This window comes from Peptoniphilus hominis (ex Hitch et al. 2025) (assembly GCF_040096015.1).
GTDB classification, from domain to species: domain Bacteria; phylum Bacillota; class Clostridia; order Tissierellales; family Peptoniphilaceae; genus Peptoniphilus_A; species Peptoniphilus_A hominis.
Map to the genome: position 1 here is coordinate 1 of NZ_JBBMFO010000003.1, position 96,145 is coordinate 96,145.

General features: G+C 35.0%; 85 protein-coding genes. 14 read left to right on the forward strand and 71 right to left on the reverse strand.

The annotated features are described in order from the left end of the window. Both rlmD and WMO19_RS02065 read right to left on the reverse strand, forming a co-directional pair. The coding region (rlmD, locus tag WMO19_RS02060; protein WP_349170004.1) for a 23S rRNA (uracil(1939)-C(5))-methyltransferase RlmD at window positions 1–1,457 on the reverse strand (1,457 nt) is incomplete at its 3' end. Window positions 1,458–1,547: 90 nt separating this feature from the next. Then, window positions 1,548–2,210 (reverse strand): S-layer homology domain-containing protein, encoded by a 663-nt coding sequence (locus tag WMO19_RS02065; RefSeq protein ID WP_019125176.1) that lies wholly within the window; start codon window positions 2,208–2,210, stop codon window positions 1,548–1,550. A 580-nt stretch (window positions 2,211–2,790) separates the two neighbouring features. On the opposite strand from WMO19_RS02065, the gene WMO19_RS02070 reads away from it, so the two are divergent. Further along, window positions 2,791–3,309, forward strand: coding sequence for a nitroreductase family protein (locus tag WMO19_RS02070; protein WP_349170005.1), 519 nt, complete (start codon window positions 2,791–2,793; stop codon window positions 3,307–3,309). Window positions 3,310–3,580: 271 nt separating this feature from the next. Here WMO19_RS02070 and WMO19_RS02075 read toward each other — a convergent pair whose 3' ends face one another. The 8 genes from WMO19_RS02075 to WMO19_RS02110 all read right to left on the reverse strand — a co-directional run bounded on the left by WMO19_RS02075 (window position 3,581) and on the right by WMO19_RS02110 (window position 12,723). Next, window positions 3,581–4,444 (reverse strand): DUF1002 domain-containing protein, encoded by an 864-nt coding sequence (locus tag WMO19_RS02075; protein WP_349170006.1) that lies wholly within the window; start codon window positions 4,442–4,444, stop codon window positions 3,581–3,583. Between the two features lie 122 nt (window positions 4,445–4,566). After that, window positions 4,567–5,166, reverse strand: coding sequence for a ribosome biogenesis GTP-binding protein YihA/YsxC (gene yihA, locus WMO19_RS02080; protein WP_349170007.1), 600 nt, complete (start codon window positions 5,164–5,166; stop codon window positions 4,567–4,569). Next, a complete protein-coding gene (lon, locus tag WMO19_RS02085) occupies window positions 5,153–7,486 on the reverse strand; it encodes an endopeptidase La (RefSeq protein WP_349170008.1) in 2,334 nt (777 codons plus the stop codon). The genes yihA and lon overlap by 14 nt, the downstream gene beginning before the upstream one ends. A 46-nt stretch (window positions 7,487–7,532) precedes the next feature. After that, window positions 7,533–8,750 (reverse strand): ATP-dependent Clp protease ATP-binding subunit ClpX, encoded by a 1,218-nt coding sequence (gene clpX, locus WMO19_RS02090; RefSeq protein ID WP_288166460.1) that lies wholly within the window; start codon window positions 8,748–8,750, stop codon window positions 7,533–7,535. Between the two features lie 8 nt (window positions 8,751–8,758). Further along, the gene (gene clpP, locus WMO19_RS02095) at window positions 8,759–9,343 is read right to left on the reverse strand and encodes an ATP-dependent Clp endopeptidase proteolytic subunit ClpP (protein WP_288166459.1); all 585 of its coding nucleotides are present in this window, start codon (window positions 9,341–9,343) and stop codon (window positions 8,759–8,761) included. A 17-nt stretch (window positions 9,344–9,360) separates the two neighbouring features. Further along, complete coding sequence (gene tig, locus WMO19_RS02100) at window positions 9,361–10,725, reverse strand: trigger factor (protein ID WP_349170009.1); 1,365 nt, start codon at window positions 10,723–10,725, stop codon at window positions 9,361–9,363. 71 nt (window positions 10,726–10,796) lie between these two features. Continuing rightward, the gene (locus WMO19_RS02105; protein WP_019108034.1) at window positions 10,797–11,018 is read right to left on the reverse strand and encodes a YdbC family protein; all 222 of its coding nucleotides are present in this window, start codon (window positions 11,016–11,018) and stop codon (window positions 10,797–10,799) included. 1 nt (window position 11,019) lies between these two features. Further along, window positions 11,020–12,723 (reverse strand): proline--tRNA ligase, encoded by a 1,704-nt coding sequence (locus WMO19_RS02110; protein ID WP_349170010.1) that lies wholly within the window; start codon window positions 12,721–12,723, stop codon window positions 11,020–11,022. A gap of 239 nt (window positions 12,724–12,962) precedes the next feature. Here WMO19_RS02110 and WMO19_RS02115 point away from each other — a divergent pair, with 239 nt between their 5' ends. Continuing rightward, the gene (locus WMO19_RS02115) at window positions 12,963–13,952 is read left to right on the forward strand and encodes a YeiH family protein (RefSeq protein WP_349170011.1); all 990 of its coding nucleotides are present in this window, start codon (window positions 12,963–12,965) and stop codon (window positions 13,950–13,952) included. Window positions 13,953–14,085: 133 nt separating this feature from the next. Here WMO19_RS02115 and WMO19_RS02120 read toward each other — a convergent pair whose 3' ends face one another. Continuing rightward, window positions 14,086–15,438, reverse strand: a complete 1,353-nt coding sequence (locus WMO19_RS02120) for a hemolysin family protein (RefSeq protein ID WP_349170069.1) — start codon at window positions 15,436–15,438, stop codon at window positions 14,086–14,088. A 130-nt stretch (window positions 15,439–15,568) separates the two neighbouring features. Here WMO19_RS02120 and WMO19_RS02125 point away from each other — a divergent pair, with 130 nt between their 5' ends. Further along, a complete protein-coding gene (locus tag WMO19_RS02125; protein WP_349170012.1) occupies window positions 15,569–16,177 on the forward strand; it encodes a DUF4230 domain-containing protein in 609 nt (202 codons plus the stop codon). Between the two features lie 275 nt (window positions 16,178–16,452). Here WMO19_RS02125 and hydF read toward each other — a convergent pair whose 3' ends face one another. The 8 genes from hydF to WMO19_RS02165 form a co-directional block, all read right to left on the reverse strand. Next, complete coding sequence (gene hydF / locus WMO19_RS02130) at window positions 16,453–17,628, reverse strand: [FeFe] hydrogenase H-cluster maturation GTPase HydF (protein WP_349170013.1); 1,176 nt, start codon at window positions 17,626–17,628, stop codon at window positions 16,453–16,455. Beyond that, window positions 17,628–19,049, reverse strand: a complete 1,422-nt coding sequence (hydG, locus tag WMO19_RS02135; RefSeq protein ID WP_349170070.1) for a [FeFe] hydrogenase H-cluster radical SAM maturase HydG — start codon at window positions 19,047–19,049, stop codon at window positions 17,628–17,630. Before hydG ends, hydF begins: the two co-directional genes overlap by 1 nt. Before the next feature lie 22 nt (window positions 19,050–19,071). After that, a complete protein-coding gene (gene hydE, locus WMO19_RS02140) occupies window positions 19,072–20,109 on the reverse strand; it encodes a [FeFe] hydrogenase H-cluster radical SAM maturase HydE (RefSeq protein WP_349170014.1) in 1,038 nt (345 codons plus the stop codon). A gap of 258 nt (window positions 20,110–20,367) precedes the next feature. Further along, the gene (locus WMO19_RS02145) at window positions 20,368–21,912 is read right to left on the reverse strand and encodes an S-layer homology domain-containing protein (RefSeq protein ID WP_349170015.1); all 1,545 of its coding nucleotides are present in this window, start codon (window positions 21,910–21,912) and stop codon (window positions 20,368–20,370) included. 349 nt (window positions 21,913–22,261) lie between these two features. Next, window positions 22,262–23,314, reverse strand: a complete 1,053-nt coding sequence (locus WMO19_RS02150; protein WP_349170016.1) for an enoyl-CoA hydratase/isomerase family protein — start codon at window positions 23,312–23,314, stop codon at window positions 22,262–22,264. A 97-nt stretch (window positions 23,315–23,411) separates the two neighbouring features. Further along, the gene (locus tag WMO19_RS02155) at window positions 23,412–24,401 is read right to left on the reverse strand and encodes a helix-turn-helix domain-containing protein (RefSeq protein ID WP_349170017.1); all 990 of its coding nucleotides are present in this window, start codon (window positions 24,399–24,401) and stop codon (window positions 23,412–23,414) included. 228 nt (window positions 24,402–24,629) lie between these two features. Then, window positions 24,630–25,256 carry an AAA family ATPase gene (locus WMO19_RS02160; RefSeq protein ID WP_297392715.1) on the reverse strand — a complete coding sequence of 209 codons (627 nt, stop codon included), beginning with the start codon at window positions 25,254–25,256 and terminating at the stop codon, window positions 24,630–24,632. A gap of 75 nt (window positions 25,257–25,331) precedes the next feature. Continuing rightward, window positions 25,332–26,237 carry a DMT family transporter gene (locus tag WMO19_RS02165; RefSeq protein ID WP_349170018.1) on the reverse strand — a complete coding sequence of 302 codons (906 nt, stop codon included), beginning with the start codon at window positions 26,235–26,237 and terminating at the stop codon, window positions 25,332–25,334. Between the two features lie 188 nt (window positions 26,238–26,425). Here WMO19_RS02165 and WMO19_RS02170 point away from each other — a divergent pair, with 188 nt between their 5' ends. Continuing rightward, window positions 26,426–27,853: a leucyl aminopeptidase gene (locus tag WMO19_RS02170; protein ID WP_349170019.1), complete on the forward strand. Its 1,428-nt coding sequence runs from the start codon at window positions 26,426–26,428 to the stop codon at window positions 27,851–27,853. 145 nt (window positions 27,854–27,998) lie between these two features. On the opposite strand, the gene WMO19_RS02175 is transcribed toward WMO19_RS02170, so the two are convergent. The 3 genes from WMO19_RS02175 to WMO19_RS02185 form a co-directional block, all read right to left on the reverse strand. Then, the gene (locus WMO19_RS02175) at window positions 27,999–30,002 is read right to left on the reverse strand and encodes a sodium-translocating pyrophosphatase (RefSeq protein WP_349170020.1); all 2,004 of its coding nucleotides are present in this window, start codon (window positions 30,000–30,002) and stop codon (window positions 27,999–28,001) included. A 124-nt stretch (window positions 30,003–30,126) separates the two neighbouring features. Further along, window positions 30,127–30,351: a preprotein translocase subunit SecG gene (locus WMO19_RS02180; RefSeq protein ID WP_070611808.1), complete on the reverse strand. Its 225-nt coding sequence runs from the start codon at window positions 30,349–30,351 to the stop codon at window positions 30,127–30,129. A 100-nt stretch (window positions 30,352–30,451) separates the two neighbouring features. Further along, complete coding sequence (locus tag WMO19_RS02185) at window positions 30,452–31,042, reverse strand: HD domain-containing protein (protein WP_349170021.1); 591 nt, start codon at window positions 31,040–31,042, stop codon at window positions 30,452–30,454. A 105-nt stretch (window positions 31,043–31,147) separates the two neighbouring features. Between WMO19_RS02185 and gap the strand changes: the two genes are divergently transcribed. Further along, window positions 31,148–32,167: a type I glyceraldehyde-3-phosphate dehydrogenase gene (gene gap / locus WMO19_RS02190; RefSeq protein ID WP_349170022.1), complete on the forward strand. Its 1,020-nt coding sequence runs from the start codon at window positions 31,148–31,150 to the stop codon at window positions 32,165–32,167. A 74-nt stretch (window positions 32,168–32,241) separates the two neighbouring features. On the opposite strand, the gene WMO19_RS02195 is transcribed toward gap, so the two are convergent. The 6 genes from WMO19_RS02195 to WMO19_RS02220 all read right to left on the reverse strand — a co-directional run bounded on the left by WMO19_RS02195 (window position 32,242) and on the right by WMO19_RS02220 (window position 39,769). After that, window positions 32,242–34,038 carry a homoserine O-acetyltransferase/O-succinyltransferase family protein gene (locus WMO19_RS02195; protein WP_349170023.1) on the reverse strand — a complete coding sequence of 599 codons (1,797 nt, stop codon included), beginning with the start codon at window positions 34,036–34,038 and terminating at the stop codon, window positions 32,242–32,244. Window positions 34,039–34,553: 515 nt separating this feature from the next. Beyond that, window positions 34,554–36,101: a citrate lyase subunit alpha gene (citF, locus tag WMO19_RS02200; protein ID WP_349170024.1), complete on the reverse strand. Its 1,548-nt coding sequence runs from the start codon at window positions 36,099–36,101 to the stop codon at window positions 34,554–34,556. Continuing rightward, entirely contained in the window at window positions 36,091–36,990 is a 900-nt protein-coding gene (gene citE, locus WMO19_RS02205) for a citrate (pro-3S)-lyase subunit beta (RefSeq protein ID WP_277218272.1), read from the reverse strand. Before citE ends, citF begins: the two co-directional genes overlap by 11 nt. A 4-nt stretch (window positions 36,991–36,994) precedes the next feature. Then, window positions 36,995–37,276, reverse strand: a complete 282-nt coding sequence (citD, locus tag WMO19_RS02210; protein WP_316719598.1) for a citrate lyase acyl carrier protein — start codon at window positions 37,274–37,276, stop codon at window positions 36,995–36,997. A gap of 14 nt (window positions 37,277–37,290) precedes the next feature. Further along, window positions 37,291–38,580, reverse strand: a complete 1,290-nt coding sequence (locus WMO19_RS02215) for a 2-hydroxycarboxylate transporter family protein (RefSeq protein WP_349170025.1) — start codon at window positions 38,578–38,580, stop codon at window positions 37,291–37,293. Window positions 38,581–38,851: 271 nt separating this feature from the next. Then, window positions 38,852–39,769, reverse strand: a complete 918-nt coding sequence (locus WMO19_RS02220) for a LysR family transcriptional regulator (RefSeq protein WP_349170026.1) — start codon at window positions 39,767–39,769, stop codon at window positions 38,852–38,854. A gap of 127 nt (window positions 39,770–39,896) precedes the next feature. Here WMO19_RS02220 and WMO19_RS02225 point away from each other — a divergent pair, with 127 nt between their 5' ends. Further along, window positions 39,897–41,195 carry a CitMHS family transporter gene (locus WMO19_RS02225; protein WP_349170027.1) on the forward strand — a complete coding sequence of 433 codons (1,299 nt, stop codon included), beginning with the start codon at window positions 39,897–39,899 and terminating at the stop codon, window positions 41,193–41,195. Window positions 41,196–41,440: 245 nt separating this feature from the next. Here the strand turns inward: WMO19_RS02225 and WMO19_RS02230 are convergent, their stop codons facing one another. Next, on the reverse strand, window positions 41,441–42,628 hold the full coding sequence (locus WMO19_RS02230) for an NADP-dependent isocitrate dehydrogenase (RefSeq protein ID WP_349170028.1): 1,188 nt from the start codon (window positions 42,626–42,628) through the stop codon (window positions 41,441–41,443). A 336-nt stretch (window positions 42,629–42,964) separates the two neighbouring features. Here WMO19_RS02230 and WMO19_RS02235 point away from each other — a divergent pair, with 336 nt between their 5' ends. Continuing rightward, window positions 42,965–44,347, forward strand: a complete 1,383-nt coding sequence (locus tag WMO19_RS02235) for an S-layer homology domain-containing protein (protein WP_349170029.1) — start codon at window positions 42,965–42,967, stop codon at window positions 44,345–44,347. A gap of 53 nt (window positions 44,348–44,400) precedes the next feature. On the opposite strand, the gene citX is transcribed toward WMO19_RS02235, so the two are convergent. The 27 genes from citX to WMO19_RS02370 form a co-directional block, all read right to left on the reverse strand. Then, complete coding sequence (citX, locus tag WMO19_RS02240; RefSeq protein WP_349170030.1) at window positions 44,401–44,916, reverse strand: citrate lyase holo-[acyl-carrier protein] synthase; 516 nt, start codon at window positions 44,914–44,916, stop codon at window positions 44,401–44,403. Further along, on the reverse strand, window positions 44,903–45,895 hold the full coding sequence (gene citC / locus WMO19_RS02245) for a [citrate (pro-3S)-lyase] ligase (protein WP_349170031.1): 993 nt from the start codon (window positions 45,893–45,895) through the stop codon (window positions 44,903–44,905). The genes citX and citC overlap by 14 nt, the downstream gene beginning before the upstream one ends. Beyond that, window positions 45,888–46,712, reverse strand: a complete 825-nt coding sequence (locus WMO19_RS02250) for a triphosphoribosyl-dephospho-CoA synthase (protein WP_349170032.1) — start codon at window positions 46,710–46,712, stop codon at window positions 45,888–45,890. Before WMO19_RS02250 ends, citC begins: the two co-directional genes overlap by 8 nt. Window positions 46,713–46,942: 230 nt before the next feature. After that, window positions 46,943–47,386 carry an Hsp20 family protein gene (locus tag WMO19_RS02255; protein ID WP_349170033.1) on the reverse strand — a complete coding sequence of 148 codons (444 nt, stop codon included), beginning with the start codon at window positions 47,384–47,386 and terminating at the stop codon, window positions 46,943–46,945. Window positions 47,387–47,578: 192 nt separating this feature from the next. After that, complete coding sequence (ilvA, locus tag WMO19_RS02260) at window positions 47,579–48,787, reverse strand: threonine ammonia-lyase (RefSeq protein ID WP_349170034.1); 1,209 nt, start codon at window positions 48,785–48,787, stop codon at window positions 47,579–47,581. Between the two features lies 1 nt (window position 48,788). Next, a complete protein-coding gene (locus tag WMO19_RS02265; protein WP_019125222.1) occupies window positions 48,789–49,013 on the reverse strand; it encodes a DUF951 domain-containing protein in 225 nt (74 codons plus the stop codon). Continuing rightward, complete coding sequence (locus tag WMO19_RS02270; protein ID WP_349170035.1) at window positions 49,000–49,878, reverse strand: mechanosensitive ion channel family protein; 879 nt, start codon at window positions 49,876–49,878, stop codon at window positions 49,000–49,002. Before WMO19_RS02270 ends, WMO19_RS02265 begins: the two co-directional genes overlap by 14 nt. Window position 49,879: 1 nt before the next feature. Continuing rightward, window positions 49,880–50,959: a hypothetical protein gene (locus WMO19_RS02275; protein WP_316719591.1), complete on the reverse strand. Its 1,080-nt coding sequence runs from the start codon at window positions 50,957–50,959 to the stop codon at window positions 49,880–49,882. Between the two features lie 91 nt (window positions 50,960–51,050). Next, window positions 51,051–51,950, reverse strand: coding sequence for a DMT family transporter (locus WMO19_RS02280; protein WP_349170036.1), 900 nt, complete (start codon window positions 51,948–51,950; stop codon window positions 51,051–51,053). A 60-nt stretch (window positions 51,951–52,010) separates the two neighbouring features. Then, window positions 52,011–53,960: a transketolase gene (gene tkt / locus WMO19_RS02285; protein WP_349170037.1), complete on the reverse strand. Its 1,950-nt coding sequence runs from the start codon at window positions 53,958–53,960 to the stop codon at window positions 52,011–52,013. 11 nt (window positions 53,961–53,971) lie between these two features. Continuing rightward, complete coding sequence (locus WMO19_RS02290; RefSeq protein ID WP_349170038.1) at window positions 53,972–54,724, reverse strand: WecB/TagA/CpsF family glycosyltransferase; 753 nt, start codon at window positions 54,722–54,724, stop codon at window positions 53,972–53,974. Between the two features lie 280 nt (window positions 54,725–55,004). After that, the gene (locus WMO19_RS02295; RefSeq protein WP_349170039.1) at window positions 55,005–56,171 is read right to left on the reverse strand and encodes an amidohydrolase; all 1,167 of its coding nucleotides are present in this window, start codon (window positions 56,169–56,171) and stop codon (window positions 55,005–55,007) included. A 12-nt stretch (window positions 56,172–56,183) separates the two neighbouring features. After that, window positions 56,184–57,572 (reverse strand): YfcC family protein, encoded by a 1,389-nt coding sequence (locus WMO19_RS02300; protein WP_349170040.1) that lies wholly within the window; start codon window positions 57,570–57,572, stop codon window positions 56,184–56,186. A 164-nt stretch (window positions 57,573–57,736) separates the two neighbouring features. Further along, complete coding sequence (ftcD, locus tag WMO19_RS02305; protein ID WP_349170041.1) at window positions 57,737–58,615, reverse strand: glutamate formimidoyltransferase; 879 nt, start codon at window positions 58,613–58,615, stop codon at window positions 57,737–57,739. A gap of 10 nt (window positions 58,616–58,625) precedes the next feature. Further along, a complete protein-coding gene (gene hutH / locus WMO19_RS02310) occupies window positions 58,626–60,161 on the reverse strand; it encodes a histidine ammonia-lyase (protein ID WP_349170071.1) in 1,536 nt (511 codons plus the stop codon). 5 nt (window positions 60,162–60,166) lie between these two features. After that, window positions 60,167–61,504, reverse strand: a complete 1,338-nt coding sequence (locus WMO19_RS02315) for an aminotransferase class III-fold pyridoxal phosphate-dependent enzyme (protein ID WP_349170042.1) — start codon at window positions 61,502–61,504, stop codon at window positions 60,167–60,169. Between the two features lie 10 nt (window positions 61,505–61,514). Then, entirely contained in the window at window positions 61,515–62,072 is a 558-nt protein-coding gene (locus WMO19_RS02320; protein WP_349170043.1) for a cyclodeaminase/cyclohydrolase family protein, read from the reverse strand. Between the two features lie 11 nt (window positions 62,073–62,083). Continuing rightward, window positions 62,084–63,298, reverse strand: coding sequence for an imidazolonepropionase (hutI, locus tag WMO19_RS02325; protein ID WP_349170044.1), 1,215 nt, complete (start codon window positions 63,296–63,298; stop codon window positions 62,084–62,086). Window positions 63,299–63,307: 9 nt separating this feature from the next. Beyond that, on the reverse strand, window positions 63,308–64,609 hold the full coding sequence (locus WMO19_RS02330) for a Na+/H+ antiporter family protein (RefSeq protein ID WP_349170045.1): 1,302 nt from the start codon (window positions 64,607–64,609) through the stop codon (window positions 63,308–63,310). Window positions 64,610–64,880: 271 nt separating this feature from the next. Further along, the gene (locus WMO19_RS02335; protein WP_349170046.1) at window positions 64,881–66,635 is read right to left on the reverse strand and encodes a urocanate hydratase; all 1,755 of its coding nucleotides are present in this window, start codon (window positions 66,633–66,635) and stop codon (window positions 64,881–64,883) included. Between the two features lie 152 nt (window positions 66,636–66,787). After that, window positions 66,788–68,161, reverse strand: a complete 1,374-nt coding sequence (glmL, locus tag WMO19_RS02340; protein ID WP_349170047.1) for a methylaspartate mutase accessory protein GlmL — start codon at window positions 68,159–68,161, stop codon at window positions 66,788–66,790. A gap of 1 nt (window position 68,162) precedes the next feature. Then, window positions 68,163–71,216, reverse strand: coding sequence for an AAA family ATPase (locus WMO19_RS02345; RefSeq protein WP_297393299.1), 3,054 nt, complete (start codon window positions 71,214–71,216; stop codon window positions 68,163–68,165). A 9-nt stretch (window positions 71,217–71,225) separates the two neighbouring features. Next, entirely contained in the window at window positions 71,226–72,194 is a 969-nt protein-coding gene (locus WMO19_RS02350) for a hypothetical protein (RefSeq protein ID WP_349170048.1), read from the reverse strand. Between the two features lie 233 nt (window positions 72,195–72,427). After that, window positions 72,428–72,775, reverse strand: coding sequence for a type II toxin-antitoxin system PemK/MazF family toxin (locus WMO19_RS02355; protein ID WP_019125228.1), 348 nt, complete (start codon window positions 72,773–72,775; stop codon window positions 72,428–72,430). 134 nt (window positions 72,776–72,909) lie between these two features. Then, a complete protein-coding gene (locus WMO19_RS02360; protein WP_349170049.1) occupies window positions 72,910–73,182 on the reverse strand; it encodes a hypothetical protein in 273 nt (90 codons plus the stop codon). Window positions 73,183–73,227: 45 nt separating this feature from the next. Further along, window positions 73,228–73,485: a hypothetical protein gene (locus tag WMO19_RS02365; RefSeq protein WP_349170050.1), complete on the reverse strand. Its 258-nt coding sequence runs from the start codon at window positions 73,483–73,485 to the stop codon at window positions 73,228–73,230. Window positions 73,486–73,622: 137 nt separating this feature from the next. Further along, window positions 73,623–74,813 (reverse strand): NAD(P)H-hydrate dehydratase, encoded by a 1,191-nt coding sequence (locus WMO19_RS02370; protein ID WP_349170051.1) that lies wholly within the window; start codon window positions 74,811–74,813, stop codon window positions 73,623–73,625. A gap of 203 nt (window positions 74,814–75,016) precedes the next feature. Between WMO19_RS02370 and tyrS the strand changes: the two genes are divergently transcribed. Both tyrS and pepD read left to right on the forward strand, forming a co-directional pair. Continuing rightward, window positions 75,017–76,243: a tyrosine--tRNA ligase gene (gene tyrS / locus WMO19_RS02375; RefSeq protein ID WP_288166591.1), complete on the forward strand. Its 1,227-nt coding sequence runs from the start codon at window positions 75,017–75,019 to the stop codon at window positions 76,241–76,243. 7 nt (window positions 76,244–76,250) lie between these two features. Next, window positions 76,251–77,642: a beta-Ala-His dipeptidase gene (gene pepD / locus WMO19_RS02380; protein WP_349170052.1), complete on the forward strand. Its 1,392-nt coding sequence runs from the start codon at window positions 76,251–76,253 to the stop codon at window positions 77,640–77,642. An 89-nt stretch (window positions 77,643–77,731) separates the two neighbouring features. Here pepD and WMO19_RS02385 read toward each other — a convergent pair whose 3' ends face one another. After that, window positions 77,732–78,124 carry an ATP-binding protein gene (locus WMO19_RS02385; protein ID WP_349170053.1) on the reverse strand — a complete coding sequence of 131 codons (393 nt, stop codon included), beginning with the start codon at window positions 78,122–78,124 and terminating at the stop codon, window positions 77,732–77,734. Window positions 78,125–78,290: 166 nt separating this feature from the next. Between WMO19_RS02385 and rd the strand changes: the two genes are divergently transcribed. Beyond that, complete coding sequence (gene rd / locus WMO19_RS02390; protein ID WP_019125235.1) at window positions 78,291–78,452, forward strand: rubredoxin; 162 nt, start codon at window positions 78,291–78,293, stop codon at window positions 78,450–78,452. A 113-nt stretch (window positions 78,453–78,565) separates the two neighbouring features. Here the strand turns inward: rd and WMO19_RS02395 are convergent, their stop codons facing one another. Together WMO19_RS02395 and WMO19_RS02400 are read right to left on the reverse strand one after the other, a co-directional pair. Beyond that, a complete protein-coding gene (locus WMO19_RS02395) occupies window positions 78,566–79,426 on the reverse strand; it encodes a polyphosphate kinase 2 family protein (protein ID WP_349170054.1) in 861 nt (286 codons plus the stop codon). Further along, a complete protein-coding gene (locus WMO19_RS02400) occupies window positions 79,426–80,184 on the reverse strand; it encodes an alpha/beta fold hydrolase (protein WP_349170055.1) in 759 nt (252 codons plus the stop codon). Before WMO19_RS02400 ends, WMO19_RS02395 begins: the two co-directional genes overlap by 1 nt. Before the next feature lie 119 nt (window positions 80,185–80,303). On the opposite strand from WMO19_RS02400, the gene mnmH reads away from it, so the two are divergent. Beyond that, entirely contained in the window at window positions 80,304–81,329 is a 1,026-nt protein-coding gene (gene mnmH / locus WMO19_RS02405) for a tRNA 2-selenouridine(34) synthase MnmH (RefSeq protein WP_349170056.1), read from the forward strand. On the opposite strand, the gene WMO19_RS02410 is transcribed toward mnmH, so the two are convergent. The 7 genes from WMO19_RS02410 to proC all read right to left on the reverse strand — a co-directional run bounded on the left by WMO19_RS02410 (window position 81,322) and on the right by proC (window position 88,941). After that, window positions 81,322–81,993: a uracil-DNA glycosylase gene (locus WMO19_RS02410; RefSeq protein WP_349170057.1), complete on the reverse strand. Its 672-nt coding sequence runs from the start codon at window positions 81,991–81,993 to the stop codon at window positions 81,322–81,324. The two genes, mnmH and WMO19_RS02410, sit on opposite strands and share 8 nt — an antisense overlap. 4 nt (window positions 81,994–81,997) lie before the next feature. Next, the gene (locus tag WMO19_RS02415; protein ID WP_349170058.1) at window positions 81,998–83,365 is read right to left on the reverse strand and encodes an NAD-binding protein; all 1,368 of its coding nucleotides are present in this window, start codon (window positions 83,363–83,365) and stop codon (window positions 81,998–82,000) included. Then, entirely contained in the window at window positions 83,365–84,819 is a 1,455-nt protein-coding gene (locus tag WMO19_RS02420; protein WP_349170059.1) for a TrkH family potassium uptake protein, read from the reverse strand. The genes WMO19_RS02415 and WMO19_RS02420 overlap by 1 nt, the downstream gene beginning before the upstream one ends. Beyond that, complete coding sequence (gene trkA, locus WMO19_RS02425) at window positions 84,809–86,209, reverse strand: Trk system potassium transporter TrkA (RefSeq protein ID WP_349170060.1); 1,401 nt, start codon at window positions 86,207–86,209, stop codon at window positions 84,809–84,811. Before trkA ends, WMO19_RS02420 begins: the two co-directional genes overlap by 11 nt. An 8-nt stretch (window positions 86,210–86,217) precedes the next feature. Continuing rightward, window positions 86,218–87,366 (reverse strand): cation diffusion facilitator family transporter, encoded by a 1,149-nt coding sequence (locus WMO19_RS02430; protein ID WP_349170061.1) that lies wholly within the window; start codon window positions 87,364–87,366, stop codon window positions 86,218–86,220. A 234-nt stretch (window positions 87,367–87,600) separates the two neighbouring features. Next, window positions 87,601–88,167: a DJ-1 family glyoxalase III gene (locus tag WMO19_RS02435; protein ID WP_288166570.1), complete on the reverse strand. Its 567-nt coding sequence runs from the start codon at window positions 88,165–88,167 to the stop codon at window positions 87,601–87,603. Window positions 88,168–88,176: 9 nt separating this feature from the next. After that, window positions 88,177–88,941 carry a pyrroline-5-carboxylate reductase gene (gene proC / locus WMO19_RS02440; protein WP_349170062.1) on the reverse strand — a complete coding sequence of 255 codons (765 nt, stop codon included), beginning with the start codon at window positions 88,939–88,941 and terminating at the stop codon, window positions 88,177–88,179. A gap of 78 nt (window positions 88,942–89,019) precedes the next feature. Here proC and WMO19_RS02445 point away from each other — a divergent pair, with 78 nt between their 5' ends. Continuing rightward, on the forward strand, window positions 89,020–89,580 hold the full coding sequence (locus tag WMO19_RS02445; protein WP_070611734.1) for a chromate transporter: 561 nt from the start codon (window positions 89,020–89,022) through the stop codon (window positions 89,578–89,580). Further along, window positions 89,573–90,130, forward strand: a complete 558-nt coding sequence (locus WMO19_RS02450; protein WP_349170063.1) for a chromate transporter — start codon at window positions 89,573–89,575, stop codon at window positions 90,128–90,130. The genes WMO19_RS02445 and WMO19_RS02450 overlap by 8 nt, the downstream gene beginning before the upstream one ends. A 34-nt stretch (window positions 90,131–90,164) precedes the next feature. Here the strand turns inward: WMO19_RS02450 and WMO19_RS02455 are convergent, their stop codons facing one another. The 5 genes from WMO19_RS02455 to WMO19_RS02475 all read right to left on the reverse strand — a co-directional run bounded on the left by WMO19_RS02455 (window position 90,165) and on the right by WMO19_RS02475 (window position 95,519). Then, window positions 90,165–90,947, reverse strand: a complete 783-nt coding sequence (locus tag WMO19_RS02455) for an ADP-ribosylglycohydrolase family protein (RefSeq protein ID WP_349170064.1) — start codon at window positions 90,945–90,947, stop codon at window positions 90,165–90,167. Between the two features lie 155 nt (window positions 90,948–91,102). Next, window positions 91,103–92,368: an erythromycin esterase family protein gene (locus WMO19_RS02460; protein ID WP_349170065.1), complete on the reverse strand. Its 1,266-nt coding sequence runs from the start codon at window positions 92,366–92,368 to the stop codon at window positions 91,103–91,105. An 85-nt stretch (window positions 92,369–92,453) separates the two neighbouring features. Further along, window positions 92,454–93,425, reverse strand: coding sequence for a phosphate acetyltransferase (gene pta, locus WMO19_RS02465; RefSeq protein WP_349170066.1), 972 nt, complete (start codon window positions 93,423–93,425; stop codon window positions 92,454–92,456). Window positions 93,426–93,477: 52 nt separating this feature from the next. After that, entirely contained in the window at window positions 93,478–94,452 is a 975-nt protein-coding gene (gene folP / locus WMO19_RS02470) for a dihydropteroate synthase (RefSeq protein ID WP_349170067.1), read from the reverse strand. A 71-nt stretch (window positions 94,453–94,523) separates the two neighbouring features. After that, on the reverse strand, window positions 94,524–95,519 hold the full coding sequence (locus tag WMO19_RS02475; RefSeq protein ID WP_349170068.1) for an MBL fold metallo-hydrolase: 996 nt from the start codon (window positions 95,517–95,519) through the stop codon (window positions 94,524–94,526). Window positions 95,520–95,566: 47 nt separating this feature from the next. On the opposite strand from WMO19_RS02475, the gene WMO19_RS02480 reads away from it, so the two are divergent. Further along, window positions 95,567–95,983 carry a hypothetical protein gene (locus WMO19_RS02480; RefSeq protein WP_311566066.1) on the forward strand — a complete coding sequence of 139 codons (417 nt, stop codon included), beginning with the start codon at window positions 95,567–95,569 and terminating at the stop codon, window positions 95,981–95,983. Window positions 95,984–96,145: the final 162 nt, after the last annotated feature.

Consider the following 96,145-nt stretch of genomic DNA (forward strand, 5'->3'; position numbering starts at 1 on the left):
AATGTTGAAACTTTTAATTGAAATTTATTCCAAACATATTCTTTGATTTGAGCATATGTTGCTTTGCTCTCCGCACTGGTCAAATCAAGCTCATCCAGCTCAATTTCAACGTCTATATGCTTATCGACATCGAGTTTGGACAAAAGTGCTACCGTCTCCACATGAGAAGTCCTTGGGAATTGGTCGACTATTTCTATTTCTTCTATGTTATAGCCTCTATCACCAAAGACGCCAAGATCACGGACTAGGGTTACGGGGTTGCAGGATATATAGAGAAATTTTTCTGGATCGAAGTCTATTATTTTTTCGATTGCCTTTGGATTTATTCCCTCTCTCGGTGGGTCAAGGACTATTAGGTCTGGGTTCTTGTCAAGGTCATCTAATACTTTTAAGACATCTGATGCTATGAACTCAACATTGTCGATCCCGTTAAGCTTAGCATTTTCTCTCGCAGCCTCCACTGCTTCTTCCACTATTTCCACTCCAATGACCTTCTTGGCTGATGCTGCCAAAACCTGTGTTATGGTTCCCGTTCCTGAATAGAGGTCGAAGACAAGTTTATCTCTTGCGTCAATTTTTTCTCTCGCCATTTTGTAGAGGACTTCAGCTGATTTTGTGTTGGTTTGAAAAAATGAGAAGGGACTTATTCTAAATTTTAGCCCAAGGATTTCCTCTTCTATGTGGTTCTTGCCGTAAATTAAATCTATTTCTTCTGGAACAATTGCATCAGATAGGGCGTCGTTTTTTACGTGGAAAATGCTGACGATTTCGCCTTCAAGGTCTAAGTCCAAAAGAAATTTTACAAAGGCATCTCTATCAAGCTCACTTTGACTTGATGTGGCAAGTAAAATCATTATCTCAGAAGTTCTCGTCGCCTTTCTTATTAAGAGATGGCGCAAAAATCCCTCGTGTCTCATTCTGTTGTAGTGGGCTTCTCCCAGACTTTCGAAATAGTTTCGCACCTGGCTTCTTATTTTATTGAAGTCACCATCTACAATATTGCAATCAGTGGTGTTTACTATCTCGTGGAATCTGTTTTTTACATGAAGTCCAAGGGCAAGGGGTCCATCCTTATACTCGTCGCCAAAAGTGTACTCCATTTTATTTCTGTAAAACTTGTGGACTGGCGAAGCTATTATTTCAAGCTCTCTCTCTATGCCATGCTCTTTAAATAATTTTTCGATTAAGTCTTTTTTATACTTAAGTTCATCTTCATAGCTTAGGGTTTGGTAGCTACAGCCGCCACATTTTTCAAAGTGAGGGCAAGGAGACCCTTTTTCAAGACCTGATCTTTCGATTACATTTAATAGTTTTGCCTTTTTAGACCTTCTACCTCTAGCTTTTATCTCCACAGTCTGACCAATGATGCCGCCCTTAAATTCATATTTTTTACCTTCGAAGCTTCCCCTTCCTAGGTTGGGAAATCTTGCTTCATCTATTTTAACAATTATGCTCATTTCTTCACTCCTTAAAAAAATTATATCAAATTGTCACAATTTAATAAATTAAGAAAATTTTTAGCAAAAAAAATAAGACAGTCACCTGTCTTATTCGTAGAGATTTCTGCTTCCAAATTTAATTTTACTATTATTTAGAGCCTTTTTTTGTGGATAGTTGTAATTAGAAATCATCGACCTGAAAAGCGTAGCAGCTTCTGATCTCCTAATTGATCTTGTTGGATAGAAGTTTCCATCAGAGTATCCTCGTAGTATTCCTGCATCGACTAGGGCGCCTACATAACCCCTTGCCGATTCACTAATCTTATTCTTGTCGCCAAATTCATTAGTTGCACTTGCCTTAGTAGGTAATGAATAAACATAACCAAGGATTTCTGCAACCTCTTCCCTTGTAATATCTCTCTCTGGATTTAACTTTCCCGTAGTTGGTGTGATGTATCCTGCCTTTATGCCCTTAGCTACATCGCTATAATACCAGTCAGAAGTGTTTACATCAGAAAAAGTGACAGTGTAAGTTTTGTCGAAGCCAATTAAACTATTTACTGTGGCATAAAACTCAACTCTCGTCATGTTTTCGTTGGGTTTAAATGTGTTGTCATCATAGCCAGACATTATTCCCTTGTCTGTAATAAAGTCAATAGATGATTCTGCCCAGTGCCCTCTTGTGTCTCTAAAGGATTTTGCAAATACAGTGCTTGTTAAAATCAATGCTGTGGAGATAATGATCAATGAAGTCTTTTTCAAAATCTTCATTTTTATCACCTTCATTATTATTATAACTTAATAATTATCTTTTGAAACAATTTCTATTTTAAGTTTGTGTTACAAAGAGCCTATCTTGTAACATTAATGAAACATATACGGTTTTTATACTTTATCTAGTGTCTTTATAAAGATTTAGAAATTTTGTCCCTGTAATAAAAGTGAAATCTTTTGAAATAATTTTAAAAAACTTGTGGGTATTAGAAAAATTTAATTGGCAAAAATTTGTGTGAATTGCAAAATGTTTTATTCGTAAAAATTTCCGGAGATTTCAAAAAATATTATGCGAAAAAAAATAGGCAAAATAAAAGAGAACAGATTATGTAAAAAGATAACTGTTCTCTAAGGGAAGAAAAAAGATGATGAAGTTTTCACTTCTCCTATATTGTACTGTAGTAAAATATTTTTGTCAAGCCTTTATGAAAATATTTTCAAAGAAATTTTGTCCCCTGAAAATCGCTCTTATCCCTTTAAATTACATGGATTCCTATAAAATTTAAAAATATTATGAATATATTTGCACAGCTTACTTTAATTAGAATATGTGGTAGAATGTAGGTGAGGTGATATTTTGTTAAAAGAAATAATTTTAAAAAGAAGAACAGTTAGAAAATATAAAGATAAAGAAGTTGACAGAGAAAAATTGGAAGAACTTTTGATGTACGCATCAATGGGACCATCAAATGGCAACTCTCACCCCGTTGAATTTATAATAGTAGACGACAAAGAAAAAATCGAAGAACTATCCAATATGGACTCCTTTGCAACCCTCTACCTAAAGGACGCACCAGTGATTGTAATAGTAATTGCAAACACAGACATCTGCAAGACTTGGGTGGAAGAAGCATCACTTACAGCAGCCTACCTACAACTTCTCCTTGAAGAAGAAGGACTTTCATCTTCATGGATCAATGTCAAAGAAGGAAAGACTGCAGGAAAAATCTCCTACGAAGAATACTTCCAAGAAAACTTTGGCGTGAAAAAACCTTATAGAGCACAATGTTTGATTCCAATTGGCTACAAAAAATCAGGCACAAAGGACCACGAAGAATTTGACATCTCATCAAAGGTCCACAACAATAAGTTCTAAAAATTTTATTTGAAGATAAAATTTTATTAGCAGGCAAAATTTTATTAGCAAATAAAAATATTGTTAGCAAACAAAAAAAATTAATAGCAGGCAAATTTTTATTAACAAATAAAAATATTGTTAGCATGAAAAATGATTAAATCCGGTTCGCCGGATTTTTTTATTGGTGATTTTATTTTCTTTTTAAGTGAATTTTTACACAAAAATTTTCCTTGCAAAAAAAAAGATTCACCTTAATATCATCCTGATGAATCTTTTTTTCTCTCTTAATTTATTTAAAAAGTGAAACTATAAAGTCGATAAGTTTTTCTAAAATGTTCTTTGTATTTTTTACTGCCTTTTCCCCTTCAGGTGAGTTTAAAAATTTTGATGCCTGGTCCTTATATTTTACTGCTGTGTCTGCCACCCTATTCCAATCTACATCGGCATCTTTCATGTTGTTAAAGAGGCTCACAAGCTTGTCTTCTTGGCTTTCTGTTAAATTTATATTGTAATTATTTGTCACAGTATTTATTATAAATCTAACTTCCTCTTCATCCTTTGGCATATTCTTTGCCATGGCATCTTTGATTTCGTAAATTATGTCGTTAGTCTTTTCATCGCCAAGTTCTTCAGAAAGTTTTGTTTGCACAACTAATTCTTGGTTGGCAACTTTTTTCAAATTTTCTGGAAGCTTTTTGCCAGTGTTTTCTTCATAAGTTTTTAAAATTCCTGTTAGGGCAGCTGTGCCGCTTACCTTTCCTGGTGCTGTTACATAAATGTCTGCATCTTCAATCCCCACAGTGTTAAGGGCATTTAAAAAGGCATCTTCACTTACAACTCTGATGTTGTCTGAAAGCTCAATATTTATTCCGCTGCCTGCCTTTTTGTATCTAACTATGGCAGAAGATATTGCCTTGTTTCCAATTTCCTTTGAGGAAAGGACATCGCCTAAGTACTTGTACTCTTCCTTGTTAGTGACTTCAATGATCTTTGCCTTGTCATCAGCATTCATCTCGCGAAGCATTTCACTTTTTTGCTCTTCACTTAAGTCTGCTCCAAGTGTTACTATTTCATCTCCTGCACTAGCAAAAACTGCACTTGGAAGTAACAAGAGTGAAAGCGCCGCAGTCATAATTTTATTTTTTATCTTCATAATCTCCTCCATTTTTCTATATCTTAACATAAGTTTATGTTTAATTTTTTAAAACTGTGTGAAATTTCCTTTTCACATAGTCATGCCACAATAAAAAAGAACCTTGAAGGTCCTTCTTTACTTTATTTTTCCTTGTGAAATCTCAATATGTCTTCAAAGATAAACCACATATCTTTTACTTCATTTTTTTCTGATGAAGAGAAGGGAATTATATTTTCTCTGTGTTCAACGCCAAGCTTTTTTGCTATGACAGAAATGTGTTTATCTACTTGAGATTTTTTTATCTTGTCCTTTTTTGTGGCAATGACTATGCCAGAAAAACCTGAGTGAAGGATGTAGTCATACATCTGCTTGTCTAAATCTGTTGGCTCGTGCCTAATGTCCACCAAGAGAATTGTCTCCAAAATATTTTCTCTATTTTCAAGATACCTATTGATTATGCCTGCCCACTTTTCTTTTTCTTTTTTGGCAACTTTTGCGTAGCCGTAGCCAGGTAGATCCACTAGGCGAAGGTCGTCATTTACCTTGTAAAAATTTATGGTCCTAGTCTTTCCTGGCGTTGATGAAGTCCTCGCTAGATTTTTTCTATTAAGCATGGCATTAATAAAGGATGACTTGCCCACATTAGACCTGCCTGCAAAAGCAAACTCAGGAAGATTTGCCTGTGGATATTGCTTTTCCAAAACTGCAACTTTTTCCAGTTCTGCCTTATTTATCTTCACTAAAATCACCTATCGCAATCTCTGCAACTTCTTTGAAGTTTGAAACAGTTTTTATCTCCAACTTTTCAACAGCCGCTTCTTCGATTTCCCTTAAGTCTCTCTTGTTCTCTTCAGGAATTATTACAGTCTTAACTCCATATCTTTCTGCAGCCAAAAGTTTTTCCTTAAGACCACCTATTGGAAGGACTTTGCCGCGAAGGGTAATTTCTCCAGTCATGGCAACATCACTTCGTACTGGTTTTTTTGTAAGGGCTGATAAAACTGATGTGGCAATTGTAATTCCTGCTGAAGGCCCATCCTTTGGCACTGCACCTTCTGGCACGTGAATGTGAATGTCCTTATCACTTCTAAAGTTTGGGTCAATTTTAAAGTCTTCTGCATTAGATGCAATGTGGGAAATGGCAGCTATGGCTGATTCCTTCATTACATCTCCAAGAGAACCTGTAAGAGTTAGTTTTCCCTTGCCAGGCATGACAGTTGTCTCAATGACAAGTGTAGTGCCGCCAACTTCTGTCCAGGCAAGTCCATTAACTGAGCCCACTTCAGAATTTTTTTCTCTTTCATTTATTAAATAAATTTTTTCGCCAAGGAAGTCTGAAATATTTCTCGTGGATACAGAAACTTTTTCTAAATCTTCTTCCACAATTTTTAGGGCAGCCTTCCTCACAATTTTTGAAATTTGTTTTTCTAAACCTCTAACGCCAGATTCGCGAGTGTAGTAATCTATTATGTCCCTTAGGGCCTTTTCAGAAATATTTATATTTTCCTTCTTCAAACCATTTTCAGAAATTTGTTTTGCAACTAAATATTTTTTTGCAATATTTAATTTTTCATTAGGCGTGTAGCCACCAATTTCTATTACTTCCATTCTGTCAAGAAGGGGTCTCGGTATAGTCTGCCTTGTGTTTGCTGTCGCTATAAAGAATACATTGGATAAGTCAAAGGGAAGCTCCATATACCTGTCCGTAAAGGAATTGTTTTGCTCTGGGTCAAGGACTTCTAAGAGTGCAGATGCCGGGTCGCCCTTAAAGTCATTTCCAATTTTATCTATCTCGTCAAATAAAAATACTGGATCATTTTTGCCAGCTTTTTTCATGAGAGAAATAATTCTGCCAGGAAGGGCGCCGATGTAAGTCCTTCTGTGTCCTCTTATTTCTGCTTCGTCAGTTACACCGCCAAGGCTCATGCGGACAAATTCCTTGTTTAGAGAATTGGCAATAGACTTGGCAATGGAAGTTTTGCCCACTCCTGGAGGTCCCACAAGGCAAAGTATAGGACCCTTATTTTTGTCGCCAGACAAAATTCTTACGGCTATAAATTCCAAAATCCTTTCTTTCACATTTTTTAGTCCGTAATGTTCTTCATTTAAAACTTTTCTAGCATCGCTTAATTTTACTTTTTCCTCTCCAGCATCAAGCCAAGGAAGGTCAATTATCCAGTCCAAATAATTTATGAGCATGGAATAATCTGGTGACTGTGAATTTAAGTTTCTAAGTTTTTTTATTTCACTTAGGGCTTTTTCCCTCACTTCATCAGGAAGGTTTTTTTCTTCAATTTTTTTCTTGTAGACTTCTGTGACTTCGCCCTCATCTTCCTCATCGCCAAGTTCCTTGTGGATGACGCGAAGCTGTTCCTTTAAATAGTACTCCCTTTGGATGTCGTCCATTTTCTTTTTAACTTGGTCGTTGATATTTTTTTCTATGGAAAGAATTTCTATTTCCTTTTTCATTATCTCGTGAAAGGCAACAAGTCTTTCGTAAATATCAGTTGTCTCAAGTAGTTTTTGGTACTCTTCAAGTTTAAAGTCAAGATAGCCAACAACAGTGTCAATAAATCTTGATGGGTCGTCTGTGTCTGCAATGTTAGATAAAAGTCCTGGGAAGAATTTTTCATCAAGAGAGGCGTAGGATTCCAAGTCATTTAAGGCAAGGCGAAGGGCTGCCTCAATTTGGTCGTCTTCTCTGTAGTCAACTTCCTCTTCTTCTAGGATTTCTATATACGCTTCAATTATCTCGTCACTAATATCAAGGCTTGAGATTCTTGCCCTCTCTCCACCTTCAACTAGGACCCTGACAACTCCACCTGGGAGCTTTAAAATTTGTTTTATAGTTGCCACAGTCCCAACATCAAAGAGGTCTTCTCTCTTTGGGTCTTCAACTTCTAAGTCTCTTTGCGCCACCAAAAATATTTTTGAGTCCTGCATTTCCGACCTTTCAATTGCGTTTACAGAAATTTTTCTGCCGCAATCAAAGTGCATGACCATGTGGGGAAAGATTACTAAGTCGCGAAGAGGGATTAGTGGTAATTTTACTTTTTCCATTTTTCACCTTCTAAAAAAGCCGTGGCAACCACGGCTAAATTTATTTTTATTTTTTTATTAATTCAGCAGATGCTGTGCCTTCTACTGATTCCTTAGTTATTTTTACTGCCTTGATGTCATCTCTTGAAGGAATTTCGTACATGACATTCATAATTGTGTTTTCGATAACTCCTCTTAAGCCTCTAGCTCCTGCCTTCTTTTCTATTGCCTTCTTTGCAATATAATTTAGGGCTTGGTCGTCAAAAATTAATTCAACATCGTCAAACTTTAATAGCTCCTTGTATTGCTTTACAAGGGCATTCTTTGGCTTAGTCAAAATTTCTACTAGAGCATCTTCGTCTAATTCTTCAAGAGTTATAGTTACAGGAAGCCTGCCTATGAGTTCTGGTATAAGTCCAAACTTTAACAAGTCTTCAGTTTCAACTTTTTTAAGAATATTTTCTCTATTGGCCTTCTTGTCAATAATTTCAGACCCAAAGCCCATAGAGGACTTGGCAGTTCTATTTTCAATAATTTTGTCAATTCCGTCAAAGGCACCACCAACAATGAATAAAATATTTGTGGTGTCAACTTGAATAAATTCTTGAGAAGGATGCTTTCTGCCACCTTGTGGCGGAACATTTGCAACAGTGCCTTCAATTATTTTTAACAGTGCTTGTTGCACACCTTCTCCACTTACATCTCTTGTGATAGATACATTTTCAGATTTTCTGGCAATTTTATCTATCTCGTCAATGTAAATTATTCCCTTTTCTGCCCTTTCAATATCGTAGTCAGCATTTTGAATTAGTTTCAAAATAATATTTTCAACATCTTCTCCAACATAGCCAGCCTCAGTTAAAGTTGTGGCATCGGCAATGGCAAAGGGAACATTTAAAAGTCTGGCAAGAGTTTGTGCAAGTAAAGTTTTGCCTGAACCTGTAGGTCCAATCATTAAGATGTTGGACTTTTGAAGTTCAATATCTGGGTCCAGTTTTTTGGAAGATGAAATCCTCTTGTAGTGGTTATATACGGCAACGGCAAGGGCACGCTTGGCATCCTCTTGCTTCACCACATATTGGTCCAAAATCTCTTTGATTTCAGCTGGTTTTTTTAGGTCAAAATCCTTATTTATCTCATGGGGAATTTCTTCTTCTAAAATTGCGTGGCACCTCTCGATGCACTCGTCACAAATATTTACATTAGGTCCGGCGATTAATCTATTCACTTGGTTTTGCGTTTTGCCACAGAATGAACATCTCAAAATTTCATCTGTATTTGACATATCTCACCTCAAACCCTTTTTTCTATAACTTTATCTATTAAACCATATTTTTTTGCTTCTTCAGAAGTTAGCCAATAATCTCTATCTGTATCTCTTTCGATTTTTTCAAGATCTTGACCAGTTCTTTCAGCCAAAATTTCATTTAATTTTTGTCTAATTTTTAAAATCTTTTCTGCATTGATTTGAATGTCACTGGCTTGACCTTGTGCACCACCAGAAGGTTGGTGAATCATAATGTCAGAATTTGGAAGGGCAAATCTCTTTCCCTTAGCTCCAGAGGCAAGCAAAAATGCTCCCATAGATGCAGCCATTCCAATGCAAATTGTAGAAACATCTGGCTTAATATAATTCATAGTGTCGTAAATGGCAAAGCCTGCAGATACAGAACCACCAGGGGAATTTATATAAAGTTGGATGTCCTTATTTGGGTCTTCAGATTCTAAAAATAAAAGTTGGGCAACGATTAAGTCTGCCATGACATCATTTACTTCGCCACTTGCGAAAATAATTCTATCCTTTAAAAGTCTTGAATAAATGTCATAGGACCTTTCACCCCTATTAGTTTGTTCTACTACCATTGGCACTAATGCCATGTAATCACATCCTCTGATTATTTATCTTCTTCTTTATCTTTTTTTACTTCTTCTTTAATTTCTTCTTCAGTAGTTTCCTTTGGCTCAACAAATTTTGCCTTTTCAACAAGAGTGTCAATTGCCTTTCTCTTTTCAAGGTCGTCTCTTACAACATCCTTGTTTTGATTTAGCATGTAATCTCTCATTTTTTCCATGTGTTCTTTGTCGTCCTTGAAGTATTCTTCAACTACCCTATTTACCTCTTCTTCGATTTCTTCGTCAGTGATTTCAATTGCTAAATCTTTTACAAGAGCTTCTAGGGCAAGATCATTTTTAACAGTTCTTTCTGCTTCAGGTCTCATAGTTTTTTTGAAATCATCAAGACTTTGACCAATCATCTTGATGTAATCTTCAAAGCTAATTCCTTGAGCTCTAAGACTTTGGTCGTAATTTCTAATCATGTCGTCGATTTGAGCGTTGATCATTGCTTCAGGAATTTCTACATCTACCATTTCACCGATTTTGTCAATGGCTCTTCTTTGTTTTTCCATTTCAGAAGTTGTCTTAAATTCTTCTTCCTTCTTCTTTCTGATGTCAGCCTTAAATTCATCAAGAGTGTCAAATTCAGAAATATCTTTTACAAATTCGTCGTCAAGTTCTGGAAGTTCTTCATAAGAAATGCTATTTAATTTAATTTCAAATTTTGCATCTTTTCCAGCTAAATCTTTTTGGTGGTAATCTTCTGGGAATTTAACAGTGATGTCAAATTCTTCATCAATATTGTGACCAATTAGTTGTTCTTCAAAGCCTGGGATAAATGTGTTGGAACCAATTTTAAGGTCTTGGCTTTCAGCTTCTCCACCTTCGAAATATTCTCCATCAACAGAACCCTTGAAGTCGATGTTTACAGTGTCGCCATCTTCTACAGCCCTGTCGTCAACATTTATAATTCTTGCATTCATGGCTCTTTCATTTTCAACTTCAGAGTCAATAAGTTCGTCTGTTACTTCAAGAGTTGGATCTTCAATTTCAATTCCTTCGTAGTCCTTAAGTTCAACTTCAGGTTTAACATCAACAGATACCTTAACAACAACATCTTTGTCATCTTTTATGCTTTCTTCATCAATGTCAATATTAGGTTGGTCAACTACCTTTAAATCTAATTCCTTAATAGCTTTTTCATATTCAGCTGGAAGAAGTTCGTTAATAGCATCTTCAAAGAATACATCTTTGCCATACATATTTTCGATCATCTTTCTAGGAACATGACCCTTTCTAAATCCAGGTAATTGGAAGTGCTTTTTGTTTTTCTTGTACACTTCTGTTTCAGCATTATTTATATCTTCTCTTTTTAAAACAAGGTCAAAAAAGACAGTGTTTTTTTCTTTCTTTTTAATTTCCATATTAATAGCCTCCTCGCTCTATGGCGTTTTTTACATCTCTACATTATAACATAAGTTATTTTAAAAATATATTAAATCCCTCTGTCCTTTAGGATTTTAGAGAGAATTTCCATCTCTTCGTCATTAAGTGTGACACCCTTTGACATTTTTTCATGGTTGGGGTCCCACTCTCTCAAGTCGTACTTAGCTGGTCTGTCGTTAAAAGAAACCTTGTTAAGCTCCTTAGTCCAGCCCTTGGCACTTTCAGATAAAACTCCCAAGTGCTCTGTAATTTCAAATTTAAAGTCGCTCATACTATCTAACCTTTTCTACTTCCTTTAAAACATTTTTTACTGCATCTTCAGAAGAAATTTCAGAATTTTCCATTTCTCTTCTTGTTGAATACTCAACTAAGCCTTCAGAAGACTTCTTGCCGCAAGTTATTCTTAGTGGAATACCAATTAAGTCTCTATCCTTAAACTTAACTCCAGCTCTTTCCTTTCTGTCATCAAGAAGAACTTCGATACCCTTAGCCTTTAAGTCTTCGTAAATCTTTTCTCCAAGCTTAACTTGGTCTTCATCCTTGACATTTACTATTGTGACAATTGCTTCATATGGTGCCACAGCCATTGGCCAGATGATTCCATTATCATCATGATTTTGTTCTATTATAGCTGTTACAGATCTTGTTACACCAACTCCGTAAGAGCCCATGTAAAAATAGTTTGCCTTGCCATTTTCATCAAGATAAGTTGCATTTAAAGCTTCTGAATATTTTGTACCCAATTTGAAAATATTTCCCACTTCAATGCCTCTGGCGAATTTATATTCTTCGTCAGTTCCAGGAACCTTGTCCCCTTCAGCAACAAGAAGTAGGTCATCTACAACTTCGCCCTCAAAGTCTCTGCCATAATTTGCATTGATGTAGTGGTACTCATCAAGGTTTGCTCCAACAACTAGGTTATCCATTTCTGTAAGTCTCTTGTCGAAGATCATTCTAACATCAAGTCCAATAGGTCCTGTGTAGCCTTTTTTAGTTTTAATAGCCTCAATGTCAGCTTCTTCCATCATTCTTATGTCGTGTTCAGCAACTCCAGTATAGGCTACAAGCTTTGCCATATTTAATTCTCTGTCGCCAGGAATAAAGACTAAAACTGGTTCATCGCCAAGCATTAAGTCAATTGCCTTGGCACACTTCTTTGGGTCAACTTTTAAAAAGTTAGAAACTTCTTCGATAGTGCTTGCATTAGGTGTGTGGACTTTTTCTAAGTCTTTTTTGTCTTCAGCTTGAGGAAGTATATATTCAACAGGAGCCTTTTCTTCAGTTGCTCCAAATTTTCCAGACTCAGCATAAACAATTACACCTTCGCCAGTTTCAGATAGGGCAATAAATTCGTGAGAGCCAGTGCCGCCCATGGCGCCATTGTCACCTTCAACGATTTTATAATCAAGCTCTAATCTGTCAAAAATTCTTTCATAAGCCTCATACATATTCATGTAAGCCTCGTGAAGTGTTTCTGGTGAAGTGTCAAAGGTATAGGCATCCTTCATAGAAAATTCTCTTGCCCTATTTATTCCAAATCTCGGTCTCTTTTCGTCTCTGTACTTAGTTTGAATTTGGTATAAATTTAGGGGAAGGTCCTTGTAAGACTTAACTTCATCTCTAATAAGAGTGGTAAAATATTCTTCCGCAGTTGGTCCAAGGCAGAACTCTCTGTCATTTCTGTCCTTTAACTTAAACATTTCGGGACCAAACTTTTCCCATCTACCAGACTCTTTCCAGATTTCAGCAGGTTGAATAGCTGACATCAAAATTTCCATTGAGCCAGCTCTGTCCATCTCTTCACGAACTATATTTTCAATTTTTCGAATGGATCTATAGCCAAGTGGCAAGTATGTATAGATACCACTAGCAGATTTTCTAATCATACCAGCCCTTAGTAGAAACTTGTGTGATGCAATCTCTGCATCTTGTGGATCCTCCCTAAGAGTAGGCATATAAAGTTTTGATAATCTCATATTACCTCCATAATAAAAGTATTATAATAAATAAAATAAATTTCCACAAGTTTTATGAAAAAATCTCGTGGCACGCTATTTTTATTATACTATAAAGCTTGTAATACTTCACATTTTTGTGGAAAATTTTTAGATTTTTAAGATTTAAATAAATTCTTTTGCAAAAGTCACAAAAATTTTTCCAATTTTAATGTATAATAGATAATTGTTTCATAAAAAATAAATAGGAGGACATTATAATGAAGAAAAAAGATATAAGCGGAATTTTATTTTCAGCTCTCATTGCAGCTTGCGCCTATTTTTTAGGCAAAAAATTTCCTGTAATTGGTGGACCAGTCTTTGGAATCCTTTTTGGAATCATCTTAAATAATTTCAATAGACCAGAGTCCTTTGAGTCCGGCATAAAATTCACATCAAAAAAAGTTTTGCAACTTGCCGTAGTCCTTTTGGGCTTTGGACTAAACCTAGGAGAGATTATAGTTGTTGGTAAGTCATCTCTACTTATTATTCTCTCTACAATTTCCACTGCACTTATAATTGCCTTTGCAGCAGCAAAAGTTTTAAATATTGATTCTGACATTGCCACCCTAGTTGGCGTTGGCTCATCAATTTGCGGTGGCTCCGCCATTGCTGCAACAGCACCAGTTATTAATGCCAAGGACGAGGACATTGCCACATCAATTTCTGTAATATTTTTATTTAACATAATTGCAGCACTGATCTTCCCAACTCTTGGCGTTAAGCTTGGCATGACTCACACAGGCTTTGGCATGTGGGCAGGCACAGCCATTAATGACACATCATCTGTTGTGGCAGCATCAGGCACTTGGTCAACAATGTTTAATGACGACACAGCCCTTAACTACGCAACAATTGTAAAACTAACTAGAACTCTTGCAATTATTCCAATTACCCTTGTACTTGGAATTATAAAATCAAAGGACAGCAAGGAAAAAGTAAACCCACTAAAGGCTTTCCCAACATTTATTTTATTTTTCCTACTTGCATCAATCATCACGACACTTTTGCCCCTTCCAGAAACTTTCTTGTCAAGCATGAAATTTTTGTCAAAATTTTTCATCATTATGGCAATGTCAGCAATTGGACTTAACACAGACATAAAAAAATTAATTTCCCAAGGTGGCAAGGCAATCGTGGAGGGCGCCCTTTGCTGGATAGGCATAATTTGTGTCAGCCTCTTGATGCAGCACATACTTAGTATTTGGTAAAAATTAAAATTGATAAAAGAAAAAGAAGTTTAACTTGTAAAAGATCAGGCTAAACTTCTTTTTTATTGCAATTTTTATTTTGGCAGAAAAAAATAAAAGCCCTCGCGGACCTTTAATTTTATAAATTATATTTTTATGAATTAAATTCTTTGTACTCTCTCTTTGCCTCTTCTTGTTCTTCTGGTATGACCTTGATGCTTGCCTTGACTATTCTCTTGTCTGCCACTGCAAGTTCTGTCAAGATGCAGCCTGAAGTCTTTACGTTAAGCTTTTTCTTTTCATTTTCTTCTGGAATAAAGCCCAGCTTTTCAATTATAAGCCCAGAGATTGTCTCGTGGTTTTCTGAATAAAGTGATGTGCCCAGCTCATCGTTTATGTCTTCAATATCCATGGACCCGTCAACTATATATTCGTTGTCAGAAATTTTTTCTAGGGAGTGATTTTCCTTGTCGTACTCGTCTTCAATTTCGCCTACGATTTCTTCTACTATGTCTTCCACTGTAACCATGCCTGAAAATCCACCGTACTCGTCAATTAGTATTGCCACATAATTTTTTGAGGATTGAAGTTCCTTTAAGAGCATATCGATTTTTTTTGTTTCAGGCACAAAGTAAGGCGACTTTATGCACTTGTCCAAGTCAATGGACTCATAATCATTTTTTGCATATTCTACGAAAAGGTCCTTGATGTAAACTGTTCCCAGAATGTTATCTGTATTTTCTCTAAAGACTGGCATCCTTGAGTAGCCCATCTTTAGAATTTCTGTAACTGTATCTGTGTTAAATTCGTCATAGTCCACCATGTAAATTGATGTCCTTGGCGTCATTATTTCGTATGCCAACTTGTCGTCAAAGTCCATTATGTTTACTATCATCTCTTCACCAGCTGAGTTAATTACTCCTTGCTGAGTGGAAACTTTTATATAGGATTTTAATTCTTCTTCAGAGATTTTTTCTTCAACATCTTCAGAATACTTGCCCATCATCTTTAAAACTAATGCCGTTGAGAAGGACAAAAGTTTTACAAAGGGATAAAATATTTTTGAGGCAAAAGCAATTATATTACTTGATTTCAGTGCAACTTTCTCTGAATTTTGAAGGGCTATTCTCTTTGGAACAAGTTCTCCAAAAACAAGTGTTATATAAGATAGTAAAAATGTCACTAAAATAAAGGACACTGTAAAGCCATAAGGTATGCCCCTGTCACTTAAGTAGACTCCAAAAACTTGTGAAATACTTGTAGCTGCAGAACCAGATGAGAAAAATCCCGCTAGAGTTATTGCAACTTGTATTGTAGACAAGAATCTCGTTTGGTCAGATGAGATGGCGAGTAGGGTCTTTGCCCTCTTGTCTCCCTCTTCTGCCAATTCTTTTATTTTATTATTATTAACTGAAACCATTGCCATTTCTGCTGAGGCAAAAAATGCGTTAATTCCTGTAAGTATTGCGATTAATATTAGCTTAGCCCACAAGGCGCCATCGTCCATTAACATCTTCCTCCATATCTTTTAGACTAATTATATCAAAGAATTTGTGATTATAACAGAAAAGAATGTCCATAAGAAGCTTTTTATTGAAAATTTTATGTTATAATTATTTCCATGATGGAGGTGTATAATGAAAAAATTTAAAAGAATAATAATTTTGGTTCTTCTACTTGCAGTGGCACTTTTTGCAACTTTCTTTGCTGGCAAAAAAACTATGAAAGCTGAAATGGAACCAGACATCACTTCGACTTTAATTTTTAATAAATTAGTTGGCGCCAAGGAACTTACAACATTAAAATATCACTACACAAATATGGGACAGTTTGAAAATCAAAATACTTTTTACGGCTATAAAATTCCCTTTACATCAAAAAAATTCATAGTCTCCTACGATGGAGTCATAAGTGCAGGCGTTGACCTGGAAAAAATGAAGGTGGACCTTGAGGGCAAAAGTATTGAAATAAAAATTCCACCGGCAAAAATTTTGAGCCACGAAATTTACGAGGACTCCTTAAAGGTTTTTGACGAGAGAGAGTCTATTTTTAATCGAATTGACATTGAGGACTACAACAATTTCTCCAAAGATCAAAAGAAAGAAGTGGAAGAGACTGCCATTAAGAGAGGTCTCTTAAGGAACGCTGACGAAGAATCTAAGAAGGCAATAGAAGAAATCCTCTTGTCTGACACTGTTTTAAGTGAATATAAAATTAAGGTCACAAGGGACGATTCTCTAAAATAAAAATTAATAAGGTCAAAAAAAGGGCATTCCTTATAGAATGTCCTCAGATTGTAGAAAAACCCAGGAATATTTTCTGGGTTTTTTGCATTTTAATGTATTTGCTAAAAAAACCATTAATTTATTCAAAGTTAAATCTTTATTAGGACTCAATTTATATAGCAGTATTCCTAATTTTTTCTTTGAATTAGCTGATTATATTAAAAGAACAGGCTTTTTTGCCTGCCTTATCATCAATCTGAAGCTGTGTCACCACAGCTCTTTATTATTAATTATCTTTAATAATTTATTTTATCCAGTATCCCCTTGAAATATGCTATTACTATTCCGTAGTTTGTTATTGGGATGCTTTTTTCTTTTGTACTCTCGATTCTACTCCTAATATTTTTTGCATTGAGCATGCAGCCGCCACATTGGATTATTAGGTCGTAATCCAAAATATTTTCTGGTAAGACTGAACCTGAACTCACATCAACCTGTAAGCCTTGGCCAACTTTCTTTCTTATCATGTTTGGAATTTTTATTCTTCCAATGTCTTCTTCTGCTGGGGCATGGGTGCAGCACTCTGCTATTAATATTTTTGAATTCTCATTTATTTTTTTTAGAGCTTCTACCCCCTTGATGTATTCATCAATGTCACCCTTTAGTTTTGCAAATAAGACTGAGAAGGATGTTAGCTTAACATCTCTTGGGATTTTTTCATAAACTTCTAAGAAGACAGAGGAGTCTGCAACTACTAGGTCTGGCTTCTTATTTAAAAGTCCTAGGATATCAGAAAGCTCTTCAAGCTTTACCATGGAAACCATGGCGTTCCTATCAAGGAGTTCACGAATTGTTTGAACTTGTGGAAGGATAATCCTGTTTTTTGGTGCTGCAATGTCTTGGGGAATTACTAAGAGGACTAGGTCCTTCTCTTCCACCATGCCGTCAAAAAGTCTCTCTTCCTTCTTTGGTTTAAATTTCAAGAGTTCCTCTAAGAGCTTATCAAAGCCAATTTTTTTTAGGGCAGAAACTTCCACTATTTTATAAGAAGAAAAGTCTTCTCTTATTTTTTTTATTTCTTCTTCTGATAAGAGGTCAATTTTATTTATTACAAGAAGGATTGGGGTGTCCTTAAATTTTTTTAGCATTTCCCTTTCAGGTCCTGTTTGGGTATCTGATACAACTAGGACTCCAATGTCAGTTTTCGATATAACTTCGTCAGTTCTCTTCATCCTCTTTTGTCCAAGGACTGTTTCGTCTCCAATGCCTGGCGTGTCCATTAAAAGACATGGCCCCAAGCTCTTAATCTCCATTGACTTGTAAACTGGATCTGTAGTTGTCCCCTCTTGGTTTGAAACAATGGAAATATCTCGGCCAGAAAATTCATTTATTATTGAGCTCTTGCCCGAATTTACCTTTCCAAAAAATCCTATGTGGATCCTGTTACCAGAATTTGTCTTATTAAGTTCCATTAAAATCTAAAGTCTCTCTTTCCAACTTCTTCCATTTCGCTTATATATTCTTTAGCCTTCTTCTTTACAATTTCATTTGGAATTTTTTCAAGTTCTCTTGCAATTAAGTCTTCGCTAAGTTCTCTTGTCTTTTCATTTCCATAATCTAGCATGTATTCCTTCAAAGTCATAAGGGCATTAGGCTGACAACAATTTAAGATTTGTCCTGACTTGCAAAGTTGCATGAACCTGTCGCCAGTTCTTCCTTCCCTATAGCAGGCTGTACAAAAACTTGGGATATAACCAAGTTCCATTAGCCAATCCACAACTTCTTCAAGGGTCCTATTATCTGCAACATCAAATTGAGCAGAGTTATCTTCTTCTAATTCTTCCTCAACATATCCACCAACAGAAGTTCTTGATCCACCAGAAATTTGACTTACACCTAGTTCAAGAGCGCGTTCTCTAACTTTTTGTGACTCTCTAGTTGATATTATCATGCCAGTGTAAGGTACTGAAACCCTAATTAGGGCAATTAGTTTTTCAAAAATATCATCAGCAAGTTCATTTTTAAAATCACTTGGATCAATGTCATCGGCAGGTTGGATTCTTGGAACAGAAATTGTGTGAGGTCCAACTCCAAATCTTGCTTCTAAGTGTTCTGCGTGCATTAAGAGTCCAACTAATTCATACTTATAAGTTTCTAATCCAAATAAAACTCCAATCCCAACGTCGTCGATGCCAGCTTCCATGGCCCTATCCATGGCTTCAGTGTGGTAGGCGTAATTATGCTTTGGTCCTGTTGGGTGAAGTTCTTCATAGGACTTCTTGTTGTAGGTTTCTTGGAAGAGGATGTAGGTTCCAATTTCTGCATTCTTTAATTTTTTATAATTTTCCACAGTAGTAGCAGCAATATTTATGTTGACCCTTCTTATTTGACCATTTTCATGTTTAATAGAATAAATTGTCTTAATGGATTCCAAAATATATTCCATTGTATTGTTCACAGGGTCTTCACCAAGTTCAAGGGCAAGTCTCTTGTGGCCCATGTCTTGAAGGGCTATAACTTCACTTTTAATTTCTTCTTGAGATAATTTTTTTCTTCTAATTGATTTATTTTTTGCATGGTAAGGGCAATAAACACAACCATTAATACAATAGTTTGAAAGATAAAGGGGGGCAAACAAAACAATCCTGTTGCCGTAGTGGTCTTCCTTAATTTTCTTTGCAAGCTTATAAATTTCTTCTTGGTAAGACTTGTCTTCAGCAAGTAGAAGTAAAGCCGCCTCTCTGTGGTTTAATCCCTTTTCCTTCTTTGCCTTTTCAAGAACTTCATCTAAGAGGTCCTTATTATTCTTGTTTTTTTCTGCATAGTCAAGAGTGTCTAAGATCTCTTGATGGTTTATAAATTCATCTGCAATTTTTGAATCTAGCTTGTACAATTTCTTCACTATCCCTTAATCCTTACTTATAATCTCCTCTAGATTTGGAAATCTTATATCCAATTTTCTCTAGTTTTTTCTCTAGTCCCATAAAGTCGTCAGAGTTTTGAACTTCTGTACCGATTTTATTGTCGTAAAGCTTATAATTTTTTCTAAGTTTCTCTGCCCCAACATTGGGCATTAAAACATTGGCCCCTGCCAAAATTCCCTTTTCTCGTCCAAATTCGTCAATACTTCCCAGGGCAGTTGTTGATGGCAAGAGAAGTTTCTCGTCAGCAATCCTTACAATGGATAAAATTTTAAGAACATCTTCTAACTTGCCGCCTTCAAAGTCCCTGAAAGGAGTGTCATGTTGGGGTATGAAGGGTCCAATTCCCACCATCTGAGGTCTTAATTTTAAAATAAATTTTAAATCCTCATATAAATTTTCAATCCTTTGATAAGGTGAACCCACCATCATGCCACAACCTGTTTGAAAGCCCAAGTCCTTTAATTTTAGAATGGAATCAATCCTGTTTTCAAACTTCATAGAGCTTGGATGAAGCCTTTGGTAGTGAGACTTGGAATAGGTTTCATGCCGCAATAGGTACCTGTCAGCCCCCATATTTTTCAAGGCCTCAAAGTCCTGAAAATCTCTTTCACCAAGAGAAAGTGTTATGGCAACATCAGGAAACTTTTCTTTGATATGATAAATAATTTCTTTTAAGTAATCAAGGCTATAAAAGTCATCTTCGCCACCCTGCATGACAATGGTTTTTATCCCCAGGTCCACTGAGTGGCTGGCAAGGTCCAAGATTTCTTCCTTAGACAACCTAAGCCTCTTGGTATTTTTGTTGGCCAACCTAAGACCACAATAGTAACAATTGTTTTTGCAATAAGTGGAAATTTCTATTAGGCCCCTAATGTAAATCTCTCGGCCAAAGTTTTTTACTGCTAGGTCTCTTGCAAAGGCATATAAATCTTCGGCTTCAACTTTATCCAAATTCATTAGGTGGGAAAAATCTTCAAAGCTAATCTCCTTGGTATTATAAAATTTTTCACATATCTTTAAAGTTTTCAACGGCCATCTTCCATTCATCTTACCCGAAAATAATTTTTTAACTACAATTACAGTATTATATTATATCAAATTTTGTTCATTTTAAAAAACATAATGAAATAAAAAATTTTTGCACTTAAGAATATCAAAAGATGCAAATAGGATAAAGAATTTCCATTTTATAATTCTTTTTTAGCCTACAATATAAATTTATATAAAAAAATGGACACAGTAAAGACTGCATCCATTTTTGAGAAAATGAAGATAATTTAGTAATTTTTAATTCTTCTTAGCCAAGGAATTTAAAATTTCTTGATAATCATTTGCTGCCAAGAAAATTTGAACATAGGCCCAGTGATTTTCTTTGACATCAGTGAAACTATTAAAGTCCTTAATAATCTTTTCTAAATCTTTTTTGTTAATAGAACGACCATCATAGTGGTTTAAAATTGTAACGGCTTCTGCCCTAGTAATAACACCATCTGGTTTAAAACTTCCATCTGGATAGCCAACAATGTGTCCATTACCATAAACTTGATTGATTGCATCTTCAAATTTGTGACCCTTGATATCTGCAAAAGGAGCGGTCTTGTTGTTCTTCTTATCAATGCCAGCTATGGCTCTAGCAAATTCTGCCCTAGTTATTGGCTCATTAGGTCTAAAGTTGCCATTCTCGTCTGCGAACATCAAGTTGTTTTTAACCATAGCATTTATGGCTGCATTATACCATCCATTAGGTGTGTCTTTGAAGTTAGGCTTGTCCTTATTGTCTAAGTCTAATCCAGCCAAGACTCCTATCATAGAAGCTGCTTCAGCACGACTTATCTTTCCCTCAGGACGGAAACTCTTGTCACCGTAGCCAAAAATATAGGCTCCATGTTTTGATTTAGGTTTTTCATTTGGAGCATCTTCTATTGCGCTTTCAGTAACTTCTACCATGTCACCATTTTCAAAATAAGTTTTCTCTGCAAACTTAACTAATACAATAGGTTTAATATATTTTGCCTTGTCTGGCAATTTAGTTATTACAATTTCATAACCACCATCCACAGCCTTAACAGAGTAGTCCTCTCTTGGAAGCTCTTGTTTTTTGTATTTAGGTGTAGCTGTTGAAGTTATATCTACTTCCTTCGAAGGTTTCATAGCATTAAAATCATCTACAGTTACATAGTTAAGCTTGAAGAAGAATTTTTCATTTTCTCCAATCTTTCCTGCATCTTTTAAAGTAGATTTAATTCTTATTTTATTGTCCTTAAGGGCAACATATTTTTTATTGTTATGTGGGTTTAACTTATCCCTATCTCCAGAAACCTCAAAGTTAACAAGGGCTTTTTTAGTATAATCTCTAAATAAGCCAGATTTTTTACCATCAACTTTTTTAAATGGCATTGCTTCAATTTCTGCCACTTCTTCTTCACTTATTGAATTAGAATCTTTTGCTAATAATTCTTTTGCCCTAGCTATAGAGTTTTTAATTTGAGATTTTACTTGATTGTCACCATATTCTATTGCTTCATTATCAAGAACTTTATCGTCCATTGTATCTAAATAGACTTTCAATTCTTCCTTGGCCTTTTTAACCCTTGCTGCAAACTTCTCATTTGCATTTTGATCTTCGCCACCTGTACCTGGTCTTTGACTTTCTTCTCTTTCTTTATTGGTCTTGTCAGACTTTAAGGCTATTTGCGTATAATTTTTAACTGAACTTGCATAGGCTTGTCCTGGTACTGAACCTAGCATTAAAGAAAAGCCTAAAAGGCAAGAAACAAAACCTAGTGACAACTTACTCATTCCATTACAAGGTTTTTCATTTATTTTTTTCATTTTTCCTCCTTAAATAATAAGAGAAACGCGCTTACAAAAATTAGTAAAAATCTATAAGTTTTTCCTACTTATATAAGACAAAGAAGTTTGTAAATAAAAACTTTCTAGTATTTCTACATATACTTAAATCATAGTATTTGTCACTTGATTTTGTTTATTATTTTATCTTTCTTTTTTTAATAATCCTTCTTCATTAAAATATTTTTAATTTTATTGCGATTGGATAAATGTTTTTCTTTAATATATCCTCGCTTTATCTGTCTTTTTAGATATCCTTATCTTTTAATTTTAAAAGATACTACTTTAATTCAATGACTGTTTTAAAATAGTATCTTTTAAGAATATTTTTTTATTTTTCTACTTCTAATAATTTTTTTACTTCTTCCATATCTACATGGTCAAGTGAAGCTACTGACCACTTTGGCAAATAATCCTTATCTATTACCCTTGACCTAATGCCCTCTTTCATGTCTCCAGTTTTTACTGCATAGTTTAAAATTTTTAGGCCAAGGTCCACAGTTTCATGGTAGGTCAAATTTTTGCCATGGAAATATTTTTCAAATTGGACTGCAAGCATAAACTGTGACCTGGACTTTAAGTCATCATAGATTTCTCTTGCAAATTCATCTTCAAGATTTTCTTCTAAAGCCCTATAAATTTCTTCTAGGCTATCCTTATTAAAATATTTTTCGATTTTGTCAAAATTTTTATCTACAAAAGTTTCTTTTAAGGGCAAATTATATTTCTCGCCATAGATTTTTAATTTTTCAATTAATTCTTCTCCCTCATAAATTTCTGAAAACTCAAAAAGTTTTTCAATTATTTTTTCATAATCCTCTGAATTTATATAGACATTGGCAAAATCATATTTAATTAAATCTGAAACTTCGAGGCTTCTTCCAAGAAGGCCCACATAATGACCCAAGGCTCTTGGAAGTTTAGAGATAAATTTTCCCACACCAACATCTGGCACAAAGCCGAGACCAGTTTCTGGCATGGCCCAGTTTACAGAGTCATGGCAAATTATATAGTCGGAGTTTATGCTGAGGCCGAGACCGCCGCCCATGACTATGCCCCTCCAATTGCTTACTATTGGTTTTTTGTAGGAGGCAATATACTTATCTAGCTCAAATTCTGTGGCGAAAAACTCATCTTTTTCCTGGCAAGAGTCATTATTAATATAGTTGTTGTAAAGGTCCTTTAAATCTCCACCAGCACAAAAGGACTTTTCACTTAAGCTGTCAAATAAAACTGCCCTAATCTTATCATCATCTTCCCATTTTTCTAAAATCTCTCTAATTTTTATTATCATTTCAAAATTTAGGGCATTTAATTTTTCAGGTCTATTTAAATAAATCACGCCCAGCTTATTTATAACTTTTGAAATAATTAATTCCTTCATTTTATCACCATCTTTTCCTTATAAATATTTTATACCCAAAGAATAAAGAATAACAAAAAAAATAGATCTCAAAGGTGTGAAATCTATTTTCAAAATTTTATTTTTTAAAATTATTTTCCAAGAAAAATTTTAGAATTAAATAATATAAAACATAGGAGACGCCTGCCACTGGCCATATTATCCAAGACCTGTCCCAATTATTTGTGGCAAAGGAATATCCAAGATAAATTGCCACCATGAGAATCCAATAGGCACTTATAAGGGGATCAGCCTTCTTCTTAAGCTCCTTGCTTGCTCTAGTGAAGTCCTCCTCTTCCAAAAGTGCTTTTAAGGCACTCATAGGAATATTGGCTCTCAGCAAAAAATTTACTCCAAGGGCAACAAGTGCCAATAAAAAGGCCGTTGATATTGCCATAACCATGTCTTCAGCTGAAAAAATCATGCCAATAAAAAGTGGAAGGACTGAGGCAACTATAAGTAAGATGCCAATTATGTTGTTCTTGACAAAAGAATCGTGAAACTTTTCCATTCTATCCCTCGCCATGCCATCAACTCCATAATCAGTATCAATGGCTTCACTTTCTATAAATTCATATTTTTTTAAAAGCATTCCTTCCCTTACAAAAATTCCAACTGCAGCTATTATAAATAAAAATAATACTGTAAGAGAAACTCCATCAACTACATTTTCTGGAACAGATAAAAGTTTTTTTTCATAGGCTACTGATGAAATTACTAAAAATATTGGAGATATTATACAAAGAGAAACTCCAAGAGCAAGGTTTTTTGCTGAAATTTCCTTTAAGGCTAAATAATCACTTGCCATCTCCATGGAAACTTTTCTCGTCTTGCTTTCTTCATAGTCCTCATCTAAAAATTCTGGGTCTTCTATTTCATCCTTGATGAGATAATCTGTAGTCACGCCAAAAATTTTGCTGAGCTTTAAAATTTTATCCATGTCGGGAATGGATTGTGCCCCTTCGTACTTTGAAATAGATTGTCTGCTTACGCCAAGTTTTTCTGCAAGTTCTTCTTGTGACCAAGAATTTTTCTTTCTAAGATTTATAATTTTGTCTGCTAAAATCATAGCCTTACCTCCTTTTCTGAGTAAATTTTATAAAAATTTATGGTGGCAAGCCATAAATAGTGCTTGTCAATTTGTAAACTCATGGTTGCAAGTATGCTAATTTTCAAATTTTTAACTTTTACCTTTATTTTACAAAGTATTTTTCTATGAAATATATATTTTATTTAAAGATAGTGTAAATTTTTTATAAATTTTTCCAATAAAAAAATCCCGACTCTCGTCAGGATCTTATTTTTTATTTTGTGACATATCTACAATTAAATTTGCCACGCTTTCGAAGTCAAAGGCAGATGAATTTATTAAGAGGTCGTAATTTGCTCTGTCGCCCCAAACTTTTCCAGTGTTTCTGCCGTAATGGTTGGCTCTTCTGTTGTTTTCACGCTCAAGCTTTAGCTGGAGCTTGTCTTCTTTTACCTTGTAAGTATTTAAAATTCTCTCTTCCTTAAATTCTTGAGATGCATAAATAAATACAGATAACTTTGGGAAATCTTCCAAGACAAAGTCTCCGCACTTGCCAAAGATTATTGCCTTTTTATTTTTTGCAATTTCTCTTATAGTCCTTGAGTCCAAGAGAAAGGCTGCATCATTTGTTGCAATGTCCTCTTGGGAGTAGGAATAATTTTGCCTATATAAGTCGTAAATAGTTCCCTGCAAGAAGGAATCGTCTTTCTTTATCTCATCAGGTTTTACCTTTCCTTCAAGGCTCATGAGCTCAATTAACTTTTCGTCGTATAGTTCATAGTTTAATTTTTCGGCAACTTTTTTTGCAATTTCGTTAGCACCGCTGCCATACTCTCCGTCAATGGTAATTATCTTCTTACCAGCCTTTTGGAAAATTTTTTCAAATAGTGACATATCTTCACCTCTCAAAGATTGTATATCATAAATGTGAAATCTATTTTAATTAATATAAAATTCTTGTGAAAAATTTTAGCGTCCTTCCAGTTTTTTCTGCAAAAAAACTTCTATTGGCAGTTGGGCAATAAGTGTTGCCACAAAAATAATTATTCCACCAATAATTTCTCTCTCACTCATGCTTTGTGAAAGAATGAGCCAGCCAAAGACTGCTCCAAAAACTGATTCAAGGGAGGAGATCATAGAGGCAACAACTGGGTCCAGTTCCTTTAGTGCCATTAGCTGAATTGTAAATCCAACGCCTGATGACAAGATCCCCACATACAAAATAGGTAGGTAGGACTTTAAAATTGCACTCATATCTATTCCCTCAAAAATAAGAGCAGCTATTAGGGAGAAAAATCCACAAACTGCAAATTGAATTAAGGAAACTAAAACTGCATTAGTGTCCTTGGAAAACTCTGATAGCATTAAAATGTGAATAGCAAAAACAATTGAACCAAAAATTGTAATCAAATCGCCAATATTCATGCTAAGGCTTCCCTTTACTGACATGAGATAAGTTCCAATCATGGCAAGAACTATACACATTTGAAGTTTTTTATTTATTTTCTTTCCATAAAAGAGTCCAATTATTGGAATAAAAACTATATAAAGTGCAGTGAGAAAACTTGCCTTGCCTGCAGTTGTATAGACAAGACCAAATTGTTGAAAATTAATGCCAAAAGTAAAGACAAGTCCACAAAGAATTCCACCCCTTATGGTTCTTTTCATGTCAAATTTTTGCTCTCTATAGGTTTTTGATGTTTTATTAAAAAACACATAGGTTAGGTACAAAAATATTATAGCTACAACAGACCTTGCAGCTGTAAAAGTAAAGGGTCCTATGTGTTCCATGCCCTGGGCTTGTGCCACAAAGGCAAGTCCCCAAATTATTGATGTGATAAATAACATTATTGAAGCTTTTAATTCTTTACCCATTAAAACACCACCCAAAAAAACACCAATCCAGCGTTATCAACTAAATTGATGCTATTATTTTATAATTTAATAATATCATAATTTATCCCGAAAAAACAGTGATGTGTTAAGTATATTTTCCTCTTATCTTTAATTATTTAGATTAGACCTTTTGCAAATCTCATGTATAATTAAGGTAGAGGTGAAATATGATTAAATTTAATTTGTATAAAGAAGGGGGACTCAAAGTCCACTTTGTAAAAAAAGATGGGGAACTTCCAGAAGAGATTAAGGAATATCTTGAAAAGAAAAAATTTTCATATAAGTTTAAGGAATCTCTTTATCTTCCTAGTTTTCTTGAAGAATCAGAAATTTTTATGGGCCTAGGAGAAGATGAACTTGACCTAGAAGATGTGAGAAATCTTTTCTTTGAGCTTGGAAATATTTTAAGAGACAATGAAGAACATGAAGTTGAGATTAAAATGCCAGACCTTGGTATGTGCAACAGAAAAACTATTATGGCAGCCTACGAAGGTCTTCGCCAAGGTGAATATGAATTCACTAAAAAAACTGATGTTAAAGAAAAAAAGGCTGACTTTGAACTTACAGTGAACTACTCTGCCTTTAAGGGACCTGAAGAAAAACTTCGTGCCGGCCTAGATAAAATGGAAAATATTATGGATGGAGTTTTCCTTGCAAGAGACCTTGTAAATGAAAGGGCCAATATAATTTATCCAGAGAGCCTTGCTAATATTGCAGTAGAAAAATTAGAAAAGCTTGGCGTAAAGGTAAGGGTTTATGAAGAAGATGAAATCGAAAAAATTGGCATGAAGGCCTTTTTAAGAGTGGCAGCAGGCGCAAGTAACCGTCCAAGACTTATTGTAATGGAATATAAAAATGCTGAGGCAGAAAAAATTGCCCTAGTTGGCAAGGGACTAACTTACGATTCTGGTGGCTACAACATAAAAACACCTGCCGGCATGAACTATATGCACTGCGACATGGGTGGTGCAGGCACAGTTATTGGTACAATCTATGCCCTTGCAAAGAACAAGGCCAAGGTAAATGTTGTGGGAGTAGTTGCCGCTTGCGAAAATATGATTTCAGGCGCATCTTACAAGTCTGGCGATGTAATTGACTCCATGAAGGGGCTTACAATTGAAGTGGCAAACACTGACGCCGAAGGAAGAATTACCCTTGCCGATGCAGTCCACTATGCCACAAATGATCTTGGTGCAGAAAAAATAATTGACCTTGCTACGCTTACTGGCGCAGTTACAATTGCCCTTGGAGAAGTTTACACAGGTGCTGTTACAAATAACCAAGACTTCTACAAGGAAGTCCTTAAAGCTGGAAAATTATCTGGTGAAAAAATTTGGGTCTTCCCTTATGATGAGGACTACAAAAAATTAAACAAGTCAGAAGTTGCAGATATAAAGAACACTTCAGGTAGAGATGCAGGCTCTGTTACAGCAGGACTATTTGTTGGCGAATTTGTAAAAGAAGGCACGCCTTGGGTCCACCTAGACATAGCAGCAACAGCCTATAGAAATAAAAAATCAGGCTACCTTCCAAAGAATGCAACGGGAATTCATGTAAAGACATTAAACAACCTACTGGACCCAACAGATTGCTAAAATTTTACCACAACCACTGGCTAAGGCTAGTGGTTTTTTCAATTAAAAAACTCTGCCAGGTAAGGGTCCCGACAGAGTTTTTAAAAATTTAGTCTTGTTTGCAATAAAAAATCTGCTAGAGATTTCTCTCTAACAGATTTATTTTTTATAGGAAAACTCCGCCGTATGCAACAAATAGTGGTGCAAATACAAGGGATACAACAGTAATAAGTTTAATTAGAATATTAAGAGAAGGTCCTGATGTATCTTTGAATGGGTCACCAACAGTATCTCCAGTTACAGCTGCCTTGTGAGCTTCTGAACCCTTGCCACCGTGTGCTCCACCTTCAATGTATTTCTTTGCATTGTCCCAAGCTCCACCAGCGTTTGACATAAAGATTGCCATTAGTACGCCTGTTACAAGAGCTCCTGCTTGAAGTCCACCTAGGGCTTCTGTTCCAAGTAGTATTCCTACTAGTACTGGAACTATTACTGCTATAAGTCCTGGTATAATCATTTGCTTTAGGGCTGCTCCTGTTGAGATGTCTACACATCTTGCATAGTCAGGAGTTCCTGTGCCTTCCATGATGCCAGGTATTTCTTTAAATTGTCTTCTTACTTCGTCGATCATTTCTGATGCTGCATTACCTACTGCTGACATTGTTAGTGCAGAGAAGGCAAATGGTAGCATACCACCAACGAATGTTGCAGCTATAACTTCTGGCTTAGAAATATCAATTCCACTTAGTCCAGTTGCGTTGATATAAGAAACGAAAAGTGCAAGGGCAGTAAGTGCTGCTGATCCAATTGCAAATCCCTTTCCTATTGCTGCTGTTGTATTACCAACAGAGTCAAGTGAGTCTGTGATTTCACGAACGTCTTCTGGTAGGTCGCACATTTCTGCAATACCACCAGCGTTATCAGCGATTGGTCCGTAAGCATCTACGGCAATTGTCATACCAGTTGTTGAAAGCATACCAACAGCTGCTAGTGAAATTCCGTAAAGTCCAATAACTGGATCTGCGCTTCCGCCAGCTCCAAGGAAGGATGCTATAATTCCAATAGCGATAACAATAATTGGTCCAACTGTTGACATCATACCAACAGAAAGTCCAGCAATAATATTTGTAGAAGCTCCAGTTTGTGATTCTGCACCAATTCTCTTTACTGGTGCATAGTCATCAGCTGTGTAATATTCTGTGAATTTAGAAATAATTAGACCAACTGCAATACCAATAATTACTGGTGCAAAAGGTGCAAAGCTTCCGAAAATTACATTTGATAAAATAGCTGAAGCAACCATAGTAACAGCTGCTGCTACATATTCTCCTGCGTTAAGAGCCTTTTGTGGGTTCTTGTCTCCCTTTACAAAGAAAGCTGCTACAATTGATGCTAAAATACCAACTGTTGCAACAAGAAGACCAAATTTAACTCCATCTTCTCCATAAGCTACTACTCCAAGAGTGATAACTGATAGAAGAGCTCCTACATAAGATTCAAATAAGTCAGCGCCCATTCCAGCTACGTCCCCAACGTTATCTCCTACGTTATCAGCAATAACTGCAGGGTTTCTTGGGTCGTCTTCTGGGATACCAGCTTCAACCTTACCTACAAGGTCAGCTCCAACGTCGGCTGCCTTAGTGTAGATACCTCCACCTACTCTTGCGAAAAGTGCAATAGAAGATGCTCCAAGTGAAAATCCTGTAATAATTTCAGTTTGTCCATCTGTAAAGAAGTATGCGCAAGTAATACCAATGATTCCTAGACCAACAACGCACATTCCCATTACAACTCCACCTGAAAAGGCAACGTCAAGTGCTTTACCTAGTCCACCCTTCCATGCTGCATTAGTTGTTCTAACATTTGCCTTTGTGGCAACTTTCATACCAACATAACCAGCAGCTACTGAAAAGATAGCTCCAACAACGAAACAAATAGCAGTTGGAATTGATTTAAGTCCTACTGCCAAGATAATTGCAAGTACAATGACAAAAACAACAAGAGCCTTATATTCCCTTGTTAAAAATGCCATAGCTCCTTCTGAAATGTAAGAAGAAATTTCCTTCATTCTTTCATTTCCGGCATCTTGTTTTGACACAAAGCTTGCCTTGTAAAAAGCAAATAGTAGTGCCAAAACGCCGACTATAGGAGCTAAATATAAAGTATTCATTATAATCCTCCTTAAATTTTAATTGCAAGTATTTATAAAATGGCTGCTAATAAAAATACAATTGCAATAAAGACCACTACAGGAAGTAGAAAAAATATCATTTCTATTCCCTCCCTAATTTTAATTAAATTGCAGCTAAAATAATAAGTGCAAGTGCAAAAACGATGCTTGAAATCATTACAATTTTATTTTGGATGTCTTTTTTACTAGAACCTTTATGTGAGCCCCACATAGTAGTTTCTTCACCTTGAAGAGTTCCAAGACCAGCTTGATCTGATTCCATTTGTGCCACTACAGCTATTATAATAATGCTTGAAATAATAATTATAATAGATAATAAAGTTTGCAAACAACTACCTCCCTTAAATTTCTATAACATATAAATTCTAACACAGCAAGCCATTCTTATCAACGAATTTATACGATTTTTGACGATTTTTGGCAATTTTTTAAGAGCTTAGCTCATTTTTTAGAGAATTTTCAATTAAATCTTCCCTATCTTGCATTGCAAGAAGAGTTTTTTCTATTAATTCATCAAGTTCCCAGCCTAAATTTTCTGCTCCTTTTTTTATAACATCACGAGAACAGCCTTCAGCAAATTTTTTGTCCTTAAATTTTTTCTTCACACTTTTTAAATTCATGTCCTTGGTGCTCTTAGAGGGTCTCATAAGAGATGCAGCGTAGATTAAACCTGTAAGCTCATCTACTGCAAAAAGGACCTTCTCCATAAAAAGCTCTGGCTCAACGCTTGAACAAAGACCGTGACCGTGAGATAAAATTGCGTGGACTAGTTCATCACTTCCACCTGCTCCCTTTAAAATTTCTGGGGTATTTTTCAAATGCTCTTCAGGATATTTTTCATAATCAACATCGTGAAGGAGGCCTGCCATTTTCCAAAAGTCCACATTGTCCTTGTCAAATTCTTCTGCAAAATATCCCATTACACTTTCAAGAGTTAGGGCATGTCTTATGTGAAAGTCTTCCTTGTTGTATTCCTTTAAAAGTTTTAGGCCATCTTCTCTACTTATTCCACTATTCATATCGCCACTTCCTTTTTACCTATATTATCACAATAATTTTTGAATTTCACTTTTTTCTACTTGTGTTATAATGAATATAAGAATGCAATGATTACGGAGGTTTTTATGAAAAAAAATGTTGGCATAATGGGATTTGGAAGAATTGGCAGAGATGCTCTTAGAATTTGGGCTCTAAGAGATGATTGTAACTTCGAAGTTACTCATGTAGCCGTTAGAAACTTAGACAAAACTTTAAAGGAAAGAACTCACCTATTTAAATTTGATTCTATTTATAGAAGATTCCCTGGCGAAATTGAATTTACTGATGACGGAATGATTATCAATGGAAAGAAAGTTACTTTTGTTGAATCAAAAACTCCAGACCAAATGAATTGGAAGGAACTTGGCGTTGACATTGTTATTGACTCTTCAGGTGCCTTCAAAGATGAAGACAAGGCTAGAGGACATCTAACAAGTGGAGCAAAAAAAGTTGTCTTAACTTCTCCAGGCAAGGGCGACATGCTTACTGTTGTAATGGGAGTTAACGACGACAAGTATGATCCAGCTGCCCACGACATTATTTCCAACGCATCCTGTACTACAAACTGTCTTGCTCCAGTTACAAAAGTTATTTTAGAAAACTTTGGCATCAAGAAGGGACTTATGTCCACAGTTCACGCCTACACTAATGACCAAAATATTCACGATGGCGTTCACAAAAAGGACATGCGTCGTGCAAGAATGGGTGCTGAAAATATTATTCCTACTTCAACTGGTGCAGCTAAGGCTGTTGGAAAAGTTATTCCAGAAGTTGACGGAATTTTAACTGGCTTTGCCCTAAGAGTTCCTGTTCCAACTGGCTCTCTTGTTGATGTTACTTTTGAACTTGAAAAGGAAGCTACTGTTGAAGAAATCAATGCAGCAATGAAAAAGGCAGCTGAAAATGAATTAAAGGGCATCCTTGAATATTCTGAAGACGAACTTGTTTCATCTGACATCATAGGCAACACTCACTCTTCTATTTTCGATTCACTTCTTACAACAGTTAACGGAAAAATGGTTAAATTAATTTCTTGGTACGACAACGAATGGGGTTACACTGAAAGAGTTATTGATTTGACAGAAAAAATTGCAGAATCTCTATAATTTTTAAAAAGGCTTGCTGGAGCCAGCCTTTTATTTTAAAAGGAGCCAAAGTTTTTACACTCTGGCTCCTTTTTTTAGTCTTTAATAACTGTTCCATGATTTCTAGGATTATTTGTGTTTAAAATTTTTATGGTAATATTTTTTTCTTCAACGGGCCTTATGGCATCGCCTTGGTAGACCTGGGCCCCCTTATCTATTATTTCCTTTAGCTCCTTAAAATTTAGCTTGTCAATTGTCTTTGCATCAGGATCCTTATTGGGGTCTGATGTCATTATTCCATTTACATCAGTCCAGTTTTCGTAGACCTTGGAGTCCAGCGCGTAGGCTATAAGGCTTCCTGTGTAGTCGCTGCCGCCCCTTGTGAAAGTTACAATGTCGCCATTGTTGTCGCTGCCATAAAATCCCGGTACCACTGCCTTTTGGTTGTCGCCAATGTGGATTCTTATTGACTCTCTTGATTTTTTTAAATCAACTTGACCTTCCTCGTCAAAAATTATTATGTCCTTGGCGTCTATAAAGTCGTAATCTAAATATTTTGACAAAAGTTTTGCATTTAAAAACTCGCCCCTGCTGACGATGAAGTCCTTGTTATTTGAATTTTTTATCTGGTCAAAGACAAATTTTAGTTCATCGTCCCAAAATTCTTCAAGTTTCAAATCCACTGCAATGTCAGAAAATCTTTTTTCAATTTTTTCCAGTTGGGTGTCCCTATAGGCTCTTTGGGCAGCAAGCTCTTCTTCAAGAGACTTTATAATTTTTTCAAGGTTCTCAATTTTTGAATTTTTATCAGATAGAGAAATTAATTCATCTGTGACCTTTGTGTCTTCTTTAAATCTTCTTCCCGGTGCAGAAACTACAATTACATCTCTGTCTTCCTTGGAGAAAATAATTTTTTTCACCTTGGCAAATTGTCCCGCGTCCTTTAAGGAGCTGCCGCCAAACTTTGAAACAGACTTGCCTTCTATTGTTTCAATGGCAAAAGGTGTCTCTTGATATACGCAGTAGTTTAGCCAGTTGGAGAAGAACAAGTTTCCTGCAGACCTCCACCTAATTTTTATTTCCTTCTTAGGGTCATTGTCCTCATAATAATTTTGTGGTGGGGCAATTTTCTTGCCCTGAGAAATATCTCTAATGTATTCACTGTGTAGGGTGTCCTTGTCATATTCCCAGTGACCAAAGTTAAATACAAAGCGGTTGTCCTTTGTAGTGGCAAGGGAAACTCCAGTGTCAGGTCTTGCTGCAAGGACTTCTAAGTCTTCTATGTCCTCTAGGTCTTCTGCCTTAACATAAGTGTGCCTTGATGTTGGAACTAAAAATGTGTCGTCAAAACCCTTGACGATTTTATTGTCCTTTAGCTTGTCAAATTCAAAGACGCCAAATATTTTTCCATCAGACACCTTGTGGTCAATCTTGTAATAGTGATAGAGGGCTGCTTGGGCTGACCAGCATATAAACATTGTGGAGTAGACATTTTCCTTGGCAAATTCAAAAATTGTCTTTAGTTCGTCCCAATATTTAATTTCTTCATAGGCAATAGTTTCAATTGGGGCTCCAGTTATTATCATTGCGTCGTACTTCTTGTGCTTAATATCTTCATAGGTTTTGTAGAAGGCTCTTAGTCTTTTTAAATCGCTATTTGTTGGATTGTAGGACTCCATTCTCACAAGGTCAATATTTATTTGAAGGGCTGTGTTAGATAACATTCTCAAAAGTTGAAGCTCTGTCTCTTCCTTTTTAGGCATTAAATTTACAATTGCAATGCTAAGGGGTCTTATGTCCTGCTCCTTGGCAGATGAATCTCTCATTGTAAAAATATTTTCTCTCTCTAAAACTTCTTCAACTATTAAATCTTTAGGTATTATTAAGGGCATTTTTTATTCCTCTCTTCTATAAAATTTGTACTTGTGAGTAATTTTAAATTTTTAGGCTTTATAAAATAAAAAAAGCTCCCGTCCCATAAGGACGAAAGCTTCGTGTTACCACCTTAATTCTCCCTTATCTCGCAATAAGGGACTCTTCAAGTACTAGCATACTCTATCGCTATAACGGGCGAGCCCGTACTCATCTAAATATCGACAAGCACTCGAGAAAGACCATGTTCACTTATTTTTCTTCTACTTCTTTCACCAAACGAAGCTCTCTGTAATCAGTCCAACAAGTTACTCTTCTCTCTGTTGAGTTTAAATTTTATACTATGATAGCATCTAATATTATTTATGTCAAATAATTTTATTTTGCTTATGGATTTAAAATTTTTCAAGTAGCCCAAAATTTTTTCAGGGTCAAAATTTTTACCATGAATAAATTTTGAGACCAAGAACTTCTTATAAAAGTCAAAAAAAGAGAGACCGCAGCCTCTCTTAATAGTATAGTTAGATTTTTTACTTTAAGCTTCCTTTTTAATTACATCAATTATAGAACCATCTCTGTATTCTACAACTGCAACTACTTCATCAGAGAACTTAATTTCTTCAGGTTTACCTGTAAGTTTTTCTGCCATTTGTTGCAATTCTTTGATGTCTTTAATTTCAAGTCCAGCTTCTTCAAATTTTTCAATTAGGTCTTTTCTCTTTGGATTTACAGCAATGCCGTAGTCTGTACATACTACATCAACGGATTCGCCAGGTGTACAAACTGTTGTAACCTTATCCATGATAATTGGATTTCTTGACCTTACAAGTGGTGCAAGGATAAGTGACATCTTTGCTCCAGGTGCAGTGTCTTGGTGTCCACCAACTGCTTGGTTGATTACTCCATCTGATCTTGTCATTACATTGACATTGAAGTCTGTGTCGATTTCAAGTGCGCCAAGTAGTACAAAGTCAAGAGTGTTAACTGCTGGTGTTGGGTTGTTTGGATTTGCATAAGATGATGCTGTTTGTTCAAAGTGCTTTGGATTTTCGCGAATTGATCTTACTGCATCAAGGTCAAAGGATTGTGTATCGTAAATACCATCAATTAGACCTTCTTCAAGCATTGTCACCATATATCCAGTGATTCCACCAAGTGCCATTGAAGCTTTTATATTGTCCTTCTTCATTTCTTCACGAAGAAGTTTTGCCACTGCAAGTGTTGAACCTGCAGCTCCAGTTTGGAATCTAAAGCCATCTTTATAAAGTCCAGATGCCTTAATTGCCTTTACAGCATTATTGGCAATCAATAAATCTCTTGGGTTGTCATTAAATCTAATTGAGCCAGAAACAATCCCCTTAGGGTCCCCTATTGCGTCAACTTCAACTACATAATCAACATACATCATGCCAATTGATGCAGGAATGTTAGGGAAAGGTACAAGATTATCTGTGATTGCAATTACGCAGTCAGCATACTGAGCGTCAACTATGGCATAGCCTAGTGAGCCACAAGCAGCTTTTCCTTCTCTACCATTCATGTTGCCGTATTCGTCACAAGATGGTGCAGCTAAAAAGGCTACATCAATGTGAAGTTCGCCATCTTCAATAGCTCTTGCACGGCCACCGTGAGAACGAATTATACATGGTTTTTTAAGGATTCCTTGTGAGATTTTTTCTCCAAGTTCTCCCCTAAGTCCTGATGATTGAATGCCAGTGATTACACCTTTTTCAATTAGCGGAATTAGTTTGTCGTGGCAAGGTGATAGTGATGATGGAGCAAGAGTTAGGTCCTTAATGCCCATATCAGCAATAACTTGCATAACCATATTTACAACATAGTCACCATTTCTTAGGTGGTGGTGGAAGGAAATTGTCATTCCATCCTTAAGTCCACTTTTCTTTACAGCTTCTTCAATAGAGCCTAAAAGTTTACTTTCGTCTCTTCTTCCATATCTAATTTTGGGAGAAGCCTTTCTATCAGTTCTAAGATATTTGCCTTCGCCTTTAAAAGGAACAAGTTCGCCAATGCCTTCGAGGTATTCAGGGATATCTCTTCCTACTGCATTTTTATTATAGTTCATCAATATCCTCCTTCTTTAGCACTCCACTTGCTACTGCAAGGTCAAGAACTCTTTGTGCACCAGCAATAACTGGATAGTCAACCATTTTTCCGTCAACTGTAATAACTCCAGAGCCCTTTCTTTCAGCTTCCTTTGAACCTGCTATAATTCTTAGTGACTTAGTAATGTCTTTTTCAGTTGGTGTGTAAACTTCATTTACAACAGCAATCTGTTTAGGGTGAATAACAGACTTGCCATCAAAGCCAAGGTCCTTAATAAATTGAACTTCTTCTCTAAAGGCATCCATGTCGCTTAAGTTTGTGTTAACTGTATCGAAACAAGCAATGCCTGCATTTCTTGCTGCAAGTACAATTTGACTTCTTGCTGCAAAAAGTTCCCAACCATGTTTAGACCTTTGTGTCTTTAAATTTGTAACATAGTCGGCAGCTCCAAGGGCAATACCCATCATTCTAGGTGATGCCTTTGCAATGTCAACTGCATTAATTACACCAGTTGGAGATTCAATGGCAGCCATCATAAGAGTTCTTCCTTGGCATCCCATTTCTTCTTCTACTTCTGTAATAATTTCGTCTACATCTTTTACATCTTGTGCAGTTTCTGATTTTGGTAATCTAATTACATCTACTCCAGCTTTAACCACTGCCTTAATATCTTCACGTCCAAAAGGTGTGTCAAGGGCATTTATTCTTACAACAACTTCAGTTTTTCCGTAGTCTAAAGTTTTAAGTGCATTGTAAACTAAAAATCTTGCCGCATCTTTTTGATTGATACTCGTTGCATCTTCAAGGTCGATCATAATTGAATCAGGGCCATAAATATGAGCATCAGTGATGTTAGCAGGGTTGTTACCTGGAAGAAACATCATTGTTCTTCTTAATCTCTCTTTCAAAATATCAGCTCCAATTATATTCTGTACTTTCAGCTGCTCTAAAGCATGCTGCTTCTACTCTTGCTTTAATAGTGTAGTCCAAGGCTCCCTTGTCTACAGCAGTAACTTTTGCATTTTCTACCTTTAATTCTTCTAAGGTATCTCTAATAACTTTTTCAATTTGTTTGCCAAATTGTTTTTTCACTGAACTTTCAAGTTCAATGGAAATGCCTTCGCCGTTGTCAACTGTTATTAAAATATCATTTGACTCAAGAGTTCCAGCCATTGCTTCTTTTTTTAGTTTCAAAAATATCCCTCCTACTACATGAGCGTTCCAAAGAGTATTGATCCTATAACAAGTATAATACCTCCGCCAAGTCTTGATGAAAGTTGTGCATAAGAAATTAAATCCATTCTGTCAGCTGCTCCAAGAACTGCCAAGTCTCCAGATCCACCTCTGTTTGCCATACAAAGTCCTGCAGTAACAGCAGAGTCAACAAAGAAGAATCCTACAAGGTGTCCAACAAGTCCTGAACCAATAACAGCACCAACAACAATTAAAAATGACATAACAACATTTCCAAAAGTGATAGCGTCTCTTAGTTCAACTAAGTCAGTTTCAACACCAACCCCAACCATAATTAAGATTACAATGTTTTTTGTGAAGAAAGATTGAACTTCCTTAGCAGCTTGTCTAAGTGGTCCAGGAACAATTCCAAGTCCATTAGCAAGAGCAACAATAATAATCATAAAAGCAAAGGGATGAATTGGCACTGAAGGAACTAGTGGATCCCAAACTTTATCTGCGATTAGTCTTCCTAGTTGGTAGAAAGTAAGAGCCATTAAAATTGCTCCAGCGTAGTCCTTTAATTGTGTAGTGAACTTTTCTTCATTTTGTTCAATTTCAGGAGCTGATCTCATAAGAGTTTTCTTATCTCCTGTAAGGCCTGGCTTACTGCTTCCAATCTTATTTAAAATACCACCTGCAATAATAGCAAAGATATTTGCAATTGTAAGAATTGAAATAGCAAAACCATAGTAGTTTGCAGCAGCATCTCCTGTAACTCTTTCATAAATTTGACTTAGAGGAACTGCACCTGCACCGTTACCTCCACCCATTACTGGAAGAACATACTTTAAAACAGTTTCAGATGGAGAAACTCCAAAGAAAAATCCCCCAATAATGCCAAGAATGGCAGCACCTAAAACTCCACCAAGGATTGCTGGAATATATCCTGCAAAAGACTTGATCATAAGATCTCTATTAAGTCCTAGAAGTGAACCAGAGATAAGCATTATGATAAAGAAGTTTAATAGTCCCATAGGCTTTGAGTTAACAGATGAAATAAGTTCTACATATTCTTCTGGTATAACATTTAGATAAACTAAAACTGCTGTACCCAAGAAGGCAAGAACAAGTCCACCACCAACATAAGTATTCCAGATTGGAATAATCTCTCCAATTTCATATAAAATAATACCTATTGCGAACATAAGGGCAACGCCGCCCGCTAAATCTTTTGACAAAACTCCCGTGTATGTTGCTATGAAAACAATTATTGCTAAAACCAATAACATTGGAAGGTTAAGTCCAAAATATTTTTTCTTCATAGAAAAAACCTCCTTTACATTTACTTTTATAATACCCTAAAAACTCATTGTTACGCAATAAGATAAAGCCTATTTCTCGCAGTTTGCAGCAAATGTTATGTTGTAGGTCCAACAAAATTATTTTGTGACAACGCTTTTAAAATAGCAATTAATTTTGAAAAAATAAGGTCATTGCTTGCTTTTCTTTAAATTTATTAGCTTAATATATTGAATTAATTTTACTTTGAAAAACAAGAAGTACTTTAATAAAAACAGTCCTTTAAAATTAAATTTATTTAAAAAACTTTTTTACCTCATCTATAAAAACTTTAGTAGCTTGGGACTTGTATATATCTGGGATTGTTAGAATTGCAGTGTACCAAATATTTTCTTCTGTCCCAGATAAATTAAAGCTGTCATAATTTTTATCTTGGCTAAAGATGTTTAAATAGTCCTTGGGTATTATAGTAATCCCCATTCCATTGGCAGCAAGTCTTTTTGCAGTTTCAAAGTTTTTTGTAGTAAAGACGACATCTGGGCTTATACCATAAGATTTTATCGTTCTGTCTTGAACTTTTCTTATGCCCTTATTAATATCTAGAAGAATAAATTTTTCTCCCTCAAGATCTCTCAAATCCACATAACTTTTTCCATCTTTAACTTTTATTTTGTATGAATCTTTTAAATAAGCTTTTGGAGTTACTAAGAGAAATTCGTCTTCCTTGAGGATTTCATAATTTATTTTCTCATTCATTTCCTTTTTATGAACATGAGTAAGTGCAAAATCAACATTTCCACCTAGTACCAAGTTTTCAAGTACTCTTGTGTTCTCTTCTCTAATAATAATTTCGATATTCGGATAATTTTTGTTAAAATCTGGTAGAACATTGGGTAGAATATTCATTCCCATATATCTGGCAATGCCTATGACTAGCCTCCCTGCCTTTAATTCATTTATGTGAGTTATTTCAGACTTGAAGTCACTGTAAATATCGAGGATTTCCTTTGCCATAAGATAATATTTTTCTCCTGCATAGGTTAATTTCATTCCCCTTGGTTCCCGAATAAATAAATGAGTGCCTAATTCTCTTTCTATCCTTTGAAGAGATTGACTAAGACTTGGCTGGGCAATAAAAAGCTCCTCTGCCGCCTTGGAAATTGACTTAGTGTCAGCTATAGTTTTAATATAAAGTAATTCTCTATCGTTCATAATCCACTCCCATAGTTAAAAACTATATGACCTATTTTTAATTCATATTTGTTATATAGCCTCTTTAGTACGATAATATTTTATATATATGAAGACTTTATGTCAATTACATAACGGGAGGTAAATTATGTTATCATTAGTAGGTTTTTTATTAGTTTTAGCAATTATAGTTTTGCTATTAAAAGGAAAGATGAGTCCCATTGTTGTTCTTGTTTTGGTTCCTAGTTTAGCTGCTCTTTTAATTGGAACTAATATTGCCGATCTTAAAGAAATGATTGGCGAAGGTATGAAAACAGTTTCTAACAACTCTATTTTATTTATTTTCTCCATTATATTCTTCTGCATTATGAGTGATGTTGGAGTATTTGATGTCATAGTAGATAAACTTGTTGCTATGGCGGGAGAAAATGTTATTGCAATCACAGTTGCAACAGGAATAATAGGTATAATAGCTCACCTTGACGGTGCTACAGCAACAACTGTACTTATTACTATCCCAACAATGTATCCTATATACAAGAGAATGGGAATAAGACCTCAAGTTTTACTTTGTTTAACTGCTTGTTCCATGGGTGTTATGAACCTTTTACCATGGGGTGGACCTGTCGCAAGAGCTGCAACAGTTCTTGGTGTTGATGCAACTGGACTTTGGTTAAAATTAATACCAATTCAAATCTTTGGTATAGTTTCTACAATAACTTTGGCTGTTATCCTCGGTACCATAGAGAAGAAAAGAGGGGCAGGAACAACTTTGAAGATTGACTCTTCAGTTGTTGAAAAGACTAAAGAAGAACTTGACCCAAGATTTAAGAAGCTTCTCCCATTAAATATTATTTTAACTATTGCTGTAATTGGTCTTTTAATGGTCGATGTCCTTCAATCTTACTATGTATTTATGATTGGGCTATCTCTTGCTCTTTGCATTAACTATCCTAGTCTTAAGGCACAGAATGAAAAAATTAAGGAGCACGCTGCATCTGCTTTAACTATCTCCGCAACAATTTTATCAGCAGGTATTATGGTCGGTATAATGGACGGAACTGGAATGATTGAAGCAATGGCAATTACTCTTACAAATATTATTCCTAGTGCCCTTGGCAGATTTACTCACCTAATCTTTGGATTCCTAGCACTTCCTATGGGAATGTTAGTAGGTACTGATGCATACTTCTTTGGACTAATGCCACCAATTATTGAAGTTGGAAAGGCTTTTGGCGTAGAAGGAATAAACACAGCTATGGCTATGTTAATTGGAAAGAACGTATCCCTAATGATATCTCCACTTGTTCCTGCAACTTATCTTGCACTTGGACTAGTTGAAGATCTAGAATTAAAGGACCACATCAAGTTCTCTTTCAAATATCTATACCCTGTATCCGTTTTAATGGTTATAGCTGGTCTAGTATTTGGAATAATACATCTATAAAGTTAAGATTAAAAGCCGGCTTAGAGCCGGTTTTTTTGTACCCTTCTTTTCTATTATCTTGCTTTTCTATATGGGAATTCTTTTTGGTTTTACAATTCATGCTTTTTTTATAATTAATAAACATTTCATAACACAAATCCTTTTTCATTGACAATAAAAAAAGAGCAAGCTTTTAATAATAATCCCAAGAGTTAGATTTAAAAACTAACTCTTGGAGGTCAGTTAACCTTGCCTGCTCTCATAATTTATAGAGACTTGTCTAAAAATTCTTTTACCTTTTCTATAAATTCAATGTAATTTACTTTTACGTAATCTTTTTTATTATAACTTGATATTAAATCGCCTGTTATAAATCCATTTTCTATAGTGGCTCTAACAGCTTTCTTTAATTTTACACCAAATTCTTCTAATTCTTTATTTCCATCAAGTTGGCCCCTCTTTTCAATGCCAGACGCCCAAGTAAATATTAGTGCAACTGAGTTTGTGGAAGTGATCTCACCCTCTTGATACCTTCTGTAGTGATCCGTTACTGTTCCATGTGCTGCTTCATATAGATAAGTTCCATTTCCAATTATCGAAGATTCCATCAGTGATAGTGATCCATAAACTGCAGAAATCATATCACTCATTACATCGCCGTCATAATTTTTTAGAGTCCAAAGAATGTTACCCTTTGATTTCATTATTTGTGCTATGGCATTATCGATTAAGTAATAATTGTAAACTAATCCATTCTTTTCGAATTCTTTTCTATATTCTTCAAAAGTTTCGTTAAATATTTCTTTAAAAACAGAATCATAACCTGGAACTACTGTGTCCTTAGTTGAAAAAATTAAATTCATCTTTTTTTCAAGTGCATATTTAAAACACTCATGTGCAAAATATTTTATTGACTCAACTTTGTTATATTGAGTTAAAAATATTGCATCGTAATCCGGTTTATATGAATATTTATTTTCTCCATTAATTGAAACATTTAATTCTTCGCCTTTTTTTAGGCTAAAAGATTTTGAAACATAAATATCTCCAAAGGAATGCCTTGCTATTGCTATTGGTTCCTTCCATGTTGGGATTAAAATGTCCAAACAATCAAAGGTAATAGGTTCTCTAAACATTACTCCGTCAAGATATGCTCTTATTGTAGCATTTGGCGATGGATAGATTTTTTTTAGGTCAAATTCCTTTACTCTGTCTTCGTTGGCTGTTATAGTAGCACACTTAACGCCTACCTTGTGTTTTTCTACAGCCTTTGCTGAATCAAGTGTAACCTCGTCATCAGTGTCATTTCTATTTTCCATTGATAAATCATAGTAGTCAACTTTTAAATCAATGTAGGGTTCAAGTAATTCTTTTTTTATATCTTTCCAGATGACCCTAGTCATCTCATCTCCATCCATTTCAACTATTGGATTTTCCATTTTAATTTTTTCCAAAATATTCACCTCTTGTAAAAATTCTATCAAAACACCCCTTATAAAACTAATATTAAAAAACAAGTGTAGGTATAGAGTATGCCTATATGTATTTTTATTCCTTTGTAAATTTTCCTTCTTCATCAAATACTACAAGTTATTCCATTTCTATTTTGGGTTGTTATTTTCTTGAAAATATTTTTCTCTTTTTTTGTATTTATTAGCTTATTTTGTGGCATAAGTTTCTTAAATCACTTATACTAATATCTGGGCTTTAGTGTTTATTTTTCTATTAATGCCCTTGAGTCTGGTAAAATAATTATTTACATAAATAAGATAAATTTTAAGGAGAATTTAATGAAAAAATTTTGTAAAATCTTTTCTGTCATTTTGTTGGCGACAAGTCTTTTGATTCCAAGTTCAGTCCTGGCATCTGAAAGAAATGATAAAATTGATGCTTTAAAAAGTTCTGGCGTGGTGAAGGGTTATCCTGATGGAAGTCTTGGTCTAGATAAAAACATTACTCGTGCAGAAATTGCTGTTGTCCTTACGCAAATAAAGGGCGTAAATGCCAAGGCTAGTGGCAAGCAAGTTTTTAAGGACCTAGACATGGATCATTGGGCTAGGTCCTATGTTGAAGCTGCCTGTCAAATAAAAAATCCACAAGGCATTCCTGCCCTTGCTGGCTATCCTGACGGAAGTTTTAAAGCTTCTAATAATATTACCTATGCTGAAATTCTAAAAATTTTAGTTGCTGCCAACAAAGCTGACTTGACAAGTTCTGATGTGGATAAGGCAACATGGCCATCTTCATGGATAAATTGGGCAAATTCCATGGGAATTATTGGACCAAATAGTGGCATTGGAAATTTTAATCCCAATGATTATGCTCCTCGTGGCGATGTATTCGTCATGATTTTTAATTCTTTATCAAATGAAGGCAAGCCTTCACAGTTAAATTCCTTGGAAAATTCTAAAAAGAATGCAAAGGAAACAATTGAAATAGACTTACCTGGATATATTGGCACAAATCCATCAGAAAATCCTAATCCTGTTACTAATAATGCTGAAAATAAAAAAACTGCGGGAAAAAGCAATATGGAAATAATAAATTCCTTTAACAATGGCGAAAGTTTTAACCACGATAGATTTCATCAAGAGTTTTTGGCTCTGGTAAATGCAGACCGTCAAAAATTAGGTCTCAATCCTCTTAGCTGGGCTGATGACTTAGATAGGGGATGCATTGCTCGTTCTGAAGAGCTGGCAAAATATGGTTCCATTACTGTCAACGGAAGGAGTCATGTTCGCTTAGATGGAAGCAAGTGGGACACAGCTGTCGACTATTTAGAGTCCCAGCTTAAAACAACTACTCGTGGAGAAAATCTCGCCAATCTGGCTTATTCCTATAGCGGCGATGAAATGATGGCAGATCTTAATAAAATATTGACTGATGAAAGGGCTATGGCAGAAAAGTTTTATACAAATTGGTGGAATTCTCCAGGTCATCGAGACAATATGATGGATCCCAACTATACTTGTCTAAGTGTTCAAGTCCGAGCAAGCAATAATATAAGAAAGGGCGGCCTTGGTAAAAATAGCTACTTTATTGTTGGGACAACTCTTTTTAGGGGAGACTATAGGGACTATGGCAAGAAAAATGACTTTGGCGATGACAATGGCTTTGGGAACTTTAACGGCTTTGATGGCTTTGGAAATAGTAAATACTATATAGAACATTGATAAAACAACCCCCAAGATTATGTTTATTATAATCTTTGGGGGTTGTTTTATTCTCATTCACTTTTTAAAATTTCTCTTACTTTTTCCTTTAACTCATCTAGGCTGTGCCTTTCTTCCTTGATGCAGGTTCTTGCTATGTCCTCGCATATTATGCACTTTCTCTCAGGAAGATTTAAGCTTGACCTTGATATTTGTTTAAAGTCCCTGTCGTAGATGTCTATGTCGAGAAGTCTTCCGCCAAGGCTCTCTTCTTCAAGCTCAATCATTTTTTCCTTTATAAATTTTCCTTCATCATCAATGACTGCAAGGTATTCCATTCCAGTTTTTAGGTTTTGATATTCTTCAAATATAATTTTTATTTCATTTTCTTCTAAAATTTTTTGAATCTTTTTTATATATTTTTCATGAAAAGACAATGCCTCATGAAAATTTTTTTCTTCGCCAGGAATATTTAGCATAAAGGATAGGACTGGCAAGTCATATTTTTCCGTCAAAGCTTTTATCTTGTAATATCTCTCTTCCTTTGCCTCAAGCATTTCTCTCATGGCAATAATTTTAGAGTCTTTCATTTATTATCCTCTGCCCTTCCTCTGATTTTAGTGCCACAATTGTGGCATCAGCCAAGTACTTATAGGCTTCTTCAAATTTTCTCTCTTTTAAAAGTTTTCTAACTCTTGATGCAGAAATTACTTGGCCGCCGCTTTCTATCCTAGGAATTTCTACCAGCTCAACTCCATAATTTGGCAAGATTTTTTTCATTGTGTCATTGTAATTTTTTGTCACCAGGTCTTTATCTTCTGTGCCCACAAATCTTTTTTTTATGTTTAGGGCTTTTACAAAGTAGCTTCCAAAAATTTTTGTGTCAAGTTCTGAATAAGCCTTTAAAACTGTCTTTTCGTCCTTGTAAAAATAGGTTGGGAAGGTGTTTTTTGAAATGATGTAGTCGTTGCCCCTGTGAAGAATTACATTGTCAAACTTTGAAACTTCTTCTGCCACGATTTTATATCGAAATTCATAGGGAAAAGTTGACCCATCTTCTTCCACCATAAAGACGTGGAGGAGGTCTGTCATTTTTCTCGCCTCTTCAATTAAGTAGAGGTGACCCTTGGTCATGGGGTTGGCGTTTATTACTATTGCCCCAGACTCCCTATCATCTTCCATGCTTTTTAAAATTTTATGAAGTTCTTCAATTTTATTGTCAAGGAGCGCCACATCTTCTGTCTCTTCCACAAGAGAAAAGCCGAAGTCTGAAAATATTTTTATATTTTTTGGCTTTGTGAATATAAAGAGGTGCCTTTCGCCCCTTTCATACTGATAATCTATTAGCCTTGTTATAATTGCGTTGGTTATTCCCATGCCCTGGTAGTTCTCGTCAATGGCAAAGCACTTTAATACTCTTCCAGCAGCTGAACCTGTGCCCACAATTTTGTCACCATCAAAGGCAGCAAGAGTGTAGTCCACATCCTTTTCGTAATTAATGTCAAAGCCCTTTAAAAATTTTTCAATATTCTTTTTTTCGAATTTCATCACTTGTCTGTAATCAATCAATGTAATCCTCCAATAGATAAAAATAAAGACTTAAAATTAAAAAGTCGGCACAGCCACCTGGACTTAAGTTTCTACTTTTAAAGTCTCCATTAATTTTTTCAATCTCCCTCATGCCCTCTGAAGTCATGTAAAGTTTGTTCGCAAGGACATAGTTGGCGCGGTCTTTTAAAAATTCAAGTCCTTCCAGTCCGCCCCTCTTTATAATATTTGAGTCCTCAATAAAGGTCATGTAATAATAAAGGGTGCCTGTAAGAGCGTAGTCAAAGTTCACTTCTTTTTCAGCCTTCTTCAAAAATTCTAAACCGAGAAGGGCCTTTGCAAAGCCCTCTTCAGCCTCTTCTCTTATGCCCTTAACACCGTACTTTTTAAAATTTTCTTCCCCATGACTTGTGGCAGATTTTTTATTTAATTCACCAGTAATTCCCCTGTTTAAATAAGAAACTCTAGCAATAATTTTTTCAAAGGAAAATTTTTCTTTTTTTATTTCTATGGCAGTAGCATATACCATAAGCCCCAGAGAAAAAATAATTCCTTTGTGGGTGTTGGCACCAGCTGTGGCCCTTTTCATCTTCTCCTCATAAATTACGCCAAATTTTCTGAGCTCTTTATAGTCTTCGCCTGTCGACTTTTCACCAAGCTCATAGGCAATTTTAAAGTAGTCGTGAAGAACTAAAGCTGAATTTATAAAATCTATGTAATCCATGTCCACGTGGGCACCCTGATCTATTAAAGTGACAAGCCCAGGCTTTGGGCTGAGGGACACTTCATAGATGAGCGCATAGGTGGACAGTCTCGCAATAATATCTGAATTTATCATAAAGCCTCCAATTTCATTATAATAAATAAAAAAATTTTCATCTACCCTTTATTTTTGTAGGGTCGACAGCTTTATTTTGATAAAAAATTTTTAAATTATATTTAATCAAATTTTATGCCACAAAAAAACCGAGGTCGCCCTCGGTCTTAAATTATTCTTTTTAGATTATTTATGAATATTCTAATTTGTACTTATCAAGTTTTAATATTTTCTAAAATTTTATCAAAAGATTATTTAATTTCAATCTTTTTATTTTTCTTTTCTTCAGTTTTTTTAGGAATTGTAATTTCTAGAATTCCACCTTCAAGCCTTGCAGACATATTTTCTTCGTCTATATCTTTAAAGAACATCCTTCTCATCATCTTTGATGACTTTCTTTCTCTGTGAATGTAATTTTTTTCCTTGTTTTCTTCATTAACTTCTTCATTTTTTTCAGCTGAAATTGTAAGTTTGCCTTCCTCAAAGTCTATGTCAATTTCGTCTTTAGAAAATCCAGGAAGTTCAGCCTCAACTTTGTAGTCCTTGTCTTCGTCAATAACATCAACCTTAAAAGTAGCAGCTCTCATTGCCCTTTGAGGTGTGAAGTCGTCGTTAAAGAAAGAATCTATCATGTCATAAAAATCATCAAATCTTGTATCTCTCAAATTATTTTTTTCATATGGTCTAATACTCATTTAAAAACTCCCCTTTATATTTAAATTATTAGCAGCCGATGAACTCATCTGCTAACTATTTATAGTATAGGACATTGGTCAAAGTATGTCAATAGTATTTTTGACGTTTTTTGACCTTTCTTTAAAAAATTTTTTAAATTTTTTTGCAAAAGAAAAAAGAGGGCGAACCCTCTTCTCTTTAAGCTAATTTATTTAAAACTGTGTGTCGTTATAATTTGCCTTAAATACATAGAAGTCTTGGTTTAGGGCTGTGATTATTTGCTCTTGATGTGCCTTGTCCTTTGTGTCAATAACTAGGTTAACTATCATGGCATCAATTGTGTCGCCAACTACATCTATGTTTTGACCAATTTTAACTATATTTGCTCCTTCTCTTTCAAGAAGTTTTGTCATACGAGTCATTTCTCCTGGTTGGTCATTTAATTTGATCTTAAGTTCCATTCTTCTGTTAGTCTTGTAAAGACCCTTTTCAATAACCTTTGAAACTCTTGTTACATCAATGTTGCCGCCAGAAAGTACGCAGCAAACTTTTTTGCCCTTGTGGTTGAATTTCTTGTACATCAAGGCTGCTACTGTTGATGCAGCTGCTCCTTCTGTTATAATTTTATTTTTTTCAAGAAGGGTAAGAATTGCGGATGAAATTTCTCCTTCAGTTACCAATACTATTTCGTCAACATATTCCTTAACTATGTCAAAAGTAAGTTTTCCTGGAGTTTTTACTGCAATGCCATCGGCAATTGTTGAGCCGCCCTTTACTGTTAAAATTTTTCCCTCTTTAATTGATTCATACATGCTTGGAGATATTTTTGTTTGAACTCCAATGATCTTTATGTTAGGGTTGATGCTCTTTGCTGCAAGGGCGATACCAGAAATAAGTCCGCCGCCACCAATTGGCGCAACTATTATGTCTGTGTCAGGAAGTTTTTCCAAAATTTCAAGTCCAATAGTTCCTTGTCCTGCAATAACTTTTTCATCATCAAAAGGTGCTATAAAAGTGAAGCCTTCTTCCTTGGATAGTTTTGCTGCATAAGCTGCTGCGTCATCAAAGGAATCCTTAACAAGTTCTACTTCTGCTCCATAGTTTCTTGTTGCTTGAACCTTGGAAAGTGGTGCATGGTATGGCATACAGATTATAGATCTTATTCCTCTTTCAGTTGCTGATTTTGCAACACCTTGAGCGTGGTTACCTGCAGAGCAAGCTACAACACCTTTTTCTGCTTCTTCGTCAGTAAGAGTTGCAATTTTGTTATAAGCTCCTCTTAGTTTAAAAGAGCCTGTGTCTTGCAAAACTTCTACTTTTAAGTAAACATCTTCTCCTAGGTTTGGGGCATAAACTACTGGCGTTTCCTTAATGTGACCCTTTAATCTTTCCTTGGCATCATAAATTTCTTTTACATCCATTTTATTCTCCTTCTTTCTTGTGATGGATTATGCTAACAAATTTATCATCTTCTAAAATTTTTCTAACCCTTTTTTCAAAATCCATTCGGCTCATCCAAATGATTCTTTCGCAACCTAGGCACTTCAACTTTATGTCGGCACCCTTTCTCACTATCTCCCATTTATTTTCGCCACAGGGATGTCCCTTTTTTAGCGTAACGATGTCACCCAAGTTATAGTATAGCATCACTGTCCTCCCTTTGTATCAATTTATTTCTAATAATTGGCATTTTTATTTTTTCTCTTTGCATAGTTTTTAAAATCTCTGCTCTTATTGCATATTCAAGGTCGTATTGGTCGCCCTGCCTTGTATAGTAGACAAGACTCATCATGTAGGCATCCTTGCCATTTTCAGTAACTCCCCAAAGATTTGGTCCCAGGACCATGTCCTCGTGGTCCCTATATTTTTCTAGGGCTTCCTTTATTTTCTCACTTACAAAGGATGGGTCGCAAGAATTGTCTACATAAAAATCAATTCTCGTCCTCACATTTGCCCTTTCCTTGTTGGAGACAATGGAGATATTGCTGTTGGGAATTATGTGAAGAATTTTATTGAAGTCGCGAATCTTTGTAACCCTAAGACCCACATCTTCGACTACGCCTTCAATGTCTCCTATCTCAACTAAGTCGCCAACAGAGTACTGGTCCTCAAAGATAATAAAAAATCCATTGATGAGGTCCTTCACCAGATTTTGGGCGCCAACACCTATTGCCAGTGAAAAAACACCTAGAGTTGCAAGTATGGGCGCAATGGAAATTTCAAAGACGCTCATGATTATTGTTATACCAATAAAAATTAAGACGACTTTTATTATTCTCTTTATTAAATTTGCAACTGTGACAATCCTGTTGTAGGATCCCTTTTCCTTTATCTTTTCCGAATTTAATTGTCTATTAATAAAACCATCTATAATTTGTAAAATTATAAAAATTCCAATAATTATGGCGGCAACTACAGCAAACCTCTGCCAAGAGCCAAGTCCACCAAAGGTAGACTGAAGGGCTTTATCAGCTTCATTTGCAACAGCGCTTGTGTTTTTCTCTAAATTCACCTTACACCTCTTTATAAGTGGTTTCTATTCTATTTTCATCTTCTCTCACTGTATTTGAATTGACAACGGAATAAAGATTTAGCTCGCCATTTCTAAGGGCGCCAATTAAAAGTCCGTTGATTTTTATTTTATCAAGAGAGTAGCCAAGTCTCGTGTAAAACTCTCCACGATTTCCTATCTCTCCACCAACATCGCTAGGTCCATAGACATAAATTGAGCCAGAGACATTTTCCATTTTGTTGACATTGGCTGCAATTATTTTTTTCTCGCCAGGCTTTAGGGCATAATCATACTTGGTGATAATGCCTGAGTGAAGGAGATAAGTGTCCCTGCCTTCCACTAAAACATCGGAGACATTGGGGATCTTCCCTTCATACTTTTTGCCTGCGTCCATAAACCTATAAATCGCCTTGTCTGTAAGGGCGAGGACAGACCTCTTGTCCTTTTTCACAAAAAATACTATCTCGTGATTTAAGACCTGACTCTTTTTATTTCCCTTGTGGAGAGAATAAAGAAGAGAAGAGTAGCCACTGGCGTCATTTTTTATCTCTGCAACAGAAAGATTTTTTGAATCTAAAATGTCGTGAGTTAAAATTTGATTTCCCGTCCTGTAAATTTCTGTGAGAGTGGAGTCGTTGCCCATTAAGTATAAAATTTCATTATTCTCGTCAACTACATGAAAGATAATATTTGCATTTTCGTAGGAAATATTAAAAACTTCGCCCTTTACATCAGTTGTAGAAAGGAGCTCGCCCATTTCAGAATACATGTGGACCTTGCCCAAGTCCTTTTCATACAAAAAAGCGTAGTTGTTAGCAAAAAAGGCCTCAATGTTTTCGTCTTCTCTCTGAATTTTTTTAATTATGTTGCCGTCTCTATCTGTTATGTATAAAACAGGATCAGCCCACAAAAAAACTGACTTAGATGAAATGGAAAAGTCCTCTATGGGCTCATTGACACTTACACCCTTAAGCCTAACAATGGTTCTGTCCTTGGAAAAATTTTTGTGGTTAAAATATATAAATCCAAAAAATATTAATAATAAAACTAAAATAATTGCGTGATTTTTCTTTAATTTCAAAATATCACTCCCGACTTAATTATAACATTTATAAAATTATTTTTACATTTTTTTGCAATTAAAAAGAGATGCCGAGACATCTCTTAATCCTTTATTTTTTATTCAAGACCACTGCGCCCAGGAGGACAAAAATTAGTCCAAGTATTATATAGATTGTGAGCTCTTCGCCGAGGAAAAGGACAGATAAAATCGTTCCGAAAATCGGAATAAATAATTTGTAAATCCCAAACTCACTGGCGCTGTGGGCCTGTAGGACTGATGTCCAGATTGTAAAGCTAGTTGCTGAGATAAAAGCGCCGTAAGACAGCATGAGAAAGAGCTTAAGGTCAAAGTTCACAAGGGATGTGTGAGTCAAGGCACCAATGATTATAAGTGGAGTCGCTCCAAGGAGAAATTGTGTCCCCGTCATCAAAAAGGAATTTTGGTCTCTTCCATATTTTCTTATTAAAACTGATGCAAGGGCGTTAAGTGTTGTGGCGATTAAAATAAATCCTTCACCTGTAAGTTTAAAGTGAAAACTCCCTCTATCCTTTAAGTTTATTATGATTAAGCCAAGGGAGCCAATAATTAGGGCTGCAAGCTTTCTCCCTGTAAGTTTTTCGTCGGCAATTAAAATTACAGAAATTATTACAGTTATAAAGGCATTGGATGCCTGGATGACTGCCGCGAGTGAGCCCAGGGTGTTGGAAAGACCGATGTAGTAGGTGCTGTACTGGAGTGTGGTCTGTATTAACGCCAAAATTATTATGAATTTGAAATTTATTTTGTCCCTCTCAACTTTTTCCTTGTTGAAAAGAAAAAAGTATATATAGGTCAAGAGTCCCGCCATAAAAAATCTAATTCCTGCAATAAAAATTTTTCCACCAGGATCATCGGGGAGGATGCCTGCGTGAAGGTAGGTCAGCTTTATGAGGGGAATGGCAGAACCCCAAAGGAGCATTGCCATAAGAGAAAAAATTATCGCCCATCTTTTTTCTTTAATTAAGTTCATCTTTACCTCTCAGTTTTTCCTAAATAAAAAAGGAGGTCGCCCTCCCTTTTATTTTTTATTTTAAAATTCTTCTATCTTTCTCTTAATATTTTCTGCTGTGAAGCCAAATCTTTCAAAGACTTCAGAGCCCTTGCCACTTGCACCAAAGGTATCTATGGAAATTGCCATGCCCTTTATGCCAATGTACTTGTGCCAGCCAAAGGATGAAAGTGCTTCAAGAGAAATTCTCTTTTCTATTTTTGAAGGAAGGATTTTTTCCTTGTAATCAGAGGATTGCCCATCAAAAAGTTCCATAGAAGGCATTGAAACCACACGCACTCCCTTAAGTCCCTTTGCTGCTTCAAGAGCAAGAGAAACTTCAGAGCCTGTTGCAATTACAATTTTTTCAAGCTCGCCCTCTTCTTCCTTAATTATATAGGCGCCCTTCATAATGTCTCTTGATGAATTTTCAAGTTGTGGCAAGTTTTGTCTTGAAAGGGCAAGAACAACAGGTGTGTTCTTAGAATTAAAGGCAAGGTTAAGTGACGCTGCAGTCTCTCTTCCATCAGCTGGTCTCAAAACAATGATGCCAGGAATTGATCTTAGCATAGCCAAGTGCTCAATTGGTTCATGAGTTGGGCCATCTTCGCCAACTCCAATGGAGTCGTGAGTGAAGATGTAGACATTAGGCAAGTTCATTAGGGCAGCAAGTCTAATTGTTGGCTTTAGATAATCGCTAAATACTAAAAATGTTGCAGCATAAGTTTTTAGTCCGCCGTGAAGGAGGATTCCATTAGTAATGGCTCCCATGGCATTTTCGCGAACGCCAAAGGTTAAGTTTCTGCCAGATCTATTTTTCTTTGAAAAATATTCTTCGCCCTTTAACATAGTCTTATTTGATGGACCTAAGTCGGCAGAGCCGCCAAAGATATGGATGTTGTCTTTTGCAATTTTATTTAAAACTTCTCCAGATACGCTACGAGTTGCCATGTCCTTAGTGAAAGAATCGTAATAAGAATCTTCTAATAATTCCTTCTTTTCAGGATTAAAGGAAGCCTTGTAGTCCTCATATTCCTTTGGATATTTTTTAGCATACTCTTCTTCAATTTTTTTCTTTTCAGTAGCTTTTTTTGTATTTTCTTCTACAATTTTTTTGAAGTGGTCTCTCACATCATCTGCCACATAAAAATCTTTGTCTGGAAGTCCAAAAAACTCACGAGTTGACTTTCTATTTTCCTTACCAAGAGGTTCGCCGTGAGCCTTTGCAGAGTCTTCTCTAGGTGAGCCGTAGCCAATTTTTGTCTTCACTTCAATTAGTGCTGGCCTTTCTGATTTTTTTGCCTCTTCAATTTTTTCATTTATTTCGTCTAAATTATTTCCATCACTAACTAGGAAAGTGTCCCAGCCAAGAGCTTCATATCTCTTTCTCACATCTTCAGAGAAGGCAAGGTCAGTTGAGCCTTCAATGGAAATTTTATTTGAATCGTAAAGGACAATTAATTTACTTAATTTTAATGTGCCTGCAAGGGAAGATGCCTCGTTGGAAATTCCTTCCATTAAACAGCCATCGCCAACTAGGGCATAAGTATAGTGGTCTACAAGTTTTAAGTCATCTTTGTTGTAAAGAGCTGCAAGTTTTTCTTCTGCAAGGGCCATACCAACTGCCATGGAAACTCCTTGACCAAGAGGACCAGTAGTTGCTTCAACTCCCCTAGTGTGATTATACTCAGGATGACCTGGAGTCTTTGAGTCAAGTTGTCTAAAGTTTTTTAAATCATCAAGGCTTAGACCATAATCAAATAAATAGAAAAGTGAATATAAAAGAGCAGACCCATGTCCTGCAGACAAGATAAATCTGTCCCTATTTTCCCAATCTAAGTCCTTAGAATCTCTCACTAAATGATTTTTAAAAAGTGCATAAGCCATTGGGGCAGCACCTAGTGGAAGACCAGGGTGACCTGAGTTTGCACTTTCAATTTGATCCACTGACAGCATTCTTATAGTATTAACTGCTTTATTTTCGATATTCAAAATTCCACTCCTCACTCAACTGAATTTTTATCTCTCATAACTGCTAACAAAAACTTTGGCAAATCAATTTGCCTCTTTAACCTAGATGGGTTTTTTATAAGCCTGTAGAGCCACTCCAGCCCAAGCTTAATAAAAATCTCTGGTGCCCTATTTGCCCTGCCAGATAAAATGTCAAGGACGCCACCATTTCCAATAATAACTTTTGCCTTTAAATCATCTTTAAATTCGTCAATCCACTTTTCCTGACGAGGAAAGCCAAAACCGACGAAGATGATGTCAATGTCCTTTGAATTTATCTCTTCAATTATCTTTTTTTCTTCCGGCGAAGTTTCGCCATCTATCCTAGAGTTAAAATAACCATTGTGATAAGCTGCAACGTGAAGATTTTTATACTTTTCATTGACGGACTTTGCGGCATCCTCTGCCACGCCTTCCTTGCCACCTAAAAAATATAAATTAAGTCCCATCTCATCTGCCAGCTCAAGAAGTTTAATAGAAGTATCAAAACCTGTGACCCTTTCTTTTAAAGGCTTCTTTCTCATCTTTGATGCGTAGATAAGACCAATGCCATCAGCCAAAATTAAATCGCCTGAATTAATTAAATGTCTAAGCTCCTCGTCTCTTTTAGCTGCCATGACAATCTCTGTGTTTGGCGTGTAAATTTTTTTAAGACCCTCTGTCTTTAAGAAGTCTCTTAAGATTTTTTCACACTCTTTATTATCAATGTTAAAAATTTCAACTCCAAAAATTTTTATTTTTTCCATATATCTCTCCGCTAATAAGTTTATCACATAGTACTTTCCTTTTCTATATAGAAATATCTCCTGAAATTTAAAAAAGAGACGAAATTTCGTCTCTTTGAAATACTTTTTATTAATAAAGGCTCTATAATATCTGTAGGGGAGTAAATCTCTAACAAATATTTTTATGTAAAACAAAATCGAGTAAGCATTTTGCTCACTCGATTAAGTCCTACTTTTTAGGGACACTCTACCTTCTATTTGAAAATTTTCATAAACTATTTATACAAGTATATTAATGAATTCACTTTCCTTCATACTCATTTTTTATTTCTTTTATTATATCTGTATCATCTAAAGTTGCTCCAATAAATCCTAAAATTGTTTTTGCACCATTTGTTATTGCTTTCTTCGAAGCATCAGATCCTACTAAATCAGCAAATTCTTTTGTATGCAAACTAATATCCTTGTGAGTAATAGCTACAGAAGGATGAAAAGCTGGACATCTGTAACTTACATTTCCAATATCTGATGAACCTGCTGCTTTTTCATGTTCACTATTTTCCATTCCATTTTCTTCCATTATTTTGGAAATTAAATTAGTACCAGTTGTATTATATTTCATGTCCATAAAAGGGTAACCATGTCTAGTAATATTAAATTTTGTCCTTGTTGCCTTAGCACTGCCTTCTATTACATCTTTCATCCATGGAACTAACGTATCTTCAACATATTTTGAATCATTAGACCTAAATGTATAAATACCACTAGCATACTCTGGTATTACGTTTGTTGCAACACCACCATTTGTTATATAACCTTCAATTATTGTTTCTGGCCTTACACATTTTCTCATTAAATCAAATCCATGGATTGCAAGCATTAGACCATCTAACGCTGAATTTCCTTCCCATGGGGATGCTGCTGCGTGAGCCGGTCTTCCAAAAAATTCTATTTTAAAAGTTTCAAAAGCCAATAATTTCCAATTAGGTCTATTGTTTGTATCTAAGTGTACCATTATTACATAGTCGTACTTGTCAAAGGCACCCCTATCAGCCATTGGAATTTTCAAACCTTCATTTTCTTCATCTGGCGTTCCTATAATATCTACATTGGCATTTATTAAATCTTCATTATGTTTAATAACTAAGGCAGATAAAACAGATAAAGCACAGGAAGCTGAGTGTCCACAAGCGTGCCCAACTCCTGGAAGAGCATCATATTCTGTTAAAATTCCAATTCTAATTTTAGAATCTTTTTTTTCTATAACTTTTCCTAAAAAAGCTGTTTCAATATCATAATAACTATCTTCTACTGCTATATCGTGTTTTGATAAAACTTCTTTTATTTTTTTTACAGATCCAAATTCTTGACCTGATAACTCAGGATTATCGAATAAATATTTATTTAATGCAAATGCTTCTTCTTTATACTCGTCAATATTTTCAATTAATCTCTTTTGTATATTCATAATTAAAATCTCCTATACATAGTTAATAATTATTGCAATCATTAATAATACTGATTGTGCTATTAATATTAATCCAAAAAGTGGAATAATAAATTTCCACCATTTTTCTAATTTAACTCCTGCTATACCACAAACTATAGGTGCAAATGCAGTAGGCCAAACTATATTTGAAAATCCATCTCCAAATTGAAAAGCAAGTACGGAGACTTGTCTAGAAATTCCAAGTAAATCAGCTAATGGAGCCATAATAGGCATACTTGTTACAGCTTGTCCAGAACCTGATGGTATAAAGAAATTCAATATTGTTTGGAAAACCAACATTGCTGGTCCCATCAAAACTTTTGGTAAATATGAAAGCGGTATTGATAAACCGTATACTATTGAATCAATAATATTTCCATCTTTTAAAACTATAAGAATTCCTCTTGCAATACCAATCATCATACAAGCCATAGCCACATCTGTGAAACTCTTTGAAATGTTTTCTGCTATTTTAGTAAAACTCCATCCCATTACTAAGGCACTTGATATACCCATTAATAGGAAAACAGCATTTGTTTCGTTAAAGTACCAACCATAGTTATAGGATCCATAAACTATAACAGCGATTCCAGCTGCTAAAATAAGTAAAACTAATTTTTCTCTTATTCCAAATCTATAGCTCATAAGTTCTTCATTGTCTAATTCATGTTTATTAGAGTCACCATAAACAAAACTTAACTGTGGGGCATTTTTAATTCTTCTTGCATAACGCATTGTGTAAATTGACGCAACAATTATTAAAGTAATATGACATATTATTCTATACCAAGCTCCTGATAACTGTGGAAGACCTGCGATATTTTGAGCCATGCCTACTGTAAAAGGGTTAACTATGGCACCACTATATCCAATAGCAGTTCCTAGCGCGACAATTGACATACCTACAATGGCATCATAACCCATAGCAACACATATACCAGCAAAAACAGGGATAAATGGCATCATTTCTTCAAATACTCCAATAGTAGAAGAAGCTATTCCAATTAAAGTAATAAAAATTGGAATAATCATAATTTGAGTTTTATCTTTTGAATTTCTCAAAATACTAGCAATTAGACCATTAATTGCTCCTGTTTCCAAAATTAGTCCAATAGATGAGAAGGAAACAAATACAAAGAATATTACAGGTCCTGCATCTACCATACCTTTGTAAAAAGATTGAACCATATCAAAGAAACCTACTGGTGACCTATCAACTAAGTGATATGTACCAGGAACAGCAACTTCTATGCCTGCTTCATTCGCTTTCCTTAAGAACTCACCTGTTGGTAATATCCATGTTAGAATCGTACATACAATAATTATTGCACTAAGCAGAACATAGATGTGAGGTAATTCAAATTTTTTCTTTTCTTTCATAATAAACAACTCCTTTTCTATTGTATTATATTAAAACACGATATTGAATAAATGAGAATAACGTTTTCATGTTTCCTAGATTTATTTATACTTATATTTAAGTTTTAATCGCCCTTTCAAAATTTCCAATAAAGAGACCCCTAAGGGTCTCTTAAATTTTTTAATTAATAAACTTGGTCTATTGAGAAGTTCTTAGAAATTCTAATGTAGAAATCTAAAACATCTCTAATAGCTGCTAGAGGAACAGGTCCAACTAATTCAGTATCAACAATATTTACATTGTATCTACTTGCTTCTGATTTGATTGTTTCGTAAACTCTGTGAATAGGAGTTTTTTCATAATTTATCATATTCATAGAAACTTGAACTTGCTTTTGCTCTTCAAGTGCTAAGGCAATAGCTCTCACAAAAGTATATCCACCAGCTGCTGCTCTTACAGATTTTACTATTTCCTTACCAATTTCAAGATCTTCTGTATCTAGGTTTATGTTGAAAGCTACAAGTGGAAATCTAGCTCCTGTAACAGTTGCTCCAGATTTAGGATTGAATTCCTTTGGTCCTTCATCAGGTATCCAAGCTTCGTCCTTCATCTTTTCTTCTAGACCTTCATATTGACCTTTTCTAATTTTTGGAAGGGATTTTCTGTACTCTTTATCTTGAGCATCTTCGTAGAAGTAAACTGGAACACCAAGGCTTCCCAAGTATTTACCAAACTCTTTAGCAATAACTACACAGTCTTCAGTAGTCATTTCTCTAACAGGAATAAATGGAACAACATCAACTGCTCCCATTCTTGGGTGTGATCCCTTATGTTTTGTCATGTCAATTAATTCAACTGCTTTCTTAGCAAGTCTTTTTGTTGCTTCCAAGACATTATCAGGACAACCCTTATATGTGAATACAGTTCTATTGTGGTCCTTGTTAGAGTCGATATCAACAACTTCTATGCCATCAACTGATAAAAATGCTTCCTTAACTTGCTCAATCAAGTCTAAGTCAGTACCTTCGCTAATATTTACTTCCGCCATCAAAATCTTATCCATAATCTACCCCTTAATTTAATTTTCCAACTACTTCTTCAACTTTATCTAAAAGCTTTCCAGATTTAACCATTTCGAAAGTTTTGTCCATTTCAGGATAGAAAACTACATCATTTTCCATAAAATCAACACTTTCTCTTACAAGATCATAAGTTGCTCTTGAACCCTTGCCAAGTTTTTCCACTTCTCTAAAGTCTGCTGCTTGAGCTGCACATAGTAGTTCAATACTTAAAACATGTTGAGCGTGATCAACTATTGTTCTAGCCTTTCTTGCTCCAATTGTTCCCATAGATACATGGTCTTCTTGGTTAGCAGATGTAGGAATTGAATCTACACAAGCTGGGTGAGCTAAAACTTTGTTTTCAGAAACTAGAGCCGCTGCAACATATTGAGGAATCATAAATCCATCATTTACTCCACCATGCTTAACTAAGAAAGCTGGTAGTCCATGAGATAGTGCAGGGTTAACTAGCTTTTCTATTCTTCTTTCAGAGATATTTGCTATTTCAGAAACTAAAATTCCCAAAGTATCTGCTGCAATTGCAATTGGTTGTCCGTGGAAGTTTCCACCAGAGATACAAGCTCCATCTTCACCACTAAAAATAAGTGGATTATCAGTAACTGAGTTTATTTCTGTTTCAATAGTTTGTTTTACATAATCAAAGGCAAGTCTTGAGCCGCCATGAACTTGTGGAATACATCTTAATGAATAGGAGTCTTGCATCCTAACTTCGCCTTGTTTTGTTACAAGTTTTGAGTCTTTTAAAAGATTTCTAATGTTTTGAGCTGCGTCTAATTGCCCCTTGTGTGGACGAACTAGGTGAACTCTTTCGTCGAAGGCATCGATAATTCCACCAAGTGAATCAATTGTAAGAGATGCAATTATGTCAGCTTCCTTTAATAATTTTTCTGTATCATAAACAGCTAGAGTTGCATTTGCCATCATAGCTTGAGTTCCATTAATAAGAGCAAGACCTTCCTTAGCCTTTAGGGTAATTGTATCAATACCAGCTTTTTTCATGGCTTCTTTTCCTGGTAAAACTTCACCTTCAAACTCAGCTTCGCCTAAACCAATCATTGGAAGAACCATATGTGCCAATGGACATAAGTCTCCACTTGCTCCAACAGATCCCTTGCTTCTTATAATTGGATGGACTCCCTTGTTTAACATTTCCATTAAACAATTAACTGTTGACATTAAAACTCCAGAGAATCCTTTGATAATTGAGTTGAGTCTAAGAACCATCATGGCTCTGACAATTTCTGTATCAAAATTTTCGCCAACGCCACAAGCATCTGAAATGATCAAGTTTTTTTGTAGAAGATCTAGTTCCTTTTCAGAAATAGAAACTGTTGAGAATTTTCCAAAGCCTGTGTTGATGCCATAAATTGCTTCGCCAGCATCTAGTGCATCTTCAACAAATTTTCTCGATTTTAAAATTATTTCTTCTTGACCTTCTGCAAGTTCAACTTTAGCATTAAATCTTGCAACTGCAACTACATCTTCAATAGTCAAACTGCTGCCATTTACTTTTACGACTTTTTTCATATAATCTACCATCCTTTTATTTTATCTAAAATTTCGTCTCTTATTTTTCCCTCTTCCAATTCTTCAAAGGAGTCTTCAATAATATCCATGGCTTTTTCAACTTCAGAGTCATTAATTATTAAAGGAGGTTGTACTCTCAAAGTTTTTCCTGCTAGATAGATGAGTATTAGTCCCTTTTCAAAACATCTGTAACATATTTTTTTAACCAAATCTGAGGAGGAATATTTCCCTGATTTGTCTTCAAGATCTACGCCAATACTTAATCCTAAACATCTTATATCTCCAATATATGAAGACTTCCTTTGAATTTTTTTGAATCTTTCTTTTATATATTCACCTACAATATTTGCCCTGTCAAGGAGATGATTTTTTTCAATAATTTCTATTGTTTTTATAGCAGCTACTGAGGCTACTGCATTACCTTGTAGAGTGAAAAGCTGCCCAGGCATGGGGATTGAATCTATTATTTCACTTCGACTCACAACAGCACTCATGGGAAATCCTGATGCCATAGCCTTTCCCATCACAACAACATCTGGAATAATATCAAAGTGCTCTATGCTAAACCACTTTCCAGTTCTTCCAAATCCTTGTTGGATCTCATCAACGATTAGTAGAATATGGTTATCATTACAAAATTCCCTAAGTCTTTTCATGAATTTTTTGGGTGGTTTTATTAGACCTAAATCTCCAATTATTGGTTCAATGAATATTGCTGCAACTTCTTCTTTAGGAATGTAGTAATTGAAATTATCTAAAAACTTATTAAATTCAATATCGGCAAATTCATCTTCTGTAATGCTTTTATCTTTCTTTAAAATGTTTGGATAGTCCAAGTGAAAGACTTCTGGTAACAAGGGTCCAATTTTTCTTTTCATATTAGTATCTATTGCACTTAAAGATATCGCTCCATAAGTTGAACCATGGTAGGCGCCTACAAAAGAAATGAGCTTTGATCTTCCTGTATATGCTCTTGCTGTTTTTATGGCAGAGTCAATGGCATCGGAACCAGAAAATCCAAATATAACTTTTTTGTCAAAATCGCCTGGAGTAATTCTAACAAGTTCCTTTGCCAAATTGACTTGTGGCTCAGTGTAAAAATAATCATTGGTAAAGTGAATGTATTTATCTATTTGCTCTTTAGTAGCTTTCACTATCTCTGGATGATTGTATCCTGTGTTGACAACGCAAGCAGAACTTATCATATCAATATATTCATTTCCATCTAAATCAATTACCTTTACACCCTCTGCTTTCTCTGCAACAAGGGGGAAGTATGCTGCTCTAGTAGACTTGCCAATATATTTCTCGTCGATAGAAACTAATCTTTCATTTTTATTCATAATTATTAAATTAATCTAGACTTTCAAGTTCTTTATTAAAATCACTTACAATTTTTTCATCTTTTATTAATGGAATATTTGCAAGAACATTTGCACGTCCTGCATCAATGCCGACCTTAGCTAGATCAATTCCTGCTTGCAAATCTGTAACAGCAGCTGGATTTGATTTTTCTAAAAGATCTCTTCCAATGTCATAAGTTCTTTTGTTTAATAAAGCATTTGATAGAGGAACCTTTGCTGCTTCAATCCCAGCATTTTGTATAGCTTTCCTTCTCTTTTGTTTTTCTTCTTCCGTTGACTTTGGTAATTTGTAAGCATTAACAATTAAAAGATAAGCCTTGTTATCATTGACGCTTCCTTCTAAGAATTTAGCCTTCATTTCATTAAGTTCCTTAATTATGTCATCGTATTTTTCATCTTCATAGCCATAATCTTTTCCCTTAGAAAGGTTAGCAACCATCCCTATTAGGCCTGTAGCCATGGCTCCAGCTATAGCAGAAGCACAGCCACCACCAACAGTAAAATCATTTTCGTCTAGCATTAAATCTAAAATATCTTTATAGTTCATTATTACCTCCGTCAAATTAATTTTTTACCTTTTTTAATAACTTGTACTACTTCATTAACTCCAACCTTATAAACAACATTTTTATACGAATCAGAATCTCTTATTTGGACATCTGCGTACTTTCCTTCTTCAATTGATCCATAGTCTTTTTCTATTCTAAGGGCCTTAGCTCCATTTAAAGTTGCTGACCTAATAGCCTGTCTTTCTGTCATCTTGTGATTTCTACAAGCTAGCGTCATTGCCAAATCCATTGACTCAAACCAGTTGCCAGGATTTAAGTTTGTTGCTATAGCAAGATTCATTCCCTCTTCGAGCATATAGGACGGATCAACTGGCTTTGGATGAGCGACACTAAAGTCTGTAGTAGGAATAATTATTCCCACCACATTATTTTCTGCAAGAGCTTTTGCATCTTCTCTTGTCAAATAATTTAAGTGACCTATGTTTGCAGCCTTTAATTTTGCTGCAACTTTTGCTCCTCCAATTGCAGAATAACATTCTGAGTGAAGTGTCGGAACAAGTCCAAAGTCAAGGCAAGCACTCAAGAACCTGCCTGCATCTTCTGCTGTATAATATCCATCATCAACCCAAATATCTGAAAAGTCTGCTAATTTTTCTTCCTTAATTATTGGCAAAACTTCAGAGATCATAAAGTCGATGTATTTTTCCTTTCCCATTTCTACATCAAAGTAGTGGGCTCCAAGGTAAGTTGAAAGTATAGTTTGAGGCGTCTTATCTTTTAATTTATTAATTAATCTTAGCTGTCTCAATTCAGTTTCCTTATCAATGCCATATCCTGATTTTATTTCAACTGTTGTTGTACCTGATAAAAGCATCCTCTTTAATTTTGTCAAACTAGACTCAATTAATTCTTCATCGCTTGCATTTTTTGTGTAGAAAATAGATGCTTCCAGTCCCACTAGTTTAACTAATTTTTTTACTTCTGCACTTGTATTTGTAAGAGATGCAACATATTCATCCACTCTAGATTTTCCAAATAAAAGATGAGTATGTGAATCTACATAGCCAGGCATGACAACTTTGTTACTACAGTCTATTTCTTCAAAATCTTCATCATCAACTAACTTTATTAGGTCCTCATAGGCCCCAATTTTTTCAATTCTTTCACCCTTAATTAGGACTGATGTATTATTCATCAGTCCTATTAAATCTTTTGCATCTTCTTTTACAGTTAAAAGTTCTCTGCAATTTTTTAAAATTAACATATCTTTCTCCTATATAAATAGTGGCCATAATATTCCTGCAATCATAAGAGGGATGTCGTAACAAATAAATTGTGGTACACATGTGTCCCAAATATGATCGTGTTGACCATCTGCATTTAGTCCAGCTGTTGGTCCGAGTGTAGTATCAGATGCAGGTGAACCAGCATCACCTAAAGCTGCTGCTACAGCTATCATAAATACTATAGCTCCTGGAGAAAAACCAAGTTTTAGTCCAAGTGGTACATAAATAGCTGCAACCACTGGCACTGTACCAAAACTTGTTCCTATTCCCATAGTAATTAAAAGACCAAGCATAGTCATAGTGAAGGATCCAGCTATTTTTGAGCCTCCTAGTGCATCAAAGGCAACATCAACTAAATGATCTACAGCACCTGAAGTGTTGATAACATTAGCATATCCTGCTGCTATTAACATTACAAAAGCTATAAAGCCCATTAGCCCAATACCGCCGTCTAGTACTTCTTGAATTTCCTTCCATTTAATAACTCTTGTTACTACCATAAATACAAGAGCAGCTAATGCTCCAAGTGGTAATGAACCAGTTTTTAATTGAATCACTAAGGCAATAATACCTGCGCCAAGAGTTAACCAATGTTTTGTTTCTACCTTAACTATTTCTTCAGGCTTTTCTCCAATTTCATCATGAATGTCTTCATACTCTCTATCTCGTGAGAAGTACAAAAGTCCTAGTACAAGACCAATAAGCATTGCAATACCAGCCATCCATGTATTTTTCCAAATCACATCACCTGTAATATTTAAACCAGCTTGGTTTACGGAGTCTTTTATTAAACCGTGAAAAATTGCACCATAGGCAATTGGTATAGTTATATAAGGTGCTTTGAGTCCAAAGCCAAAGCATATTGCTGCCATTCTTCTATCCATCTTCATTTTATTCATCAAGCTAAGAAGTGGTGGTATTAAAATTGGAATAAAAGCAATATGTACAGGAATTATTGTTCCTGATGCCATTGAAACTAAAACTATAATGATTGCAAGGGTAAATTTATTTCCTCTTACAACTTGTGAAATTTTTTTTGCTAAAATATCTGCTGCACCTGTCTTATTAATAGTGAAAGCCAATGCACCTAAAAGAATATAACTTAGTGCAGTATTGGCATTTCCTCCCATTCCTCCTACAAAAACTTCCATAGTTCCTGAGAATCCCATTCCACTGACTAGCCCTGCTGTCAATTCTGATATTAGAAGAGCTGCCATAACAGGAAGCTTTAAAAGGCATAGCACAGAAAGAACTATTACAGATATAACGATCGGATTAAATATAATCATAGATTTCCTCCTTTTTAATGATTTATTAAAAATAAATTTAGTATTGCATTTTGAAATCGTTCTCTAGTTTCCTTTTTTTATCTGCAAATTATATAAAATGTAATGTCTAAATTAATATTAATTTGAAAATTTCTATCAGCATAATTTATCCTTTTAGTGTTTAAAAGCTTTATATACAAGTCTGGGACAAACAAAGCTGTCTCGATTCTTTTGTTTGTCCCATGACACTCTATATTATTAATTCTTCTAGGATATAAACTGTGCTAAATTATTAACGATACATTCCTTCTGGTCCAAATGTTACATCTTCAGCTTTTTGCCACCATAGTGGAATCTTGATAGAATCTGTAGTGTACTTGCCCTTACCATTTGCAACTGCTTTTGCTGCTTCGTATCCTGCTTGTGCGTGACGAACAACTCCGATTCCAGAGTCAACTGTTAGAGCTACTGCAAGTCTTCTGTCAGCTTCTTCTGTACCATCAGCAATCATTGTAACTCCAGTGTGAACTGCTTCACCCATTGAGTAGTTTTGTTGGATTGCAATAAGGTCACATCCGCCTGCTGCGTTAAGAAGTCCATTTAGGTATGGCCAGTCAGATATATAATCTCCACCATCTGGCATCTTTTCAGATTCAAATGTAGGGTTAACGATAGATCCTGAGTCAAGGTTATCTCTTGAGAATGCAACTGTTCCCTTAATTCTTCCTTCTCTTATTGCTTGGTTAATTGCAAGACCAAATTTCTTTCTTTGTCCGAATCCCATGTAGCAAACTCTTGCTGGCATTCCTTCAATTGGAAGGTTCTTTCTTGCAAGTTTTATCCATCTTTCAACAAGATTGTCGCCCTTACAAATTTCAAGTGCTATATCATCAGTTTCAACTAAGTCTTGAGGGTCTCTTGATAGACAAGTCCATCTGAAAGGTCCTCTACCTTCGCAGAATAGTGGTCTAATGTATTCGTAAACAAATCCGCCAATCTTCATAGCTTCTTCTCTAGGGAATCCAGCATCCATACATTCTTTTCTAATAGAAGTTCCATATTCAAATACTTCAACGCCATCTTCTTTTAGAGCTATCATAGCTGCAAGTTGCCTCTTCATAGTTTCTCTACTTAGTTCTAAGTATTTTTCTCTATCTTCAATTCTTAATTGGTCCGCTTCTTCTGGAGTGTATCCTGAAGGGATGTAAGAAATAGGGTCGTGACATGGGCACATTTCTGAACAGATGTCAGGTCTAAAGTCGCTTGCTAAAACTTTTTCATAAACATCTGCTGCATTTCCTACGATACCAATTGATTTTGGAACATTTCTTTTTGAGTGATCTTTTGCAATTTCAATGGCTTCTTCTAGTGAATCAGCGATCATGTCAAGGTAATCTTTTTCAATTCTCTTTTGAAGAATTTTTTCGTTAGCATCAACCACTATACAAACTCCACCATGCATCTTCATTGCCCAAGTTTGGTTAGCACCCATTCCGCCTGCTCCAGCAGTTAGATAAATTTTTCCAGTTAAATCATCATTGTATTTTTTCATTGCAATTGCTGACAATGTTTCAAATGTACCTTCAATTACACCTTGTGTTCCTATATATTCCCAAGGAGCTGCTGTATATTGTGCAAATATTGTTAAGTTCTTATCTTGTAAGTCGTAGAATCTTTCCCATGTAGCTTGCATTATGTTTGTTGTAGCCATAACTACTACTGGAGCTTCTTTATGTGTTTTAAAAATAGCAACTGGCATTCCTGATTGAACTACTAGTGTTTCGTCATCTTCTAGATTCTTTAGAGAATCAACTATTGCCCAATATGATTCCCAGTTTCTAGCACATTTTCCGTTTCCACCGTAAATAACAAGTAGTTCAGGAATTTCAGCATTTTCCATGTTAAATTCTAACATTCTAAGTATTGTTTCTTGACGCCAGCCCTTACATCTTAAAGTATCAGTATCTTTGATTCCTCCACCTTGTGCTTTTACTTCATAAAGTATTTCAGGGTTTTCTCTGTAATATAATCCTTTGTTTCCGTTCATTATTTTATCTTCCTTTCTTTACTAAGATTTTTTATAAATGAGGATCATTTATTGATTACATTATATTGAGCCCTCGTTAATCTATCGTTATTATTCTGCTGTTTTTAAAAAATTGTTAAAAAATTTTTTTGTTAACGCTGGAAAATTAATTTTTACTTAACTTCTTTTAAGTTTTCACTTAAAATCTTAAAAGCCAAGTCTTTATCAATGGTTGATAGCAGTCCAATATGTGAAAGGATGTACTTTTCGTCTATAAAATAAGACGGATTTTCTGGCGTTAATTTATTATTTTCTCCATCTTTAATTTTTTCTAAAATTTCTTTTGGATTTTTATTGTTAATTATTACTCCACCTGTTCCAATAGCTTTTTTAACAAAGCGAAGATCCTTTCCGTCTTGAAAATCTATATAGTGACCATTTAAATATCCCTTCCTAATACTTCCTGCATGTCTATTTATTGAAACTCTCACACAATTTTCTGCAATTACTTTGTCAAATTTTAATTCTTCCTCATCTTGAAAAATAATTTCTGGATTTTTTTGCCTCATAGTACACTTTTTTATAATCTCTTCTTCTGAGTAGTCATGAGATAAAAACCCTTCCCTATAATTTTCAAAGGCACTGTAAGCGGAGTACCTCATGCCCATATCTCCTTCCACAGTTCTCTTTAAAAAATATTCTCTGAGTCCCTCTAAAATATTTGACTCTAGTTTATGTGCTTCAGATACACTGTGAATATCTGTAGTTGCTCCACCAATATCTACTACAATTAAATCTCCAAAGCCTTCATATTTTTCTGTGCCCATTGCCATAAGCTCCGCTGCCTTTAAAACTGCTGTTGGTGTTGGCATCAAAACTCTATCTTTTATAATTTTTATCTTGTCCATTCCCTTGGCGTGAGTTATCTTCTCCATAAAAATTTCTCTAATTTTTTCTTTAGCATCTTCTGGCGTAAATCTATTTACATCGGGCATTACATTTTCTGCAAAAATATAATTTGAATTAGAATTTTTTAAAATATTTTCTATTTCCTCTTTTGCTGAAGAGTTTCCAGCAATAACAAGGGGAATGTTTTTTATTTTGCTTAATTTTTTTGCATTTTCGATAATATAATCTTTGTTTCCACCATCAGCTCCACCAGTTAAAAGGATTATGTCTGGATTTAATTTTTCTATCTCTTCAATATCTCTTTCCTTTAGATAGTAGTTATAGGCCTTAATTAGTTTTGCACCTGCCCCTACTAAAGCTCTTTTAGCCGCTTCTGTAGTATATTGTGGAGTTATCCCTATTCCCACCATTTTTAAGCCACCATAGGTAGAAGAGCAAGCAAGCACTTCTTTTATCTCCAAATTTTTTAAATTAACTTTTTCATCTAATTTCTTTAAAGCTTCCTCAAAGCCCTTGTCCACACCTTCTTTTACGCTAGTATGGGCGTTTACTCTTTCAAATAAACGCCCATTTTCGATATCTATTAAAGAAATTTTTGTGTAAGTGCTTCCAAAGTCAACTAACATATAAAAACTCATATTAACCTCTCTTCATTATTTTATCTTCTAAGTATTTAATCTCTGCCCTATTTTTGTACTTATCCAGGTACTCCATTGATCTGTAATAGTAATATTCGCAGTTTTGATTTAAAAACTTATCTACATTTTCAGTTAAATCATTTTTTTGCTCATCTATCATTTTTCTCAAAATAGTTTTTACAAAATAAATTTCTCCAATATCCTTTGGGTTATTTATGGTTTTAACTTCGCCAATGGCATTTTTTAAATAATTTAAGCTTTTAGCATAATCTTTATCAATAAAACTGCTGAGAGATAAAAAAGCATCTAGGACTGGAGCTTTCCAATAAGAATCAAATCTTCTTACTATTTCCTTTGATTTTTTTAGGTATTCTTTCATTTCATCAGCATTATCCATGAAGAAAGAAGTCTTTGCTGCATTTATATAAAATATTGAGAGGCAAGATGCCCCTGAATATTCGCTTAATTCTATAGCCCTTTTGAAGTAGTTCATGGCATCCTCATAGTAAAATTGTGAATTTCTAATCTCTCCAATATAATTATAATTTGCCGCAACACTAATTGAACTTGAGTGTTCTACTCTTCCAGATTTTGTAATTGTTTCAATGGATCTGTTGAAAAAGTCTTCTGCTTGTTTTAGATTTCCGTTCATTGTGTAATAGACACCATAAAGTCTATACATTATTCCTATCTCTAGATTATCTTCTAAAGTTTTAGCATCTTTTATCCCATCAATAATATGACTAAGCATTACACTGGTGTCATTTATTTGAATCCCATAAATTACCATCTGCTTATTGCCTTGAAGTTTTGTCTTGTAGTCATTCATAGCTTCGGCAAGGTCGATAACCCTTTTCATAACTTTTACGCCATCTTTATACTCTCCAGCTCTAATTAAATATCTTCCCTTGCAGTAAAGAAAAATAAGCTCTAGCTTTTTTATTTCCTCAATTTCTTTTTCATTAGTTACTTCATTTTTCAATACAAGTATTCTATCATTAATGGAGTTTATTTCTGTCAAAACCTCGTTGTTGTTGATAAAATTTTTTACTTGTCTACTCACATCATAGTCATCTAAACTTGGATATACTTCGTGATTGAAATTTAGATAATAATTTAATATGTAAATTTCATATTTAAGTGTGTTTGTTTTATCCTTAGCTTGTTCATAATGATATTTTAATTTTATATAAGTTGTAACATCATTGTGACTTCTAAGATCTGTAACATCAATCATCTTTGCTATTTCAGCGTGAATAACTTGTTTTGAGATTTCACTTAAACCATTATAAATATAATTTTTATAAAGACTATTTGTAAAATATATGAACACTCCATTTTTAGTATTTCTTTCCTCAAGAATATTTAATCTTGTTAAATTATTTATTCCATTTACAACATCGAAAGCTTTATAGTCTAATAAATTTAAAATATTATTAATATTTACATCTCCATAAAAGGCCGACACAACACTCAAAATTTCCTTCTCGATATCTCCCAACATTGCAAATTTTGTCTGCAAAAGTGAATTCATTTTAGGGCTTACAGTTTCCAAATTTTCGTTCTTTTTATATAGTTCTATGTATTCGTTTAGCAAAAGAGCGTTCCCTTTGCTCATATTATATATATTATCTACATCCTCATCTTTTAATTCTCTACCTTTCAAAGATTTTTGTAAGATAATGCCAACATCCATCTTGCTAAATTTTTCTAACTCAATTAATTCTATTTTATTCAATTCTTTCAGCATATTTATAGTCTTTAAAAGGTCTTGTTCAATTTCATTAGAAATAATATTGAAAAATAAAAAATTTTCATTTCCCTGTAATAGCATATTTACAAGTAATTTTGCACTAAGTTTATCCATAAACTGTAAATCTTCAAAAACTATTATTGTTTTTTTATTAAAAGATAGTAATTTTAATACTTTTTCTGTTGCTAAATATATTAAATCTAAATTGAAATCTTCTCTGCTCTCTAATATATTTACCATTGGTTGTTTAAGCTTGTTTGTATCATAAAATAAATTTTTTAACAAATCACCCCAAAGTTCAGGCTTTTTTATCTTTTTCTTTGATAGTTCTTCATCTAATATTTTAATAAGTTTCAACCAAGGAGAATAAGAAAAAATCTTCTCTAAGCTGTAACATTGAACTTCAAAAATATGATATCCGTCCTTATTGTTTTCAAGTATCTCTTTCTTTAGAGTAGTTTTACCAATTCCACTTTCTCCGAATAATAATATGGATTTTGTGCTTATATTGTTGTTAAAATCTTCCAGTAATCTTTGTATTCTCTCAATTTCATAATTTCTATCGTACAATTTAATCTTGGAATCTTTTGATTTTTTTTGTTTATCTAAATATTTTAAAGCCTCTTTATAAATATCTTGAATCTCATCAGACGGTTCAATTCCAAGTTCTTCTTCCAAAATGTTTTTTAGATTATAATATTCATTTATTATTTTGTCATATCTTCCCTTAGATTGATAAATCTTAAAAAGATACAAATAACCAAACTCATCAAAGTTTTCAAGTGAAATGAGGCTCATTATATTGTTCTCCAAATCAGAAAAGCTTTTATCCTTATAATCCTTTTCAATCTTTGACTTTATGCTCTTAATATACATGTCTTTATAATAGTTTTTTTGTTCCAAGACCCAATACTCAAACTCAGTACAATCCTTTATATAAAGGCTTCCCAAAAAATCTCCCTTATATAAATTTAAATTGCTTATTGGATCTTTTTCAAATTCTATTACATCCACAAAAATATTTAGCTTTTCGTTTATAGTAAGAATTGTCTTATTTGGTGTCTCAATAACATCTTCACCGAAAGCCCTTTTGATTTTATAAATTGCATTCCTTAGACTTACCTTTGCCCTATTTTCATTAGACCTGCCCCAAAAAATAGCAGCAGCTTCATCCCTGGATACAACTTTCTTGAGCAAAATATAATATAATAGGGCGCTGACTTTACCAGGCGGCAAATAAATTTCTTTTCCATTTTCTGTAATTGTTGGATTACCAAATAATTTAAAATTAATATTTGCCATAAATCCTCCTTAATTATTCTTAAAAACTTTAGGTACCACTCCAAAAGCATCCTTAGATTGTAAAACTAGAGCTAACTCTTGGCTCAAAGCAAGAGGAGTTACAAAGGAATCAATAAAGAAACACTTGCCTGCAGTAGACCTTCCAACTTCAATAGATTTTTCAAGTCCCTGAGGATAGTCCTTAACTTCATAATCCAAAATTTCAATAAGAGCTAGCAAAAGTTCATTGTTATTTAAACCCTTATCGTAATCAAGCTTATAATAATCAACAAAATAATTATAAATTTTTTCCAACATCTTCAAGTATGCCAAGGAAGTCCAGTTAGGTAAAAAATCAATGTAGTTTTCTATTCCCTTATTTGAAAGTCCTTCCTGATCTATGTATATAGGAAGCTTATATAAATTTTCCTCCTCTAAAGACTTTTGGTTCACAAACTTAAAAGCTACCAAGTCTTCTAACAATTTATTTCTAAAATCATCTGCCTTAGAGGCTCTGTATCTAAAAATATCTTCAATGAGAACTTTTTTCTTTTCACTAACTTTATTTTCAATTTTTCCATAGTCTATTTTAACTTTTCCATCTAAATACTCATCAGAGTTAATTAGACAAATAATTAAGTCGCCTAAGGCATCTTCAACATCTAATTTTGAAGAAAGCTTAATAATTTGCTTTTTGCTTCTTTTAATTTTTTCGTCAAAAACAATTTCATCAGCCTCAATATCTCTCGCCTTGTCCAACAAATAATTTGCTAAGTTATTTATTAAAATGAAATTAAATAAATATAAAAAATTTTTTTCCAGTTCTCTTTGAGTCTTAATTTCATAATTACTTATTATTCTTTCAAAAAATTTGTAGTCATCTTTGTCCATATTTTCAACAACATTATTATAAATTTTCAAATCTAAAACTATTTCTTTAACATTATCGTAAGAAAAATAAATATTACTTTTGTCTGCACTTACATAAATTCTATTCATAATCCACCTCTTTTTATCTTTACTGTATTATATTATAATTACCGTTAATTTACCGTTAATTTACCGTTAATTTACCGTTAATTTACCGTTAATGCCGTTAATTTATCTTTTATTTTTTCACATATTTACAATGATATATTTTAAAATTTTGCAAAAATTAAAATACTTAAAAATTTCTGCAAAAGAAAAAGACTAGATCAAATGAGACCTAGTCTTTTAAATATGTATGCTGTTCAATATTTCATCGCTAAACTTACTTTTACTGCAGCGTCAACCTCATCCATAACGTCTTTGCCGAATTTACCGATTTTCTCTCTCAGCCTCTTTTTATCGATTGTCCTCAGCTGCTCCAAAAGAATCACAGAATTCTTTGGAAGCGGAACATCTTTAGCTCTCACATTAACATGGGTTGGTAACTTCGCCTTGTTAAGTTGAGATGTAATTGCCGCAACAATTGTAGTAGGCGAGTATTTATTACCAATGTCATTTTGAACAACAACTACGGGCCTTACTCCTCCCTGTTCTGAACCAATAACTGGTGACAGGTCGGCATAGAATATATCCCCTCTTTTTATCATCATAATTTTCACCTTTTAAGGCGAGAGAGATTTTAAAGATTGAACTATGAACAACCTTTATATTATTCTAACACAATTTTCATAAATATATACAAATAATAGAAATTAAATTTATTTTTTACAAATATTTAATAAATCTATTTCAAGTACATGGGCATGACAAAATTTATTGCAATCATAATAAATAAAGGAATGGTATATTTCATTGTTTCCTTTAAATTATATTTTGTTCCTCCTGGTAGGTAATGAACAATTGATGGCGCAAAAACTACTACAAACCAAAGCACTTGTACATAGATTGGTCCTCTAAACTGGTGAAAGAATTCTGCCACTCCAGTGATTGCAAGATATGTATAAAAAAGATCTAGGGCAAATAAAATTATGAAAAGTATTTTTCTATTTTTTAACATAATAACTCCTTTAAAAATTGTCTGAGAAAATTTTAGGCTTTTTCTTTACATTGACATCTTAACCATGGAAATTGTAAATAAAATTAAAACAACTATATAAATACCCATGGCTATTTTGTATCCCTTGCTCCAATTGTCCCTTTCTTTTTTTATCCAAATCAAATTTAAGACAAGAGCCAACAAGGCAGGCAAGGCTACAATTATTGGACTTCTATGATTTTTGACAGACTCTGACATAGTAATTAAGACAAAAATGTTTAGGATCTGCCAAAAGGCATGGACTTTAAACGGATATGATTTCATAAAATTTCTTCATCTACCTTTATTTTTATAATAAATTAATTTTAAGCTCTTTTAATATTTACATGTAAACATTTAATCAAAGTTCGGGTTACATTACTTTACTTTTATTATAAATCTTAAAAAAAAGAAAAACAAATTTATTTTTCTTCAAAATTTTTAAAAACTGTGCTTAGGTTTTCTATTAGGTCCCTTGCCCTTAGGCTGGTCTTGGAATTTTTACTTGCGAAGACATCTCCTGCAAGTCCATGGACATAAACTCCAAGCCTTGCCGCGTCAAATAGGTCATAATTTTTCATAAAGGCAGAAATTATTCCCGTCAAGACATCGCCTGATCCTCCACTTGCCATGCCAGAGTTTCCTGTTTTATTTATATAGACCCTTTCGCCATCTGTGACAATAGTCTTGTGCCCCTTTAAAACTAAAATCACTTTATATTTTTTTGCAAAGTCTACTGCGAGTCTCTCTCGATTATTTTTTATTTCTTCAAGGGATAAGCCAGTTAGCCTTGCAAATTCTCCTTCATGGGGAGTTAAAATCGTGGTAAAATTTTTTCTCTCTTCCAATAAATTTAGGTTCTTTGACAAAATATTTAAGCCGTCAGCATCTATTAAGAGATTTTTTTCTGTCTTTATTATTTTTTCAAAAACACCTTTGGCATATTCGCCAAGACCCATGCCTGGTCCCATGGCTATGGCGTCTATGCCATCTAAAAATTTCTCCATTTCATCTAAATCATCAAAGGACTTTGCTATGGGCTCGATGAATTTTATGGACATGATGTCAAAAATTTCTCTTGGCACTATGTTATAGACTAGACCTGCCCCTGCTTTTAGGGCTGCATTAGATGACAGATAAGATGAACCAGTCATGCCAAGAGAGCCGCCCACTATGGCAATCTTTCCAAAGTCGCCCTTATGGGTATCATCATCTCTATTTTTCCAAAGGGCTTTTAATTCTTCATCTAAGATTATTTTTTCCTCAAAATTTTTTCCTGCAAGATCATCTTCACATAATTTTGCCACAGCCACTGCATAATTTTTCTCGTGGCTAATGGATAAATAAAATTTTTTGTCAAAAACTTCAGCATGAGGAAGGTTTTCTATGTATTTTATTTTTATATCGTGAAAGGAAATTTCCCCAATTCCTGTAGTCATTGCCTTTGCCACAGCTTCTTTTGCAGCGTACATGCCTGCTATTCTCTCGTAGGGATTTTTTCTCTCTTCTATCCTTTTTATTTCATCTTCATTAAAAACTTTTGCCAAGAAATTTTCATGGTCAGCCATTATTTTTTTTATTCGATTTACTTCTACTATATCTATGCCTATCAAAGTCTCACCCCATTTGACAATTTCTTTATTTTAGATTATTATATCATAAATAGTATGAATATAAGACGGTGAAGATATACAGTAAGCGCAAGCTGAATTACAATATTGGAGTCTAATAAGTTTTGAGGCCTCGGCGAAGAAAGGTGGTACCACGAATGCGTCCTTTCATCCCCTGGTCTCTTTTTATTTTTTTGGAGGAATTTATGGAAAATGTATATGATATTTTAAGTGAGAGAGGTTACTTAGACCAATGCACTTATGAAGATGAACTTAGAGAAATGCTTGGCAGAGAGCCTGTAACTTTTTATGTTGGCTTTGATGCAACTGCAGACTCTCTAACTCTTGGTCACTTCATTCAAATTAGAGTAATGCAACACATGCAAAGAGCAGGTCACATTCCTATAGCTCTACTTGGCGGCGGAACTACAACTATTGGCGACCCATCTGGCAAGAGCGACATGAGAACTCTTATGGATAGAGAGACTATCGACTACAATGCCAACAGATTTAAGGAACAAATTTCACAATTTTTAGATTTTTCTGAAGGCAAGGGCTACATCGAAAACAATGCAGACTGGCTTTTGAAGTTAAATTTCTTGGAATTTGTAAGGGAAATTGGCGTTCACTTCTCTGTTAATAGGATGCTACAATTTGACTGCTACAAAAACAGAATGGAACAAGGACTTACTTTCTTTGAATTTTCTTACATGCTTATGCAATCCTATGACTTCTTGTATCTATATAGAAAGCATCACTGCAAGCTAGAAGTTGGCGGCTCAGACCAATGGTCAAACATCCTTGGTGGCTACGAACTTGTTAGAAAATTAGAAAATGACAAGGTTTATGCCATGACCTTTAAACTTCTTACTACTGCAGCAGGTATCAAGATGGGCAAGACTATGGCTGGAGCAATTTGGCTTGACCCAGAAAAGACTACGCCATACGAAATGTTCCAATACCTAAGAAACTGCGACGATCGTGATGTAATTAAATTTATGAAGCTTCTAACTATGCTTCCACTTGATAAAATTGCTGAATACGAAAAATTAGAAGGCGCTGAAATAAATAAGGCTAAAGAAGTTTTAGCTTACGAAGTTGTAAAAGACATTCACGGAGAAGAAGCTGCTAAGGCTGCCCTCGATGCTTCACATTCACTTTTTGGTGGAGAAAAAGATTCTGAAGACATTCCTGCAACAGAAATGCCAGCAGAAAAATTTGCTGAACCTGTTGGAATTTTAAATTTAATGACTGAACTTGGTCTAATTAAGACAAATTCTGAAGGCAGAAGGCTAATCACTCAAGGCGGAGTTTCCCTTGATGATGAAAAAATAAGTGATCCTAAGCTTGAACTTACTAAGGACGATTTCAAAAATGGAGAAATAATAATTAGAAAGGGCAAGAAAGTTTACCACAAGGTTATTTTAAAGTGAGGTTAATATGAATTTAGAACCAAAAAAAGTTTTTGATTATTTTGAAAAATTATCACAAATCCCTAGAGAATCTGGCAACGAAAAAGCTGTCTCTGACTTTTTAAAAAAATTTGGAGAAGATGCTGGCTATGAAGTTGTCCAAGATGATTCTTTAAATATTATTATGGAAGTGCCTGCTACAAGGGGCATGGAAGATAGAGAAAAGGTGATCTTGCAAGGTCACATGGACATGGTTTGCGAAAAGGGCAAGGACTCAGACCACAACTTTTTAACTGACCCAATTGAACTAATAGTTGATGGCGACAAGCTTCATGCCAATGAAACAACTCTTGGTGCTGACGACGGCATTGGAGTTGCAATGGCAATGGCACTTGCAGAAGAAGAACATGGTCCCCTTAAAATTATTGTAACTGTGTCCGAAGAAACTGACATGCACGGAGCAAAGGATCTTGAGGCAAAATATCTTGAAGGCAAGTATTTGATCAACATCGACTCAGAAGAAGAAGGCATCCTAACAGTTTCTTCTGCCGGCGGAAAGTTACTTCATTCAAAATTAAAAGTTGATAGAGAAGATTACTCTGGCGAAGCTTTTGCACTTAACCTTCACGGCTTTTTGGGCGGCCACTCTGGCATGGAAATTGCCAACAACAAGGGCAACATGATTAAGGTTATTGCAGAAATTTTAAATAAGCTTGATGACGCAAAATTAATTTCCCTTGACTGCGGCACAAAGCAAAATGCAATCCCAAGAGAAGGTAAAGTTTCTCTAGTATGTGACGAAGATAAATTAAAGGATGCCATAGAATTTGCAAGGGACAAATTTAAGGGCGTTGAAGGCGAATTAATTATAGAATGTGAAAAAATTTCTCATGAGGGAAAAGTCCTAACAGCAGAAGATACTGAAAAACTTGCAAAATATTTACTTGAACTTCCAACTGGACCTCACACATTTATTGACGAGGCTAAAAAAGTTCTTGAATCATCATCAAACCTTGCCATAGCAAAACTTCTTGATGACACAGTAGATGTTTTCGTTTCACTAAGATTTGCATCCTCATCACTTTCTGAAGACTTTGGAAATATTTATATGGATATAGTGAAAAAATTTGGCGCAGAAGCTGAATTTGAAAACCCATATCCTGAATGGGAATACAAAAAAGAATCTCACTTTAGAGAAATCGTAAAGGACATTTACAGGGAAATGAAGGGAGAGGAAATGGAAGAAGAGTTCACTCACGGTGGACTTGAATGTGGCGTCTTCTTCGAAAAAAATAGGGACCTTGACATTATTTCTATTGGACCAGACATTAGAGGGGCTCACTCACAAAAAGAAAATCTTTCAATTTCTTCAACAAAGAGAGTTTATGACCACCTTGTAAAAGTTTTAAAGGCTCTTTAATAAAAAATTTATGGCTGTCATGAGGCAGCCTTTTTTATTGCAAAAAAAGAAACCCCTAGGGGTTTTCTATGTAGTAAATATGTATTGGTTTATAAATTTTTTATGGCTATGACTTCGTTGTCATTTAAAATCAATTGGTCAGTAAGGGCCTCAACTATTAAAAGTCCCCTGCCATTACATCTTTTTTGGGTACAGTCATATAGAGCCGTGTCGAAGTCCACGCCCCTGCCCTCGTCTTTTACAATAATTTTTAAAGAATCCCTGTCCAAAATTAATTTTAAACAAACTTTTTTGTTCAGGTCTTCTTCGTTGCCATGCATTGCTCCATTGACAACTAGTTCATTTAAAATAACTTTTATATCAAATAATTTTTCTTGGTCTCTTATATAGGGATTTAGATCTTTCATAGCCGAATCCAAAAAATTTTTTATTAAAGATAAATCGCTATTAACAAATCCTTTAAATTTATATAAAGTATCCATAGTTCTCACTCCATCTACCTAGAAATTACCCAATACTTCTTCCCTTTAAACTCAAAAGATTTTGTCTAATTTTATTAATTTTAAAATTTTACTGTATTATATTTATCAATTTGTTATAATTGAATTAGGCTTGAAAGAGCAAGAATTTTATTAGGAGGAAGATAGAATGAAAAAATACGAATGCTCACTTTGCGGATATATTTATGATCCAGCAGTAGGCGACGAAGACAATGGAATCAAAGCAGGAACACCTTTTGAAAAACTTCCTGAAGATTGGGTATGCCCACTTTGTGGAGCTGAAAAATCTGATTTTGAACCAGCTGAATAATAATATTAAAGGAGGCTCACGCCTTCTTTTTTTTGTGTAAGTTTTTACAAATTTATAAAATATTTTAGAGTTTTGCAAAAAACCCTCTTTACAACTAGTAAAGAGGTCCCTTATTAATCTTCTTCTAAAATTTTTTTCCACTTGTCTAGGCTGTCTAGTTCTTCCTTTGAAAGCACAGGAAACTGTGGATCCATTTCCCTTAGTTTTTCCACAATAACTTCGGACACCAAGTACCTTGAGAACCATTTTCTGTCGGCTGGCACAATATACCATGGTGCTCTCTTTGTAGATGTTTTAACAAGCATGTCGGCATAGGCCTTCATGTAGTCGTCAAAATATTTTCTCTCTGTAATGTCAGAGGAGGCGAACTTCCAATTTTTTTCTGGCCTGTCAATTCTCTCCATTAATCTCTTCTTTTGTTCTTCCTTAGAAACATGAAGGAAGAATTTTACAATTGTAGTTCCATTGTTGGAGAGATAGTCTTCAAAATTATTAATCTCTTCAAACCTCTTTTCCCAAATGTCCTTAGTGACTAAGTTTTTTGGGAAGGGTTGGTGCAAAACTAAATTGTGAACTCTTGACACAAGGACATCTTCGTAGTGGCTTCTGTTGAAGATTCCAATTTCGCCACGAGGAGGAAGTTCTTTTGCAACTCTCCAAAGATAATCGTGGTCTAGTTCGCCGTCACTTGGCTTTTTAAAGGGAACAACCTTGGTGCCCTGTGGATTTACTCCCGTCATAATATTTTTTATGAGGGAGTCTTTGCCTGCAGCGTCCATGGCTTGAAGGACTATGAGTAGGGATTGATTGTTTTCTGCGTAAAGCCTTTCGTGGTATTCACGCATCTTTGCAATATTTTCTGGAATTAAAACTTCCTTTACCTCTTCCTTTTGTAGTTTTCCATTGTAGGAAGTTGGCACATCGTACAAGTTTAATTTTTTCTTTTCACTTACTAAATATTTTTCAGTATTCATTAGAAGCCCGCCCTCTCCTTTGAAAATATAATTGCTGCTTCCAGCATTTGCGTCGTGATTTGATGGGAAGTCATGTCAAAAATTTGAAAGTCCAAAAGTTTTTTGTCGCCGTAAAATTTTTCGATTTCCCTTGTAAAGGACTCTTGCCCTCTTGGGTCAATTACATCGTCGTCTTTCCCGTTGTATAAAACCATGGGTCTATCCTTAAAAATTTCTGGGCTAGCCATGGGATCCATGTCTAGGAAAAATTCATTGATCCTAAATTCTTCTTCCTCTATCTTTTCTTGGTCCTTAATTTTATTTACTGAATCAACAAGGGCCTGCCAATTGTTTACGCCATTAAAGATAAATGCCATCTTCAAATCCTTCTTAAAGGCATAGAGACCACCAGCAGTTATGGCACCCATGGAGTGACCGCCCACTGCAATTTGACTGTCAGGATATTTTTCCTCCACGAAATTAAAAATTGAGGGCGCCTCTTCAATATTGTGCATGATGACCCTTAAAATATATTTTGCCTCCATGGACTTATCCTCGTAATCTAAATTTATATCATTTCTCTCTCCGTGATATCTTGCTTCAGGAAGGATTACCCTATAGCCATAACTGGCAAGAATATTGCCGCGGAAAATTTGATTTTTCATTGAAGACCCCCAGCCGTGATAAAAAACTATGGTCTTATTTGTTTTTTCCCTTGGCTCAATTATAAGGGCTGGCACATCGCCTATCTTTACCTTGTCTATATTTGAATAATTCATTTTTAAATACTCCATAATACACCTCACCTACATTATATCCAAAATATTCTTAAAATAAAATTTTTCCATATTTTATTTTAAGCGACCCCATTAAGTGATATATTATTAGCGGTGATACTTTGAAATACGAATTAAATTATGAAGAACTTCATGAAATGATAAAAGGCGGCAAAAAAATTATCTTTGTGGACATGAGAAGTCCCAAAGAATTTTATGACTATAGAATTCCTGGCGCAATAAACCTTCCCATACTTGAGGATGATGAGAGAGAAGTTGTTGGAAGAACTTATGTAAAAGAAAGCGTGGAGAAGGCAAAGTATCTTGGCATAAATTTTGCCAAGGACAAACTCCCAGCCTACTACGAAAAAATTATTGATTTGAAAAAATCTTGTGACGACCTAGTCCTTTACTGCTCTCGTGGTGGTTACAGGTCCAATATATTTTTTACTTTTCTTAGAGCTTTAAATGTTGATGTAAAAAAATTAATTGGCGGCTACAAGTCCTACAGAAAATATATACGCGAAAATTTAGATTCTTTAATAAGAGAAAAAAATTTTATTGTTCTCTGCGGCAAAACTGGTGTTGGAAAAACTGAAATTTTAAATAAATTAAAAGGTACTTATCCTGTCCTTGACCTTGAAGAGCTTGCCAACCACAGAGGCTCAAACTTTGGTGGCATAGGACTTAGTAATCAACCTTCTCAAAAATATTTTGAGTCCCTACTATTTGACACCTTAAATGGATTCGGTGAAGATGAAAAAATTATTTTCACTGAAGGAGAAAGCTCAAAAATTGGAAATATTCAGCTGCCAAAAACTTTAATAGAAAAAATTTCTTCTGGCAGAAAAATAATAATTGAAGACCCTATAAATAGTCGCATAAAAAGAATTAAGAGAGACTACAATTTATCAGATAGAGATGAAATTTATAAGTCCCTTTTGGAAATCAAAAAATTTATTTCTCCTGAAAGGGAAAAATTATATTTAGAAAAATTCCAGGAGGGCGACTACGATTTTTTAATAAGAGATCTTCTAATAAATTATTATGACCCCCACTACAAAAAAAATTACAGCAAGGATGACTTGCACTTGGCAAATGATTCTGCTGTAATAAAAAATATTTTAAATTTTAAAAATTCTATTTAACTTCCCATGAAGGTGGCGTAACTCCTCTCTCCAATAAAAATTTATTGGCACGGGAGAAGGGCCTTGAGCCAAAGAAACCTCTATTGGCAGAAAGTGGTGACGGGTGGACGCCTTCTATTATGAGGTGATTTTCATTATTTATAAATTTTTTGCGAGCCTTGGCATGGTTGCCCCAGAGTATATAGACCACAGGCTCTTTTTTTTCGTTTATTTTTTCTATAACTGAGTTGGTAAAAATTTCCCAGCCGATTTTTGAATGGCTCATGGGTTCATGTGCCCTTACAGTTAAGGTTGTGTTTAAGAGCATTATTCCTTCATCTGCCCAAGACTTTAAGTAGCCCGTCTTTGCTATAGGAATACCTAAATCAGAATTTAATTCCTTATAAATATTTTGAAGTGAAGGTGGAATCTTCACTCCTTCCTTTACAGAAAAGGCAAGTCCATGGGCTTGACCCACATTGTGATAGGGGTCTTGACCAAGTATTAGGACCTTTAAGTCCTTGTAAGAAGTGTAGTGAAAGGCGTTAAAAATATCTTGAGCTTGTGGAAATATTTGGTGATGTCTGTACTCTTCTATTAAAAGTTTTCTCAGGTCCTTATAGTAGTCTTTTTCAAATTCTTCTTCCAATATTTCTTGCCAGTCATTTTTAAAAATTTCCTTCACAAGATCACCTCCTGAAAAAATCAAAAATACTTTTCTTCAATGTTGGGTCGATGAGCTCTTCCAATTCCTTTCTGCTTTCATTAGTTGAGAAGATGACAAGTCTGTCGCCCTTTTCAATTTTTGTGTTGCCCCTTGGTATTACTGCCGAGTTATCGTATCTGATTATACCGCCAATAATAATTTCTTTGTGAAGATTGATTTCAGATAATTTTTTGCCAATGTATAAAAAGTCGTCGGGGATTTTTATTTCATAAACTTGCGCCTTGCCGCCAAACATATAATTTATTGAGACCTTCATGTCAGTGTTAATTGCTTTTATAATTTCATTTGCCACAATGACCTTTGGGTCCATGACCCTATAAATACCCAGGCTCTCTAAAATGCTGTCGTAATTGTTGTCTCCTTGAATTATTATATTTCTTGAAATGCCGTGGCTTCTCGCCAAGAGTCCAAGAACTATATTTAACTCGTCAGAATCCGTCATGGAAATAAAAACTGCATCCCTTGAAATATTTTCTTCCTCAAAAATTTTGTCATTCTTCAAACTTTTATTGACAACAAAGGCTCTTGGAAGATTTCTTCTAAGGTCTTCAAATTTTTCTCTATTGGGTTCAATTATTTTTAAATTAATATTTTCAAGGTTGGAGATCATTCTGTTAAAGGTCATGTCACCTGATGCAATGACTACATCGCGCACTTCTTCCCTTTCCTTTATCTCAAAGTGAGAGTATTTGAAGTTTCTTATGTCAGAAGAAAGACCCATAAGATACATATAATCGCCGCTCTTTAAAGTAGTTTCGCCGTCTGGCACAATTAAGTCTCCCTCTCTTAGTATTCCAACGACTAAAATCGTGGAAAGAGAGCCTATGTCCTTTATCTTTAAATTTTCAAACTCTTCGTCCATGTCAATATAGTGACCTGTGACTTCAATCTTGCCCTTGCCAAAATAATCTGCCTCATAATAATTTGAAGAGCCAATTAATTTTGTGGCAAGTTTTGCTGACTCAAGGCTTCTGTTAAAAATATTTACAACATTGGGAAGGGAGTTTTTTATAATGCCAATTTCAGAAATATTTTCCATTTCGTCGAGGCGCAAAATAATTTTTACATCAAGACCCTTAAAAATTGATGCCATTATTAAATTTGTCTTGTCGCTATCTGTTGCTATAATTGCGTAGTCATATTTTTCTAAATCAAAATTTAGCATAAAATTTTCGTCTAATACATCTCCTTTTATTTTTGTCACAGTGTTGGTGATGCTTCCAAAATTTAATTCTTTCCTATCAACTATGTCTATGTCAAACTTTTCTAGGCTTAATGTATTTGCAATTGTAGAGCCAACTTTTCCTGAACCGATAATTAAAATTTTCATTATAATTTAATAATTTCCTTTCTTCTTCTGCCCTTGGAGAAAAGCGCGAGAATAGTAAAGAATTCAAGCCTTCCAAGTAGCATGAGAGCACTAAAATATAATTTAAAAAAGTCATTATAAAAAGCAAAATTTTTTGTTGGACCAATGTCGCCAAATCCTGGTCCCACATTTGAAAGTGTAGTTGCAACAGAAGAATATCCTGTTATTACATCTACACCAGAAAGCGTAACTATGGCAGTAGAAACTATTGCTATAACAAAGTAAGTCCCTAGATAGGCGTTTATGCCAAGAACAACTTCATCGGACAAGGTCTTTCCATCGGCAATAATTGGAAGGACTGCCTTTGGGTGTGTCGCCTTTCTCATTTCTCTTTTGATTAATTTTAATAAAATAGAAATTCTCGTAATTTTTATGCCGCCGCCAGTGGAACCTGCGCAGCCTCCAAAGATCATGAGGATGAGCAAAATAAACTTAGAAAAACTTGGCCACAATTCATAATCTGCATTGGCAAAACCAGACGTTGATGATATTGATGTAACTTGAAAGGCTGAATCTCTAAAGGCCAATAAAAGTGATGGATAACCTTTGGAGTATAAATCAAGAGTAATGAAAAAAATGGCAGCAAGAGTTATTAAAATCCAAAGTTTTAACTCGTCGTTTTGTAAAACTTCCTTGAATTTTTTTCTCGAAATAAGAGAATAAATTGTAAAGTTTGTTGCACTTAAAAACATAAAGACGGCGAGGATAAAGTGAACTGCATTGCCCTCATAGGACATGAAGGAGTCGTTGTAAGATGAGAATCCTCCAGTTCCAAGTACGCCAAAGGTATGAACAAAGGAGTCAAAAACTGGCATACCTGCAATTTTTAAGCAGGTAAAAAGTGCAGCTGATAAAATAATGTAGATGATATATAGTCTTTTTGATGATTGAGAAATTGTGGACTCAATCTTTCCTGCCACTGGTCCCGGTGACTCTGCCTTAAAGATTTGAAAACCACCTATGCCAAGTTTTGGCAGTAGACCAACTGTAAAGACAAGTATTCCCATACCGCCAATCCAGTGGGTGATAGATCTCCAAAGGATAACTGACCTTGGGAAGGACTCTATGCCTGATATAACTGTGGCACCTGTTGTGGTAAATCCTGATACAATTTCAAAAAAGGAATCTACATAGGTCATATTAGCTGCAATAAAAAGTGGAATTGCTCCCACAAGAGATACTAGTATCCATGATGCTGTAACAATTAAGATTCCATCCCTTGGCGAAAGTGATCTGCTTTTAATTTTTAAGTTAATTAAAATTAATCCCAATAGGATAGCTATTGCCATTGGGATTAAAAAACCAGGGGCACTTCCATCCTTCTCCACTAAGCTAAGTATGAGTGATGGTGCCATAAAGGCTGTCTCTATTAATAAAATATAACCCAGTATTTTTGAAATAAGTTTATAATTCATTATGATTTCCTCGATTCTTAAAAGACATTATTGCGTCCTTAATTTTTCCTTCAGAGGAGAAAATCTTTTGCATTCTCGGTGCAACTTCGTGCATTGAGAATAAAATAATTCTGTCGCCTGCTTCAAGGACTGTCTTTCCATTAGGAACTAACATTTCATTATGCCTTATAACTGCAATAATTAAAATCCCCTCAGGAAGATTTAAGTTTTCAAGTGCCTTGCCGCAGACCAATTGCTTTTCTTTTATAATTAATTCTGCACATTCCACTTGTCCATTTAAGAGAAGATGAAGTGAAAGGGAAGACTTGCCTCTTATTTCCTTTAACATCTCTGCTGCAGTGATATAGGAAGTGTTAAAAACTGCATCTATGTCTAGCTTGTCCAAAATCTTGTCGTAATTAGTTCTGGAAATTTTTGCAACGGACTTATAAATTCCCGTTTGCTTTGCCACAAGGCTCATGAGTAAATTTGCCTCGTCAATACCAGTCGCTGCTACAAAGGCATCATAAGTGTGGACCATTTCTTCTTCAAGGATGGCAAGATCTGTTCCGTCGCCATTTATTATCTCTGCACCTGGAACCATTTCCTTTAGCTCCAGACATCTCTCTCTATTTATTTCAACTATTGTGACGCGAATATTTTCCTTTAATAAGAGCATGGCAAGGTAAAGACCTGTCTTTCCTCCCCCCAAAATCATTGTGCTTCTAAGGGGTTTGGTCTTACTTACGCCTGTATGCTCTTTGTCAAAAATTTCTATATTTTCTGATTTGCCTGCTAGGATTATTACATCATTTTCTTCAAGAACTGTACGACCATTTGGGATGATTGCATCTCCACTTCTTGAAATTGCAGAAATAAGTAGGTCGTTGATCTTTTCGATGTCCATAATTCTCTTGCCAATAAAGTTTGGATCCTTGCCAATATTAAATTCAACAAGAGAAACTTTTCCGCCAGCAAATTCGTCGGAGTAAAGTTGGTATCTCTTCATGAGATACTTTACTATGGACCTTGCAGTGGCATTGTCTGGATTTATAATTTTATCTATCTCTAATTCTTCAGATATAAAGTCTAAATGCTTTCTGTATTCTGGGTCTCTGACTCTGGCTATGGCATATTTTGCACCAAGTTTTTTTGAAATTGTGCAAAGTATTACATTTGCCTCGTCATTAGTAGTAGTTGCTATGACATAATCAAATAGGGAGATGTCAAGCTCTTCCAAGACGCCAAAGTCTAGTGCATTTGCACAAATGCTTAAAACATCTAGTGAGTTTGAAATATATTCAATTACATCTTCATCACTATCTACTACAGTTACTTCATAATCTTCATCTATAAGTGAAGCTGCAAGCCTATAACCTAATTTTCCAGCACCTACAACTAAAGCCTTCATATTCCCTCCTAAAAAATCGCATCAAGAATTATTTCGAAATCATAATCCTTGTAAATTGATTTTAATTTATCAATGAGCTCTTTTTTCAGAGCCTCTTTTTCCCTTGCATTGGAAACAGAATCGGCATTGTAATCAATGTCGATGTAAATTTTTTTATCTTCAAGCACTATGTCGTGAAAAGAATAAATATTTAAACTTTCCCTAATAATTTTTTTGAGATCTCGCGAAACTGATCTAATAATATCTGAGCTGGAGCCCAGTGGGTCAGCGTGAATAATGAGTTTTATGCCCAAAAGTTCAGATACTTCTCTTTCTACCTTATCTACTATATTGTGTGCCTCTTCCAGTGTCAAATTATAATCTAGGGCTGCATCAATTAAGACGATAATATTGTCTGGTCCAAAGTCTGTCACCATCATATTGTGGACATTGGAGATTCCATCATAAGTTGAAACCTTAGACTTTATCTCGTGCTTAGTCTCTTCACTTAAGCCCCTGCCTAGTATAATAGAAATTGTTTCGTAGATGAGAGAAATTGCAGTGTATAAAATAAATAGGGCAACAAGAACTCCCACATAGCCGTCTAAAATTTTTCCCGTAAACTTTTCTATAACTATGGCGACAATTACAACGAGAGTTATAAGGGTGTCGCTAAGTGAATCCTTCTCCTGTGCCTTTAATGTCGTCGAGTCAATCGCCCTTGCCACTTGAGCATAAAGTGAGGCTTGCCAAAATTTTATAAAGACAGTAATTATTAAAACTACTATTGTAGATTTTGGATAAGTTATGGCGACTGGGTGAAGAATTTTTCCCACAGAAGTTCTCAAAAATTGAAAGCCAACTGATAGGACGATTCCACTTACAACAAGTGATATTAAATATTCAAGCCTGCCATGACCATAGGGGTGGTCTCTGTCCCTCGGCTTTGCAGCAAGTTTTATGCCAATAATTGAAATAATTGAGCTCACACAGTCTGTAATATTATTTACTGCATCGGACAAAATAGAAATAGAGCCTGTAAAAGTATATAGAATAACTTTTAAAAGAGCTGCCAATATATTTGATATAAGTCCAAGAAAGGAAGTCTCCTTAGCAATTTTTGCCCTGTCATAGCCATAGGCGTTGTGACCTCTTTTTAAAATTAGCTTTGCTAACATTTATCCTCCATAAATAAAAACAGGCTGTCCGCCCATCTTTTAAGATTTATTTTAGTTACAGTTATTATAACACTGAAATATGAGTAATAAAAGGAAAAGAAGACACTTTAACTTTTGATAAAGTTTTATAATTAAAAGTTTTAGAAAAATTTCGCGAAAAAAATGTACCAAAAATTTCTGGTACATTTAAAATATTTTTTAGTTTATTTTCGTCGCTTAATTTTAACTTACAGCTTAAATAAATTTTTTAAGCTTAGGTAGAAGTAGTCCCTCTGAAACTTCTTCTGCCTTTTCCTTTGAGCCTAAAATTTCTACTAGCTTTACTCCAAGTAAAATTGCAAGGGCAGGACCCATGGCTGTTATTATATTATCTTCCACTACAACAGCTTCATCTAGGGGATTGTCCACCTTAAGTCTAGCTTCAACTCCTGGGTAGCAAGTGAACTTGCCGCTCTTTAAAAGGCCTGCTGCATCAAGAACTTGTGGACCTGCACAAATGGCAGTTACAATTCTTTCGTCGTCGTTAAATACATTGGCGCACTCAACAACTTTCTTGTCTCTCATTAAATTTGTTGCGCCAGGTTGTCCTCCTGGAATGTACATTGCCCTGTAGTCTTCAATGTTTATTTCGTCAAAAGTTTTGTCAGCAAGGACTCTTACATCGTGAGCTCCTCTCACTTCATTTCTGTCTGTTATTGAAACTGTATCAACTACTAAGTCAGCCCTTCTCAAAACATCTACAATAGTTAGCGCTTCAATTTCTTCAAAACCATCTGCCAAAAATACTAATAAATCTTTCATGTCGACCTCCTATTTATTCATAATAGAATCCACTGCATTTATAATTGCAGATCTAAAACCGTCTCTTTCTAAAGATTTTACTCCCTTAATAGTTGTGCCAGCAGGTGTAGTAACTTGGTCCTTTAACTCACCTGGGTGAAGACCAGACTCTCTTACCATCTTGGCAGAGCCTGCCACTGCTTGTGAAATTACCCTATATGCCATATCTCTAGTCATGCCATGAGACACTGCTGCGTCTGCTGCCGCTTCTATGTACATATACACATAGGCTGGCATGCAACCAGAAACTGCCTCATAAATTTTTATATTTTTTTCTTCCACAATTTCAGTTTCGCCAAAGGAAGATAAAATTTCCCTAAGTTCACTTAGTTCATCCTCAGATATATTTTCACCAGGACAAATTCCCGTCATTGAAGATAAAATTTTTGCAGGCGTATTTGGCATTGCCATTAAAAGTTTTTTGCCTGGAAGTTTTGCCTCAAGTTTTTTCAAATCGTAACTTGATGTAACTGAAATTATTATTTGATTTTTAACTTCCTTTTTAATTTTATCTAGGACTTCGTCATAGACATAGGGCTTAATTGTTAAAATCACTGCGTCAGCATTTTTCACTACATCAACTTCTGAGTCCATAATTTTTGCCTTTTCAAAATTCTTAAAGGCCTCTCTCTTTTCCTCACTCCTATCGTAGAGAAAAGTTTCTATATTATTATTTAAAAGACCATGGGCCATGGCAGAACCCATATTGCCAAGACCTATTATTCCCATCTTCATCTCTATCACTCCTTAAGTAGATTATACACGATATTACTTAAATTTTCATTTGTGTGCTATAATTAATGCGGTGATTTAATGAAAAATATTTCAATCTTAAAATTATTTTTAACATTTTTTAAAATAAATGCCATTACCTTTGGTGGCGGCTACACAATTGTGCCTGTCATCAAGGATATTTTTGTACAAGACTTAGAACTTATTGAGGAAGATGAAATGATGGACATAGTTGCCATCTCTCAAGGTGGACCTGGCGCCATGGCGATTTCTTGTTCAGTCTTAACTGGCTACTACCTAAGGGGACCTCTGGGGGCGATAACTTGTCTTGTGGCATCATCCCTTCCCTGCCTAATAATTCTATCTGTGATTTCAAATTTTTATCAAGAGTTTAAAAGTAACTTTTTTATAAACTCTGCCCTTGAAGGCATAAGTGGAATAATCTCTGCAGTTTTATTCATCACAGTTTTTCGCATGGGAAAATCTTCCTACAAGAAGAACCCAAGATTTAGCGCTGTTATGATTATCCTCGTCTTCTTAGTTGCCTTCTTCACAGATATTAACACAGGACTTATTATTTTATTCTGTGCCCTTGCAGGAATTTCTTATTTTAGTGTAATGGAGAGATACAAAAATGTTTGATTTATTTTTTATTTTCTTTAAAATTGGATGCTTTGCCTTTGGTGGCGGCTACGCAGTAATACCCCTCATATCAAAATATGTTGTCGAAGAAAATGCCTGGATCTCCACTAGAGAATTTATAGACTTAATTTCAATTTCACAAATGACTCCAGGACCTATTGCCATAAATTCAGCAACCTTTGTAGGTCAAAGCATAGGCGGAATAATTGGCTCTATTGTTGCCACAACTGGCCTCGTTCTACCACAGTTTATACTCATGATGATCCTGGGCTACTTTCTCTTTAGCAAAAATAAAAAATTTAAAATTATGGACTACTCCCTTCTTGGCATAAAGGCTGGAGTTGTTTCATTAATTTTTATAACTACCTTAAAATTATTTCATTCATCAGTTTTTCCAAAGGGAATTAACTTAGATGGCATGAGTCTTGCCGCCCTAATTTCCTTTGTCCTTGGCTTTGTCCTTTACCTAAAAAAAACAGACCTATTTAAGTTAATAGGTCTCGGTGCAGTCATTGGCATTGTAGTAAAACTCGCAATAAATTATATATAAGATTAATCCTCCTTAATAATTTAAGGAGGATTTTTTAAAATAAACAATCTTCAATTAAGTCTTTATTTTTTAACTTGTCTATCCATTCTTTTGGAATTTCATCAAAGCCATAAATTATTCCAGCAAGTCCACCAGTAACAGCTGCCGTTGTGTCTGTGTCGTCGCCAAGATTTACTGCCTTTAGGACTGCATCTTTATAATTATTAGTATTTAAAAGGCACCACAAAGAAGCCTCTAGGGTGTGAAGGACAAAACCAGTTGACTGAATCTCATCCTTGGACTTATTTTTTAAATCATCAAGTCCCAAGTCTTCTAATTTTTCCCCAGCAATTAATTTTCTAGCAAGGTGAACATAATCAAGGCAAGCCTTCCTAGAAATTTCGTGAGCGTGAGTTATGCTAGAAACTTTTTCGATTTCAGCTTCGCTGGCATCAGTAAAGGCAAGGGGCAAAATTCTCATGAGTGATCCGTTGCCATTGGAATAATAATCATCCATACCACGATTTAAAGTAAGGGCTTCTCTAGTTGTGCCGCCAACATCAAAGACCCTGCCATCAGCTGTAAACTCGTCATCAAAGAGCCAAGCCTTAAAATTTTTCCTAATGTCTTCGATGTCCACCCTACCCTTGTCCTTAATGGACTTGCAAGTGGCAAGAGTCATGCTGGTATCATCAGACCAAGTGCCTGCTTCCTTATTCCAAGTCCCAAAGCCAACACAGTCCTGGCAGATGAAAGTTCCCCTTTCCTTAAATTCAAAGGGAACTCCCAAGGCATCAGCAACAGCAAAGCCATATACAGCATCTCTTAACTTAGTCATAAAAACTCCTTTCATAAAAATTTTCCATAAAACAATAACTAAGACTCAAAAAGAATCTTACTTTTTAAATATTTCTTCTTTGTCTCCTGTTAATGGCAAAAATAATTAACTTGTCATATTCTTTCTTTGCAAGAAGCTTATAAATTTTTATAAACTCAATCTTCATAAGTTACAGCAATTGGCTTTGCATAATAAACAAAAATCATTGCATCATATAAATCTTTTGGGATTTCCTTTACTCTATAACTTGTTGGAATAAATTTCATAAGTGGAGAATATCCTTCGCCCAAACTTCCCATATTAATCTCTTTATTTATAAATTCAAATGTTTCACCATCTTGAACTTTTGTGAAATCTAAATAGTATTTCCCCTTAAATTTTCTCGCACTGTAAGCTAAAGGATCTGCAGATACAAAGACATGGTTTGCCCTCTTATTATCTGGACCAATCTCATTAATATTTACAATGCCCTTATAAAAGTCTGTGCCAATAATAAAATACTTTTCTCCAAAAATTTTCTTTAGGTGAGACCCCATTGGCTCATAAAACTTTTCACTTTTAGCAAGATGACCATTGTGACCAGAAATTAAAATCAAATCATTTCCCTTTGATTTTTCAAAATCACTTATCCACTTAACATTTTCAGCCATAAATTCATCTCTCACCTTGTTTGCTTTTGGGTAATCATTAAAATCCAATTCATAATATTTTATGCTGTCCAAGACATTTGTAAGAGCTCTTGAAACAAGCCTTGCAGAGTTAGAAGATAGGCTGTCGACATGTGCTTTTATTTCTAATAACAAATCCTCTCTATCTTTTATCTGTGAAATCTTAAAATTTTTATATTTAATAAAGGAAAACTCCTCTTGCAAGTCTTTGTCTTGTAAGATATTGTTGTTTTTACAAAAATCTAAAATTAATTCCATAGATTTTTCAGGATTTTGCATATCAAAGCCGTAAAAAGAAAGTTTGTCCTCATCCTTTGCCCTTTGATTGTAGTCAAACATATAATTTATGAGGTCATTCATATTCTTTGTGTGATAAATATTAAAAGAGAAAAGGCTAGAAATATTTTCAGCTCTTTTATTTCCATGAATGTAATTATTTATCATCATGCCCTCGCCAAAATCTGCTTCAAGGCAAAAATTTTTTAAATTATTTTTTTCAACTAAAGTCTTTAGAACTTCTAATCTTAAATCTTGAAAATCAGAATTGCCGTGAGTGGCTTCCCCAAGTCCCACAACTTTTACATAGTCATCTAAATTTATTTGGCTTAGGTCTTTGCCATAGACCTCAATATCAGAAATATTTTTCCTTGCATTTAACTCAGGGATTTTAATCCATAAAAAATCTCCAAGCCCTGCAAGTAAAATAAGAGCTACTAAAAAAATTAAAATCCCTTTAAAAATTTTCTTTATCATTTTCTCACCTTCTTTTTTACATTATAAATTTTAAAAATAAAAAAATAAAGACTCCCCTAAGGAAGTCTTTAAGTCAAAATTTAATTTATAGAACTGCTTGTGCTGCTGTTATGATTGCTAGTGAATATACTTCGTCTTCTGAGCAACCACGAGATAAGTCGTTTACTGGGGCATTAAGTCCTTGAAGGATAGGTCCAATTGCTTCAAATCCACCAAATCTTTGAGCGATCTTGTAGCCAATGTTTCCTGCTTCAATGTTAGGGAATACAAATACATTTGCGTGTCCTGCAACTTCTGAACCTGGTGCTTTTTTCTTTGCAACAGATTCTACGAAAGCTGCGTCAAATTGTAATTCGCCGTCAATTGCCATGTCAGGATTTTTTTCCTTAGCCATTTTTGTTGCTTCTGCTACCATTGTTACTCTTTCGTGAGATGCTGAACCCTTAGTTGAGAAAGAAAGCATTGCAATCTTTGGATCCATGCCAAATTGTCTTGCTGTTTCATTTGATACTACTGCTACTTCTGCAAGTCCGTCTGCATCAAGGTCGATGTTAATAGCACAGTCTGCCATTAAATACATTTCTTCGTCTCTAAGCATGATAAAGGCACCTGAACATCTCTTGTATCCTTCTTTTGTCTTTATGATTTGAAGGGCTGGTCTAACTGTATCTGCAGTTGTGTGAGCTGCACCTGATACAAGTCCCTTAGCTTTTCCCATGTAAATAAGCATTGTTCCAAAATAGTTGTGGTCTTTTAAGATTTCTGCTGCTTGTTCTTCGTTTACTTTTCCTTTTCTTCTTTCAACAAAAGCCTTAACCATTTCATCTTTAGCTTCATAGTTAGCTGGGTCTAGAATTTCAAGGTCTCCTAGTTTTATGCCTTCTTTTTCTGCTAAAGCTTCAAGTTCTTTTTTATCTCCAAGAACTATTGGTTTAATATCTCCATCTTCATTAAGTCTAATTGCTGCTCTTAAAATTCTTGGGTCATCACCTTCAGGAAATACAATTTCTGGTTTTGATGCTCTTACTTTACTTCTCAAATTTTCAATTAATGACATAATGTCCCCCTTTTTTATTTATGCTTATATTATATATCTTATAAAAAATAATTTAAAGTGAATAAGGTTTGAAATTTACATCTTCTATAACTTCATTGAGCCTTACAGAGTCTGCAACGAGCTTTGCAAGTCTATGGTGCTTCATTGTGTGGACTCTTAAAACTTCCACGCCCTTGTAGGCCGCGAGAGTCGTAAGGGCAGCTGATGCTTCGTCTCTATTTTCAAAGCCTTCTTCATTATTTCCATCAGCTTCAATATTATTTTCTGTCAAAATATTTGTGATAAATCTCTTTCTTGATACTCCTAAAAATGTGAAGCATCCCATTTCTCTTATTGTGTCAATTTTGTCTATTAATTTTAAATTTTCCTTTTTAGTTAGGGCAAAGCCAATGCCTGGGTCAAGCATAATTCTATCTCTTGTCATGCCATTTTTTTCTGCTCTTTCAAGAGATTTCCCTAGATACTTTTTCATGACTTCCACGATGTCCATGTCTTCAAAGGATTTTAATTCTTCATCAGTAAAGGCTCCCTCTCCACCAAAGGATGGGAAGTTGGCAGATGACTTGTGATTTGGCCTTGCAATCTTTGGATTAAACATTAAAATTGCGCCCACATCACTTTTTCCTACCACTTCAGCCATTTTAGGGTCGCCCATAAAACCTGTGATGTCATTAACAAAGTCAACGCCTGCTTCTATTGCAGCCTGTGCCACATCTGCCTTCCATGTGTCAATGGATAGGGGCACATCTGTCATAGTCTTTAATTCTTTTATAACTGGCACAACCCTACTAATTTCTTCTTCGATTTCTACATAAGTAGAGCCTGGTCTAGTGGATTCGCCACCCAGGTCAATCATTTTTGCACCGGCCTCAATGAGTTCCATTGCCCTATTGATGGCCTTGTCCTTGCCATACCACTTGCCGCCGTCAGAAAAGGAATCTGGTGTAACATTTACAATGCCACATAAAATTGTTTCCTTGCCACTTTCTAAAACTTTGTCTTTATACTTACAAATTAAATTATTCATTTTTCACTCCATTTTTTATTTTTCTCGTCAAGTTAATTCTATGTCTAAGATCTTTTAAAATCAAATAATTTTTAAATAGCGTAGTAGTGCAAAACTCCATCTTGGTCTTTTTCAAAGTCAGCCTTGCCTAAGGCCCTTAGGTGTTCAAGGTGAGCGTGAGCTTCTCCTGCTGCGAAAAACTTTTGCGTGTTGGGAAATTCAGAAAAGTCCCTTGCCCTCATGTCCCAAGACATATTCATGGCAATGTCACGAACTGTGCACTTGCCCCTAGCCTCTAAAGTCTTTAACGCCTCGTTAATTCTCTTTTCGTGATGAGTCTTTAGCTCGTCTATCCTCTTTGGCACGTCTTCAATAAGAGCCCTGTGAGATGAATAAAGATGGTCAATGGGAAGATTCCTTAATTTCTCAATGTTTTTAAGATACCTTCCAAGGCTGTCTCCCACAGTAAAATTCCAAAAAGTAATATTTGGAGTGATGTCTCCCAAAAGGTGGTCGCCGCAAAATAAAATTTTTCGGTCCTCTTCATAGAGGCCAACCATGCCTGGAGTGTGACCAGAAAAATCCATACCCTTAAAAGTAAAGTCGCCAAGCTTTAGGGTGTAGTCAGGATTAAAGGAAGTGTAGGGAAACTCTGCCTTAGGTCTATAACGAAAGCCTGCGTGCTCTTCAATTTTTAAATTGTCCTCATCCAGCCCTTGAAGATGGGTAGTCGCCATAACATCCTTCCACCTCTTTGAATTTGCATCAGCCATAGAAGACATCATGCGGTAGTCAATGTCTCCCATATAAATTTCCACGCCAAGCTCTTCATAAAACCAGGTTGCAAGACCTGTGTGGTCAGAGTGAAGATGAGTCAAAAATAACTTTGTCCTCTTTAAATCAATTTCCATTTCTTTTATAAAAGAAAGCATTTCACTCCTGATTTCTTCAGTGTTAAAGCCTGTGTCGATAATAAGAGCCTCGCCCCTAGACTTTACCATATAAATATTTATGCTCTTTAGGGGATTTCCCTTTAAAGGAATAATTTTACAATAAACGCCATCAGAAAGTTTTTTAATACTAGACATATTTCCTCCCACAGCTCATTTCATGTATAATAAATACGAGGTGAATTATGAGCGATTTTTTATTAAAACTTTTTAAAGTTGAAACCATTAACAAACTGCCTATTGATAAATTATACCCTATTATAGAGAGTTTAGACGGCGACCAAAGGCAACTCATTGCATCTTCCTATGATTTAGACCTTGAGGGACTAAGTTTGACAGAAGAAGTAGAGGAAATACATAAAAAAATTACCAGTGAATTTAAAAACACTCTCATGAACTTTGACGAAAAAGAGCATAAGTCCTTTTACGATTTTTATAATGGCGCCGTAGATTATTCCGACGAAAATGTCTATGTAAACATGAAAAAATTCACATCCCTAGGACTCATGTATCTCTTCCTATCAAAATCCGGCACTTATTTTAACTTCGTCATACCAGAAGAACTAATAGAGATGTATGAAGAACTTTTACAATCAAGCTAAAAAGTCGATTAAAATATAATTTAATAAACAAATTAATAATTGGACTGGCTAAGAATTTATAAAACATAATCATAACCACCGGCTAATGTGGTGACCCCATAAAGTTGGACCTAATACCAGGACTGGTAGTTTACTAGTTCTGGTATTATTTTATTGCTTTCC

Coding starts and splice junctions, on each gene's coding strand:
- WMO19_RS02445 (WP_070611734.1), top strand. CDS start 89,020: ATGAAAAATATTTCAATCTTAAAATTATTTTTAACATTTTTTAAAATA.
- WMO19_RS02290 (WP_349170038.1), bottom strand. CDS start 54,724: ATGGAAAAAATAAAAATTTTTGGAGTTGAAATTTTTAACATTGATAAT.
- WMO19_RS02355 (WP_019125228.1), bottom strand. CDS start 72,775: ATGATGATAAAAAGAGGGGATATATTCTATGCCGACCTGTCACCAGTT.
- WMO19_RS02395 (WP_349170054.1), bottom strand. CDS start 79,426: ATGAATACTGAAAAATATTTAGTAAGTGAAAAGAAAAAATTAAACTTG.
- WMO19_RS02315 (WP_349170042.1), bottom strand. CDS start 61,504: ATGAATAAAAATGAAAGATTAGTTTCTATCGACGAGAAATATATTGGC.
- WMO19_RS02360 (WP_349170049.1), bottom strand. CDS start 73,182: ATGTTAAAAAATAGAAAAATACTTTTCATAATTTTATTTGCCCTAGAT.
- hydF (WP_349170013.1), bottom strand. CDS start 17,628: ATGGAACTTAATAAGACAAATTCTGGTAACAGGATCCACATAGGATTT.
- WMO19_RS02160 (WP_297392715.1), bottom strand. CDS start 25,256: ATGTCACTATTTGAAAAAATTTTCCAAAAGGCTGGTAAGAAGATAATT.
- trkA (WP_349170060.1), bottom strand. CDS start 86,209: ATGAAGGCTTTAGTTGTAGGTGCTGGAAAATTAGGTTATAGGCTTGCA.
- WMO19_RS02075 (WP_349170006.1), bottom strand. CDS start 4,444: ATGAAGATAAAAAATAAAATTATGACTGCGGCGCTTTCACTCTTGTTA.
- pta (WP_349170066.1), bottom strand. CDS start 93,425: ATGTCATTAATTGAAAATTTGAGAAGTAAAGTAAGAGCATCAAAACCA.
- WMO19_RS02175 (WP_349170020.1), bottom strand. CDS start 30,002: ATGAATACTTTATATTTAGCTCCTATAGTCGGCGTTTTGGCACTACTA.
- WMO19_RS02225 (WP_349170027.1), top strand. CDS start 39,897: ATGTTATCATTAGTAGGTTTTTTATTAGTTTTAGCAATTATAGTTTTG.
- WMO19_RS02215 (WP_349170025.1), bottom strand. CDS start 38,580: ATGAAGAAAAAATATTTTGGACTTAACCTTCCAATGTTATTGGTTTTA.
- WMO19_RS02110 (WP_349170010.1), bottom strand. CDS start 12,723: ATGAGATTATCAAAACTTTATATGCCTACTCTTAGGGAGGATCCACAA.
- WMO19_RS02350 (WP_349170048.1), bottom strand. CDS start 72,194: ATGAATAGAATTTATGTAAGTGCAGACAAAAGTAATATTTATTTTTCT.
- WMO19_RS02185 (WP_349170021.1), bottom strand. CDS start 31,042: ATGAATAGTGGAATAAGTAGAGAAGATGGCCTAAAACTTTTAAAGGAA.
- tyrS (WP_288166591.1), top strand. CDS start 75,017: ATGGAAAATGTATATGATATTTTAAGTGAGAGAGGTTACTTAGACCAA.
- folP (WP_349170067.1), bottom strand. CDS start 94,452: ATGAATAATTTAATTTGTAAGTATAAAGACAAAGTTTTAGAAAGTGGC.
- WMO19_RS02220 (WP_349170026.1), bottom strand. CDS start 39,769: ATGAACGATAGAGAATTACTTTATATTAAAACTATAGCTGACACTAAG.
- WMO19_RS02125 (WP_349170012.1), top strand. CDS start 15,569: ATGAAAAAATTTAAAAGAATAATAATTTTGGTTCTTCTACTTGCAGTG.
- ilvA (WP_349170034.1), bottom strand. CDS start 48,787: ATGGATGTAAAAGAAATTTATGATGCCAAGGAAAGATTAAAGGGTCAC.
- WMO19_RS02455 (WP_349170064.1), bottom strand. CDS start 90,947: ATGACTAAGTTAAGAGATGCTGTATATGGCTTTGCTGTTGCTGATGCC.
- WMO19_RS02435 (WP_288166570.1), bottom strand. CDS start 88,167: ATGAAAGATTTATTAGTATTTTTGGCAGATGGTTTTGAAGAAATTGAA.
- WMO19_RS02295 (WP_349170039.1), bottom strand. CDS start 56,171: ATGAATATACAAAAGAGATTAATTGAAAATATTGACGAGTATAAAGAA.
- WMO19_RS02155 (WP_349170017.1), bottom strand. CDS start 24,401: ATGATTTTAGCAGACAAAATTATAAATCTTAGAAAGAAAAATTCTTGG.
- pepD (WP_349170052.1), top strand. CDS start 76,251: ATGAATTTAGAACCAAAAAAAGTTTTTGATTATTTTGAAAAATTATCA.
- WMO19_RS02105 (WP_019108034.1), bottom strand. CDS start 11,018: ATGAGCGACTTTAAATTTGAAATTACAGAGCACTTGGGAGTTTTATCT.
- hutH (WP_349170071.1), bottom strand. CDS start 60,161: ATGAAAAAAGTCGTAAAAGTAAATGGCAGCAGTTTGACTATTGAAGAT.
- WMO19_RS02235 (WP_349170029.1), top strand. CDS start 42,965: ATGAAAAAATTTTGTAAAATCTTTTCTGTCATTTTGTTGGCGACAAGT.
- citX (WP_349170030.1), bottom strand. CDS start 44,916: ATGAAAGACTCTAAAATTATTGCCATGAGAGAAATGCTTGAGGCAAAG.
- WMO19_RS02345 (WP_297393299.1), bottom strand. CDS start 71,216: ATGGCAAATATTAATTTTAAATTATTTGGTAATCCAACAATTACAGAA.
- citF (WP_349170024.1), bottom strand. CDS start 36,101: ATGAACTATAATAAAAATGCAGTAGGAAGAGATATCCCTGAATACCTC.
- WMO19_RS02065 (WP_019125176.1), bottom strand. CDS start 2,210: ATGAAGATTTTGAAAAAGACTTCATTGATCATTATCTCCACAGCATTG.
- WMO19_RS02120 (WP_349170069.1), bottom strand. CDS start 15,438: ATGGACGATGGCGCCTTGTGGGCTAAGCTAATATTAATCGCAATACTT.
- WMO19_RS02460 (WP_349170065.1), bottom strand. CDS start 92,368: ATGATAAAGAAAATTTTTAAAGGGATTTTAATTTTTTTAGTAGCTCTT.
- proC (WP_349170062.1), bottom strand. CDS start 88,941: ATGAAGATGGGAATAATAGGTCTTGGCAATATGGGTTCTGCCATGGCC.
- WMO19_RS02280 (WP_349170036.1), bottom strand. CDS start 51,950: ATGAACTTAATTAAAGAAAAAAGATGGGCGATAATTTTTTCTCTTATG.
- WMO19_RS02150 (WP_349170016.1), bottom strand. CDS start 23,314: ATGAAGGAATTAATTATTTCAAAAGTTATAAATAAGCTGGGCGTGATT.
- WMO19_RS02365 (WP_349170050.1), bottom strand. CDS start 73,485: ATGAAATCATATCCGTTTAAAGTCCATGCCTTTTGGCAGATCCTAAAC.
- WMO19_RS02420 (WP_349170059.1), bottom strand. CDS start 84,819: ATGAATTATAAACTTATTTCAAAAATACTGGGTTATATTTTATTAATA.
- WMO19_RS02320 (WP_349170043.1), bottom strand. CDS start 62,072: ATGAACTATAAAGATATTTTAGATTTAATGCTAGACGAAAATGATTTT.
- WMO19_RS02300 (WP_349170040.1), bottom strand. CDS start 57,572: ATGAAAGAAAAGAAAAAATTTGAATTACCTCACATCTATGTTCTGCTT.
- WMO19_RS02265 (WP_019125222.1), bottom strand. CDS start 49,013: ATGCTATACTATAACTTGGGTGACATCGTTACGCTAAAAAAGGGACAT.
- clpX (WP_288166460.1), bottom strand. CDS start 8,750: ATGTCAAATACAGATGAAATTTTGAGATGTTCATTCTGTGGCAAAACG.
- WMO19_RS02255 (WP_349170033.1), bottom strand. CDS start 47,386: ATGAGTATTAGACCATATGAAAAAAATAATTTGAGAGATACAAGATTT.
- WMO19_RS02335 (WP_349170046.1), bottom strand. CDS start 66,635: ATGAACGGAAACAAAGGATTATATTACAGAGAAAACCCTGAAATACTT.
- WMO19_RS02250 (WP_349170032.1), bottom strand. CDS start 46,712: ATGATAAATTCAGATATTATTGCGAGACTGTCCACCTATGCGCTCATC.
- WMO19_RS02430 (WP_349170061.1), bottom strand. CDS start 87,366: ATGTTAGCAAAGCTAATTTTAAAAAGAGGTCACAACGCCTATGGCTAT.
- WMO19_RS02170 (WP_349170019.1), top strand. CDS start 26,426: ATGATTAAATTTAATTTGTATAAAGAAGGGGGACTCAAAGTCCACTTT.
- WMO19_RS02480 (WP_311566066.1), top strand. CDS start 95,567: ATGAGCGATTTTTTATTAAAACTTTTTAAAGTTGAAACCATTAACAAA.
- ftcD (WP_349170041.1), bottom strand. CDS start 58,615: ATGGATAAGATTTTGATGGCGGAAGTAAATATTAGCGAAGGTACTGAC.
- WMO19_RS02385 (WP_349170053.1), bottom strand. CDS start 78,124: ATGGATACTTTATATAAATTTAAAGGATTTGTTAATAGCGATTTATCT.
- WMO19_RS02115 (WP_349170011.1), top strand. CDS start 12,963: ATGAAGAAAAAAGATATAAGCGGAATTTTATTTTCAGCTCTCATTGCA.
- hutI (WP_349170044.1), bottom strand. CDS start 63,298: ATGTTAATTTTAAAAAATTGCAGAGAACTTTTAACTGTAAAAGAAGAT.
- clpP (WP_288166459.1), bottom strand. CDS start 9,343: ATGGCATTAGTGCCAATGGTAGTAGAACAAACTAATAGGGGTGAAAGG.
- WMO19_RS02415 (WP_349170058.1), bottom strand. CDS start 83,365: ATGAAAATTTTAATTATCGGTTCAGGAAAAGTTGGCTCTACAATTGCA.
- WMO19_RS02195 (WP_349170023.1), bottom strand. CDS start 34,038: ATGCCCTTAATAATACCTAAAGATTTAATAGTTGAAGAAGTTTTAGAG.
- WMO19_RS02400 (WP_349170055.1), bottom strand. CDS start 80,184: ATGAATTATTCAAATATAGACAAGGTAAAGATAGGCGATGTGCCAGCC.
- gap (WP_349170022.1), top strand. CDS start 31,148: ATGAAAAAAAATGTTGGCATAATGGGATTTGGAAGAATTGGCAGAGAT.
- WMO19_RS02450 (WP_349170063.1), top strand. CDS start 89,573: ATGTTTGATTTATTTTTTATTTTCTTTAAAATTGGATGCTTTGCCTTT.
- lon (WP_349170008.1), bottom strand. CDS start 7,486: ATGGAAAAAGTAAAATTACCACTAATCCCTCTTCGCGACTTAGTAATC.
- WMO19_RS02475 (WP_349170068.1), bottom strand. CDS start 95,519: ATGTCTAGTATTAAAAAACTTTCTGATGGCGTTTATTGTAAAATTATT.
- WMO19_RS02330 (WP_349170045.1), bottom strand. CDS start 64,609: ATGATTATATTTAATCCGATCGTTATATCTGTAATAGTTCTTTCTGTG.
- glmL (WP_349170047.1), bottom strand. CDS start 68,161: ATGAGTTTTTATATGTTAGTTGACTTTGGAAGCACTTACACAAAAATT.
- WMO19_RS02145 (WP_349170015.1), bottom strand. CDS start 21,912: ATGAAAAAAATAAATGAAAAACCTTGTAATGGAATGAGTAAGTTGTCA.
- tig (WP_349170009.1), bottom strand. CDS start 10,725: ATGGAAATTAAAAAGAAAGAAAAAAACACTGTCTTTTTTGACCTTGTT.
- WMO19_RS02165 (WP_349170018.1), bottom strand. CDS start 26,237: ATGGGTAAAGAATTAAAAGCTTCAATAATGTTATTTATCACATCAATA.
- rd (WP_019125235.1), top strand. CDS start 78,291: ATGAAAAAATACGAATGCTCACTTTGCGGATATATTTATGATCCAGCA.